At 71.5% G+C, this 102,201-nt stretch carries 93 protein-coding genes; 47 read left to right on the top strand and 46 right to left on the bottom strand.

Going from position 1 to position 102,201, the window contains the following annotated elements:
• The 8 genes from ACFOGJ_RS27495 to ACFOGJ_RS27460 all read right to left on the bottom strand — a co-directional run.
• The coding region (locus tag ACFOGJ_RS27495) for a molybdopterin-dependent oxidoreductase (RefSeq protein ID WP_379906490.1) at window positions 1–891 on the bottom strand (891 nt) is incomplete at its 3' end.
• A complete protein-coding gene (gene nirD / locus ACFOGJ_RS27490) occupies window positions 888–1,244 on the bottom strand; it encodes a nitrite reductase small subunit NirD (RefSeq protein WP_379906489.1) in 357 nt (118 codons plus the stop codon). The genes ACFOGJ_RS27495 and nirD, both read right to left, overlap by 4 nt.
• On the bottom strand, window positions 1,241–3,709 hold the full coding sequence (nirB, locus tag ACFOGJ_RS27485) for a nitrite reductase large subunit NirB (RefSeq protein WP_379906488.1): 2,469 nt from the start codon (window positions 3,707–3,709) through the stop codon (window positions 1,241–1,243). The genes nirD and nirB overlap by 4 nt, the downstream gene beginning before the upstream one ends.
• Before the next feature lie 13 nt (window positions 3,710–3,722).
• On the bottom strand, window positions 3,723–5,492 hold the full coding sequence (locus ACFOGJ_RS27480) for an ABC transporter ATP-binding protein (RefSeq protein ID WP_379906487.1): 1,770 nt from the start codon (window positions 5,490–5,492) through the stop codon (window positions 3,723–3,725).
• 25 nt (window positions 5,493–5,517) lie between these two features.
• Window positions 5,518–6,621 (bottom strand): ABC transporter permease, encoded by a 1,104-nt coding sequence (locus ACFOGJ_RS27475; protein WP_379906486.1) that lies wholly within the window; start codon window positions 6,619–6,621, stop codon window positions 5,518–5,520.
• A gap of 194 nt (window positions 6,622–6,815) precedes the next feature.
• Window positions 6,816–8,246: a CmpA/NrtA family ABC transporter substrate-binding protein gene (locus ACFOGJ_RS27470; protein WP_379906485.1), complete on the bottom strand. Its 1,431-nt coding sequence runs from the start codon at window positions 8,244–8,246 to the stop codon at window positions 6,816–6,818.
• Window positions 8,247–8,583: 337 nt separating this feature from the next.
• Window positions 8,584–9,804, bottom strand: coding sequence for a CmpA/NrtA family ABC transporter substrate-binding protein (locus tag ACFOGJ_RS27465; RefSeq protein WP_379906484.1), 1,221 nt, complete (start codon window positions 9,802–9,804; stop codon window positions 8,584–8,586).
• Between the two features lie 17 nt (window positions 9,805–9,821).
• On the bottom strand, window positions 9,822–10,412 hold the full coding sequence (locus tag ACFOGJ_RS27460; RefSeq protein ID WP_379906483.1) for an ANTAR domain-containing response regulator: 591 nt from the start codon (window positions 10,410–10,412) through the stop codon (window positions 9,822–9,824).
• A gap of 140 nt (window positions 10,413–10,552) precedes the next feature.
• Between ACFOGJ_RS27460 and ACFOGJ_RS27455 the strand changes: the two genes are divergently transcribed.
• Together ACFOGJ_RS27455 and ACFOGJ_RS27450 are read left to right on the top strand one after the other, a co-directional pair.
• Window positions 10,553–12,610, top strand: coding sequence for a bifunctional DedA family/phosphatase PAP2 family protein (locus ACFOGJ_RS27455; protein ID WP_379906482.1), 2,058 nt, complete (start codon window positions 10,553–10,555; stop codon window positions 12,608–12,610).
• A gap of 31 nt (window positions 12,611–12,641) precedes the next feature.
• On the top strand, window positions 12,642–13,055 hold the full coding sequence (locus tag ACFOGJ_RS27450) for a DUF3830 family protein (protein ID WP_379906481.1): 414 nt from the start codon (window positions 12,642–12,644) through the stop codon (window positions 13,053–13,055).
• Between the two features lie 12 nt (window positions 13,056–13,067).
• Here ACFOGJ_RS27450 and ACFOGJ_RS27445 read toward each other — a convergent pair whose 3' ends face one another.
• Genes ACFOGJ_RS27445 through ACFOGJ_RS27425 form a run of 5 tightly spaced genes read right to left on the bottom strand, consistent with a single transcriptional unit; the run spans window position 13,068 to window position 15,936 of the window.
• Window positions 13,068–13,685, bottom strand: a complete 618-nt coding sequence (locus ACFOGJ_RS27445; protein ID WP_379906480.1) for a glutathione S-transferase family protein — start codon at window positions 13,683–13,685, stop codon at window positions 13,068–13,070.
• A gap of 25 nt (window positions 13,686–13,710) precedes the next feature.
• The gene (locus ACFOGJ_RS27440) at window positions 13,711–14,313 is read right to left on the bottom strand and encodes a DUF3299 domain-containing protein (protein ID WP_379906479.1); all 603 of its coding nucleotides are present in this window, start codon (window positions 14,311–14,313) and stop codon (window positions 13,711–13,713) included.
• Entirely contained in the window at window positions 14,310–14,855 is a 546-nt protein-coding gene (locus tag ACFOGJ_RS27435) for a ZrgA family zinc uptake protein (protein ID WP_379906478.1), read from the bottom strand. Before ACFOGJ_RS27435 ends, ACFOGJ_RS27440 begins: the two co-directional genes overlap by 4 nt.
• Window positions 14,856–14,914: 59 nt before the next feature.
• Window positions 14,915–15,214, bottom strand: coding sequence for an AzlD family protein (locus ACFOGJ_RS27430; protein ID WP_379906477.1), 300 nt, complete (start codon window positions 15,212–15,214; stop codon window positions 14,915–14,917).
• Window positions 15,211–15,936: an AzlC family ABC transporter permease gene (locus ACFOGJ_RS27425; RefSeq protein WP_379906476.1), complete on the bottom strand. Its 726-nt coding sequence runs from the start codon at window positions 15,934–15,936 to the stop codon at window positions 15,211–15,213. The genes ACFOGJ_RS27430 and ACFOGJ_RS27425 overlap by 4 nt, the downstream gene beginning before the upstream one ends.
• A gap of 144 nt (window positions 15,937–16,080) precedes the next feature.
• Here ACFOGJ_RS27425 and ACFOGJ_RS27420 point away from each other — a divergent pair, with 144 nt between their 5' ends.
• On the top strand, window positions 16,081–17,058 hold the full coding sequence (locus ACFOGJ_RS27420) for a threonine/serine dehydratase (protein ID WP_379906475.1): 978 nt from the start codon (window positions 16,081–16,083) through the stop codon (window positions 17,056–17,058).
• Between the two features lie 12 nt (window positions 17,059–17,070).
• On the opposite strand, the gene ACFOGJ_RS27415 is transcribed toward ACFOGJ_RS27420, so the two are convergent.
• The 5 genes from ACFOGJ_RS27415 to ACFOGJ_RS27395 are packed head-to-tail and all read right to left on the bottom strand — an operon-like array spanning window position 17,071 to window position 20,834.
• Entirely contained in the window at window positions 17,071–18,120 is a 1,050-nt protein-coding gene (locus ACFOGJ_RS27415; RefSeq protein ID WP_379906474.1) for a nickel/cobalt transporter, read from the bottom strand.
• On the bottom strand, window positions 18,113–18,757 hold the full coding sequence (locus ACFOGJ_RS27410; protein WP_379906473.1) for a DUF1007 family protein: 645 nt from the start codon (window positions 18,755–18,757) through the stop codon (window positions 18,113–18,115). The genes ACFOGJ_RS27415 and ACFOGJ_RS27410 overlap by 8 nt, the downstream gene beginning before the upstream one ends.
• Window positions 18,754–19,164, bottom strand: coding sequence for a Fur family transcriptional regulator (locus ACFOGJ_RS27405; RefSeq protein WP_379906472.1), 411 nt, complete (start codon window positions 19,162–19,164; stop codon window positions 18,754–18,756). The genes ACFOGJ_RS27410 and ACFOGJ_RS27405 overlap by 4 nt, the downstream gene beginning before the upstream one ends.
• Window positions 19,165–19,177: 13 nt before the next feature.
• The gene (locus ACFOGJ_RS27400) at window positions 19,178–19,978 is read right to left on the bottom strand and encodes a metal ABC transporter permease (RefSeq protein ID WP_379906471.1); all 801 of its coding nucleotides are present in this window, start codon (window positions 19,976–19,978) and stop codon (window positions 19,178–19,180) included.
• Window positions 19,971–20,834 (bottom strand): ATP-binding cassette domain-containing protein, encoded by an 864-nt coding sequence (locus tag ACFOGJ_RS27395; protein ID WP_449288613.1) that lies wholly within the window; start codon window positions 20,832–20,834, stop codon window positions 19,971–19,973. The genes ACFOGJ_RS27400 and ACFOGJ_RS27395 overlap by 8 nt, the downstream gene beginning before the upstream one ends.
• Window positions 20,835–20,993: 159 nt before the next feature.
• Here ACFOGJ_RS27395 and ACFOGJ_RS27390 point away from each other — a divergent pair, with 159 nt between their 5' ends.
• Window positions 20,994–22,043 carry a zinc ABC transporter substrate-binding protein gene (locus ACFOGJ_RS27390; protein ID WP_379906470.1) on the top strand — a complete coding sequence of 350 codons (1,050 nt, stop codon included), beginning with the start codon at window positions 20,994–20,996 and terminating at the stop codon, window positions 22,041–22,043.
• Between the two features lie 133 nt (window positions 22,044–22,176).
• On the top strand, window positions 22,177–22,341 hold the full coding sequence (locus ACFOGJ_RS27385; protein WP_379906469.1) for a hypothetical protein: 165 nt from the start codon (window positions 22,177–22,179) through the stop codon (window positions 22,339–22,341).
• Window positions 22,342–22,405: 64 nt separating this feature from the next.
• Here the strand turns inward: ACFOGJ_RS27385 and ACFOGJ_RS27380 are convergent, their stop codons facing one another.
• Genes ACFOGJ_RS27380 through ACFOGJ_RS27370 form a run of 3 tightly spaced genes read right to left on the bottom strand, consistent with a single transcriptional unit; the run spans window position 22,406 to window position 27,707 of the window.
• Complete coding sequence (locus ACFOGJ_RS27380; protein WP_379906468.1) at window positions 22,406–24,508, bottom strand: ATP-binding cassette domain-containing protein; 2,103 nt, start codon at window positions 24,506–24,508, stop codon at window positions 22,406–22,408.
• Window positions 24,505–26,640, bottom strand: coding sequence for a cysteine peptidase family C39 domain-containing protein (locus ACFOGJ_RS27375; protein WP_379906467.1), 2,136 nt, complete (start codon window positions 26,638–26,640; stop codon window positions 24,505–24,507). The genes ACFOGJ_RS27380 and ACFOGJ_RS27375 overlap by 4 nt, the downstream gene beginning before the upstream one ends.
• 50 nt (window positions 26,641–26,690) lie before the next feature.
• Entirely contained in the window at window positions 26,691–27,707 is a 1,017-nt protein-coding gene (locus ACFOGJ_RS27370) for an HlyD family efflux transporter periplasmic adaptor subunit (RefSeq protein WP_379906466.1), read from the bottom strand.
• Between the two features lie 190 nt (window positions 27,708–27,897).
• Here ACFOGJ_RS27370 and ACFOGJ_RS27365 point away from each other — a divergent pair, with 190 nt between their 5' ends.
• The 7 genes from ACFOGJ_RS27365 (at window position 27,898) to trhA (ending at window position 31,855) form a co-directional block, all read left to right on the top strand.
• Window positions 27,898–28,074 (top strand): hypothetical protein, encoded by a 177-nt coding sequence (locus ACFOGJ_RS27365; protein WP_379906465.1) that lies wholly within the window; start codon window positions 27,898–27,900, stop codon window positions 28,072–28,074.
• A 72-nt stretch (window positions 28,075–28,146) separates the two neighbouring features.
• The gene (locus ACFOGJ_RS27360) at window positions 28,147–28,314 is read left to right on the top strand and encodes a hypothetical protein (protein WP_379906464.1); all 168 of its coding nucleotides are present in this window, start codon (window positions 28,147–28,149) and stop codon (window positions 28,312–28,314) included.
• 578 nt (window positions 28,315–28,892) lie between these two features.
• Window positions 28,893–29,099 carry a hypothetical protein gene (locus tag ACFOGJ_RS27355; protein WP_379906463.1) on the top strand — a complete coding sequence of 69 codons (207 nt, stop codon included), beginning with the start codon at window positions 28,893–28,895 and terminating at the stop codon, window positions 29,097–29,099.
• Window positions 29,100–29,143: 44 nt separating this feature from the next.
• On the top strand, window positions 29,144–29,338 hold the full coding sequence (locus ACFOGJ_RS27350; protein ID WP_379906462.1) for a hypothetical protein: 195 nt from the start codon (window positions 29,144–29,146) through the stop codon (window positions 29,336–29,338).
• Between the two features lie 82 nt (window positions 29,339–29,420).
• Window positions 29,421–30,728, top strand: a complete 1,308-nt coding sequence (locus tag ACFOGJ_RS27345; protein WP_379906461.1) for a cation:proton antiporter — start codon at window positions 29,421–29,423, stop codon at window positions 30,726–30,728.
• Window positions 30,729–30,933: 205 nt separating this feature from the next.
• A complete protein-coding gene (locus tag ACFOGJ_RS27340; RefSeq protein ID WP_379906460.1) occupies window positions 30,934–31,122 on the top strand; it encodes a DUF3008 family protein in 189 nt (62 codons plus the stop codon).
• 82 nt (window positions 31,123–31,204) lie between these two features.
• Window positions 31,205–31,855, top strand: coding sequence for a PAQR family membrane homeostasis protein TrhA (trhA, locus tag ACFOGJ_RS27335; RefSeq protein ID WP_379906459.1), 651 nt, complete (start codon window positions 31,205–31,207; stop codon window positions 31,853–31,855).
• Between the two features lie 376 nt (window positions 31,856–32,231).
• On the opposite strand, the gene ACFOGJ_RS27330 is transcribed toward trhA, so the two are convergent.
• Both ACFOGJ_RS27330 and ACFOGJ_RS27325 read right to left on the bottom strand, forming a co-directional pair.
• On the bottom strand, window positions 32,232–33,275 hold the full coding sequence (locus tag ACFOGJ_RS27330; protein WP_379906458.1) for a sodium:calcium antiporter: 1,044 nt from the start codon (window positions 33,273–33,275) through the stop codon (window positions 32,232–32,234).
• Between the two features lie 45 nt (window positions 33,276–33,320).
• The gene (locus tag ACFOGJ_RS27325) at window positions 33,321–33,905 is read right to left on the bottom strand and encodes a type 1 glutamine amidotransferase domain-containing protein (protein ID WP_379906457.1); all 585 of its coding nucleotides are present in this window, start codon (window positions 33,903–33,905) and stop codon (window positions 33,321–33,323) included.
• Window positions 33,906–34,147: 242 nt separating this feature from the next.
• Between ACFOGJ_RS27325 and ACFOGJ_RS27320 the strand changes: the two genes are divergently transcribed.
• From ACFOGJ_RS27320 to ACFOGJ_RS27285, 8 genes are all read left to right on the top strand, one after another.
• Window positions 34,148–34,564, top strand: coding sequence for a CBS domain-containing protein (locus tag ACFOGJ_RS27320; protein WP_379906456.1), 417 nt, complete (start codon window positions 34,148–34,150; stop codon window positions 34,562–34,564).
• Window positions 34,565–34,680: 116 nt separating this feature from the next.
• Window positions 34,681–35,022 (top strand): DOPA 4,5-dioxygenase family protein, encoded by a 342-nt coding sequence (locus ACFOGJ_RS27315; protein ID WP_379906455.1) that lies wholly within the window; start codon window positions 34,681–34,683, stop codon window positions 35,020–35,022.
• A 143-nt stretch (window positions 35,023–35,165) separates the two neighbouring features.
• Window positions 35,166–35,330 carry a hypothetical protein gene (locus ACFOGJ_RS27310; RefSeq protein WP_379906454.1) on the top strand — a complete coding sequence of 55 codons (165 nt, stop codon included), beginning with the start codon at window positions 35,166–35,168 and terminating at the stop codon, window positions 35,328–35,330.
• 234 nt (window positions 35,331–35,564) lie between these two features.
• Window positions 35,565–36,062, top strand: a complete 498-nt coding sequence (locus tag ACFOGJ_RS27305) for an RNA polymerase sigma factor (RefSeq protein WP_379906453.1) — start codon at window positions 35,565–35,567, stop codon at window positions 36,060–36,062.
• 157 nt (window positions 36,063–36,219) lie between these two features.
• On the top strand, window positions 36,220–37,221 hold the full coding sequence (locus ACFOGJ_RS27300) for a FecR family protein (protein WP_379906452.1): 1,002 nt from the start codon (window positions 36,220–36,222) through the stop codon (window positions 37,219–37,221).
• Between the two features lie 270 nt (window positions 37,222–37,491).
• The gene (locus tag ACFOGJ_RS27295; RefSeq protein WP_379906451.1) at window positions 37,492–39,870 is read left to right on the top strand and encodes a TonB-dependent siderophore receptor; all 2,379 of its coding nucleotides are present in this window, start codon (window positions 37,492–37,494) and stop codon (window positions 39,868–39,870) included.
• A 3-nt stretch (window positions 39,871–39,873) separates the two neighbouring features.
• Window positions 39,874–41,133 (top strand): PepSY-associated TM helix domain-containing protein, encoded by a 1,260-nt coding sequence (locus tag ACFOGJ_RS27290; RefSeq protein ID WP_379906450.1) that lies wholly within the window; start codon window positions 39,874–39,876, stop codon window positions 41,131–41,133.
• Between the two features lie 187 nt (window positions 41,134–41,320).
• Window positions 41,321–41,476, top strand: coding sequence for a hypothetical protein (locus ACFOGJ_RS27285; protein ID WP_379906449.1), 156 nt, complete (start codon window positions 41,321–41,323; stop codon window positions 41,474–41,476).
• A 339-nt stretch (window positions 41,477–41,815) separates the two neighbouring features.
• On the opposite strand, the gene ACFOGJ_RS27280 is transcribed toward ACFOGJ_RS27285, so the two are convergent.
• Window positions 41,816–42,886 (bottom strand): NAD(P)H-dependent flavin oxidoreductase, encoded by a 1,071-nt coding sequence (locus tag ACFOGJ_RS27280; protein WP_379906448.1) that lies wholly within the window; start codon window positions 42,884–42,886, stop codon window positions 41,816–41,818.
• Window positions 42,887–42,982: 96 nt separating this feature from the next.
• Complete coding sequence (locus tag ACFOGJ_RS27275) at window positions 42,983–43,861, bottom strand: LysR family transcriptional regulator (RefSeq protein WP_379906447.1); 879 nt, start codon at window positions 43,859–43,861, stop codon at window positions 42,983–42,985.
• Window positions 43,862–44,008: 147 nt separating this feature from the next.
• Between ACFOGJ_RS27275 and ACFOGJ_RS27270 the strand changes: the two genes are divergently transcribed.
• On the top strand, window positions 44,009–44,410 hold the full coding sequence (locus tag ACFOGJ_RS27270) for a hypothetical protein (protein ID WP_379906446.1): 402 nt from the start codon (window positions 44,009–44,011) through the stop codon (window positions 44,408–44,410).
• 15 nt (window positions 44,411–44,425) lie between these two features.
• On the opposite strand, the gene ACFOGJ_RS27265 is transcribed toward ACFOGJ_RS27270, so the two are convergent.
• From ACFOGJ_RS27265 to ACFOGJ_RS27255, 3 genes are read right to left on the bottom strand one after another with little or no spacing between them, the layout of a single operon-like run.
• Window positions 44,426–45,922, bottom strand: coding sequence for an efflux transporter outer membrane subunit (locus tag ACFOGJ_RS27265; protein ID WP_379906445.1), 1,497 nt, complete (start codon window positions 45,920–45,922; stop codon window positions 44,426–44,428).
• Window positions 45,919–49,140, bottom strand: a complete 3,222-nt coding sequence (locus tag ACFOGJ_RS27260) for an efflux RND transporter permease subunit (RefSeq protein ID WP_379906444.1) — start codon at window positions 49,138–49,140, stop codon at window positions 45,919–45,921. The genes ACFOGJ_RS27265 and ACFOGJ_RS27260 overlap by 4 nt, the downstream gene beginning before the upstream one ends.
• Window positions 49,137–50,381, bottom strand: coding sequence for an efflux RND transporter periplasmic adaptor subunit (locus ACFOGJ_RS27255; RefSeq protein ID WP_379906443.1), 1,245 nt, complete (start codon window positions 50,379–50,381; stop codon window positions 49,137–49,139). Before ACFOGJ_RS27255 ends, ACFOGJ_RS27260 begins: the two co-directional genes overlap by 4 nt.
• Window positions 50,382–50,762: 381 nt before the next feature.
• Here ACFOGJ_RS27255 and ACFOGJ_RS27250 point away from each other — a divergent pair, with 381 nt between their 5' ends.
• A complete protein-coding gene (locus ACFOGJ_RS27250; protein WP_379906442.1) occupies window positions 50,763–52,148 on the top strand; it encodes a metal-dependent hydrolase family protein in 1,386 nt (461 codons plus the stop codon).
• An 18-nt stretch (window positions 52,149–52,166) separates the two neighbouring features.
• On the opposite strand, the gene ACFOGJ_RS27245 is transcribed toward ACFOGJ_RS27250, so the two are convergent.
• Together ACFOGJ_RS27245 and ACFOGJ_RS27240 are read right to left on the bottom strand one after the other, a co-directional pair.
• Window positions 52,167–53,597 (bottom strand): MATE family efflux transporter, encoded by a 1,431-nt coding sequence (locus tag ACFOGJ_RS27245; RefSeq protein ID WP_379906441.1) that lies wholly within the window; start codon window positions 53,595–53,597, stop codon window positions 52,167–52,169.
• Window positions 53,598–53,804: 207 nt separating this feature from the next.
• Window positions 53,805–55,385, bottom strand: coding sequence for an adenosine deaminase family protein (locus tag ACFOGJ_RS27240; RefSeq protein ID WP_379906440.1), 1,581 nt, complete (start codon window positions 55,383–55,385; stop codon window positions 53,805–53,807).
• Between the two features lie 161 nt (window positions 55,386–55,546).
• Between ACFOGJ_RS27240 and ACFOGJ_RS27235 the strand changes: the two genes are divergently transcribed.
• Together ACFOGJ_RS27235 and ACFOGJ_RS27230 are read left to right on the top strand one after the other, a co-directional pair.
• Window positions 55,547–56,938: an MATE family efflux transporter gene (locus ACFOGJ_RS27235; protein WP_379906439.1), complete on the top strand. Its 1,392-nt coding sequence runs from the start codon at window positions 55,547–55,549 to the stop codon at window positions 56,936–56,938.
• A gap of 72 nt (window positions 56,939–57,010) precedes the next feature.
• Complete coding sequence (locus ACFOGJ_RS27230; protein ID WP_379906438.1) at window positions 57,011–57,625, top strand: glutathione S-transferase family protein; 615 nt, start codon at window positions 57,011–57,013, stop codon at window positions 57,623–57,625.
• Between the two features lie 10 nt (window positions 57,626–57,635).
• On the opposite strand, the gene ACFOGJ_RS27225 is transcribed toward ACFOGJ_RS27230, so the two are convergent.
• Entirely contained in the window at window positions 57,636–58,157 is a 522-nt protein-coding gene (locus tag ACFOGJ_RS27225) for a methylated-DNA--[protein]-cysteine S-methyltransferase (RefSeq protein ID WP_379906437.1), read from the bottom strand.
• Between the two features lie 7 nt (window positions 58,158–58,164).
• Window positions 58,165–59,772 (bottom strand): DNA-3-methyladenine glycosylase 2 family protein, encoded by a 1,608-nt coding sequence (locus ACFOGJ_RS27220; RefSeq protein WP_379906436.1) that lies wholly within the window; start codon window positions 59,770–59,772, stop codon window positions 58,165–58,167.
• 164 nt (window positions 59,773–59,936) lie between these two features.
• On the opposite strand from ACFOGJ_RS27220, the gene ACFOGJ_RS27215 reads away from it, so the two are divergent.
• The gene (locus ACFOGJ_RS27215; protein ID WP_379906435.1) at window positions 59,937–60,803 is read left to right on the top strand and encodes a helix-turn-helix transcriptional regulator; all 867 of its coding nucleotides are present in this window, start codon (window positions 59,937–59,939) and stop codon (window positions 60,801–60,803) included.
• On the opposite strand, the gene ACFOGJ_RS27210 is transcribed toward ACFOGJ_RS27215, so the two are convergent.
• Together ACFOGJ_RS27210 and ACFOGJ_RS27205 are read right to left on the bottom strand one after the other, a co-directional pair.
• Entirely contained in the window at window positions 60,782–61,054 is a 273-nt protein-coding gene (locus ACFOGJ_RS27210) for a GNAT family N-acetyltransferase (protein WP_379906434.1), read from the bottom strand. The genes ACFOGJ_RS27215 and ACFOGJ_RS27210 overlap by 22 nt on opposite strands.
• 70 nt (window positions 61,055–61,124) lie before the next feature.
• Window positions 61,125–61,577: a YbaN family protein gene (locus ACFOGJ_RS27205; protein WP_379906433.1), complete on the bottom strand. Its 453-nt coding sequence runs from the start codon at window positions 61,575–61,577 to the stop codon at window positions 61,125–61,127.
• Between the two features lie 171 nt (window positions 61,578–61,748).
• Here ACFOGJ_RS27205 and ACFOGJ_RS27200 point away from each other — a divergent pair, with 171 nt between their 5' ends.
• The 8 genes from ACFOGJ_RS27200 (at window position 61,749) to ACFOGJ_RS27165 (ending at window position 71,562) form a co-directional block, all read left to right on the top strand.
• Complete coding sequence (locus tag ACFOGJ_RS27200) at window positions 61,749–62,420, top strand: TetR family transcriptional regulator (protein ID WP_379906432.1); 672 nt, start codon at window positions 61,749–61,751, stop codon at window positions 62,418–62,420.
• 143 nt (window positions 62,421–62,563) lie between these two features.
• Window positions 62,564–63,667, top strand: coding sequence for a BMP family ABC transporter substrate-binding protein (locus tag ACFOGJ_RS27195; RefSeq protein WP_379906431.1), 1,104 nt, complete (start codon window positions 62,564–62,566; stop codon window positions 63,665–63,667).
• Between the two features lie 79 nt (window positions 63,668–63,746).
• Entirely contained in the window at window positions 63,747–64,505 is a 759-nt protein-coding gene (locus tag ACFOGJ_RS27190; protein ID WP_379906430.1) for a cysteine hydrolase family protein, read from the top strand.
• Window positions 64,502–64,978, top strand: a complete 477-nt coding sequence (locus ACFOGJ_RS27185) for a RidA family protein (RefSeq protein WP_379906429.1) — start codon at window positions 64,502–64,504, stop codon at window positions 64,976–64,978. Before ACFOGJ_RS27190 ends, ACFOGJ_RS27185 begins: the two co-directional genes overlap by 4 nt.
• A 10-nt stretch (window positions 64,979–64,988) precedes the next feature.
• A complete protein-coding gene (locus tag ACFOGJ_RS27180; RefSeq protein ID WP_379906428.1) occupies window positions 64,989–66,584 on the top strand; it encodes an ABC transporter ATP-binding protein in 1,596 nt (531 codons plus the stop codon).
• The gene (locus ACFOGJ_RS27175) at window positions 66,574–67,623 is read left to right on the top strand and encodes an ABC transporter permease (protein WP_379906427.1); all 1,050 of its coding nucleotides are present in this window, start codon (window positions 66,574–66,576) and stop codon (window positions 67,621–67,623) included. The genes ACFOGJ_RS27180 and ACFOGJ_RS27175 overlap by 11 nt, the downstream gene beginning before the upstream one ends.
• Window positions 67,623–68,561: an ABC transporter permease gene (locus tag ACFOGJ_RS27170; protein WP_379906426.1), complete on the top strand. Its 939-nt coding sequence runs from the start codon at window positions 67,623–67,625 to the stop codon at window positions 68,559–68,561. Before ACFOGJ_RS27175 ends, ACFOGJ_RS27170 begins: the two co-directional genes overlap by 1 nt.
• A gap of 109 nt (window positions 68,562–68,670) precedes the next feature.
• Window positions 68,671–71,562 carry a response regulator gene (locus ACFOGJ_RS27165; RefSeq protein WP_379906425.1) on the top strand — a complete coding sequence of 964 codons (2,892 nt, stop codon included), beginning with the start codon at window positions 68,671–68,673 and terminating at the stop codon, window positions 71,560–71,562.
• Window positions 71,563–71,587: 25 nt separating this feature from the next.
• On the opposite strand, the gene ACFOGJ_RS27160 is transcribed toward ACFOGJ_RS27165, so the two are convergent.
• Window positions 71,588–72,007: a response regulator gene (locus ACFOGJ_RS27160; RefSeq protein ID WP_379906424.1), complete on the bottom strand. Its 420-nt coding sequence runs from the start codon at window positions 72,005–72,007 to the stop codon at window positions 71,588–71,590.
• Between the two features lie 163 nt (window positions 72,008–72,170).
• On the opposite strand from ACFOGJ_RS27160, the gene ACFOGJ_RS27155 reads away from it, so the two are divergent.
• Window positions 72,171–73,121, top strand: coding sequence for a hypothetical protein (locus ACFOGJ_RS27155; protein ID WP_379906423.1), 951 nt, complete (start codon window positions 72,171–72,173; stop codon window positions 73,119–73,121).
• A 3-nt stretch (window positions 73,122–73,124) separates the two neighbouring features.
• Window positions 73,125–74,345 (top strand): trans-sulfuration enzyme family protein, encoded by a 1,221-nt coding sequence (locus tag ACFOGJ_RS27150; protein WP_379906422.1) that lies wholly within the window; start codon window positions 73,125–73,127, stop codon window positions 74,343–74,345.
• Window positions 74,346–74,372: 27 nt separating this feature from the next.
• Here the strand turns inward: ACFOGJ_RS27150 and ACFOGJ_RS27145 are convergent, their stop codons facing one another.
• Entirely contained in the window at window positions 74,373–75,383 is a 1,011-nt protein-coding gene (locus ACFOGJ_RS27145; RefSeq protein WP_379906421.1) for an AraC family transcriptional regulator, read from the bottom strand.
• A 162-nt stretch (window positions 75,384–75,545) separates the two neighbouring features.
• Here ACFOGJ_RS27145 and ACFOGJ_RS27140 point away from each other — a divergent pair, with 162 nt between their 5' ends.
• On the top strand, window positions 75,546–76,376 hold the full coding sequence (locus ACFOGJ_RS27140) for a TauD/TfdA dioxygenase family protein (protein WP_379906420.1): 831 nt from the start codon (window positions 75,546–75,548) through the stop codon (window positions 76,374–76,376).
• A gap of 71 nt (window positions 76,377–76,447) precedes the next feature.
• Here the strand turns inward: ACFOGJ_RS27140 and ACFOGJ_RS27135 are convergent, their stop codons facing one another.
• Together ACFOGJ_RS27135 and chrA are read right to left on the bottom strand one after the other, a co-directional pair.
• A complete protein-coding gene (locus tag ACFOGJ_RS27135) occupies window positions 76,448–78,415 on the bottom strand; it encodes a BCCT family transporter (RefSeq protein WP_379906419.1) in 1,968 nt (655 codons plus the stop codon).
• A 232-nt stretch (window positions 78,416–78,647) separates the two neighbouring features.
• Window positions 78,648–79,895 carry a chromate efflux transporter gene (gene chrA / locus ACFOGJ_RS27130; protein ID WP_379906418.1) on the bottom strand — a complete coding sequence of 416 codons (1,248 nt, stop codon included), beginning with the start codon at window positions 79,893–79,895 and terminating at the stop codon, window positions 78,648–78,650.
• A 144-nt stretch (window positions 79,896–80,039) separates the two neighbouring features.
• Here chrA and ACFOGJ_RS27125 point away from each other — a divergent pair, with 144 nt between their 5' ends.
• Window positions 80,040–80,666, top strand: coding sequence for an MBL fold metallo-hydrolase (locus tag ACFOGJ_RS27125; RefSeq protein ID WP_379906417.1), 627 nt, complete (start codon window positions 80,040–80,042; stop codon window positions 80,664–80,666).
• Window positions 80,667–80,692: 26 nt separating this feature from the next.
• Here ACFOGJ_RS27125 and ACFOGJ_RS27120 read toward each other — a convergent pair whose 3' ends face one another.
• Together ACFOGJ_RS27120 and ACFOGJ_RS27115 are read right to left on the bottom strand one after the other, a co-directional pair.
• A complete protein-coding gene (locus ACFOGJ_RS27120; protein WP_379906416.1) occupies window positions 80,693–82,132 on the bottom strand; it encodes an LLM class flavin-dependent oxidoreductase in 1,440 nt (479 codons plus the stop codon).
• Window positions 82,133–82,255: 123 nt separating this feature from the next.
• Window positions 82,256–83,983: a peptidoglycan-binding protein gene (locus ACFOGJ_RS27115; protein WP_379906415.1), complete on the bottom strand. Its 1,728-nt coding sequence runs from the start codon at window positions 83,981–83,983 to the stop codon at window positions 82,256–82,258.
• A 203-nt stretch (window positions 83,984–84,186) separates the two neighbouring features.
• Here ACFOGJ_RS27115 and ACFOGJ_RS27110 point away from each other — a divergent pair, with 203 nt between their 5' ends.
• The 3 genes from ACFOGJ_RS27110 to ACFOGJ_RS27100 all read left to right on the top strand — a co-directional run bounded on the left by ACFOGJ_RS27110 (window position 84,187) and on the right by ACFOGJ_RS27100 (window position 86,537).
• Window positions 84,187–84,690, top strand: coding sequence for a GNAT family N-acetyltransferase (locus ACFOGJ_RS27110; protein WP_379906414.1), 504 nt, complete (start codon window positions 84,187–84,189; stop codon window positions 84,688–84,690).
• 80 nt (window positions 84,691–84,770) lie between these two features.
• Complete coding sequence (locus ACFOGJ_RS27105; protein ID WP_379906413.1) at window positions 84,771–85,985, top strand: bifunctional alpha/beta hydrolase/OsmC family protein; 1,215 nt, start codon at window positions 84,771–84,773, stop codon at window positions 85,983–85,985.
• A 90-nt stretch (window positions 85,986–86,075) separates the two neighbouring features.
• Complete coding sequence (locus tag ACFOGJ_RS27100; protein ID WP_379906412.1) at window positions 86,076–86,537, top strand: carboxymuconolactone decarboxylase family protein; 462 nt, start codon at window positions 86,076–86,078, stop codon at window positions 86,535–86,537.
• Between the two features lie 99 nt (window positions 86,538–86,636).
• Here the strand turns inward: ACFOGJ_RS27100 and ACFOGJ_RS27095 are convergent, their stop codons facing one another.
• The 5 genes from ACFOGJ_RS27095 to ACFOGJ_RS27075 form a co-directional block, all read right to left on the bottom strand.
• Entirely contained in the window at window positions 86,637–87,101 is a 465-nt protein-coding gene (locus tag ACFOGJ_RS27095) for a DUF2852 domain-containing protein (protein ID WP_379906411.1), read from the bottom strand.
• Window positions 87,102–87,222: 121 nt separating this feature from the next.
• Window positions 87,223–87,981, bottom strand: coding sequence for a TetR/AcrR family transcriptional regulator (locus tag ACFOGJ_RS27090; protein ID WP_379906410.1), 759 nt, complete (start codon window positions 87,979–87,981; stop codon window positions 87,223–87,225).
• A 40-nt stretch (window positions 87,982–88,021) separates the two neighbouring features.
• Entirely contained in the window at window positions 88,022–88,360 is a 339-nt protein-coding gene (locus tag ACFOGJ_RS27085; RefSeq protein ID WP_379906409.1) for a DUF1318 domain-containing protein, read from the bottom strand.
• A gap of 72 nt (window positions 88,361–88,432) precedes the next feature.
• Window positions 88,433–88,657 (bottom strand): YnbE family lipoprotein, encoded by a 225-nt coding sequence (locus ACFOGJ_RS27080; protein WP_379906408.1) that lies wholly within the window; start codon window positions 88,655–88,657, stop codon window positions 88,433–88,435.
• Between the two features lie 146 nt (window positions 88,658–88,803).
• Window positions 88,804–92,196 (bottom strand): intermembrane phospholipid transport protein YdbH family protein, encoded by a 3,393-nt coding sequence (locus tag ACFOGJ_RS27075; protein WP_379906407.1) that lies wholly within the window; start codon window positions 92,194–92,196, stop codon window positions 88,804–88,806.
• 207 nt (window positions 92,197–92,403) lie between these two features.
• Here ACFOGJ_RS27075 and ahpC point away from each other — a divergent pair, with 207 nt between their 5' ends.
• The 6 genes from ahpC to ACFOGJ_RS27045 all read left to right on the top strand — a co-directional run bounded on the left by ahpC (window position 92,404) and on the right by ACFOGJ_RS27045 (window position 100,432).
• Window positions 92,404–92,967 (top strand): alkyl hydroperoxide reductase subunit C, encoded by a 564-nt coding sequence (gene ahpC / locus ACFOGJ_RS27070; RefSeq protein ID WP_379906406.1) that lies wholly within the window; start codon window positions 92,404–92,406, stop codon window positions 92,965–92,967.
• Between the two features lie 129 nt (window positions 92,968–93,096).
• Window positions 93,097–94,689: an alkyl hydroperoxide reductase subunit F gene (ahpF, locus tag ACFOGJ_RS27065; RefSeq protein WP_379906405.1), complete on the top strand. Its 1,593-nt coding sequence runs from the start codon at window positions 93,097–93,099 to the stop codon at window positions 94,687–94,689.
• A 144-nt stretch (window positions 94,690–94,833) separates the two neighbouring features.
• A complete protein-coding gene (locus ACFOGJ_RS27060; RefSeq protein ID WP_379906404.1) occupies window positions 94,834–98,226 on the top strand; it encodes a carboxyl transferase domain-containing protein in 3,393 nt (1,130 codons plus the stop codon).
• 127 nt (window positions 98,227–98,353) lie between these two features.
• Window positions 98,354–98,857 (top strand): diacylglycerol/lipid kinase family protein, encoded by a 504-nt coding sequence (locus ACFOGJ_RS27055; protein WP_379906403.1) that lies wholly within the window; start codon window positions 98,354–98,356, stop codon window positions 98,855–98,857.
• Window positions 98,858–98,866: 9 nt separating this feature from the next.
• The gene (locus ACFOGJ_RS27050) at window positions 98,867–99,277 is read left to right on the top strand and encodes a diacylglycerol/lipid kinase family protein (RefSeq protein ID WP_379906402.1); all 411 of its coding nucleotides are present in this window, start codon (window positions 98,867–98,869) and stop codon (window positions 99,275–99,277) included.
• A gap of 171 nt (window positions 99,278–99,448) precedes the next feature.
• Window positions 99,449–100,432 (top strand): NADPH:quinone oxidoreductase family protein, encoded by a 984-nt coding sequence (locus ACFOGJ_RS27045; RefSeq protein ID WP_379906401.1) that lies wholly within the window; start codon window positions 99,449–99,451, stop codon window positions 100,430–100,432.
• 4 nt (window positions 100,433–100,436) lie between these two features.
• Here ACFOGJ_RS27045 and ACFOGJ_RS27040 read toward each other — a convergent pair whose 3' ends face one another.
• Window positions 100,437–100,955, bottom strand: coding sequence for a hypothetical protein (locus tag ACFOGJ_RS27040; RefSeq protein WP_379906400.1), 519 nt, complete (start codon window positions 100,953–100,955; stop codon window positions 100,437–100,439).
• Between the two features lie 183 nt (window positions 100,956–101,138).
• Here ACFOGJ_RS27040 and ACFOGJ_RS27035 point away from each other — a divergent pair, with 183 nt between their 5' ends.
• The gene (locus ACFOGJ_RS27035) at window positions 101,139–101,990 is read left to right on the top strand and encodes a VOC family protein (protein WP_379906399.1); all 852 of its coding nucleotides are present in this window, start codon (window positions 101,139–101,141) and stop codon (window positions 101,988–101,990) included.
• Window positions 101,991–102,201 lie beyond the last annotated feature (211 nt).

The raw sequence follows: 102,201 nt of genomic DNA, 5'->3' as shown, positions 1-102,201 counted from the left end.
GCCGGTGGCCGCCGCGGTCGCCGCCAGGTCGGCGCCGGCGACGGCGGCCGCAGCCACGGCAAGGCCGCCGGTATGGTCGGCGATGAAAGTACGGTCGACCGCGCCTGCGGCGATCAGGTGGTGCAGCAGACCGTTGAACAGGGCGGTATCGCCGTCGGCCGCGACCGCCAGGTGCAGGTCGGCCTCATCCGCCGTCGCCGTGCGCCGCGGGTCGATGACCACGACCCGCATCCCCGGCCGGCGCCGCCGCGCCGCCTGGAGGCGCTGGAACAGCACCGGGTGGCACCAGGCCAGGTTGGCGCCGGTGATCACCACCAGGTCGGCAAGCTCCAGGTCTTCGTAGCTGCCGGGGACCGTGTCGCTGCCGAAGGCGCGCTTCTGTCCCGCCACCGTCGAGGCCATGCAGAGCCGGGAGTTGGTGTCCACATTGGCGCTGCCGATGAAGCCCTTCATCAGCTTGTTGGCGAGGTAATAGTCTTCGGTCAGCAGCTGGCCCGAGAGGTAGAAGGCGACCGAATCCGGCCCATGCGCGGCGATCGCGTCGCGGAAGCCGGAAGCGACCCGGTCGAGCGCGCTGTCCCAATCCGTGCGCCGCCCGTCGACCTGCGGATGCAGCAGCCGGCCCTCCAGCCCCAGCACGTCGGCCAGCGCCGACCCCTTGGAGCAGAGCCGCCCGAGATTGGCCGGATGCTGCGGATCCCCGGCGATGGCGATGGTCTCCGCCGCCGGCCGTTCGCCGGTCGCAGCCGCGGCCACCGAGGCGACCACGCCGCAGCCGACACCGCAATAGGGGCAGGTCGTGCGGACCTGGCGCGCGTCCCCGCCGGCGTCGCGGGCCGTCGGGGTCTCGCCGGTCGCGGCGGCGCGGGGACGGGGCGGCAGCGCGTTCATGCCGCCCGTCGCGCCGCGGCACGCAGGTCCAGCAGGATGCGGCCCTCATGCAGCCGCACCGGCAGCACCGGCACCGATCCGCCATCCTCCTCCCGCGCCGCGCCGGTGGCGAGGTCGACCACCAGGTTGTGCAGCGGGCAGGTGACGGCGCAGTCATGTACGATGCCCTGGCTCAGCGGCCCGCCCTTGTGCGGGCAGCGGTCCTCCAGCGCATGGACCTCGTCGTCGGCGGTGCGGAACACGGCGATCGTGCGCTCGGGCAGCCTCACCCGCCGCGCCCCGCGCCGGGGAATCTCGGCCAGGGCGCCGATGTCGGTCCAGCCCTCGACGGCGATCATGTCCGGTCCGTTCATTCGGCGGCCTCCTTCACCGTGAAGTCGCGCAGGGGGACGAATTCGTGGGCATCGCGCCCGGCCACACGTTCTGCCCAGGGGTCGCTTTGCGCGAATCGCTGCGAATAGAGGAAACGCTCGAACAGGGCGGTGCGCATGTCCGCATCCTCGACCACCAGCGCCTTCAGCCGGTCCAGGCCGATGCGGGCCAGCCATTTGTGGATGCGCTCCAGGTAGTGGCCCTGCTCGCGATAGAGCTGCACCACGGCGGCGCAGTACTCCAGAGCCTCCGCCTCGGTGGCGACGGTGCAGAGGATCTGAGTCGGCTTCACCTCCATGCCGGCCGCACCGCCGACATGAAGCTCAAAGCCGGACTCGACGCAGACCACGCCGAAATCCTTGCAGGTCGCCTCCGCGCAGTTCCGCGGACAGCCGGAGACCGCCATCTTCACCTTGTGCGGCGTCCAGGACCCCCAGAGCATCTTCTCCATGCGGGTGCCCAGGCCGGTGGAATCCTGCGTGCCGAAGCGGCACCAGTCGGTGCCGACGCAGGTCTTCACCGTCCGCAGCCCCTTCGCATAGGCATGGCCGGAGACCATGCCGGCCGCGTTCAGGTCGGCCCAGACGCCGGGCAGGTCCTCCTTCCGGACCCCCAGCAGGTCGATGCGCTGGCCGCCGGTTACCTTCACCGTGGGGATGCCGAACTTGTCCGCCACGTCGGCGATCGCCCGCAGCTCCTTGGCGCTGGTCATCCCGCCCCACATCCGCGGCACGACGGAATAGGTGCCGTCCTTCTGGATGTTGGCGTGCACCCGTTCGTTGATGAAGCGGGACTGGTAGTCGTCCGCATATTCGCCGGGCCAGGCGGCGAGCAGGTAGTAGTTCAGCGCCGGCCGGCATTTCGCGCAGCCGCAGGAGGTGGTCCATTCCAGCTCCTGCATCACCTCAGGCACGGACTTCAGCCCCTTGGCGGCGATCAGCCGGCGGATCTCGTCATGGCCCAGGGTCGTGCAGGGGCAGGCGGGCTTCGGTGCGGTGGCGTCGAAGGCGTCGCCCAGGCTGAGGGACAGCAGCTTCTCCACCAGGCCGGTGCAGGAGCCGCAGGAGGCGGAGGCCTTGGTGGCCGTGCGCACCCCCTCGACGTCGGACAGGCCCTTGCCGGCGATGGCCGCCACGATGGTTGACTTGCAGACGCCGTTGCAGCCGCAGATCTCTGCCTCAGCCGGCAAGGCTGCAACGGCCGCCATAGGGTCCAGGGGGGTGCCCCCCGCGAAGCCCTGGCCGAAGATCAGGGTCTCGCGCAGCTCCGAAATGTCGGTGCCGTCGCGCAGCATCTGCAGGAACCAGCCGCTGTCCGCGGTATGGCCGTACAGCACGATTCCGACGATCCGGTCCTCCTCGATCACCAGGCGCTTGTAGACGCCCAGGCTGGCGTCGCGCAGGACGATCTCCTCCCGGCCCTCGCCCTCGGCGAAGTCCCCGGCGGAGAACAGGTCGATGCCGGTGACCTTCAGCTTGGTGGAAGTGATCGAGCCGCGATAGGCGGCATCCGCATCGCCGGCCAGCCGGCGCGCGATCACCGCCGCCATCTCGTAGAGCGGCGCGACCAGGCCATAGCATGTGCCGCGATGCTCGACGCATTCGCCGACTGCCAGGATGTCGGGGTCGGAGGTCTGCAGATGGTCGTCGACCAGGATGCCGCGGTTGACCTCCAGCCCGGCATCCCTTGCCAGGGCGGTGGCGGGGCGGATGCCGACCGCCATCACCACCAGGTCGGCCGGGATCTCCGTGCCGTCGTCCAGCCGCACGGCGGTGACCCGGTCCTCGCCGAGGATCGCCTGGGTGTTGGCCCTTGTGCGCACGGCGATGCCGCGCGCCTCGATCGCCCGCTGCAGCAGCCAGCCGGCCGCCTGGTCCAGCTGGCGCTCCATCAGGGTCGGCATCAGGTGCAGGACGGTCACCGCCATGCCCTGTGCCTTCAGGCCGGCGGCGGCCTCCAGCCCCAGCAGGCCGCCGCCGATCACCACGGCATGGCCGCCCGCCCGGGACGCCGTCAGCATCCGCTCGACATCGTCCAGGTCGCGGTAGCCGATCACACCGGGCAGGTCGTGTCCCGGGACCGGGATCATCACCGGGCTCGAGCCGGTGGCGATCAGCAGCCGGTCATAGTCGGCAGTCGTGCCGTCGGCGGCGGTCACCCGCTTCGCCGCCCGGTCGATCGCGGCCACCGGGCAGCCCTGGTGCAGGGTGATGCCGCGTTCCGCGTACCAGGCTTTGTCGTGGATGACGATGTCGTCATAGGTCTTCTCGCCCGCCAGTACGGGCGAGAGCATGATGCGGTCGTAGTTCACCCGCGGCTCGGCATTGAAGATCGTCACCTGCCAGCCGTCGGGGTCCAGGTCGAACAGCCGTTCCAGCACCCGGCCCGGCGCCATGCCGTTGCCGACCACCACCAGCCGGCGCCGCGTCTCGGTCGTCTCGGTCATCTCGGGTCTCCCCTCAGGCGGCTTCGCCGGCGGTGCGGGACAGGCCCGCCTTCACCTTCGCCGGGTCGGGGTTGGCGCCGCCCTCATAGGCTTCCAGGAAGTCCAGCAGCTCCTGCCGGTAGCGGTAATAGTCGGGATGCTGCAGCAGCGCGGCGCGGCTGCGGGGGCGCGGCAGGTCGACCGGCATCACGTTACCGATCCGCGCCCGCGGGCCGTTGGTCATCATCACCACCTTGTCGGCCAGCAGGATCGCCTCGTCGACATCGTGGGTGACGCAGATCGCGGTGACCTGGGTACGCCGCCAGACGTCCATCAGGACCTCCTGCAGTTCCCAGCGGGTCAGGCTGTCGAGCATGCCGAACGGCTCGTCCAGCAGCAGCAGCTTCGGCGACAGGGCGAAGGCGCGGGCGATCCCCACCCGCTGCTTCATGCCGTTCGACAGCTCCGCCGCCGGCCGGTCCATCGCGTCGCCCAGCCCGACCCGGGTCAGGTAGTAGTCGCAGATCTCCGCCCGTTCCGCCGCGCTGGCATGGGGGAAGACCCGGTCGACGCCGAGGGCGACATTCTCCCGCGCGGTCAGCCACGGCAGCAGCGACGGCGCCTGGAACACCACCGCCCGCTCCGGCCCGGCACCGTCGATCTCGCGGCCGTCCAGCACGATGCCGCCGGCGCTGATCGGCACCAGGCCGGCCGCCATCGACAGCACCGTCGACTTGCCGCAGCCGGAATGGCCGATCAGGGAGATGAATTCGCCCTTGGCGATCTTGTGGGTAAAGCCCTCGACAACGGTCAGCGGCCCCTTCGGGGTGGGATAGACCTTGTGGACGTCGAAGAGGTCGACATAGGCGCGCTTCTCCGGCCCCTCGGCCGCCGCCGCCCAGGCCCTCGGCAGGTCGGCGTCGCGGCCGCCGCGGCGGAGGCGCCCTGCCTGCAGCGAAGAACGGGGCTGGATCGGCAGCACCTCGGGCAGGCGCCCCTCATCGGCCGCCTCCGCCGCGCGCTCCTGCCCGGCCTCCAGCAGAAAGCTGGTGATCTTCGCCCGCAGCCGCTTGAAGGCGGCATCGTCGTTCATCGCCGTGCGGTCGCGGGGGCGCGGCATGCCGACCTCGAAGGAGGGGCCGAGGCGCGCGCCCTCGTCTCCATGGCCCGGTACCAGCGGGACGATCCGGTCGGCCAGCAGGATCGCCTCGTCGACATCGTTGGTGATCAGGATCACCGTCTTCTTCTCGGCATCCCAGATCCGCTCGATCTCGTCCTGCAGCTTGGCGCGGGTCAGCGCGTCCAGCGCCGACAGCGGCTCGTCCAGCAGCAGGATCCGCGGGTTCATCGCCAGCGCGCGTGCCACGGCGACCCGCTGGCGCATGCCGCCGGACAGTTCCGCCGGCCGCCGGTCGGCGGCATGGCCCAGGCCGACCAGGTCGACATAGCGGGCCGTCATCGACGCCCTGTCGCGGGCGCTCTTCCGCGGATGGACGGCGTCCACCGCCAGCCGGATATTGCCGGTCACGGTCAGCCAGGGCATCAGCGAATAGCTCTGGAAGACCAGGCCGCGGTCCGGGCCGGGGCCGGCGACCGGTGCGCCGTCCAGCAGCACCTCGCCCGCATCCGGTTCCACCAGCCCGGCGATTGCCGAGATCAGGGTGGTCTTGCCGGTGCCGGAGAAGCCGAGGATGGCGACGAACTCGCCTTCGGCAACCTCCAGGTCGATCCCGGCCAGCACCTCCCGCCGGGCTGCGCCCTGGCCGTAGCTCTTGGCGACACCCTTCAGTTCCAGGAAAGCCATGCTCTCTCTCCCTCTGCGCTGCGGGTCAGCGGTTGGCCTGGAAGCTGAAGGCGGTCTGCAGGGCCTGCATCACGCGGTCCAGCAGGAAGCCGATCAGCCCGATCGTGATGACGGCGACGATGATCCGCGCCAGCGAGGCGGAGGAGCCGTTCTGGAATTCGTCCCAGACGAACTTCCCCAGGCCCGGGTTCTGGGCCAGCATCTCAGCCGCGATCAGCACCATCCAGCCCACGCCCAGCGACAGCCGCAGGCCGGTGAAGATCAGCGGCAGGGCGGAGGGCAGGACCAGCTTCGTGATCGTCTTCCAGGCCGGCAGGCGCAGGACCCGGGCGACATTCATCAGGTCCTTGTCGACCGAGGCGACACCGAGCGCGGTATTGATCAGGGTCGGCCAGAGCGAACAGAGGGTCACCGTGATCGCGGAGATCACCAGCGACTTCGGCAGCGCGTCGCTGGCATCGGCGTAGAGCGCGGAGACGATCATGGTGACGATCGGCAGCCAGGCGAGCGGGGAGACCGGGCGGAACACCTGCACCAGCGGGTTCACCGCGCCGTTCACCGTGCGCGACAGGCCGCAGGCGATGCCCAGCGGCACGGCGACGATGGTGGCGATGATGAAGCCCAGCGCCACCGTCTTCAGGCTGGTGACGATCTGGTCCAGGTAGGTGGGCTTGCCGGTATAGTCGCGCCACTTCACCCGGTCGGCATGGCCGGCGGCGACCAGTTTGTCGTTGCGCGCCTCCTGGCGCTCAAAGAAGTCGTCGGCCTTCTGGCGCTCGGCGACATGGTCGTCCCACAGATTGCCGGCCTCGTGCAGCACCTGGGCGGGGCCGGGAATGGTGCCGAGCGAGGTCTCCACCTGCGGTGCCAGCCAGGCCCAGGCGGCCAGGAAGACGGCGATGCCCATCAGCGGCACGACGAGCTGCTGCCACAGCTCCCGCAGCTGCGGGCGCGTCTCCTCGCCGGCACCGATCCGCATCAGGGGGACGGTCCAGCCGAGGCCGAGGATGCCCAGATAGGGGGCGGAGCGGGTGATGGCGGCGAAGAGCCGGGTGCGGCGCTCGACCCGGGTGGAGGCCGCCGGCGCCGCCTTCTCTGCCGCGGAGTCTGCGATCGAAGCGAAGGTCATTGCATCATTCCCTGCTGGGTCTGTCGGTTGGACGGCGCAGCTGTCCCGGATCTGGCGGAAGCCGTCGTTCTCGGGCTTGACCCGAGAACCCATTCCGCAGGCCGCTGAGACGCCGCGCGGCTTGCGGAATGGATCCCGGGTCAGGCCCGGGATGACGTTCCGGGCGCGGGACCGCCTGCGCCTGTTCCGAGGCCTCAGCCGCCGGCCACGTCGTTGCCGTCGACGGTCTGCTTGCCCTTCAGCCCGATCGGGAACTGCTCCAGATAGGCATTGGGCGCGCGGCCATCGAAGGTGATGCCGTCGATGAACTCCGCCTGCGGGGCGCGGTAGCCGTCGGTCTCCCAGGGGAAGTCGGCCGCGTCGGCATGGCCTTCCTCGACCAGCATGCGGGCCGCCTTCAGGTAGATGTCCGGGCGGTAGACCTTCTTCGCCACCTCGTCGTACCAGGTGTCGGGCTTCGCCTCGGCGACCTGGCCCCAGCGGCGCATCTGGCTCAGGTACCAGACCGCGTCGGAGTAGTAGGGATAGGTCGCGAAGTAGCGGTAGAAGACGTTGAAGTCCGGCACCGGGCGGGCATCGCCCTTCTCGTACTCGAAGGTGCCGGTCATCGAATTGGCGATGACTTCCGCATCGGCGCCGACATATTCGGGGCGCGACAGGATCTCCACCGCCTCGGCCCGGTTGGCATTGTCGTTCTCGTCCAGCCATTTGGCGGCCCGGATCAGCGCCTTGGTGATCGCCAGAGTCGTGTTCGGGTATTCTTCCGCGAATTCTGCGGTGATGCCGAACACCTTCTCCGGATTGTTTTTCCAGATCTCAAAGTCGGTGATCACCGGCACGCCGATGCCCTTGAACACCGCCTGCTGGTTCCACGGCTCGCCGACGCAGTAGCCGGAGATCGTGCCTGCCTCCAGGGTCGCCGGCATCTGCGGCGGCGGCGTGACGGAGAGCAGGGCCTCGGCCTTGATCTGGCCGGAGATGTCGGTCGGCGAATAGAAGCCGGGGTGGATGCCGCCGGCCGCCAGCCAGTAGCGCAGCTCGTAATTGTGGGTGGAGACGGGGAAGACCATGCCCATCTTGAACGGCTTGCCCTGGGCGCGGAAGCTCTCGACGACCGGCTTCAGATAGTCCGCCTTGATCGGATGGACGGGCCTGCCGTCGGCCTGCTTCGGCAGGTCGGGCTTCATCATCTCCCAGACCTCCTGCGACACCGTGATGCCGTTGCCGTTCAGGTCCATGGAGAAGGGGGTGACGATATGGGCCTCGGTGCCATAGCCGATGGTGGCGGCCAGCGGCTGGCCGGCCAGCATATGGGCGCCGTCCAGCTCGCCGGTGATCACCCGGTCCAGCAGCACCTTCCAGTTGGCCTGCGGCTCCAGGGTGACGTAGAGCCCCTCGTCCTCGAAGAAGTGCTTCTCGTAGGCGATGGCGAGCGGCGCCATGTCGGTCAGCTTGATGAAGCCGAAGGTAAGTTCGTCCTTCTCCGGCAGCAGCATCTCCGCCGCCGCCGGCGGCGAGAACAGCCCGGCCGTCAGGGCCAGGGTCATGCCGGCGGCCAGCCCCGCCTTCAGTCCGGCCTTGAGAAGGGTCCGGCGGGCCAGTCCGGCCCGGTCGTTCTTCCGCATCTTGTGTCTCCCGTTCGCGCGAGCCCCGGACACCGCCTCCAGATGTCCGGAGCGGCATAAAAAAACGCCGCCCGACGTCGTCGAATTCCGCAATGCGGATCTCCGCGACGATGGCGACGTTACCGAAGGCCCTTCGCTAGGCCGGCAGACTGCCTGAGGGACCGCCATTGGCCCCATCGGCATTTCCCGTGGCAATATAGCGCCCAGAAAGGGTGCAACTGCCAGGGAATTCTCTATCGAGCTATTCACAACCCGATTGATATGTACGCTACATAGGCATTTCAGGTCCGTCAAGAAAGATTTTGCGGCGCAGCAAGGTCATTAAATAGGCAAATGCCTATAAATAGGACAGATAATCCTCGATCAGATCGGGATCGAACTGCCGGCCGTCGAAGAATCCGTCCGGCCCCAGGGCCAGGCTGCCGCCGATCGCCGAGACCATGGTCGGCGCCGTCAGCGCGCCCTCCACCTTGGCGCTGGCGGCCGGCAAGGCGATGCCGCTGTCCTGCAGCGCCGCCCGGTACAGGTCCGGGCGGTAGACCTGGCGCACCTTGGCCAGCGCCGCAGCGCCGTGCGTCACCTGACCCCAGCGCACCATCTGGCTGTAGAACCACAGGGCGTGGCTGATCCAGGGGAAGGTCGCGGCCCGGTCGTGGAAGGTCAGGAAGTCGGCGATCGCCGCGGGCGGCGTGCCGGGGGCGAGGCTCAGTCGCCCTGTCAGGCCGCGCTGCAGCAGGGCTGCCGGCCGGTCCAGGAATGCCGGCCCGGACAGCAGTTCCGCCAGCTCCGCCGTGTTGGCGGGGTCGCCGCACCAGGCGGCGGCGGCGGCCAGGGCCCGCACCAGGCGGGCCAGCAGCGCCGGATTGGCTTCCGCCCAGTCGGCCCGGATGCCGAGCACCTTCTCCGCACTGGAGCGCCAGATCGCGGCTGTACTGGTGGCGATCACGCCGCAGCCGGCGGCCACCGCGACACTGTTCCAGGGCTCCCCCACGCAGAACCCGTCCAGCCGGCCGGCGGCCAGGGCATCGGCGGCGAAGGGGGGGGGCACCACCACCAGCCGGACATCGCGGTCCGGCGCGATGCCGCAGCCCGCCAGCCAGTAGCGCAGTTCGTAGTTGTGGGCGGAGAAGGGATGCACGATGGCGAAGGTCGGCGGTTCGGCCCCGGCCTTCCGCCTGGCGGTGAGGGCCTGTCGCAGCGCCGCGCCGATCGCGGCCGCACCGTCCTCGAAGCCGGCGCCCTGTGCCTGCATCTCCGCCCAGAGCGCGGTGGAGACGGTGATTGCGTTGCCGCCCAGGCCCAGCGCCATCGGCGCGACCAGCGGCACGTCCAGCGGGCCCAGGCCCAGGCTGGCGGCGATCGGCATCGGCGCCAGCATGTGGGCGGCCTGGACATGGCCGATGGCGACCCGCTCGCGGATGTTCGCCCAGGAACTCTCCCGCACCAGTTCCAGGTCGAGCCCTTCGGCCTCGGCAAAGCCCCGGCTGCCGGCGACGATCGGCAACGCCGCGTCGAGCAGCGGGATGAAGCCGATGCGAAGCCGTTCCGTCTGCGCCATCCTCTCCCCCCGCCGTCCTAGCCGCCCAGCAGGCCGGCGGCGGTGACCAGGCTCTCCGCCACCTGCGCGACCCTGCGGTTCTGGTCCATCGCCGTCTTGCGCAGCAGGCGGTAGGCCTCCTCCTCGCTCAGGCCGCGGCTCTTCATCAGGATCCCCTTGGCCCGGTCGATCACCTTGCGCTCCGCCAGCTGGCTGCGGGTCTCCTCCAGCTCGCGGCGCAGCCGGTCGACGGCATTGAATCGGCTGATGGTGACGTCGATGATCGGCTTCACCCGCTCCTTGCGCAGGCCGTCGACGATGTAGGTGGAGACGCCGGCATCCATCGCCGCCTCGATCATCGACGCGTCCGACTTGTCGACGAACATGGCGACGGGCCGCTGCACCGCCTGGGAGACCTGGAACATCTGCTCCAGCACGTCGCGGTTCGGATTCTCCAGGTCGATGACGATGACGTCCGGGCCGATCTCCTGGATGCGCCGCAGCAGGTCGTGCATCTCCGCGATCACGACGACGTCGCTGTGGCCCGCCTCCCGCAGGCCGTCCTGCAGGATCGAGGCACGCAGGGCGTCCTGGTCGATCACCAGGATCTTGAGGTCACGGTTGGACATGGGCGCGGGAAGGGACCGGTCGTGTTGCAGTGCAGCATCCTAAGCGCGACGCAAGACGGATGCCAATTCGATCGTGAAGGCGCCGGCCGCTGAACCCACACCCGGCCTACCGCGTTACCACTGTCGGAAGACCGCTCCGTTTGCCACATGACGAGGTACCGGACATCGACGACCTGATCCTCTCACACTGGCCGCTGACCCCGTGGCTGGCCCTGGCCGTCGCCTTTGCGGTCGCCGCGGCGGAGGCATTGCCGCTGCGCCGCTTCCGCCTGCCGGCGATCGCCGTACTGGCCCTGCTCGGTGGCCTGGCAGGGCTTGGCAACCTGCCGTTCTGGCCCCTGCTGGCCGCCGCCACCCTGGGGGCGCTGGCCGGCGATGCCGCCTGCTTCCGGGCCGGGCGGCGCCACGGCCTGCGGCTGGAGATGTACTGGCCGTTCGACCGGCATCCGCACCGGCTGGCCGCCGCGCGGCACCATTTCGGCGACCTGGGCGGCGGCGGCCTGCTGGCGGCCCGATTCCAGTCGGGAGCGCACGGCCTGCTGCCCGCCGTGGCCGGTGCCAGCGGCATGGCCGGCGGCCGCTTCCTGGCCGCCAGCCTGCCGGGCGCGCTGCTCTGGGCGGTGGCCCGGCTGGCGCCGGCGGCGCTGACGGTGCTGCTGCTGGCCGCCGTGGCACGGATCGGCGACCGGCTGGCGATCGCCGTCGCGATCGGTCTGCTGGGGGTCCTGCTCGCCGTCTGGCTGGCCCGCACCGGGCTGCGGCTGGGCCTGCCGCTGCTGGCGCGCCTGCGGTCGGGGCTGCTTGACTGGGCGGGGCGGCGGGGCGGCAGGGCGGGCGCCGCCGTCGAGCGGCTGGCGGCCCCGCACCATGCGGCGTTCCGGCTGCTGGTGCTGCTGGCGCTGCTGGTCTTCCTGGCCATTGCCGGTTTCCTGGCACTGCTGCAGGGGGTGGTAACGGGCGACCCGCTGCTGCGCTTCGATGGCGGCATCAGCCGTCTGGCGCAGGGCCTGCGCACGCCCTGGATCGACAGCTGGGTGGTGGCGATGACCCTGCTGGGCGACTGGCTGGTCACCCTGTCGGTGGCCGGCACGGCGGCGGCGGTGCTGCTGCTGGCCGGCGCCTGGCGGCTGGCGGTCGGGCTGGGCCTGGCGATGGCGGCGACGATGGCATTCGTCCAGGGCATCAAGCTGCTGGTGGCGGCGCCCCGCCCGATCGAGATCTACGGCGGCGCCGACGCCTTCTCGTTCCCCAGCGGCCACGCCACCCTGACCGCCGCCCTCTATGGCATCCTGGGCCTGCTCGCCTACCGTTTCCTGCCGCGCTGGCTGGCGGTGCCGGCGGTGGCGGCCTGTGCCGCGCTGACCGCCATCGTCTGCCTGTCGCGGGTCTACCTGGCGGCGCACTGGCCGACCGACGTGATCGCGGGGCTGCTGTTCGGCGCCGGCATCACCGCCGCCTTCGCCATCGCCTTCCGGGCGCAGGCCCTGTCGCGCGGTGCGGCCGGCTGGCTGTTCGGCGCGGCGACCCTGGCGCTGCTGGCGGTCGGCGGCTGGCACATCGCCCAGGCCATGCCGCAGGCGGAGCGCTTCTACGCGGTGCGGGAGCCGGTGCCGCAGCCGCTTTCCGACCCTTGGGCGGCAGGTGGCTGGCGGGACCTGCCCGACCGGCGCATCGACCTGGAGGGGGAGCGGGAGGAACCGCTGCTGCTGCTCTGGAACGGCGAGGCGGAGGCCCTGCGTGAGGCCCTGCGTGCGCAGGGCTGGCAGGATGCGCCCGGCTGGTCGCTGGCGATCCTGGACCGTTTCCTGCAGCCCCGGACCGGGGCGCTGGACCTGCCCGCCCTGCCACGGCTGGACGAGGGGCGCCGCCCGGTCCTGACGATGCTGCATGCCGGCAGCCTGGGCGGCCGCGACGGCCGCTTCGTGCTGCGCGCCTGGCCGCGGCTCGTCGCCGCGCCGGACCGGACGGGCGACGGCGCGGGCCGGATCGTGCTGCTGGGCAGCGTGACCTTCGAGCCGCTGCACCACCCGCTGGGCCTGCTGTCGGTCGCCCTGCCGCCGGAAGACGGGCATCATGCCTGCGACGCCACGGCGATGCTGACCGCCCTGCCGGGCGCGCAGGCGGTGGGCGCGCCGCTGCAAGGCGATGCGGAGGAAGGCGCCTGCGGCGGACAACGCGTGCTGGCCGGCAGTGGCTGATCGGGGCAGCTGACTGGAACAGGGGGATGCGATGCCGGAACGCCTGAGGATTACCGCCGGCGGCCACAGCTTCGTCGCCGAGACACATCCGGCGGCGCCGCAGACGGTCGCCGCCTTCGCCCGGCTGCTGCCCTACGAGCAGAAGCTGATCCATGTCCGCTGGAGCGGCGAGGGCTGCTGGGTGCCGCTGGGCGATTTCGACCTCGGCGTGGGGTTCGAGAATCACACCAGCCATCCCAGCCGCGGCGACATCCTGTTCTACCCGGGCGGCTTCAGCGAAACCGAGATCATCATGGCCTATGGCAGCTGCTGCTTCGCCAGCAGGATGGGGCAGCTGGCCGGCAACCACTTCCTGACCATCGTGGAGGGGCTCGAGAACCTCCACGCCCTGGGGGTGAAGACCCTGTGGGAGGGCGCGCAGCCGATCCGCTTCGAGGCGCTGTAGCGGCCGGGCCGGTCAGCCATAGGCGGCGAGCGCCGCCTGCGTCGCCGGCCGTTCGGCCACCCGCCGGAAATGGTCGGCGGTCTTCGGGAAGTCGGCGATATCCACGCCGTCGACCTTCAGCCAGTTCGCCACCGTGTGGAGATAGGGGTCGCAGACGCTGTAGCGCTCCCCCAGCACCCAGGGGCCCTGCAGCATCTCGTCCTCGATCAGCCGGAAGCACTGGGTCATGTTGTCGGGCAGCTTCGCCTTCATCGCCTCCCAGGCGGCCGGATCGTCGGCCCAGCGGGCGCCGCGCCGGCCATGGGCATGGGCGACATGCACCGTGGCGCAGAGATAGCTGTTGAACGCCTGCAGCTGCGCCAGCGCGAAGGGATCGTCCAGCGGCGCCAGCCCGGCATCGGGATGGGTCTGCGCGATATAGACCAGAATCGCCGGGGTTTCCGTCAGGACCCCCCTGTCGGTGACCAGCGCCGGCACCCGGCCCTTCGGGTTCACCGCCAGGTAGTCGGGCTCGCGCTGCTGGTTGCGGCCGAAATCCACGGTGGCGATCTCGTAGTCGGCGCCGGCCTCCTCCAGCGCGATATGCGAGGCCATGGCGCAGGTCATCTTTGCGGTGAACAGCTTGAGCAAGGTCGATCTCCGGAAGGTGGAATGGTCAATCGTCGGTCCGGTGCGGCATGGCGGACTGCGCCGCAATGACATAGCCGGCACGGGCATGGTGGGTCCGCCGCACCGCCTGCCGCAGCACGCCGACGACCTCCACGGGCGCGAACATCGGCAGCTCCGCCGGCTGCCCGCTGCGGACGAGGATCGTCTGGTTGACCGGCGGCGGCGGAACATGGGCGCAGGCGCCGAAATAGGGGACCAGCAGGAACTGCCCGGGCGACCCGCCGTCGCCCAGCGGCATCGTCCAGCCGGTCAGCCGCACGGTGCGGCCGTCGAAGGCGGCCATTGTCCGGTTGGACCCGCCGGCGCCGGGCAGGCGGCCGGAGAGGCGGGCAGCCATCAGCCGCGGATGGTCGATGGGGCCGCTCGGTATGACGATGTCGCGCTCCGCATCCGGGCGCAGGTCCTTCCAGCTCAGCGCCAGCGCGGGATCCGCCGCGATCCCCGGGCCGGCTTCGCCGAGCCGTGCGCGATGCAGGCTGCCGGCCGCCAGCAGGCCGAGCAGGACCAGCACCGCGGTCCCGGCCAGCAGGTCCCGCCGGCCCGGCCACTGGCCGGCCGGCAGTCCGGGCAGCAGGTGCGAGAGCCTCACCGGGTGAGATCCAGCTGCGGCCGGTCGCGCGTGACGGTCACGTCGCGATGCGCATTGCCCACCACCAGGCGCACCTGCAGCGCGGTCAGCGAGGGATAGAGGCCGAACAGCGGGAAGCTGACACTGCTCAGCCGCGCGGGGGTCTCGCAGGTCATCTCGTAAAGGACGGTGAAGCTGGCATGCGGCTGGTCGCCGGCGGCGCGCGCCAGGGGCACGAACTCAGCCTCGGCCCGATCGGTGGCGCAGCCTGCCTGAAGGGGCAGGGCGACCACCTGGCTCGGGTCGGTGAAGGCGGCGCGGGCCTGCGCGATGTCGGTGAAATCCTCGTCGACCGCCGGCGCATGCTCGAAACCGACGATGTCCGCCGCGGGTACCGCCAGGTCGAAGGTCAGGACCGGGCCCTGGAAGGTCATCACCAGGCTGCCGGTGCCGTGGCGATGCTCCTGCGCTGCCGCGGGGGGCAGGAAGGCGAGCAGAGCAAGGGCGGCGGCTACAAGGGCCAATGGTGCAGTGGTCAACAATGCGGGGGCGATCGGACGCATGGCGGCCTCGTCAGGCTGGACCGGCGCAGACTATCACGCAGCGACCTGCCTGCCAGCCGTCAGGCCAGCGCCCGCCAGGCCGCCGCCGTGGCGATCCCCAGCAGCAGCGACGGCACGGCGCGGCGGGTCAGCGCCATGCAGGCCACCGCCGCCACCACGGCCGCCTGCAGGGCGGTATCGCCGCGAACCGCGCCGGGCACCACCAGGGCGACCAGGACCGAACCGGCCAAGGCGTTCAGGAAGCCCTCCACCCGCGGGGTCAGCGGCACCCAGGCCATCAGCCAGAAGCCGCCGACCCGGGTCAGGTAGGCAATCACGGCGATCGCGGCGCAGGCCGCCAGGGTCAGGCTGTCGGTCACCGGTCCTGGCTCCCGTCGACGACCCTTCCCCGGCGCGGCGGAAAGAGCGCCCCGGTCAGGCCGCCGGCCAGGCCGCCGGCCAGCACATGCCAGTTCTCCGGCAGCAGCCAGAGCGCAGCCAGGGAGGCGACCGCCGCCACCGCCCAGGGCAGGGCGGTCAGGCGGCCCTTCCACATGCCGACCAGCATCACGCCGAAGAAGACCAGCATCAGGGCGTCCAGGCCGAAGCGTTCGGGATCGGCGATTAGTTCGTCCGCCAGCACCCCCAGCGCGGTGCCCAGGGTCCAGGCCAGCCAGAGCAGCATGCCGGCCCCGACCAGCAGGCCGACATCGCGTTCGCCCTCGTCATAGGCGCGGATCGCCATGGCGAAGTTCGGGTCGCCGATGAAGAAGGCGATGGCATGCCGCCGCGCTGCCGGGATGTCCTTCAGCCAGGGATAGAGCGCCGCCGCCATCAGGATATTGCGGGCATTGATCGCGAACACCGCCAGCAGCATCGGCAGCCACGCGACCGGCACCTGCCAGAAGTCCAGCGCCGCGAACTGGGAGGCGCCGGCAAAGGCTGCCGCACTCATCAGCACCGTGCCCCAGTCGTTGACCCCGGCCTGCACGGCGGCGATCCCGAAGGCGGCGCCGAACGGCACGACAAAGGCGGCGACCGGCGCGATGGCACGGGCGCCGCGAAGCAGGCCGGAAAGGGTCAGGCGGGTTTCGCTGGTCACGGAAGGGCCGGGATGCGGGTGCAGGCCAGAGCGGACGGAAAATCCGGGTCGCCATGTCAGTGTGCGCCGCACCATAGACCCGCGCGTCTTGTTTTTGCACCCGTGCCGGCGGTATGGGACCGTCACGCAAAGCGGGGGGCAGCCATGATCGGCCAGACGGCAGGAGAGGCAGGAATCGACCGGGCGGCGGTGGCGGAAGTGGAGCCGTTGATCCGGCCGCATGTCCGCCGCACGCCGGTCGTGGAGGTCGATCTGGCCGATTTCGCCGGCTTCGGGGCAGCCGGCGGAACCGCCTGTCCCGTCGTGCTGAAGCTGGAGCATCTGCAGCATAGCGGCTCCTTCAAGGCGCGCGGCGCCTTCGCCAACCTGCTGACCCGCAAGGTGCCGCCGGCCGGCGTGGCGGCGGCGTCGGGCGGCAATCACGGCGCGGCGGTGGCCTATGCGGCGATGCGGCTGGGGATCCCGGCGACGATCTTCGTGCCGGGCATCACCTCCCCCGCCAAGACGGAACGGATCCGCGGCTATGGTGCGCGGCTGGTGACCGTGGGCGAGCGCTACGCCGATGCCCTGGCCGCCAGCGAGAGCTTCCTGGCGGAAACCGGTGCCCTGTCGGTGCATGCCTATGACCAGCGGGAGACCCTGCTGGGCCAGGGCACCACCGGACTGGAATTCGAGGGTCAGGCGCCGGAGCTGGACAGCCTGCTGGTCGCGGTCGGCGGCGGCGGGCTGATCGGCGGCCTGGCCGCCTGGTTTGCCGGCCGGGTGAAGCTGGTGGCGGTGGAGCCGGAGGGTGCGCCGACCCTGAACCTTGCCCTGGAGGCCGGGCGGCCGGTGGACTCGCCGGCGGGCGGCATCGCAGCCGACAGCCTGGCGCCGCGCAAGGTCGGCCGCCTGATGTTCCCGCTGGCGCAGGCCCATGTCGGCGCCTCGGTCCTGGTCGAGGATGCGGCGATCCGGGCGGCGCAGGCGGCGCTCTGGGACTGCCTGCGTCTGGTCGTGGAACCGGGCGCGGCGGCGGCCTTCGCCGCCCTGCTGTCCGGCCGCTACCGGCCCGCGGCGGGGGAGCGGGTCGGCGTGCTGCTGTGCGGCGCCAATACCGACGTGGTGCGCTTCGAAGCCTGAAGCGGCGGCCGCCTACATCCCCAACGGATGGGCGGGGGCGAAGCTGGCGGCGAACAGGCTCGCCCCTAGGGCCAGGATCACCAGGCCGCCGGCAAGGCGGACCGCCAGGCCGGCAAGGGCCAGGCCGCGGCCGCCATCTCCCGTACCACCCGCCCCGCCGCCGGCCAGCGCCGCCGCCCAGCGGCGGGCATGAACGGCGACGAGCGCCAGCGCGGCGACGGCCAGCGCGGTGCCGCAGGACATTGCCAGCACCGCGGCCAGTCCGGCGAGCGGCAGCGCCATGGCCTGCGCCAGGACCAGCACCAGCACCGCGCCGCTGCACGGGCGCAGGCCGATGGAGAGGATCACCGCGATCGCGCCGCGCAGGCTGCCCGCGGATTCGATCTGGTCCGCCGACGGGCCGTGGCTGTGGCCGCAGCCCGGCCCATGGACATGACCATGGGCCTGCCCGTCGTGACGATCATGATGGTCGTGGTGGTGGCCGTGGTCGTGGCCATGCCCATGGGCGCCGGCGGTGGCGGGCTGCCAGACCCGGATGCCGTCCCGCAGCGCCCGTGCCGCCAGCCAGAGGCCGAGGACGCCGAGCAGCACGAAGCTGCCGCGCTCGGTCCAGTTCACCGCCGTCTTCGTGTCGCGCGGCAGCAGGTCGGTGAGATAGAGCAGGCCGTAGACCAGGATCACCGCCACCACGCCCTGGCAGAAGGCGGAGGCGGCCGCCAGCGCCACGCCGCGGCCCACCCGCTGCCGGTGGCTCAGCAGGTAGGAGGCGAGCACCACCTTGCCATGGCCCGGCCCGGCGGCATGGAACAGGCCGTAGAGGAAACTGGCCAGGATCAGGGCCCATGCTGTGGTCTGGCTGCCGCCGCTGCCCAGTCCCCGCATCTGCGCCACGAGGTCGTGGTGCCAGGCGCGCTGCTCGGCAAAGATCCAGGCCATGGTGCGGTCCCACAGGCCGGGATCGACGATTGCGGCCGCCGCCGTTTCGGCCAGCGCCTGACCGGACCACAGGACCGCCAGCGACAGCAGCAGCGCCGCGAGGAGGCGGCCTGCGCTCTCAGTCACCGCAGCGGACCGGCACGACCTCCGCGAACAGCGCTCCCAGCCCGTCCCAGCCGGTCTGGGTAGCATCCAGGGCGGAGGCCATCGCCACCTGGTCGCCGGTCGGGTTCGGCGGCAGCAGGTTGGCATGGCAATCCTCTGGTGCGGCCTGCAGGCGAATGGCTGCGGGATCCTCTGCATGGACCATCTCGATATAGTAGGTCGGGTCGTAGATGCTGTAGCTGAAGGCGCCGTCACGCGGCGATACCGGCTCCGCCAGCGGCAGGGTGAAGGCGATCTCCAGCCGGCTGCCCGCCATCCGGGTGGCCAGGTCCGTCGGCGTGCCGAAGCCGATACTGCGTTCGTCCTGCCGGACCTTCGTGAAATAGTCGTATTCCGCCAGGTTCGAGATGTTCTCCTGCAGCAGCTCTTCCAGCAGCGCCTGGTCCGGCCGGCCGTCGCCGTCATTGTCCATGCCGCCGGTGGCAAAGGCGGAATAGGCGTCGTCGAACAGCCAGGTTTCCCGGAGGGTGGCGATCCGGCCCTGGTCGTCGAAGCCGATCGTCACCTGCAGGTCGATCCAGCCGTGCGGGTGCGCGGCGGCCGGGCCGGCGGCGCCGAGAAGGGCCGCCAGCATGGCGGCGGCGAGGGCCCGCTTCACTGCCGGCTGCAGGCGGCGCAGAGGCCGCGCAGCTCGATGGTGGTCTGCCGGGTGACGAAACCGGCCTTCGCGGCATGGCGCACCAGCGCGGCCAGGCTGTCGCCGGCGGCAAATTCGGTCACCGAGCCGCAATCGTCGCAGATCGCGAAGGCGGCGGCTTCGGCCTCGTCATGCGGCACGTGGTGGCTGCCGGCGCAGGCGATATAGGCGTTGCAGCTTTCCAGGCGATGGATCAGGCCGATGCCGGTCAGCTTGTCCAGGGCGCGATAAACCTGCACCGGCGCACGCAGCCCGTCATCGCGCAGCGAATCCAGCAGTTCATAGGCGCTCATCGCGCGGCCGGCGCTGGCCAGCCGGGCATGCACCAGCTTCTGGTTGCGGGTCAGTCTCGGGGCGGCTTCGGCCATGGCTCCCCTCGTTTCAGGTCGGGCGGCGGCGGGCGGCCAGCCGCAACTGGGTCACAAGGAACAATAGCAGGGCGGCGACGACGATGCTCGGTCCGGCCGGCGTGTCGAATTCCAGGGAGGCGAAGAGGCCGAGGGCGACGGCGCCGCAGCCCAGCGCCGATGCCACCAGGGCCATCACCTCCGGCCCGGTGGCGAGGCGTCGCGCGCTGGCCGCCGGGATGATCAGCAGCGAGGTGATCAGCAGGATGCCGACGATCTTGATCGCCACCGCGATCACCGCTGCAAGCAGGATCATGAAGGCGAGGCGCTCGCGCTCCGGGTTCATGCCCTCCGCCGCCGCCAGCTCCGGCGAGACGGTGGCGGCGAGGAGCGGCCGCCAGATCGCCAGCAGGACGGCCAGCACCGCCGCGCCGCCGGCCCAGACGATCGTCACATCGGTCCAGGACACCGCCAGGATGTCGCCGAACAGGTAGCTCAGCAGGTCGACCCGCAGCCAGGCCATGAAGGCGAGCAGCACCAGGCCCAGCGCCAGGGTGGAATGGGCCAGGATTCCCAGCAGCGCGTCGGCGGGCAGCAGGGTCTGTCGCTGCAGCAGGACCAGGGCCAGGGCGGCACAGACGGCCACCCCGAACACCCCGGCCATGATGTTCACCTCCAAAAGGAAGGACAGCGCGACGCCGAGCAGGCCCGCATGGGCCATCGTGTCGCCGAAATAGGCCATCCGCCGCCAGACGATGAAGCAGCCCAGCGGCCCGGCGATCAGCGCGACGCCGAGGCCGGCAGCCAGCGCCCGCAGGAAGAAGGCGTCAAGCATCGCCGGCGCCGTCCGCTGCCTGCGGCCGGCCGTCGAGCGGCACGACGCGACCATCCTCCAGATGCGCATGGTCGTGGCGGTGGCGGTAGACGCCCAGTGTCTCCGCGGCGCGGGAGCCGAACAGCCGGACATATTCCGGGCTGGCGGCGACGTTCTGCGGCGTGCCGGAACAGCAGACATGACCGTTGAGGCAGACCACCCGGTCGGTCTGCGCCATTACCACATGCAGGTCGTGGGAGATCAGCAGGATGCCGCAGTCCAGCCGGTCGCGGATCGTCCCGATCAGGTCGTAGAGCGCGATCTCGCCGCTGAAGTCGACACCCTGGACGGGTTCGTCCAGGACCAGCAGGCCCGGGCGGCGCACCAGCGCGCGGGCCAGAAGCGCGCGCTGGAACTCGCCGCCGGACAGGGTCTGCACCTCCGCCCCGGCAAGGTGATCGATCCCCACCTCGGCCAGCGCGGCCTGGATCTCCGCCTCGCTGAAGCGCCCGGTGAGGGTCATCAGGCGCCGCACGCTCAGCGGCAGCGACCAGTCGATGGAAAGGCGCTGCGGCACATAGCCGATCCTCAGGCCCGGCTCTCGCCGGACCTGTCCCTCGTCGGGGCGCAGGATGCCCAGCAGGGCCTTGGCGGTGGTGCTCTTGCCGCTGCCGTTGGGGCCGATCAGGGAGACGATCTCGCCGCGGCGGACCCACAGGTCGACATGGCGCACCAGCCAGCGGCCGCCGCGATGCACGCCCAGCCCTTCGATCCCGGCCAGCATGTCGGCCGGTGCCGCCTCCGGCATGTGGGCATGCCCGCTGCGGTGCGGATCCTGGTCGGGGGATAGGGCCGGCGGCGCGGCGGAGCGATGCATGATGTCCTGCTGGGGTGGAACTGGAATCGTTATATCATAACGTTTTGATTCTGCCACAACATCGGCACCCAGGCCATGACGCCCCGCGGGGTTTGCCTGAGCCGGCTTGAAACGTTATACCGTAACGCACCTATTTCCCGTCGTTGCTGGATGGACGTCATGCCGCGAAAGATCCTCCCTGTCATCTCCCTCACCGCCTTCCTGCTTCTGGGGTCGGGGGCGGGCGCCACTGCTGCGCCGGAGGTGGTGGCTTCCATCAAGCCGGTCCATTCGCTGGTCGCCGGCGTGATGGAGGGGGTGGGCAGCCCGCACCTGATCGTGCGCGGCGGCGGCTCGCCGCACACCTTTTCACTGCGGCCGTCCGATGCGCGGGCGCTGGCCGATGCCCAGATGGTGGTCTGGGTCGGCCCGGGCCTGGAAACCTTCCTCGAAGGCCCGCTCGACAAACTCGCCGGCTCGGCGGAGGTCCTGAGCCTGGCGGAAGCACCGGGCGTGACCCACCTGCCGTATCGTGAGGGCGGTGCGTGGGAAGGGCATCATCACGATCATGCTGAGGGCGACGGTCACGATCACGACCATGCGGGCGATCACGATCACGCCGACGATCATGACCATGCCGATGACCATGATCACGATCATGCAGACGACCACGACCATGCGCATGGCGATGGTCACGACGGGCAGCATGGCGAGGACCAGCATGTCTGGCTCGACCCGCGGAATGCGCGCGCGATGGTCGCCGCCATCGCGGCCGCGCTGCAGAAGACGGATCCCGCCAATGCGGAACGCTATGCCGCCAATGCCGCGGAGATGGATGCACGCCTGGCAGCGCTCGACACCGAACTCGCTGCGGTCCTGGGGCCGGTCGCCGACCGCCCCTTCGTGCAGTTCCACGATGCCTTCCAGTATCTTGAGGCGCGCTACCGCCTGAACGCCGTCGGCTCCGTCACCGTCAGCCCGGATCGCAGGCCGGGTGCCGAACGGTTGAGCGAGCTGCGTCAGAAGATCCGCGACACCGGCGCGGTCTGCATCTTCACCGAGCCGCAATTTCCGCCGGACCTTGTCGAAGTCGTGATCGAAGGCAGTGCCGTGCGGACCGGCACCCTGGATCCGCTGGGCGCCGACATTCCCGACGGCCCGGCCCTGTACGGGAACCTGATGCGCGGCAATGCGGCGGCGTTGCGGACCTGCCTGTCGCCGGCCGGCTGAGGGCCGCGCGGCGGCGGCGTCATGCAGCGAGCCGCTGCCGACACGCCGCCGCCGCAATCGGCTCTCAGATCCGAACCGTGGCCGGCCGATCCTGCCGGGCCGTTTCCGCACCGGGAGGCGAGGCAGGAGGGCCATGATCGGCATCAAGGAGGCAGTCATGAACAGGAACCGCAGCACAGGCCGCGAGACACAGCAGCCAGACCGGCGGCAGGCGCCGCGCCCCGCACCGGCGGCGCGCCTGCCGCAGGGCGAGATGCAGGCAGTCGCCGGCGGCATCATCGAAGTCTACCCCAGGTGATGTAAGGCCATGCTGCCGCCCCCGCCTGCAGGGCGGGGCGCGGGAGCAGGCCGAAAGCGGGGCCTCAGGCGATCTGTCGCCGGGCCAGCTGCCAGAAGGTGCCGCGCGCGGCCATCAGTTCGTCGTAGCGGCCGCGCTCGACGATCCGGCCCGCCTCCATCACCAGGATGCAGTCGGCGTCGCGGATCGTGCTCAGCCGGTGGGCGATCACCAGGCGGGTCACCCCCAGCGCGGCAATCCGGTCGGTGACCAGGGCCTGCATGCGGTTGTCCAGGGCGCTGGTGCCTTCGTCCAGGAACAGGACCGGCGGCCGGCGGACCAGCGCCCGCGCCAGCAGGATGCGCTGCCGCTGCCCGCCCGACAGGGTGCCGCCATCCTCCGACACGAAGGTCTCCAGCCCCATCGGCAGGTCGGCGATCTCGTCCTCCAGGCCGGCCAGGGCGACCGCATCCCAGACATCGGCTTCGGGCACCATGGTGCCGCCGGCGATATTCTCGTACAGGCTGCCCGGGACCAGCCGGCCCAGCTGCAGCACGGTACCGATCTGCCGGCGCACCCGTCGCGGATCCAGCTGGGCGAGATCCTGCCCGTCATACAGCACCTGGCCGCTTTCCGGCCGCTCGAAGCCCAGCAGCAGCCGCAGCAGGGTCGACTTGCCGGACCCGGATGGGCCGACGATGGCGGTGAAGCTGCCCGGCGCGATCTCCAGGTCGATGCCGTGCAGTACCGCGGGCCGGTCAGCGGCATAGCGGAAGGTCAGGGCATGGGTGGCGATGCGGCCGCCCAGCGGACCGGGATCGGCGGTGCCGGCCGGCGCCTCCGCTTGCGCGGCCAGGACCGGCAGGGCGCGACGCAGCAATGGCAGGGCCTCCACCGCCTGGGTCAGGGCCAGGCCCAGCGCGGCAAGGCCGGCGAGGAACTGGGCGAAGGCCGCGCTGAAGGCGGCGAAGGCGGCCAGGTCGATCGGCACGGGGCGCAGCGCCGCCACCAGGAACATGCCCAGCAGGCCGCAGGACGGCAGGGCCAGGAGCAGGGCGCCGCGTGCGGCCGCGATGCGCCCGCTGCGCCAGGCCGCCGCCTGCCGGTCCCGGAAGCCGGCTTCCCATTGGGCGAAGGCGCGCGCCTCCGCGGCGGCGACCCGCAGCCGGGCGATGCCGGAGAGCAGCGAGACGATCGTACCGGAGGTCCGTCCCTCGGCATCGTACAGGGCCTGCAGCGGGCCGGCCTGCAGCCGTGCGGTGAGCGCCAGCGCCACGATGGCGAGGCCTGCGAAGGCCAGTCCGAAGACCGCCAGGCGCAGGTCGTAGAGCAGCATCAGCAGAAGGCTCAGCGCCGCGAACAGGCCGCCCAGCAGACCGGTGACCACCGGGCCGGTCAGGGTCTGGCGGGCGGCGTCCACCGCCAGAACCCGCCGTGCCAGATCGCCGGCGCTGAACCGCCTGAAGAAGCCGGGGGAGACCCGCAGCAGCCGGTCGAACACCGCGGCCTGCAGGCGCAGGTCGATCAGGGTCGCGGCACGGATGCCGGCCAGGCCGCGGGCCACCGCGAAGCCGGCCATGCCGAGCCCGGCGGCCGCCAGCAGCAGCACCATCTCCGCCAGCAGGGGCAGGCGCGCCTGCGGCAGGGCGGCGCCGATGATCGCCCCGGTGGCCACCGGCACGACCAGGCCCAGCAGCATGGCCGCCCCGCCGGCAGCGAGGGTGGCCAGCAGGGCCCCCCGGGCCGGCGCCAGCGCGAAGCGCCACAGCCCGGATGGCAGGCCGCCGTCTCCGTCCCCCAGGTCGGCGGGCAGGGGCGGATAGACCGCATGGGCGGTCGGCAGCACGGCCTCCGCCCTGGCCGCATCCACCCGCCGGGCGCGGCCGTCGGGCCCGGTCGTCCGCCAGGCGCCGGCCCGCCAGCGGGCGGCGAGTGGCCGCTCGCCCTGCGGGCCGTGATGCCAGAGCAGCATCGGCGGACCCGGCTGCCGCCACCAGCCGGCGCCAAGGGAAACGGCGCGCCAGCGGAAGCCGCCGCTCTCCGCCAGGTGCTGCAGCCGCTGCTCGAGCGACAGGCTGCCGGCCGGCAGCTGCACCACAGGCAAGGGGGTATCGGGCAGCAGGTGACGCAGGGCGGTGGCAAGGGCGGCATCGCCCGCCAGCCCAGCGTCGGGTCCGCCGGCGCTCATGTCCCGGCCTCGCCGCCTTCGGCCGCCAGCATCCGGGCATAGAGCCCGCCTGCCGCCAGCAGGGCGGCATGGTCGCCGCGCTCGGCGATGCGGCCCCGCTCCATCACGATGATCTCGTCGCAGTCCCGCACCGTGCTCAGCCGATGCGCGATCACCAGGCAGGACAGGCCGCGACGGCGCAGGGCGGCCATCACCGCCGCTTCCGTCACGGGGTCCAGCGCGGAGGTCCCCTCGTCCAGCACCAGCAGCGCCGGATCGCGGGCCAGCGCCCGCGCCAGTTCGACACGCTGGCGCTCGCCGCCGCTGAAATTGCGCCCGTCCTCGTCGACACGGGAGTCGAGCCCGCCGGGCAGCCCGGCCAGGAGGGGGGCCAGCGCGGCATCCTCGATTGCGCGGCCGATCGCAGCCTCGGGCAGATCCGGGTCCCAGAGGGTGATGTTGTCGCGCAGGCTGCCGGCGAACAGCGCGATCTCCTGGTCGACGGTGGCGATACGCCGCGCCAGGACCTCGCGCGGCCAGTCCTGCAGGGGGCGCCCGTCCAGCACGATGCGGCCCGCCTCGGGGAGGTGGAGGCCCGTCGCCAGGCGGCCCAGAGTGGACTTGCCGCTGCCGGTCGCACCGACCAGCGCCACCCAGCGGCCCGGCCGCAGGTCCAGGTCGAAGCCGTCGATCAGCGCCGGCGCCTGCGGGTTGAAGCGGAACCGCAGCGCTTCCAGGCGAAGGGAGGCCGGGCCGGCCGGCAGGCCCGCGTCCCTGTCCGGGGCGGCCGGGTCGTGGCGCCAGTCCGGCGGATGACGGGCGACATCGTCGATGCGCAGCAGGCCGGCGGCGGCGCGCTGGCTCTGGCTGGCCGTGGCGACCACCTGCTGCAGCGGGCCGGCAAGGGCCGCGAACAGCGCCTGGAAGGCCAGCAGCGCACCGAGGCTCAGCACCCCGTCCAGCACCCGCAGGCCGCCCAGCGCCAGGGCGGCGGCGATGGTCAGCATCGCGATCAGCGGCTGCGCGATGCCGGCGGCCTGCTCCAGCACGGCCAGGCCCTGCTCGCTGTTCAGCTTGCGCGCCTGGTGGCCGGCCCAGCGGGCGAAGAAGCCGTCCTCGTCGGCATTGGCCTTCAGGGTCTCGATGCTGCGGATGCCGATCACGGTGGTGGCGAACAGCCGCCCGGTATCGGCCTGCAGTCGGATGGAGAGGTCCAGCCGGGCCCGCTGCAGCGCGACCAGCACCAGCAGGCTGGCCAGGGCGCCGGCGGCGGCGATCGCCGCCAGCACCGGGTCCAGCACCGCCATCAGCGCCAGCAGCAGGACGGCGGTCACCAGGTTCACTGCCGCCAGGCTGAAGCCGCTGGCGGTCAGCCGTGCCAGCGCGGGGACCTCCGCCGCGCTGGCCGCCAGGTCGCCCAGATGGCGCTGCGCGTAAAACATCACCGGCAGGTGCAGCATGTGCCCGACCAGCGCGGCCGCCCTTTCCGCCGTCGTGCGCAGTTCAAGCCGCAGCAGCGCCATGCCCTGCAGCCAGCCCAGCACCGCCTGCTGCCCGATGCCCAGGACCAGGAGGCCGGCCAGGACAGCGAGCCAGGGCCGGCCGCGCACCAGGATCTCGTCGACGAAGATCGCGGTGAAGGCCGGCAGCGCGAAGGCGGGGATGGCCAGCAGCACGCCGGTCGCCAGCACGAAGGCCAGGCGGCCGGGGCGTGCCGCGACAGCCGCGACAAGGCGCGATACCGGCCGGGGCGGACGGCCGCCGCGCTGGAAGCCGGGGCCCGGCGCGAAGGTCAGCACGATGCCGGAATAGCCGGTGGCGAACTCGGCCAGGCTGACCTTGCGCCGGCCATGCGCGGGATCGTTCAGGCGCACATGGTCGCCGCGTGCACCCTCCACGACCAGAAAATGGTTGTTGTTCCACAGGACGACCGACGGCAGCGGCCCGGCCAGCACCTCCTCGACGTCCATCCGGTAGCCCTCGGCCTCCAGGCCGTGCGCCGCCGCCACCCGCACCATGCTGCCCGCGGTGCTGCCGTCGCGGGAGACGCCGCAGGCGATGCGCAGTTCCTCCAGCGGCACGTGACGGCCGAAATGGCCCAGGACGATCCCCAGGCAGGCGGCGCCGCATTCCACCGCCTCCATCTGCAGCACGACCGGTGTCCGCACCGGGCGGGAGCGGGGCGGTGCCGGCCCGGTATCGGTCACGGCGCCAGCGCGCCGAACACGGGCAGCAGGAGGGCGATGGGGGCGGTCTCCGCCACCACCACCTCGGCGGCGGCGGCGATGCCCAGGCCGATGGGCCAGGGCGGACCGTCGCCGGCGGTCCAGGCGAAGCCGCTCGGCGTGCCGTCATCCGCCTGCAGACGGATCCGGGCGAGATAGGGATCGCCGGCGACCGTCAGCCTGGCGGCGCGATCATCGTCCTGCAGCAGCGCGGCGATCTCCGCCCGCGACACCGGCAGGTCCGACACCTCGGTGACCGTGCCTGGGATCGCCCCATAGGCGGCATCGGGGACCGTGATCGGGGAAACCCGCGCTGCCATTCCGGCACGGACACGGGGTGCGTCCGCGGTCGACAGGAAGGCCAGCATCTCCGGCGCAGCCAGACGGCTGGCGCCGGCGACCAGGGTTGCCAGCACGGTCGCGGGCCCCACCGCCTGCCCGACGGCCACGCGCAGTTCCTCCACCCTGCCGGCGACGGGAGCGTCGACCCGCTGCAGTGCCGCATATTCCGCCTGCAGCCGGCGGTGGATGGCCGACTGCTCGGCCAGGGCGGCGCGAACGGCACCGGGATCGCCGCGGCCGTCGCGCTGGGCGGCAGATAATTCTTCCATGCGCCTGGCGGACAGGTTCAGCCGCGCTACCACCCGCGGGTCGTGCAGGACCAGCAGCAGGTCGCCGGCGGCGACCTGGTCGCCGGGCACCGCACGGATTTCCGCCACCACGCCGTCCGACAGGGACTGAACCGGATGGAAGCTCTCGCCCTGTTGCAGGATCAGGCCGGTGCCGGCGGCGGTGCTGCGGACTGTGCCGAAGACCGCCCAGGCGAGAACCGCGGCGAGCACCAGGCCCGCGCCGCCGGCCATGAACAGTGCGCCCAGCGGCACCAGCGCGATCCGCGTGTCCACCCCCTCGCGCGCCGCGCGCAGGCGGTCCGTCGCCGCCGGGGCCGGACGCACCGGCGCGGCTTGGGACTCGCTGTCCGTCTCTTCGGGCATGGCTGGCGGCGGGACCGGGAAAATGGCGTTTCGCCGGTGATAGCAGGCCCGTGCCCGCCGTGCCACTCGCGCCCGCCGAGGGGGCTCGCTGAAACCCGCCGGACGGGATGTCGCCACATTCGGCGCCCTTATCCATCATGAGGCGGCAGGATCAGGCCGTCGCCAGGACCCAGGCAGGGAGACCAATGCGATGACCGGAACCGAGATCAGGACCAAGACAGCGAAGCGGGCGGCCGACGCCGGGACCGCGGCGGCAATGGCCAAGGCGGCGTTGCCGGCCGGGGAACTCGACAGCCTGTCGGGCGGCGGTGACGTCTTCACCTACACGCCGACGCCGGCGGCGCGGGAAGGGGGATCCGGCTTTTGAGGCAGAGGCCGGATGCAGGAATCGCCGGGGCGCGACAGCCGCGAAGCGACGCTGGAACAGGAGATTGGAACAATGACCAGGAGCACGAGGGCGACCAGGGCGGAAACCGAAGCCGGCAAGACCGGCGGCAGCCGGCCCGCAACCCTGTCCGCCGCCGCGTTGGAGCATGTGCCGGCCGGCACGGCCGCCCCGATCACGCTGGGCACCGCCACCAATGCCTTCTTCACCATCCTGCGCTGACCGCGCGACGGGGAGCAGCGACAGATCATGACAAGCACCGATGAAGGCAGGGCGACCGGAGCGAACGGCCCCGCGCGGCGCCGGCCCGCGGTCCAGAGGAAGGACGCCGTGCCCGCCGGCGCACTGGATCGCGTGACGGGCGGTACGATCAATGACGCCCCGACGCTCGGCGGGATCTGACCCGGGCCGCAGGCTTCTCCTGCCGGGGTTCGGGATCGCCGCGTCTCTCTTCGACCAGGCTGACACCACCGGGGCGCCGGCCAGGCAGCCGGCGCCCCGGTCGCTATGGGCCGCCGACGGCCAGGCCTGCGCCCGCTTCGGAAACCGCGCCGCCGGAGGCCGGCCACATTCGGCCACCTAATCCAAACCTATGGGGCGGCGATGGCGAGCCGGCTCCGGAACCAGCGACGCAGATGGCGCGAAGCGACGCCTCCATCAGGGAGACAGGCACGATGACCAGGAGCAATACCACCCCGAGCGAGGCGGCACCCGCGAACGGGAACACGTAAGGACAAGGCAGCGCCGCCGATGCAGGCACGCGATCTGCAGGCACTGTCCGCCGGCAGCGTCGACTGGGGATGGATCTGGTGACCCTGGCCGCGCAACGGCCATTCAAAGAAGCGGAGACAGGGACGATGACCAGGAGAACCAACAGGACAGGCGAGACCGGCGGCGCCGGAGGCAGCAGGCCCGCATCGCTGCCGGCCGCCGACCTGGACCGCCTGTCGGCGGGGGCGATCGCACCGGGCAGTGCATCGAACACCTTCTTCATCATTCTGCGCTGACTCCGATCGGCGCGCGGATACAGAGCCAGCAGGAGTGTCAGAGAATGGACAGCGTCACCGCCGGGAAGAAGACTGACGGGGAAAAGACAGACAGCAAGAGGACCGGCGCCGACGGCACCGATAGCCCTGGCAGCGCCGGCATACGGGCCGGCAAACCGAAGGCACCCGCCTCGGCCGACGATCTGGACGGGGTACCGGGCGGCTATGAACCGACCATCAGCGGCAGCTATGGTTTCTGACACCGGAAGCCCCATGCCTTGAGGCCCGTCGCCGCCCGTTCCATCCTGCGCCCAGGTTCGACCGCGGCGGGGAGGGGCGGCGATGGACGAGGAAGCGCTGATCCTGGTGGCGGCTGCAGTGCTGGCCTACGGCCTGCTGTCGCGGCGCCTGCAGGGTGGGCTCCTGACCCTGCCGCTGCTGTTCGTCGCCTTCGGCTGGGCGGTGGGCGATGGCGGGCTGGGGCTGGCGGCGCTGCATCCCGAGCATGGCGTGATCCACCTGGTCGCCGAGGCGACCCTGATCCTGGTCCTGTTCACCGACGCCTCGCGCATCGACCTCGGCCGGCTGGTCGCCGACCATACCCTGCCCATGCGCATGCTGCTGTTCGGCCTGCCGCTGACCGTGGCGGCGGGGACCGCGGCGGCGCTGCTGATCTTCCCGCATTTTTCCCTGGCGGAGGCGGCCCTGCTGGCAGCCGTGCTGGCCCCGACTGACGCGGCCCTGGGCCAGGCCGTCGTTTCCAGCAAGGCGGTGCCGGTGCGGATCCGCCAGAGCCTGAACGTGGAGAGCGGGCTGAACGACGGGCTGGCCCTGCCGCTGGTCCTGGTCTGCGCGCTCTGGGTCGGCGGCGCGGCGGCGGAGCAGGCGGCCGGGGTCTCGAGCTCTGCCGATCTCGCCTGGTTCGCGCTGGCGCAGGTGACCCTGGGGCCGGCGGTCGGTGGCCTGGTCGGCTGGGCCGGCGCCCTGCTGATCGACGCCGCCACTGCGCGCGGCTGGATGACCGCCGGCTTCCAGGGCCTGGCCAGCCTGGCGATCGCCGTGCTGGCCTTCGCGCTGGCGGAGCAGGTCGGCGGCAACGGCTTCATCGCCGCATTCGCGGCCGGCCTGGCCTTCGGCCATGCCGTGAAGGTGCGCGGCAACTTCATTTATGAATTGATGGAGAGCGAGGGCCAGTTCCTGACCCTGCTGACCTTCCTTGTGTTCGGTGCCGCCATGCTGCCGGAAGGGCTGGCCGGCCTGTCCTGGGATATGCTGCTCTATGCGCTGCTGAGCCTGACGGTGCTGCGCATGCTGCCTGTGGCCCTGTCCTTGGTCGGATCCGGGGTGTCGTTCGCCACCATCGGCTTCCTGGGCTGGTTCGGGCCGCGTGGCCTGGCCTCGATCCTGTTCGCGCTGCTGATCGTCGAACGCTACGACCTTGTCCGGGCGAAGGAACTTCTGGCGATCACCATCGTCACCGTCGGCCTGAGCGTGCTGCTGCACGGCGTCACCGCGGCGCCGCTGGCGCGCGCCTATGGCCGGCTGATGCAGGGCCGGCTCGACGCCGACCGCGGCCCGGGGCCGGAGCACCGGCCGGTCAGCGAGATGCGGGTGCGCCACCGCTACGGCAACGGCGAGCATCGCGGCTGAACCCGGCCAGTGTCGCGGCGGCGGCCAGGGTGGCCCTGGCGGCGCCGAACCGGACCATGTGGCGGCAGCCGACAGGCTCGGGTGACCCCTCCGGAAGCGGAGCCTAGGCGGTGACGTTCAGTCAACTGGTCCAGCCCAGCGCCGCTCGAACCGGGGCGGGCCATGCGTGTTCCTGCCGGTACGATACTCAAACCGGAGGATGGTCATGCCTGCCAAGTCGAAGAGCCAGCAGAAGGCAGCAGGTGCCGCCCTTGCCGCCAAGCGCGGCGAGCAGATGGTCGGGTCCCTGCAGGGAGCGGCGAAGTCGATGTACGAGTCGATGAGCGAGCGGCAGCTGGAGGAATTCGCGGAAAGCGGCCGCAAGGGCAAGACGGAGCACAAGTCGTCGTCTTGACGGGCATGCCCTTGCCGGCGGTGCGGCCGGCGGTCCATGCTCGGCGGGCCGCAAGGGAGTGACCGCCCGAGAGAGCCCTGCCATGGCGAAGAGCCGCGTCCTGACCCGCCCGGAGCGTATTGCAGACGCCATCGTGCATGTCGTCGGCCTGGCCTGCGGCCTTGCCGCCTGCATCGCCCTGGCGGCGATCGCCGCGCCGAGCGCGGATGCGCGGCTCGGTATCGCGCTGGCGGTCTACGGCGCCGGGCTGATGACGATGCTGGGCTGCTCCGCTGCCTACAACCTCAGCCGCTCGCCGCGGCAGAAGCGCTGGCTGCGGCGCATCGACCATGCGGCGATCTTCGTGATGATCGCCGGCACCTATACCCCCTTCGCGATGATCAGCCTGCAGGGCGCCTGGGGCTGGGGCCTACTGGGCTTCGTCTGGGTGGTCGCCCTGGCCGGGGTGGCGGCGAAGCTGTTCCTGGCGGAGCGCTTCGAGCGCTTCTCGATCCCCGCCTACCTGCTGCTCGGCTGGACCGTCCTGGTGGCGCTGGAGCCGCTGCTCTCGGCGCTTTCCCTCGCCGGCCTGCTGCTGCTGGGCATCGGCGGGCTGCTCTACACGATCGGCGTGCTGTTCTACCGCTGGGAGCGGCTGCCGTTCCAGACGGCGATCTGGCATGTCTTCGTCCTCGCCGCGGCCGCCTGCCATTTCTCTGCCGTGCTGGGCGATGTCGTCCTGGCGGCGGCATGACCGGTCCGCCCTGCCGGACTGCGGCGGCACCCGATCCCGACGGTCACATGCGGAGATGGAGGCGCCGCCGCTTCGCCTTCCGCGGCCCCGACCTGTCAGTCTGGGGCGCCCGGCACCGGATGGCCGGATTGGCGCCGGGCCGAACGGCCCCGCAGCGAAGCGAATGGAAGAGATGGTCTGGAAACCGGTCAGGAAGGGGCGGCCCGCGACCAGCGGTCAGCACGGTAGGCGGCCGGATCCGGCCGTCCGGAACGCCGGCAAGCTGGACTGCGGCAAGCTGGACGATGTTGCCGGTGGCGCCTTGCCCGCGGTGAACGACCCGTACAGCGAGAATTTCTGAGCCGCTGCCGCGGACGGCGCGCTGCGGAATGTGCCTTCAGCCGCCGGTTACGGCACCCCCCAGCAGCAAGGTCATGCCGCCGCAATAGAGCAGCAGCAGCAGCACGCTCTCGAAGCCGATATTGGCCAGGCCGTGGCGCTCGCGCTGGATCAGGCCCAGCAGCAGCACCGTCGTCATGACGATGGTGAGCAGGATGACAAAGACCTGCTCACCGGTCATCGCGTGATAGATCGAGCCCGGATAGGCGAGGTCGGCGAAGGCGGTGAACAGCACGTCGAAGGTATTGCCGCCGACGATGCCGCCGAAGGCCAGGGTCAGTGCACCGCGGCGGACCGCGGCGACGGTGGTGACCAGTTCCGGGGTCGAGGTGGCGACCGAGGTCAGCAGGGTGCCGACGATGCCTTCGGACAGGTCGGTCCGGCTGGCAATCACCAGGCCCGTCTGTGCGATGACATAGCCGGCGCCGCCGACCAGCAGGCCCAGCACCGCGACCATCGCCGCCACCCGCCAGGGCGAGCGACCGGAATCCTCGTCATCTGGCACATCCTCCCGCGTCTCCCGGGTGCGGAGCGGCCGCCACATCGGCTGCTCGCGGCTGCGGCGGGCCAGCGCGATGCTGCCTGCATAGACGGCGAACAGCATGAAGCTCGCCGGATGGATCCCCCAGAACGTCGCCGGTGCGACCTGGCGCGCCAGCAGCGGGATCGCCAGCATCGCGATCAGGGTCACGCCGTTGATCATGTTGGGCAGCGACGCGGCGGCATGTTCCAGGTTGACCCGCCGGTAACTCCAGTCCGCCACCACCAGGAATACGGTCTGCGCGGCGATCCCGCCCACCGCGTTGGAGACGGCGAGCTCGGCATGGCCGCCGGCCGCCGCGCTGACCGAGGTGACGCCGCCGGACAGCGAGGTGACCGCGCCCAGGATGACGCCGCCGACGATCGCCTCCCCCCAGCCGGTCATGTCCGCCAGGCGGTCGGCCAGGCGGGTCAGGTGGACCCCCGCCCCCAGCACCAGCAGCGACGCGGCAAGGAACAGGGCGAGCGCGGCCGGCAGGCCGAGGGCGGTAAGGTCTGGCACGGGTCCGGAGGGCGGTCCTGGTCTGTCCTGCGATGGGCCGGACGCTCAGGCGCCGGCCCGGATCGGATGCACGGTGGCGCTGCCGGCCCGCGCCGCGGGCCCGTTCACGACGGCCTCCAGGGTGGTGCTGCAGAACGCCTCCAGGTCACCCGGATTGCGGCTGGTGATCAGGTTGCCGTCGACCACCACAGGCTCGTCGACCCAGTTGGCGCCGGCATTGCGCATGTCGGTGCGGATCGAGGCGAAGGAGGTTGCCCGGCGGCCGCGCAGAAGGTCCGCCTCGACCAGCAGCCAGGGGCCGTGGCAGATTGCTGCCAGGGGCTTTCCGGACTCCATGAAGTCGCGCACGAAATCCACCGCCGCCGCCTCCTGGCGCAGGGTGTCGGGATTGTAGACCCCGCCCGGCAGCACCAGGGCGTCGAAGTCGTCCGGGGTGACATCGGCCAATATGCGGTCCACGTCGACCTTGTCGCCGGGTTCGTGGCCCTTCACGCCGCGGATACTGCCGCTGTCCAGGGAAACCACAGACACCTCATGCCCCGCCTCCATCAGGGCGCGGCGCGGTTCCGTCAGTTCCGACTGTTCGAAGCCGTCGGTGGCGAGAATGGCGATCTTCTTCTTCGCGGACATGGCGATGTCCTTTCCAATGCGTCTGGCAAAAGCGCTTCCGTGGTGCCGACCCCCGCAATGCCAACATGCGGCCGGCGGGCTTGGTTCCCGCACCGGTCCCGCCAGTGCGCCGATGCCGGCCGGCAACGGAACGACGGCCGGGCAGAGGGTGTTGCCCGGATGCTCGCCGAATGACGGTGGCTCGCGCTGGTGAGGCCCATCGTCGCGTTCGGCAATGGTTCCAGATGCCAAGGAGGCGAGCCATGCAGATCAAGGAAATCATGACATCCAATGTCGAGATCTCCTCCCCCGGCACCACTCTTGCCGAGGCGGCGCGGGAGATGAAGGCGCGCGATATCGGCTTTCTGCCGGTCGGCTACAAGGATCGCCTGGTCGGCATGGTGACCGACCGCGATATCGTGGTGCGCGGTCTTGCCAACGGCCACGACCCGCAGATTGCGACCTTGCAGGACATCATGACCGGGCAGGTGCTCTATCTCTATGACGACCAGACGATCGAGGAGGCGGCCGAGAGCTTCGCCCGCAATGCTGTGCGCCGCATGGCGGTGGTCGATCGCGACAAGCGGCTGGCCGGTATCGTCACCCTGGGCGATCTCGCCGCCCACGGGATGAGGGCCGAGGCGGGCGATGCCCTGGAGGTGATCTCCGGGGCGGCCTGAGCCTGACGGCCGACGAGCCAGGCAGTTCAGGGCCCGGCCGCGGCTCACCGCGGCCGGGCCTTTGACCCTCCGGAAGCCTTGGCCTATGCCTGGAACCTCGTCAGTTGCGAGGCGCCATGACCGAGATCATCGACTTCCACGCCCATGTCTATTTCAGCGAGGAGACGGCCGAGCAGGCCCACGCCCTGTGCGAGGCCGCGCGCGACCGCTTCGGCGTGACGATGGGGCGCTTTCACAAGAAGCCGGTCGGCCCGCATCCCTGCTGGAGCTGCCAGCTTTCCTTCCTGCCGGAGAAGTTCGGCGAGGTGGTGCCCTGGCTGGCGCTGAACCGCGACGGGCTGACGATCTTCACCCATCCGCAGACCGGCGACGACCTGACCGACCATACCCGGCACGCGATCTGGATGGGCCAGATGCTGCCGCTCGACCTGCGGCAGTTCCGGAAGGGGGCCGCCTGAGCCTGCGTTGCGACTGATGGCGCCGCCGGCAGGCGGCGCCGGGCCCGCACAGGCGAATACCGAAATCCTGCAGACACCATCCAGCCGCATTCCGACGCGACCTGCCCGTCATGGTCATCCCTCGAAGCGGAACGGAGAAAGCGATGCAGGGCCCGGACGAAGACCGCAGTGAGTGCCGCAACAGCGCAGTGCTGCAGCCCGCTGGCCGGGAGCAGCTGCGCCGCCAGCGGCGATGCCGGCTGGACGGCGCCGCGCTGGACACATTGTCCGGCGGCACCCTCATGCCGATCATCCACAGCACTGAATGAGCGGTGGACGCGGCGCCGGTCCCGCAACGGCCGGGGCAGCGAGACCGGACATGCCCAGGGCCCTGCCCGCTGCGCGCAGGGCGGCGGCCTGACGATCCTGGCCCGGCAGTCGTCATTGTATTGAGAATGGTTCGCACCTCAGATAGCATCACCGCCTGATCCGCGGCACCATGCCGCCCTCGGGACGCCATCGCGGGCTTCCTGCACCCGGACGGGGGCAACAGGTCGGGAACCATGCCGGAATCGCCGCTGGTACAGGCTTTCAGGGAGAATGAGCGCGACCTGGTCCAGTTCCTGGTCGCGCGGCTGAAATCCGCTTTTGCCGCCCAGGACATCGCGCAGGAACTCTACCTGAAGGTCGCCTCGCTGGACGGGCATGAGCCGGTGCGCAATGGCCGCGCCTACCTGTTCCGTATGGCCGCCAACCTGGCGATCGACCACCAGCGACGCGAAAACCGGCAGGTGGAACTGCTGGCCGAGGCGCAGGCCTGGCTGGCGGATGGCCAGGAACCCGCCACGCCCGAACGGACCCTGATCGCGCGCGCCGAACTCAGGCGGCTTGAACGGGCACTGGCCGAACTGCCCCCGACGACCCGCCGGATCTTCCATCTGAGCCGCTTCGAGGAGAAGTCGCAGCGCGAGATCGCGGCGATCGTCGGCCTCTCGCCCACCGCCGTGTTCAAGCATCTGCGCAATGCGCTGGATCACCTGGCCAAGGTGCGCGACCCCTGATCATGCCGGTCGACCTGTGCGCGTTGCCGGAGGTGAGCGATCGGCATCGCCAATCGTCATGTAAGGGGCAGGTACCGCCCTCGTGCCGGCGGAGCGGAGGGACGATCGCATCCGCCGCCTCCGGCTGCCTGGAGAGTCCCCTGATACGGAAGGGCCGATGACGCAGGAACGCGAAGAGGATCCGGTGACCGCGGCGGCCCGCGACTGGGTGCTGCGGCTGGCATCCGGCGACCTCGAGGCTGCCGAGATGGCGGCGTTCCGGAACTGGGTCGACGGGGCACCTGCCCATCGTTCGGCATTCGAACGGGAACGCCGCTTCTGGCAGCGCCTTGGCGGCCTCCATGCCAGATCGGAGGCCCTGCTGCAGGAGGCGCCCGCCGCAGCGCCGCCGCGGCAGCGGCCGGTTCCCGCCGGCACCGGTCGGCGGCCGGGTCGGCGCGCGCTGCTGGCGGGCGGCCTCGCCGCCGCCTGCCTGGCGCTGCTGCTGCTGTTCGGTGGCCAGCTGCGGCTCGGCCTGCTGTCCGACCACCGTACCGGCGTCGGCGAGCAGGCGCTGGTGACCCTGCCGGACGGTTCCGTCGCGCATCTCAACACCGACAGCGCCATCGCGGTGGATTTCTCCGCCGGTGCGCGGCAGATCGAACTGCTGCAGGGGGAGGCGTTCTTCGAGGTGCGACCGGATCCCGCCCGGCCGTTCCGCGTCATCGCGGCGGGCGGAGAGACGCGTGCCGTCGGTACCGCGTTCGTCGTGCGGCGCGCGGCGGACGGCGCGACGATCACGGTCACCGAAGGGCGGGTCGCGGTGACATCGCCGCGGGACGATGCCGACCCGGCCGCTTCCGTCCTGGCGCGTGCCGGCGAACGGACCGCCTATGCGGAGGGTGCCGCGCCCGCAGTGCCGGTCGCCCGGGATCCGGCCATGGCGGCACCCTGGCGACGCGGTGTCATCGTCATCGACGACCTGCCGCTGGATGCCGCCCTGGCCGAAATCGACCGCTACCGGCCGGGCCGGATCCTGCTGCTGGATGGGAGCGACCGCTACGACCGGGTCTCGGGCGGGTTCGACATCGACCGGCTGGATGCCGCGATCGCCGGTCTCGCCGCGACACACGGCCTGACAGTGACCGCGATCGGCCCCTATCTGCTCGTCCTGCGCTGAGCCCCCGCTGCGGCGTACCAAAAAATCTTTCCCTTCAGGTGAGCAGGCGGCCCCTGCCATGCGTCTTGGCTGTGACATTGGGTGCGAATGACACCTATTCGCATGCTTGAGAGATGCCTGGCCGGCAGACGGATCTGCCGCCGCGAAGGGGGACAGGAAATGGGGTGGACGCCGGAAAACGGGGCGCCTGGCGCAGCGCAGGCCCGTGAGGTTGGGACGCGCGGGAGGAGCGGTGTCGGGCGGGCGGGCCTGCGCCATGTCCTGGCTGCCATGCTGCTTGCCGGCTGCGCGGCGCCGGCGGCATGGGCGCAGTCGGACAGCGCGACAACCGTTGCACCGGAGCAGGCGGCGCGGGCCTTCGCCATTCCGGCGCAGTCGCTGGCAGCCGCGCTGCGGCAGTTCCGCGCGCAGTCCGGCCTGCAGCTCGCCTACCGGACCGAGGATGTGCGCGGCGTGCAGAGCCCCGGCTTCACCGGCAGCGCCCGGCCGGAGGATGCGCTGCAGGCGCTGCTGTCCGGCACCGGCCTGCGCTACGACCTGTCGGCGCCGGGCACGGTCACCATCGCCCGCACCACGGACCGGACCGGCGCCATCGCCCTGGACGCCGTGACCGTGGAAGGCGAAGGCGGGGCACCGGCCCAGGCGCTGATCGGCACGAAGCCGGCACCCTTTGCCGGCGGCCAGGTGGCGCGCGGCGGCCAGGTCGGCATGCTGGGCAACCGCGACTTCATGGACACGCCCTACAGCACCACCAGCTATACCGTGGAAACGATCGAGAACCAGCAGGCGCTGCTGGTCGGCGACCTGATGGCCAACGACCCCTCGGTGCGCAGCGACTATGGCCGGGCGAGGGGCAGCGAGGAGTTCACGATCCGCGGCCTCACCGTGTTCAACCGCGACATGTCCTATAACGGCCTGTACGGCATCGCGCCGTTCTACACCACGCCGGTCGCTTCGCTGGAGCGGGTCGAGGTTCTGAAAGGCCCGAACGCCCTGCTGAACGGCATGTCCCCCTACGGCTCCATCGGCGGCACCATCAACGTGGTGCCGAAACGCGCCGGCGACACCCCGCTGACCCGGGTGACGCCGATGTACATCTCCGACGCCCAAGTCGGCGGCCAGGTCGATGTCGGCCGCCGCTTCGGCCGCGACAAGGCGTTCGGGGTGCGGGTGAACGGCCTGTACCGCAACGGCGACACGCCGGTGGAGAACCAGAGCCAGGAGAACGGCAATGCCTCCGTCGGCATGGACTATCGCGGCGAGCGGGTGCGGCTGGAGGCCGACCTGTCCTATGCGGTGAACAACACCGATGCCCAGCAGGGCCTGCTGTTCGACTTCGCCTTCCCGGTACCCACGGCACCGGACTCGACCTCAAACTTCTTCCAGCCCTGGACATACTATGACGAACAGAATGTCTTCGGCATGGTTCGCGGCGAGGTCGATATCCTGGACAACGTCACCGCCTATGCCGCGGCTGGCGCCCGCCGGACCGACCTGGACAGCCTGCAGACCACCTGGCTGCTGCAGAACAATGCCGGCCTGATCGCCTCGCGGCCCCACTACATCAACGCCTATGACGTCACCAGGAGCGGCGAGCTCGGTATCCGCGGCGACTTCCAGACCGGCGGCATCCGCCACGAGGTCACCCTGTCGGGATCGAAGTATCACGAGGAATACGGCCAGCTCTCCACCCGGCTGACGACGATCTTCTCCAATCTCTACGAGCCGGTGGAGGTGGCGCGGCCCGTCCTGCCGTCCTATGGCGACATCCCGAAGACGGCGGAGAGCGACCTGACCAGCTTCGCCCTGGCCGACGTGCTGTCGGTCTGGGGCGACCGGGTGCAGCTGACCCTGGGGGCGCGGCGCCAGCAGGTGGGCTCGACGAACTTCAACGGCACGACCGGCGCGATCACGTCGGAATACGACAAGTCGCGGGTCACCCCGACCCTGGGCATCCTGGTGAAGCCCTGGCAGAACGTCTCGCTCTACGGCAGCTATATCGAGGGGCTGCAGCAGGGGCCGACGGCGCCGAACACCGCCGTCAATGCGGGCGAGGTCTTCCCGCCCTTCCAGAGCAAGCAGATCGAGGTCGGCGTGAAGGTCGACCATGGCGATATCGGCGCCACCCTCTCGGCCTTCCAGATCACCCAGCCGAACGGGCTGACCGATCCGACCACCAACGTCTTCGGCGTCGACGGCGAGCAGCGCAATCGCGGCATCGAGCTCAACCTGTTCGGCGAGGTGACGGAGACTGTCCGCCTGCTGGGCGGGGTGATGTATCTGGACGCCGACCTGGTGCAAACCCAGGGCGGCATCAACGACGGCAACACCGCCGTCGCCGCGCCCCGCTTCCAGGGGGTGATGGGGGCGGAATGGGACACGCCGTTCCTTCATGGCCTGACCCTGACCGGCCGCGGCATCTATTCCAGCCCGCAATACCTGGATGCCGCCAATACCCTGGAGCTGCCGCAATGGGTGCGCTTCGACATCGGCGCCCGCTACCGGCTGACCCTGGGCGGCAATCCGGTGACGATCCGCGCCAATGTGGAGAACCTGCTGGACAACGATTACTGGGCCTCCGCCGCGCGCGAGACCCTGGTGCAGGGCGCGCCGCGCACCTTCCTGGTCTCCACCAGCTTCGACTTCTGAGCCATGGCGGCGGCGGGCATAGCCGGACGCCGGCCTGCCAGCCGGCCTGTCCGCCGACCCTGGGCCCGCCCGGCCCTGGTGGTGCTGCACCGCTGGGCCGGGCTGGCGATGGCTGCATTCCTGGTGATGGCCGGGCTGACCGGCAGCGTTATCGCTTTCGACAGCGAGCTGGACGCCTGGCTCAACCCGGACCTGTTCCGCAGCCCGGGGCGCGGCCCGCCATTGCCGCCGGACGCGCTCGCCGCCGCGGTGGAGGCGGCGCTGCCGGGGGCCATCGCGGTCTCTGTGCCGCTGAACCTGCCGCCGGGGGAGGCGGCGCGCGTGACCGTCCGGGGCCGGGTCGATCCGGTCAGCGGCCGGCCGGTCGCGCTGGCCTATGACGAGGCGTTCGCCGATCCGGTGACCGGCGCGCTGCTGGGCACCCGCGACACCGGCGCCTGCTGCAGCCGGCAGAGCATCATCCCTTTCCTCTACCGCTTCCACTACATGCTGCAGCTGCCGGGGGAATGGGGGCATCTCGGGCGCTGGCTGCTGGGCGCGGTGGCGGTGCTGTGGCTGCTGGACTGCTTCGTCGGCGCCTGGCTGACCCTGCCGCGCGGCCGCCCATTCCTCGCCAAGTGGCGGATCGCCTGGGGCGTGAAGCGTCGTGCCGGCTTTCACCGGGTCAATCTGGACCTGCACCGCGCCGCCGGGCTCTGGTTCTGGCCGGTGCTGCTCGCGGTGGCGGTGTCGTCGATCTACTTCAACCTCTATCGCGAACTGTTCCGGCCGGTGGTGGAACTGATCTCGCCCCTGACCCCGTCGGTCTACGAGATGCCGGCGCCGCCGCCCAGTGTCGTGCCACCGCCGTTCGGCTTCGACGAAGGGCTGGCGCGGGCGCAGGCGGAGGCGCGCGGCCGCGGATGGACGCAGCGGCCCGACCGGATCTATCGCAGCAGCCGCGGCATCTATGCGGTGACCTATCGCCCGTCGCAGCACCGGCGCGGGGTCTGGCTCGGCACTCCCGTCATCGACATCGACATGCGCGACGGCCGGGTGCTGCAGGTGCATGTGCCGGGCGAGGGCACGGCCGGCGACGTCATCATGGACCTGCAGATGCCCCTGCACTCGGGCGAGCTGCTCGGCCTGCCCGGCCGCATCCTGGTCTGTGCCGCGGGCATCGCCGTTGCGATGCTCTCGGTCACGGGGGTGATCCTGTGGTGGCGCAAGCGCACGGCGCGGCGCACAGTGCGCCTGCGGCACCGGCTTTCGCCACGGGCATGACTGCGGCCGCCATCTGCCGGATCACCGCCTTCCAGGCGCATGCCCGGTGTCAGGGCGTGCCTGCTGCTGCTGCACGAACCCCGTTTGCTCCGATCGTACCGACACAGCCTGACATCCGGCCGCCACGCGGCCTCCCGCATTGTCCATGACCTCTGACCTGACGGGATTCAGGATACAGGAGGCTTATGTGAAACAGGGCAAGAGCCGGAACAAGGGACGCCAGGCCCACCGGGACCCATTCGCGCCGCAAACTGCGGCAAAGGCCGCGGGCGATTCGCCGGCGATCGACCTGGGATCCGTCAGCGCCGGCGCGGCACTGGCGGAATATGCCGTGATCCTCTGAGGCGGAGAGCCGGCCAGGGCCCGATCCGCAGCCCCGCGGCAGGTGACGATGCACTTCGCCCCGCCTGCTTTGCGCCAATCCACCGAAACCCGACGACAGCCTGGCGGCCGCGGGCGGCGGGTTGATGCAGCTGTTCGCACAGGGCTGATCCAGCCTGCTGATCCCGCCTGGACCTAGAGCGTTCCCATTTTTGGTAGAAGCGTTGTCGTTCTCGGGCTTGACCCGAGAACCCATTCCGCAACCTGATCAGCAGCCGGGAGGCTGGCGGAATGGATCCCCGATCAAGCAGGGGATGACGATTGGGTATGTGGTGCCGCTTCCATCTGTTCCGGGAACCCTCTAGCGTCCGAGGGCGGCCTGCGCCTCCGCCACGAGTCGGGCGACCAGATCCGCCGCAGCCTGCGGCCGTGCCATCGGCACGCCCTGGCCGGCCCAGAGCGAGAGGAACTCCGCCCGGCCCTGGCGCGCCGCCTCCGTGCGCAGCGGCCGGGTCAGGCCGTTCTGCAGCGGGAAGGGCAGGATCTCTCCCGCCGCCTCCACCTCGTCCATGAAGCGGTTGGCGATGCCGCGGGCAGGTCGGCCGGAGAAGGCGCGGGTGACACGCGTGCCGTCCTCGCGGGCGGTGCCGAGCGCCGCGCGATAGGCATCGGGCAGGCCGGATTCCGCCGCCGCCAGGAAGGCGGTGCCCATCTGCACCCCGGCCGCGCCCAGCACCAGCGCCGCCGCCAGGCCGCGACCGTCCATGATGCCGCCGGAGGCCAGCACCGGCAGGCCGGTGGCGTCGACCACCTGCGGGACCAGCGCCATCGAGCCGACCATCGAGGCCTCGAAGGCGCCGGCGAATGTCCCGCGATGGCCGCCGGCCTCGGCACCCTGCGCGACGATCGCCTCGAACCCCGCCTCCTTCAGCTGCACCGCCTCCGCCACCGTGGTGGCGGTGCCGATCAGCAGCATGCCGCGCGCCTTGATCGCCTGCCGCACCGCCGCCGGCGGGATGCCGAAGGTGAAGGAGAAGGCCGCCGCGCCGCTATCCAGTGCCGCGGCGACCTGCGCGTCGAAGCCGTCCGGCGGAAGCGCCGGCGCGACCGGCCGCTGCAGGCCCAGTTCCTCGAAATAGCCGGCCAGGCGCGACACCGCCGGGCCCGGGTCGACCGCCGGCGGTGCCGGGGTCGGCGCGAACAGGTTCACCCCGAACGGGGCGTCGGTCTTCGCCCGCACCGCGGCGGCGGCGGCGCTGATCTGCTCCGGCGTGCGGTAGGCGCTGCCCAGGAAGCCGATGCCGCCCGCGGCGCCCACCGCGGCGACCAGCTCCGGCGTGTCGCTGCCGCCGGCCATCGGCGCCTGCACCACCGGATGGGCAATGCCCAGGCGGCGGGTCAGGTCGGTGCTCAGGCGTTGCTCTGCGGTCATGGCGCTCTCCTCTTTCCGTCCGGAAGGTAGGGCGCGACCAATATGCTGAAAAACGAATAATCCAGATCCGCCCTATCTGTAGAAGCGATAGGAAGTTTATGCGGCCGCGCGGGGCTTTCCGGCGACCCGGTCCAGAAGTGCGGACAGGGCGCTGGACCGCATCGCCTCCCGGCGTTGCACGAAGAGGGTCTCCACCAGCGCCTCCGCCGGCGGCAGATCGCAAAGCGACAGGCGGAAGCGGCCGGCGGCAGCCTCGACGATGCCGCGCGGCAGCAGGGTGACGCCGATGCCGGCGGCGGTGCAGGCGAGCAGCGCCTCGATGGTGCCGAACTCCAGGCGGCGCAGGCCGGCGACGCCGCGCCGGGCCAGCACCTCCTCCAGCCGCTGGCGGTAGGAACAGCCGGCGCGCAGCACGACGATCTTCGCATCGGGCCGGTCGGCGAGGCCGTCGAGCCCGCCAATGGCCGGGGAGGTGGCCAGTACCAGCTCCTCCCGGAACATCGGCTGGGCGACGAGGTCGGGATGGGAGACGGGGCCGCAGACGAAGGCGCCCTCGACATCGCGGTCCAGCACCGCCTGCAGCATCTCCGCGCTGGTGCCGGTGCGCAGCACCAGGTCGACCTCCGGCCAGGCGGCGGCATAGTCCGCCAGGGCCGGGGCCAGGCGCAGGGCCGCCGTGGTCTCCAGCGCGCCGATGGTCAGGGCTCCGCGCGGCACGCCGTCGTCCGCGACGGCGCGGCGCGCCTCCTGCAGCAGGCCGTCGATGGCGCTGGCGAAGGGCGCCAGGCGCCGCCCCGCCGCGGTCGGCGTGACCCCGCGGGCATGGCGGTCGAACAGGCGGGTGCCCAGTTCCGCCTCCAGCCGCCGGATGCGCGCGGTGACGTTGGATTGGACGGTGTTCAGCTCCCCCGCCGCGCGGTTGATGCCGCCGGTGCGCAGCACCGCCTCGAACACCCGCAGGTCACCAGCGTCCATCGGCCATCCATCTCAGAAAGCGAACGTTTCTGGCATCATACAAGCATCTTCGAGATACAGAACCCGGGCAGGGTCCGCCATGGGTTCCATCGCCTGTCCCACCCGGCTTGAATGGCGCTTCCCAAGGCAGGAGAGGAAGCGGGCACCATGAGCAAAAGCAGGATGTGGAGGACCGCTCTTGCGGTTGCCGCAGTGGCTATCGCGGGGCCGGCGGTGGCGCCAATGGCGCAGGCCGACGATACCAGCGTGTGGGCGAACAAGTTCGACGAGGTCGGCAAGCCCACCGGCATGAAGCTGCTGTTCGACGAGACCGGCGCGATCTACGTCACCGACGACGGCCTGGAACAGTGCGACAGCGACCGGATCATGGTGCGGGGGGTGGACCGGCAGGGATCGGTGTCCAACACCTTCGCGTACGAATATGCCGATGCCTTCGTCGATGCCTTTCTGTCCGACATGAACGTCGTCCTGCTGGGCAGGGTCGATCCGTCAAGCAAGGTCTGCTTCGCCTACGGCATGCAGATCATGCTGAGCGGATCGGACGGATAGGCGCGGGCGGATACCCTATCCCTGCGGCACCGTCTCCGCCGTGGTGCCGACCGGCGGCAGGTCCGGCGCCAGGCCGGCGGCTTCGTAGATATCCATGGTCGCCTGGGCGACATTGGTCGCGGCCACCACCCGGTCGCGGCGGGAGGTCGTCAGTTCGCGCTGTGCGTCCAGCACGTCCAGGAAGCTGGCCAGCCCCTGGCGGTACAGGGTCTCCGCCTGGTTGAAGGCGGTTTCGCTGGCGGCGACCTCGTCCTCCAGCGCGGCCAGCCGGGCGCTGGCGCCCTGATAGGCGAGCAGGGCGGCCTCCACCTGCTGCAGCGCAGCGAGCAGGGCGGTGCGGTAGGCCAGCAGGGCCTGCAATGCGCGTTCCTGCGCGGCATCCAGGTTCGCCTGGCGCAGCCCGCCGTCATAGAGCGGCAGGTTCAGCGCCGCACCCAGCGCGGCGACGATCGTCTGCACCACGGAGCCGGTGCCCAGGCCGGAGACGTTGAGGCTCAGGCTGCCCGGCAGGCTGAGGCTGGGATAGAATTCGGCCTCCGCGACGCCGATCTCGGCGGTGGTCGCGATCAATGCCGCTTCGGCGGCCCGCAGGTCGGGCCGCCGGCGCAGCAGGTCGACCGGCAGGCCGATCGGCGGGCCGGCATTCAGCACCGGTATCGCGGCATAGCCCGTCTCGCCGTCGGGAAGGTCAAGGCTGCCGGGCAGGCGTCCCGCCAGCACGGCCAGCGCATTGCGCAGCCGCTGCAGCTCGGCCTCCGTCGGCGCCAGGGCCGCCTGCAGCGAGGCGACGGCCGCCTGCGCCCGGCTGAGGTCCAGCTGCGGCGCCAGTCCTGCCTCGGTGCGGCCCTCGACCAGGGTCAGGGTCTGCACCTGCAGGTCCAGGCTCTCGGCCGCCAGCGCCTGCAGCGCCTGGGTGCCACGATAGGAGACGTAGGTGCGGGTGGTCTCCGCCACCAGCGCCAGCGCGGTGTCGCGGCGCAGCCAGGCCTGGCGCTCCACTTCGGCCTGCGCCGCCTCCTCCGCCCGCTGCTGGCCGCCGAACAGGTCGGGCACCCAGCCGAAGCCGAGGCCCAGGCCGAGGGCGCCGGAGGTCTCGTTGCTGCTGCTGGAACCGGTCGTGCGGCTGCTGGCGGAATTGCCGATCCGCTGCGTCCGGTCGATGCCGGCATCGGCATCCAGGTCCAGGGTCGGCCGCCCCTCGGCCGTTACGCCGCGGGACAGGGCCTGCGCCTCGCGCACCCGGCTGGCGGCTTCCTGCAGGCCGGGATTGCCGGCCAGGCTTTCCGTCACCAGGCGGTCGAGGACCGGGTCGCGGAAGGCGGTCCACCAGTCGCGCCGGTCCGCCGGCTCCGGCGCGGCGCCCACCGGCGCCGGCACCGCCGCGTCGTAGGCGGCGCCCGGATCCGCCTGCGGGGCGACGGGGTCGGGGCCGACCACGGTGATGCAGCCGGCCAGCGCGGGCGCAAGCAGCCCGGCCGCCAGCATGGCGGCCAATGACCTGCGCCGGCTCATTCCGCCGGGCCCGGGCTGGGTGCCGGGGCGGCGCTGTCGCCACCGCCTGAGAGGCGGTCCGGCCGGCTGCGCGCGGCCTCCATCTCCGCCTTCAGGCGGCCCTGGGCGTCGGCGCGCGGCCGGGTCAGCGGCGCCAGCACGCGATAGACCGCCGGGGTCAGGAACAGGGTGAAGAAGGTGGCGATGCCCAAGCCTCCGAAGATCACCCAGCCGATCGCGGTGCGTGCCTCCGCCCCCGGCCCGGCGGCCAGGATCAGCGGCAGGGCGCCGAACACGGTCGACAGCATGGTCATCATCACCGGCCGCAGCCGCACCAGCGATGCCTCCCGGATCGCGCGGTGGACCGGCAGGCCGCGGTCGCGCAGCTGGTCGGCGAATTCCACGATCAGGATGCCGTTCTTCGCCATCAGGCCGATCAGCATCACCAGCCCGATCTGGCTGTAGATGTTCAGGCTGGTGCCGGTCAGCGCCAGGGCGAACAGGGCGGCGGCGATGCCCGACGGCACCGTCAGGATGATCACCAGGGCGGACAGGAAGCTCTCGAACTGCGCCGCCAGGACCAGCAGCACCACCAGCACGGCGATGGCGAAGGTGATCGCCACCTCCTGCGAGGTCTCCTCCAGGGTCGCCGCCTCGCCCTGCCAGACGATGCCGATGCTGCCGGGCAGCACCTCGTCGGCCAGCGCTTCCAGGTCGGCGATCGCCTGCCGCAACGGCACGTTCGGCGCCAGGCCGGCATCCATCTCCACCGCGCGCTTCTGGCCGACCCGGTCCAGTTCCGCCGGCACGCCCTCCTCGGTGATCGAGATGAAGGCGGTCAGCGGGATCATCCGGTCGTCGGCGGAACGGACATAAAGATTGGCCAGATCGCCGGGATCGTTGATGGCGCCGCCGGTGGATTGCAGGATCACCGGCACCTGGGTGTCGTCCAGGCTGATCTCCGTCACCTCGTAGCCGTCGACCATGGCGCGCAGGGTGGCGGCGATGCCCTCCACCGGAATGCCCAGATCCTCCGCCCGGCGCCGGTCGATCTTCACCGACAGCTGCGGCTGCGTCGCCTGGTAGTCCATGCGCATGTCGCGCAGCTGCGGCAGCCGCTCGGTGGCGGCGGCGATCAGGTCGGCGGCGGCGGCGGCGATGGCGGGATAGCTGGTGCCGGTCAGGGCGAATTCCAGGCCGCCGCTGGAGGCGCCGCGCAGGTTCAGGCTGTTGGTGCCGAAGATCCGCACGGTGGCGCCGGGCAGCTGCCCGATATCCTGCTGGAGACGGCGGACGATCTCGGCCTGGCCGGTCTCGCGCTCCTCCCAGGGCACCAGGGTGACGGTGATGAAGGCGCGGTTCAAATCGTAGCGGCCGACGATGGTGAAGACGTTCTGGATCAGGCCCTCTGCGCGCAGGGGGGCCAGGGCCGCCTCCACCGGCGCCACCTGGCGCTCCATGTAGGGCAGGTCGACCCCGTCCGGGCCCTGCATCGCGATGATGATGGTGCCGCGATCCTCCGACGGCACCAGTTCCTCGTCCAGGCTGGCGAACTGCAGCACCGCGAGGGCGACCAGGATGGCGACCCCGGCGATCACCAGCAGCGGTACCGCCAGGGTGGCGTCCAGCATGCGGCGGTAGAGGCCGGCCATCGGGCTGCCGATGCGGCGCAGCACCACCGGCAGGTCCTGGCCGCCGGCCGGCAGGCGGGACGCCAGCATCGGGCAGAGGGTCAGCGCCACGAAGGAGGAGATCGCCACCGCGACCGCCAGCACGAAACCGAACTCGGTGAACAGCCGGCCCGCCGTCGACGGCAGGAAGGCGATCGGCAGGAACACCGAGATCAGGGTCGCGGTGGTGGCGAGCACGGCGAAGAACACCTGCCGGGTGCCCAGCACCGCGGCGGCCAGCGGCCGCAGGCCCTGCGCCTTGCGGCGCTGGATGTTCTCCATCACCACGATCGCATCGTCGACGATCATGCCGGTGGCCAGGACCATCGCCAGCAGGGTCAGGATGTTGACGGAAAAGCCCATCAGCCAGATTCCGGCCACCGTGCCGATCAGGGCCACCGGGATCGTGGTGGCGGGAATCAGGGTGGGCCGCAGGGCGCCCAGGAAGACGAAGGTCACCGCGATGACGATGACGACGGCCAGGCCCAGGCTGATCAGCACCTCGCGCACCGAGCCCTTGATGAAGATCGCATCGTCGGAGGTCTTGATGATCTCCACCCCGTCCAGGCTGCGGTTCAGCCGTGCGATCTCACGGTCGACGCCTTCGGAGATCTCGATGGTGTTGGACCGCGCCTGCCGGATCACGCCCAGGCCGACCACGGTGCGGCCGTCCAGCCGCACGCTGTTCTCCGCATCCGCCGGGCCGTAGACCACATTGCCGACATCGCCGAGGCGCACCCGCGGCGCGATTTCCAGGCTCTCGACCTCGTCCGGCTGCCAGACGGAGGCGTCGGCACGCACGATCAGCAGCTGGTCGTCGGAGCGGAAGCTGCCGGCCGGTACATCGAAGCGCGCGCTTTCCAGCACCTGCGCCACATCGTCGATCGTCAGGCCGTAGCTGGACAGGCGCAGCGGTTCCACCAGCACCCGCATCACCTTCTCGCGGCTGCCGAACACCTCCACCGTGGCGACGCCGGGGACGGACGCGATCTCGGTGGAGATGTCCTCCTCCGCCAGCTTGGTCAGCTCTTCCTCCGACAGGCTGTCGCTGATCGCGGAGATCCGGATCACCGCGCCGGCATTGTCGTCGGCCTTGACGACGCTGACCTCCTCCACCCCGTCGGGCAGGCGGCGCTCCACCCCGGCCACCGCCTCGCGCACGTCGTTGGCGGCGGTGTCCAGGTCGGTGTCGGGCTCGAACTCCACCCGCACCCGCATGTTGTTCTCTTCCGAACCGGAGCGGATCGAGCGCACGCCGGAGACCCGCGCCACCGCCCCTTCGAGGACCGAGGTGACCTCGGTGTCCATGGTTTCCGGCGAGGCGCCGTCCCAGATCGCGCGGACGGTGACGATCGGCCGGTCGACATCGGGCAGCTCGCGCACCTCGACCCCCGACAGCGCGGCCAGACCGCCGATGATGATCAGCAGGTTGGCGACGATGGTCAGGATCGGCCGCCGTACCGCGAGCGACGGCAGGTCGCCGGTGATCGGGCGGTTCAGTTCCGCCTCGTCCTCTTCCGGCAGGCTTTCGTCCGGCAAGCCGTCTTCCGGCGGGGGGCGGTCGCTCACGAATCCCTCCGGCCGTCGACATCCGGCACGCCGCCCGTGCCGCCGTCCGGCGTGGTCGGCCGCAGCACGCTGCCTTCGCGCAGCCGCTGCACGCCTTCCACCACGATCAGGTCGCCCTGCTCCAGGCCGCCTTCCACCAGCACCCGGCCGCCGTCGCGGCGATGCACCTTCACCGGCACCTTCACCGCCACCGGCGCGCTGGGGCTTGCGGATGCCGGCGCGGTCGCCCTGTCGCCGTCACCGGCGGCAGCCGGGCGGGTCCGCGCCGGACTCTCCGCCGCAGCCAGGGCCGCGGCGTCGCCGACCCGCCAGACATAGGCGCCCTCGCGGCTCCACAGCACGGAGATCTCGGGGACGCTGGCATAGTCCTCACCGGGGATTTCGATGCCGATGGCGAAGGACATGCCCGGCCGCAGGGCATCGCCCTCGTTCGGCACGCGGGCGCGCACCGGCAGGGTGCGCGACACAGGGTCGATGCGGCTGCCCACGCTCTCGACCACGCCGTCGAACTGCCGGCCGTTCAGGCTCCACGGGCTGACCCGCAGGCCCAGGCCGGGTCGGATATGGTCGGCATGGATCTCCGGCACGTCGAAGGTGATGATGATGGCGCTGCGATCGTCCAGGGTGGTGATCGCGGTGCTGGTGGTAACCCGGTCGCCGGGATCGACCTCCGCCGTGCCGACCACGCCGGCGAAGGGCGCGCGCAGGGTGCGGTCGCGCAGCGCGACCTGGGCCTGTTCCAGCGCCAGCTTCCCCCGGTCCAGGGAGGTGCGCGCGGCATCGACCTCGGCGGCGGAGACGGCACCGGTCGGCGCCGCCTTGCGGTAGCGCGACAGGGTGACCTCCGCGTCCTTCACCTCCAGCTTCGCCAGCTCGACCGCCAGGCGCTCCGCCTCGTCGTCCAGCCGCAGCAGCACATCGCCCTTCTGGACCGTCTGCCCGGCGGCGAAACCGACCTCCGTCACCTCGCCCGCGACGGCGGGATAGATGGTGACGCCGGACAGCGCCTCGCCGGTGCCGATCGCCTCCAGGCGAATATCGTCGCGGCGCATCGCCACCGGCTCGGCGATCACCGGCAGGCCGGCGGCCATTCCCGGGCCGCCGCCGCCAGGTCCGCGCCGGCCGGCCGCTTCGTCCTCGGGCGTGGCCTGCAGCAGGCCGTAGCGGTCCGCTGCCCACCAGCCGCCGAGCGCGAGCACGGCAAGTACGGCGATGATCAGACCCTGGCGGGCAAACGACATGCGGTTTCCTTCGAGACTCCTGGCGCCGCGGACAGCGGCGGGCGGAAACGGGGCAGACGGGCATTCTGCCTCAAATCCGGCGGGATGCCCCATGTCCTGCACATGATCGGCAATCTGGTCCCGTCAAGCTGAACGGGACATGAAGAGGAGACGATGGCGGCCTGCACAGCCCACCCGGCCGGCCGAAGCGGCGGTTGACCGGTCCGCCATGGCGCCTAAGGTCGCCCGCTGCAGGCCTCCCGGCCGCGTGGCTGCGGATCATTTTCTCCGGGGTACGTCATGTCGAAAGAGATTCATCGGGCCGGAACTGCGCCGCCACCCGTTCTGCTCCCGCGGTCCGGTCATGCCGCCTGTGGCTGCGGCGGCAGAGCGGCGCAGGCCGTGCAGCGGCGGGTTGCGGCCGACCTGTCGCGCCGGGCGCTGCTGATGGGAGCAGCCGCGGCAGCGACCGCATCCCTGCTGGGTCCGGGTGCGGCCAGTGCAATGGGGCCCGGCCCGCGGCGGACAGAGGGCACCCTGCGACTGACAAATCTGCGGCTGTTCGACGGGGTCGAGGGCCGCCTGCGTGACGGTGTCACAATCCTGGTCGAGGGCGGCCGCATCGCGGCCCTGCCGGCGGCGGCGGAGAATGTGGCCGGGGCGGTGGAGATCGATTGCGGCGGCCGGCTGGCGATGCCCGGGCTTATCGATGCGCATTGGCATGCGATGCTCTGCGGCATCACGGAGGCGGTGGCGATGACCGCCGACGTGGCCTATCTGCACCTCGTCGCGGCGCGGGAGGCGGAGCGGACCCTGATGCGCGGCTTCACGTCCGTGCGCGACGCCGGCGGTCCGAGCTTTGCGCTGAAGCGGGCGATCGACGAGGGGATCGTGCACGGGCCGCGCATCTATCCCTGCGGCGCGATGATCTCCCAGACCTCGGGCCATGGCGATTTCCGGATGCGCCACGAGATCCCGCGCGACGATGCCGCGCCCCTGTCCCATGCAGAGCGTGCCGGCATGTCGGTGATCGCCGACGGTGCGGATGCGGTGCTGCGCCGCGCGCGCGAGCAGCTGATGCTGGGCGCGTCGCAAATCAAGCTGATGGCCGGCGGCGGCGTGACCTCGGTCTACGACCCGCTCGACACGATGCAGTTCACCGAGGAGGAGCTGCATGCCGGCGTGCAGGCCGCTGCCGACTGGAACACCTATGCCATGGCCCATGTCTACACGCCGCCGGGGATCAAGCGCGCGATCCGCGCCGGCGTGCGCTCGATCGAGCATGGCCAGCTGGCGGACGAGGAGGCGGCGCGGATGATGGCCGGCGAAGGCGTCTGGTGGAGCCTGCAGCCGTTCCTCGCCGACGACGACGCCAATGTGAAATCGGGCGCGGATGCGCAGGCCAAGCAGCAGGAGGTGGCCCGCGGCACGGTGCGCGCCTATGAGCTGGCGCAGCGCTTCCAGGTGCAGACCGCCTGGGGCACGGACATCCTGTTCAGCCCGCGCAACCTGCCGGGCCAGGGCCGGCAGCTGGCGAAGCTGACCCGCTTCTACGACCCCCTCGACCTGCTGGCGATGGCCACCGGACGGAACGGCGCACTGCTCGGCCTGTCCGGCCCGCGCAGCCCCTATGCCGGCCGGGTCGGCGTGATCGCGCCCGGCGCCTTCGCCGACATCCTGGTCGCCGACGGCGACCCCGCCGCGGGCCTGGACTTCCTCGCCGATCCGGACGCGAACCTGCGCCTGATCATGAAGGACGGCGCGATCTACAAGGATACCCGCGGCTGAGGGGCCGGGACGCCGCGTTTAATCGGGAACCGCTTCCAGCAGCCCCCAGCGCGGCCCGCCGCGCCGTGCCCGAAGCCCCAGCACAGCGACGGTCAGCACCAGCAGCAGCGCCTCCGCCACCGGCCCGGCGAGCCAGATGCCGGTCTCGCCCAGGGCCAGCGGCAGGGCGAAGATCAGCGGCAGGGTGAAGGCATAGGTGCGGGTCAGGCCCAGCAGGGCGGCGCGGGGGGCGTCGCCGATCGCCTGGAAATGGGCGCCGACGATCATCAGCGGGCCGAACAGGACGAAGGCGGCGGTGTTCAGCGGCAGGATCCAGGCGATCTCCGCCGCCACCGCCGGATCGTCCACGAACGGCCCGCCCAGGCGCGGCGCAAGGCCGGCCAGCAGGGCCTGCACCGCGGCGGCATAGAGCGCGGCCGCCGCCAGCGCGATCAGCAGCGCGGCATTGGCACGGCGAAGCGCGCCTGCGCCGTAATTGTTTCCCAGGATGGTCTGGTAGGCGAGGCTGAAGCCGATCAGCGGCAGGAAGCAGAAGGTCATCACCCGCGTGACGATGCCGAAGGCGGCGGCCGCGGTCGGATAATCGGCGCTCCAGCCCTGCAGGCCGTACAGGATCGCCGCCGCGGTCAGCGACAGGCCGACATAACCCAGCGAGGTGGGCGCGCCCAGCGCCAGGATTTCGGCCCAGCGGCGCCGGTCGGGCCGCCAGTGGTGCCGCCGCAGGGTCATTGCGGAGCCCAGGCGCAGCCGCAGGAGGGCGATCGCGGCGATGGAGATCGCCTGTGCCAGAACCGTCCCCCAGGCGGAGCCGGGCACGCCGAAGCCCCATTGCGCGACGAACAGCCAGTCCAGGCCGATGTTCAGCCCCGCCGACAGCAGGGTGACGCCGGTCATCGCCGCCAGCAGCCCCTCGCTGCGCAGCGCGTTGATGTTCAGGCCGAGCAGGAAGCCCAGCGGCGCGCCAAGGATCAGGATGCGCAGCCAGTCGAAACCCATCGCGGCGATGCCGGCTTCCCCGTTGGCGAACCAGCCCGCCAGCGCCGCGCCGCCGCCCTCCCAGGCCAGGATCAGGAGCGCGCAGAGGCACAGCGCCAGGCCGACCGCCTGGCCATAGACATGGCCCGCATCCTCATGCGCGCCCGCGCCCAGGCGGCGGGCGAAGATGCTGCCGAAGCCGGCCGCCAGGCCCATGCTGAGCGCCACCAGCACCATGTAGGCCGGGAACATCAGGGTCACCGCGGTCAGCGCCGCGGCGCCGACATAGCGGCCCAGGAACCAGGCGTCGACGATGGCGAACAGGCCGTTCACGACCATCACCAGCACCACCGGGCCGGCGGTGATCGCGAACAGCCGCGGCAGCGGCTGCACCAGGTAGCGGTTGCCGCGCGGCGGTGCAAAGGGCGCAGGGCCGTCGGCTGCCGCTGTGGCGGCGGAAGGGGGGGCGGTCATGGCGGGCGGTCCCGGGTCGGCGCCGGCAGGGGCGGGGCTCGCATTGCCGCCGTCCGGCGCGCCTCAGGCGCGGGCCGTCGGGGGAGGGCGCACCGATGCGTGCGGAAGGTTTCACCTTGGCAGGGCCAGCGAGCGGCCGGGACCTTCACCCGTGGCGCGCTTGCTAGGCCCGGCGCGCCCGGAAGTCAACCGCGACGGGCGGTGCCGCTATTGCGGGTCGGCCAGCTTCGCCGCTTCCGTGGCGAAGGCCGCCAGCCGTTCCTCCAGCCGCCATTGCAGGGCCGCCTTCCGGTTCGCCGCCAGGAAGGTGGCGCAGGCCGGCGGCGGTGCGTCCGCGCCCGGAACGGCACCGGCGCAGGCCGCGACGGGCACAAAGGCGACCGGGTCGGCCCACAGGCTCTCGCCCTCCAGGAACGAGTAGGTCAGGCCGTTGCGGGAGAAGCGCAGGATGTCGTCGTAGCTCAGGTCGTAGCGCTGCACCGCCTTCCAGTACTCGTCGGTCAGGTCGTTGCGGCTGACCCCGGCATCGTCGGTGTTCAGGGTGACCGGCACGCCATAGGCGCGGTAGGTGTCGAACGGATGGTCCTTGCCCGCCACACCCAGGATCACCTCGTTGCTGGTCAGCTGGATCTCGATCGCGACCGGCTGTTCCGCCATCCGCCGCAGGATGCCGTCGGCATCGGTCTCGTAGGAGATGTCGACGCCATGACCGATGCGGCGCGCGCCGGCCAGCTCGATCGCCTCGCGGATGTGGAAGCGCAGGTCCGGTGGCGGCACCAGCCCCAGGGTCAGCTCGCCCGCATGCAGGGCGACCGGCACCGGCGCGACATTCTTCCCCAGCCAGCCCAGCTGGCGCATCTGGGTGGAATAGGTCTTCAGCACGATGTCGGTGTCTTCCGGCGCCACAAGGTTCACGCCGACCACCCGCGGATCGGCCTGCGCCAGCAGGAAGCCCAGCAGGGACTGCGCGAAGACCCGCTTCGGCGGCAGGGTGCGGATCACCTGCGCCAGGTAGCGGATCCCGATGTCGCAGGCCGGATCGCCGGAGCCGGGGCAGCCATAGTGCCGGCGCAGCTCCGCCTCCGCCGCGTCCAGCTCCGCCCGCGCCTTCGGCACCAGGTCGGCCAGGCCGGCCTTCATCAGGATCTCGTACTGGGCGGCGAAATCCTCGTCGCCGACATCGTCCGGCACCACCCGGGCGGCGAGCGCCTGGGCCGGCCACATCTGCGGCGAGGTCATCAGCTCCTGGTACAGCGTGTTCTCATCGGCCGCCCAGCCGATCGCCGCGACCAGCTCGTCGCCGCGCCGCCCCTCGGTGGCCGGGTCGAAGCGGGGGAAGGTGCGGAAGAACTGCTGGTGGCCAGAGGCGGCGGAGATGCCGGGCACGTAGTTGCGCATCGACCAGGCGTCGACCACCGCGTCCCGGCTGGTCTGCCCTTTCGCAATGGCATCCTTCAGGGCCGGCCGGCCGCCCTTCGCATCGCAGGGCGGGGCGGAGGCGGCGAGGCTCTCCAGGTCGAAGCAGGTGCCGTCCTGCAGCGCCCAGTCGACGAAATCCTCCGCATAGACCGCGCCCGACAGATGGTTGTGCAGGTCGCCGCCCTTCGGGAAGGCCTGCAGGAACATGCGCAGCCGCGGCGGCACCTCCTTCACCGCGGCGAAGGCGGCGGCCGCGCGGCCGGCCTGGGCCGTCGTCGCCGGCGCCTGCATCTGCGCGGGGGTACAGCCGGCGGCCAGGACGGCGACGGCCAGTGCCATGGCTGCGGATCGCAGGATCTTTCCGGACATTCCTCATCCCCTCATTCGCGCGGCAAGCGGAGCGGCCCCGGGCCCACCATCCAACCTTTGCCGGGCCGCGTGCAACCCCGCAGTGCCGCCGGATTACGCCACGGGTAATCGACCGCGTGACGGCAACGGGCTCTTCTGCCGGCGGATGCGAGGAGAGCGCCATGACAGCCGCGACCGCCACGACCGCAACCGCCGACCTGCCGCCGCGCATCCGGATGCTGCTGCAGGCGCCGGTCCTGCCGACCCTGCTGCGCCTTGCCGCGCCGAACCTGGGGGAGGCGGCGGCACGGGTCGCCTTCATCGCCTGCGACGCGGTCTTCGTCGCCTGGCTGGGGGACGATGCGCTGGCCGGCGTCTCCCTGGTCTTCCCGCTGTTCCTGGTGCTGCAGACCGTGTCCGCCGGCGGGCTGGGGGTCGGCGTCGCGGCCGCCACCGCCCGTGCGCTGGGCGCCGGCCGGATGGCGGAGGGGCGCACCCTGGTCGGCGCGGCGGCGGCGCTGGCGCTGCTGCTGGGCCTGCTCTGCACGGCGCTGCTGGTGCCGCTGGGGCCGGCGCTCTATGCCGCGATGGGGCTGGACGGTGCGGCGCTTGCGGCGGCCAGCGCCTACGGCGCCTGGGTGTTCGGCGGCGCGGTGCTGGTCTGGGCGATGAACCTGCTGGCCAATGCGGTGCGCGGCACCGGCAACATGGCGGTGCCGGCGCTGGCGATCGTGGCGGGAGAGGCCTGCCACCTGATCCTCTCGCCCGCCCTGATCCTGGGCTGGGGGCCGCTGCCGCAGATGGGGGTGGCCGGTGCCGCAATCGGCGTACTGTCGGCCTATGGCATCGGCGCGGCGCTGCTGCTGCTCTGGCTGCGCAGCCCGCGGGCCCTGCTGCGCCTGCACTGGACCGCGCTGCGCCTGCGCCGCGCGCCGCTGGCGGCGATCCTGCAGGTCGGCGGCCCGGCATCGCTGAACGCGCTGCAGTTCCAGCTGCAGACCTTCCTGGTGGCGGGGCTGGCGGCCGGGCTGGGCACCGGCGCGGTGGCGGCCTATGGCGCCGCCAGCCGGCTGGAACTGCTGCTGCTGCCGATCACCTTCGCCTTCGGGTCCGCCCTGGTGACGATGGTGGCGACCGCCTGGGGGGCCGGCGATATCGGCCGCGCCCGGCGGATCGCGCTCTGCGGCGGTGCCATCGCCTTCGGCATCGGCCTGGTCTTCGCCGCCGCCGCCTACCTGGTCCCCGCCGGCTGGATGGGACTGTTCACCGACGATCCGGCGCTGGTGGCGCTGGGCGGCCGCTTCCTGGCGATCAACGGCTTCGCCTGGCCGTTCTTCGCCGCCGGGCTGGCGCTCTACTTCGCGCTGCAGGGGGCGGGCGACGCGAAGCTGCCCTTCCTGATGGGGCTGGGGCGGCTGGCCATCGCAGCGGGCGGCGGCTGGCTGGCGATGCATGCGGCGCTGCAGGCGGGCGGCGATCCGGCGGGCGCGCTGTTCGCGGCGGGTGCTGCCGCCTCCCTCCTGTTCAGCCTGGGCATCGGCCTGCGGGGCCTGCGCATCTTCCGCCGCGGCTGATCCCGCTCGACAGTCCGGCGGGGCGGCGCGATCCTGCGGCCGCCGGGACGGCAGGCAAGTAGGGAGACAGCGATGGCCGGGGACGAGGTGGTTCTCTACAGCAATCCGCGCTCGCGCGGGCGGATGGCGCACTGGATGCTGGAGGAGGTGGGCGCGCCCTATCGGGTGGTGACCTTCGACTTCGCGAAGGGCGAGCACAAGGCGGCCGACTTCCTGGCGATCAACCCGATGGGCAAGGTGCCGGCGATCGTGCATCGCGGCGTCACGGTGACCGAGACGGCGGCGATCCTGGCCTATCTGGCGGATGCCTTCCCCGATGCCGGGCTGGCGCCGGCCACCGACGATCCGGCGCGCGGCAGCTACTACCGCTGGCTGTTCTTCGGCGCCGGCTGCTTCGAGCCGGCCCTGGCCGACCGGATGTTCGAGCGGCCGCCAGTCAGCAACCGGGGCGCGCTGGGCTATGGCTCCTACGAGGACGTGCTGTCCACCCTGAAGGCTGCGCTGTCGCCCGGCCCCTACCTGCTGGGCGACCGGTTCACCGCCGCGGACCTCTATCTCGGCGCCCTGCTGGGCTTCGCGATCCAGTTCGGCGCGAAGGATGTCGCGGCCGAGGCGGTGTTCGCCGACTATGTGGGGCGGGTCATCGGCCGGCCGGCCCATGGCCGGGTGGAGGGCGCAACGGCCTGACCTGTCCCGCTCACACCCGGTCGACGAATGCCGCCCCTTCGTGGCGCAGCAGCCAGCGCTTGCGCGCGATGCCGCCGCCATAGCCGGTGAGCCGGCCGTCGGCCCCGATCACCCGGTGGCAGGGCACGACCAGCCCGACCGGGTTGCTGCCGTTGGCCAGGCCGACGGCACGCGAGGCCTTCGGCATGCCAAGGCGGGCCGCCAGGGCGCCGTAGCTCAGGGTCCCCCCGGGCGGTATGTCCGTCAGCGCCTGCCAGACACGGCGCTGAAAGGCCGTGCCTGCGGTGGCCCAGGGCAGGCCGGATAGGGCGTCGAGCCGGCCGCCGAAATAGGCCGAGAGGGCGTCTTGCAGCGGTGCGGGGGCGGCGGCCTCCTCGGGATCGAGCGGTCCGCAATGGCGGCGCATCAGCACCTGCTGCCGGTCCGCATGATCGCTCCAGTCGAAGGCGCGCAGCCGGCCGGCCTCATCGGTCAGCGCCAGCGCCTCGCCGATCGGCGTCGGCAGGCGGTGCAGGAACAGGGCTCTGGGCATGGCGGGATCAGGCGGCGCGGCGGTCATGGCGCTCCCCCTGGCTGGCGGCCGGCAGGTCCGCCGACCAGAGATGCAGGGCGGCATAGGCCCGCCAGGGGCGCCAGGCCTCGGCCCGCGCCAGCAGCGCCGCCGGGGTCGGGCGCTTGTCCGCGCCCGACAGCATCTGCACCGCGCGCATCAGGCCGATATCGGCGGCGGGAAAGGCATCGGGCTCCCGCAGCTGGCGCAGCGCGATGTACTGCGCCGTCCATTCGCCGATGCCGGGCAGGGCGCGCAGCCGCGCCACCGCCTGTTCCAGGCCGCCCAGCGGGCTGAACAGAAGCGGGTCCGCCGCGGCCGCCGCGGCCAGTCCCGCCAGGGCGGCGCCGCGGGCGCGCGGCATGCCCAGCCGCGCGATGTCGGCACCGGCGAGCCGCTGCGGCGGCGGGAAGCTGTGGCTCAGTCCCGGCAGTGCCAGATGCGACGGCAGCGGATCGCCATGGGCCTCGACCAGGCGGCCGGCGAGGGCGGTTGCGCCGGCGACGGTGATCTGCTGGCCCAGCACCGCCCGCACCGCCAGCTCGAACCCGTCCCAGGCGCCCGGCGCGCGCAGGCCCGGCCGGGCGGCGACCAGCGGCGCCAGCAGCGCATCGCGCGACAGGTGCCGGCCGATCGCCTCCGGGTCGGCGTCCAGGTCCAGCAGCCGGAGCAGCCGCGCCAGGATCGCCGGCAGGGCGCGCATCTCCGGGAAGACCAGGTCCACCCGCAGCCGGTCGCTGCCGGCGGGGCGGACGGTCAGCCGGCCCTGCAGGGATCGCCCGTCGGCGCCGGGCAGCGCGATGCTGCGGCGATAGCTGTCGCCCGCCACCGTTTCCACTCCGGGAATCGCCCGCGCCGCGAGGTAGCGCAGGACCGCCGGCCAGTCATAGGGCGGGCGGAAGCGCAGGGTCAGGCTGATGCCGCCGCCGTCCGACGCCGCGCTGCCGCCGCGGCGCAGCGCACCCGGCGGCCGGCCGCAGCGGGCGCGGAAGCTCTCGTTGAATCGCCGCAGGCTGCCATAGCCGGCGGCCAGGGCGACCTGGGTCAGCGGCAGGCGGGTCTCGTGCAGCAGGTGCTTGGCCAGCAGGAAGCGGCGGGTCTGCGCGATCTCCAGCGGGGTCGCCTCCAGGTGCCTGCGGAACAGCCGGCGCAGCTGCCGTTCGCCGACGCCGACCCGCGCCGCCAGGCCGGCGACACGGCGGCTGTCGCCGGCTTCGCCGTCCAGGGCGCCATCCTCGATCAGCGCCAGGGCGCGGCGCACGGTGCCGGCGCTGCCCAGCCAGGCGCCCTGGTGCGGCGCGGTTTCCGGCCGGCAGCGCAGGCAGGGGCGGAAGCCGGCCGCCTGCGCCGCTGCGGCGGAGCGGAAGAAGCGGCAGTTCTCCGGTTTCGGCGTGCGGGCGGGGCAGACCGGCCGGCAATAGATCCCGGTGGTGCGCACGCCGGTGAACAGCCGCCCGTCGAACCGCGGGTCGCGGGTGGCGATCGCCCGATAGCAGGCGGCATCGTCCCAGAAATCGTCCCCGGAATCTTCCCAAGAATCGTCGGCGGCGGCCGGGTCGGTGCCGGTCGGCGTGCCGCGTTCGGCTGGCTTCTCCATGGGCCGATGATCGCGCGGCGGCGCGGCCCTGTCTCGCGGAAAACGGCCATCGTCACCGGCCATCGTCACTGCCGGTCCGCGCCGGCGGGACTGTTGCCAGGACGGGCGGCGTGGCCGACCCTGTGCCGGCGGCGGCAGGGCGGGCCGCGGGAATGGTCGCGGGGATGCGCTTGAACGGGGACGCGGTGGAGGGCGAGGGGGATTGGGCCGCTGCCGCGGCGGTGCTGCAGGCGCTGGGCGGTGCCGGGTTCGGCGCGGCGCTGCTGCAGGCGGCGGGGCGGCTGGCGGCGGTCGACCATCTCTCCCTGTTCAGCTTCGATGCGGTGCTGGCGCCGCGGCTGGTCCTGACGGCCAGCGCCGGCGGCAGCCGGGTCGCGGCGGAGGCCGGCCGGCAGTACCAGGCGGGGCGCTTCCACCGCTTCGACCCGAACATGGGTCATCTGCAGGCGGGCGCCGCCGCCGGGCGGCCGGCACGCGGCCGCCCGCTGCTGCTGCGCCTCGCGGCGGAAGCGGTGCCCGACGGCGATTATCGCCGCGCGATCTACGACCGCTACGACCTGGGAGAAAGGCTGTCCCTGCTGCATCGCGCGCAGTCCCGATGGCTGGTCCTGAACCTGTACCGCGACCGCCGGCGCGGCCCCTGCACGGAGGCGGAGATGGCGCGGCTGGATGCGGGTGCCGGCTTCCTGCTGGCGGCGGCCGGCCGCCACCTGGCGGATGGGCCGGAAGAGGCGGACCCGGCCGCCGGCGGGCACGCCGGTCCCCATCCGGCCGATGCGCTGGCGGCGCTGGAGCGGCTGCTGCTGGCCGAGCGCCTGTCGCGGCGCGAGGCGGAGGCCTGCGCCCGGGCGCTGATCGGCGTGACCAACCTGGGCATTGCGCTGGACCTCGGGGTCAAGGAAAGCACCGTGGCGACCCTGCGCCGCCGGGCCTATCGCAAGCTCGGGATCAGCAGCCTGCAGGAGCTGTTCCTGCTCTGCCTGCGCCGGCTGGCCGCCGCCGACGGTGATCAGGCCAGCAGGTCGCGATAGTCCGGGTGCTTTTCCACGAAGCGGCGCAGGAAATCGCAGCGCAGCTCGACCTTTTCCCCGGACCTGCGGAGCAGGTCGAAGCTGCCCCGGGCCAGGCGGGTGCCGATGCCCTGGCCGCCCAGCGCGCTGGGGACCTCGGTATGGACCAGGACAAGATGATTGTCCGCCGGGCGATACTCGATGAAGGCGGTATGGCCGTCGACCTCGAGTTCGAAACGGCCTGCCTCCGTGTTCCTGCGGATCTCGGACATCTGTCGGGCTCCTTCGTGCCGATCCTGCGGTCGGCAGGATCTGGTGCGGCGCCGTGCCGCCGGCCAGGGGCTAGGACGCATCCCTGTCATGTCCGTTCCGGCCAGGTCCGGCGGGCGGCGGCGTGCCGGGTGCCGGAATTTCGGGCGGCGAGGGGCGGCTGAGCACGAAAGCGGCGGCCCCGGCCAGCGCCACCGCCTGCAGCGCGATGGCATAGGCCGGCACCGCCAGCAGCAGGCTGACCACCAGGGTGGCCGCCATCATCGACGCGGCCAGCACCTTGGCGCGGCGGGAGATCGCGCCATGGCGCTGCCAGTCGCGGATCGGCGGACCGAACCGGGGATGCGCCAGCAGCCAGTCGTGCAGCTGGCGCGAGCCGCGGGCGAAGCAGAACAGGGCGAGCAGCAGGAAAGGCGTCGTGGGCAGCAGCGGCAGCGGGATGCCGATGATGCCCAGCGCCAGGAACAGGAAGCCGCCGATCTTCCAGGCCGTTGCCGCCGCCCGGCCGCGCAGCCCGAACCTCATCCGCGCCCCCGCTCATTGCCCCGGCCGCACCGCCGGGCGGGCCGGCAGCGCTGGCCATCCGGCATTGCCACGCCCATCATGCCGGCGACGCGCGGGCCGCCCGTCGGCGGCACTGGGCAGGAGAGACGGGCGCGGCAAGGGAGATCGGTCATTCCAGAGGCATCGCAGACCGTGACGCAGCAGGTTGGGCAGGATGGCGGCGCGACACGCCGGCGCCGCCCGCGTGATGCGGCCGGCACCCGCGAGGCGCTGCTGCAGGCCGCGGTGGTGGAATTCTCCCGCAACGGCTTCGCCGGCGCCCGGATCGAGCGGATCGTGAAGCGCGCCGGAACCACCGTCCGGATGGTGTACCACTACTATGGCAGCAAGAGCGCGCTTTATGTCGCGGTGCTCGAACATGTCATGGCCGGCCTGCGGCGCGAGGAACTGAAGCTCGACCTCGCCGCGGAGCCGCCGCTGGCGGGCCTGCTGCAGCTGTTCGACTTCATCCACGACCATTTCGAGGCAAGTCCGCAACTGATCAGCCTGCTGACGGGGGAGAACCTGCTGCGCGCCCGCTTCCTGAAGCAGTCGGCGGCGATCCCCAGCATCTCCTCCCCCGTGATCGGACTGATCCGCACCCTGGTCGCCCGCGGGACGGCGGACGGCAGCCTGCGCCGCGACATCGATCCGCTGCGGCTCTACGTGATGATGGTGGCGCTCAGCTACTTCCATCTCTCCAATGTCCACACCCTCTCGGCGATCTTCCACCAGGACCTGACCCTGCCGGACTGGCGGGAGGCCCATCGGGCAGATGCGCGGCGCATGATGGAAGCCTATCTGCGGCCCGAACTGCCTGCTTGACGGGCATTCCCGTCCAATTTGTAGGCAACGGCTGCGGCTTGCTCTCTTGAATGCCGCAGAAACGGGCGTGCCAACCCTGGCATGAAGGTTGCTCCATTTCCCGAAGGTAAATGTTCATTTACTTAGAGGGCTGGGAGAACGTGATGGATGGATTTCCGATGGCCGCCGGCATGGCGGCGCGGGTGAGAGGCCTGGCACTGGCAGGCGCGGTCCTGCTGGCGGCCGGGGCGGTGGGCCAGGCTGTGGCGCAGGACAAGGACAAGCTGGGCTTCATCTATGTCGGGCCGGCGGCCGACTATGGCTACAACATGTCGATGGACCTCGGCCGCAAGCATGTGGAGGAGAGCATGGGCGTCTCCACCACCGCCTTCGAGGCGATCCCGGAGACGGCGGAGGTCGAGCGGGTGATGGAGCGGCTGATCAACAGCGGTCACGGCATCATCTTCGCCACCAGCTACGGCTATCTGGACCATGCCATCAAGCTGGGCGAGAAATACCCGGAGGTCGCCTTCCTGCATGCCGGGGGGCTGAAGACCTCCGCCAATGTCGGCACCTACTGGGCGGACAGCGACGACGGCATGTACCTGGCCGGCGTGGTGGCGGGCTCTGTCAGCAGGAGCGGCAAGCTGGGCTTCGTCGGCGCCTTCCAGATCCCGCAGCTGCTGCGCTCCATCAACGCCTTCACCCTGGGCGCGCAGAGCGTGAACCCGGCCGCCACCACCACGGTGGTCTGGACCGGTGGCTGGTGGGAGCCGCAGAAGGAGGCGGAGGCGGTGAATGCCTTCGCCGATGCCGGCATCGACGTGATCGCCGAGCAGGTGGATTCCCCGATCACCATCGGCGAGACCGCGACCAAGCGCGGCGTCTACATCATCGGCAAGGATGTCGACATCTCCGACCGGGTACCGGAGGCCTGGCTGACCGGCGTGTCCTGGAACTGGGGCCCGATGATGGCCGACCTTGTGAAGGAGGTGCAGGCCGGCACCTGGACGCCCAGCCATGTGCGCGGCGACCTGGCCAGCGGCCATGCCGTCCTCGATCCCTTCGGCACGGCAGTGCCGGAGAACCTGCAGAAGAAGGTGCTGGCGATGAAGGAGGAGATCGTCGCCGGCAGGAAGGACATCTGGGAAGGCCCGATCGTGAAGCAGGACGGCACCGAGGTGGCACCCGCCGGCACGGCGCTGTCGATGGAGCAGGTGGAGACGATGGACTTCCTGGTGAAGGGCGTGATCGGCGCGGCGCAATAGGCGGCAAGGCAGCGCGTACCGGACCGGCAGCGGCGCCGAAGGGGCCCTGCCGGTCCCGATTGCGGGGAGGACGACAGCAATGAAGACCATGGGAGCGGTCGCGCATCGCGGCTGGACCGTCACGCCGGCGGAAGTCGACATGACCCGGCCGGCGCCGCCGGTGCAGCGCCTGGCGGTGGCCGCGGCGCCGCAGGACATCGTGGTGGACCGGGCGAAGTCGGCACTGCTGGTCGTCGACATGCAGAACGACTTCTGCACCGCCGGCGGCTGGATGGAGAGCCGCGGCATCGACATCAGCCCCAACCGCGCGCCGATCGCGCCGCTGCAGGCCCTGGTGCCGGCCTGCCGCGCCGCCGGCATGCCGGTGATCTGGGTGAACTGGGGGGTGCGCAAGGACCTGCTGAACATCAGCCCCTCCCTGCTTCACGCCCACAACCCGACCGGCCGGGAGGTGGACCTGGGCTCCCCGGTCCCCGGCACCCGATCGGAGATCCTGCGGCAGGGCAGCTGGGGCGCGGAGGTGGTCGCCGAGCTCGACCAGGCGGACGACATCAGGGTCACGAAGCACCGCTTCAGCGGGTTCTGGGACACCGACCTCGACGCGATCCTGCGCAACCTCGGGATCACCACCCTGTTCATCGGCGGCGTGAACCTGGACCAGTGTGTGATGACCACCCTGGAGGATGCCTCCTTCCTGGGCTACGACACGATCCTGGTCCGCGACTGCGCGGCGACCACCTCCCCCGCCTTCTGCACCGAGGCGACGCTCTACAACATCAAGCTGCTGTTCGGCTTTGTCACCGAGTCGGCCGCGCTGCTGGAGGGGCTGGCGGCATGAGCGCGGGCTTCGAGGCGCGCCTGACGGAGCTGGCGCTGGAACTGCCGCAGGTGCCGGTGCCGATCGCCAATTTCCGGCCCTGGCGGCGCAGTGGCGACCTGATCTTCCTGGCCGGGCAGGTCTGCGAATGGAACGGCACCCTGCCCTATGCCGGCAAGCTTGGAATCGACCATGACCTGGACGCCGGTATCGCCGCCGCGCGGCTCTGCGGCCTGAACCTGATCGCGGCGCTGCGGCAGGCCTGCGGCGGCAGCCTGGAGGCGGTCGACCATTGCGTGCGGCTGGGCGGCTTCGTGAACTGCGATCCGGCCTACGACAAGGTGCCGATGGTGGTGAACGGCGCCTCCGACCTGATGCTGGAGCTGTTCGGCGAGGCAGGTGCCCATTGCCGCACCGCGGTCGGGGTGGCCAGCCTGCCGCGTTGCGCCGCCGTCGAGGTCGAGGCCGTCTTCGCCCTTCGAGCCGGCAGCTGAGGCCGGCCCGATGGCCGCCGCTGCAGAGGGGAAAGCCGGGGGAAGGGCCCGTACCGGTCCGCCGCGGATCATGGCGGCGCCGCTGCGCCTGCAGGGCATCACCAAGCGGTTCGGCGCGCTGACCGCCGTCGACGGGGTCGACCTGGAGATCCGCGCCGGCGAGGTGCTGGCCCTGCTGGGCGAGAACGGCGCCGGCAAGAGCACCCTGATGAAGCTGCTCTACGGCTTCCTGCCCCTCGACGCGGGGCGGATCGAGATCGAGGGCCGGCCCGCGCAGCTGCCCGATCCGCGGGCGGCGATGGCGGCCGGCATCGGCATGGTGTTCCAGAACTTCACCCTGATCCCCGCCCTCTCGGTGCGCGACAACCTGCGGCTCGCCTGGCCTGACGCGGCGGCCTGGCGCAACCGGCGCGAAGATGCGGCGGTGGTGGAGCGCCTGCATCGCCTGGCCCCAGGCATCGATCCGGAGCGCCGGGTGGCCGACCTGCCGGTCGGTGCCTGGCAGCTGGTGGAGCTGGCGAAGGTGCTGAACCAGGATGCGCGCCTGGTAATCCTGGACGAGCCCAGCTCCGTCCTGACCCCGCAGGAGGCGGCGGCCCTGCACGGCTTTGTCCGCGACCTGGCGGCGGAGGGACGGCGGGTTGTGATCATCACCCACAAGCTGGCCGACGTGGCGGCCTGTGCCGACCGGGTCGCAGTGATGCGGCGCGGCCGCCTGGTCGACGAGGCCGCCGCTGCCGACCGCAGCGAGGGCGATCTGGTCACCGCGATGATCGGCACCCGCGCACCGGCGCCGGCGCGGCCGCGGCTCACCGGCCGGCCCGTGCCCCGACTGGAGCTGCAGGGCCTGTCGGGCCGGGCCGTCGACCGGATCGAGGGCATCGACCTGGCGATCGGCGCGGGCGAGATCGTCGGCGTGGCCGGGGTGGCCGGGAACGGCCAGCAGGCGCTGGCGGAGATCGTCGCCGGGCTGGTCGCGCCCGCGGCCGGGCAGGTGCTGCTGGACGGCCGGCCGGTGGCACGCCCGCCGGAGGCACGCGGCGGCGGCGGCTTCCGGTCCCCCATCGCCTATGTGCCGGAGGAGCCCTCCCGCCGGGCCGTGGTGGCGGAGCTGTCGCTGGCAGTCAACCTGGCCCTGCGCCGGATCCCGGAGCTGCCCTGGCTGCGGCCGTTGCGCGGCCTGCGCGCAGGCGCCGCCGGCGCCCTGGCGGACTGGGACGTGCGGCCGCCGGAACCGGAGCGGCCGGCCGGCACCCTGTCGGGCGGCAACCTGCAGAAGCTGGTCGCCGCGCGGGAGCTGGGCGGTGGCCCTGCCGCCGCAGACGGGCCGCCGGACGGACCGGGTGCGATCGTCGCCTGCTATCCGACAATGGGGCTGGACGTGAAGGCGAGTGCGGCGATCTACGAACGGCTGTTCGCCCATGCCGGGCGCGGCGCGGCGATCCTCTGGCTCAGCGAGGACCTGGACGACCTGCTGCGCCATGCCGACCGGATCGCCGTGCTGCATCACGGGCGGATCGCGGGACTGCTGCCGGCGGACGGCACCGATGCCGCGGCCTTGGGTCGGCTGATGACGGGCGGCCGGGTCGATGCGCATGCAGCCTGACGCCATCCCTGCCGGCCTCGCCCGGATGCTGCCGGGCTTGCGGGTCGCGGCGCTGACCCTGCTGTTCTTCCTGCTGGCCGCTTCCGGTTTCTTCCTGCTGATCGGGCAGCCGCCGCTGCGCCTGTTCGCCGACCTGGCCGCCTATGCCTTCGGCGATGCCTATTCGATCTCCGAAAGCCTGGTGAAGGCGGTGCCGATCCTGTTCTGCGCCCTGGCCGTCGCGGTGCCCGCGCGGCTGGGGCTGATCTCCGTCGGGGCCGACGGGCAGCTCTATGCCGGGGCGATCGCCGGTACCGCCCTGGTCCTGGCCTGGACCGCCGCGCCGATGGCGCTGCTGCTGCCCGCGATGCTGCTGGCCGGCGCCGCAGGCGGCGCCGCCTTCGGCGGCATCGCCGGCTGGCTGCGCGCCCGGCTGGGGGTGAACGAGACGATCGTCACCCTGCTGCTGAACTTCATCGGCCTGCTGCTGGTGAACTTCCTGGTCTACGGCCCCTGGAAGGACCCGGGGAACCAGGGCTGGCCGGCGACGATCCCCTTCCCCGACGCCGCGACCGTGCCGCACCTGTTCGGCACCCGGGCGCATCTGGGCCTGCTGCTCGCCGTCGCGGCGGCGATCGCGCTGCATCTCGCCGTCACCATGACCCGCTGGGGGCTGGTCCTGGCCGTGCTGCGCGGCAATGCGCGGGTCGGGCGGATGGTCGGCCTGGCGTTCGGCCGCAATGCCCTGCTCGTCTTCCTGATCGGCGGCGCGATGGCCGGCCTGGCCGGGATTGCGGAGACCTCCGCGATCCAGGGCCGGCTGCAGCCCGGGCTCTCCGCCGGCTACGGCCTGACCGGCTTCCTGGTGGCCTGGCTGGCCGGGCACCATTTCCTGCGCATCGTGCCGCTGGCGGTGATCGCCGGCGGGTTGCTGGCCGCCGGCGATACCCTGCAGCTGTTCGCCAAGGTGCCAGCGGCCAGCACCATCGTGCTGCAGGCGCTGCTGTTCATCGCCGCCCTGGCGGCCAGCGGCCTGCAGCGCCGCCGGGTGGCCTCCTGATGGAGGCGGCGGCCGCCGATGCCGGCTGGCTGGCCGTGCTGGGTGCCTGGCTTGCCGCCACCCTGCGCAGTGCGACGCCGCTGCTCTTCGCGCTCAGCGGCGAGACCCTGGTGCAGCGCACCGCCGTGATCAACCTGGGGACCGAGGGGCAGCTGCTGGCCGGCGCCTGCGGCGGCTTCGCGGTCGCGGCCTGGACCGGCGACCCGCTGGCGGCGATCGCGGCAGGGGCGCTGGCCGGGATGCTGCTGTCGGCGATCCATGCCGGGCTCTGCCTGGGCCTGGGCGCCAACCAGATCGGCAGCGGCATTGCGGTCTGGATGCTGGGCCTGGGCCTGACCTCCTATTTCGGCCGCGACCTGGTCGGCGCGCAGGTGGCGGGCTTCGGCCCGCTGCTGCCGGACGCGGCGACCGGCTTCGCGCCGCTGGACCTGCTGCTGCGCCAGCTGGGGCCCGCCACCCTGGCCGCCCTGCTGCTGCCGCTGGCGCTTGGCCTCTGGCTGCGCCGCGCGCATGCCGGCCTGCGCTGGCAGGCGGTGGGCGAATCCTTCGACGCCGCACGCGCGCTCGGCATCCGGCCCGGGATGGTGCAGCTGCAGGCGGTGCTGCTGGGGGGCCTGCTGTCCGGCATCGGCGGCGCGATCCTGTCGGTGGACTATACCCAGACCTGGGCCAACGACATCAGCAAGGGGCTGGGCCTGGTGGCCGTCGGCCTGGTCATCGCCGCCCGCTGGAACCCCTGGCTGGTGCTCCCCGTGGCCCTGCTGTTCGGCGGCACCGACGCCGCCGTGCTGCGTCTGCAGGCGGCGGGAGTGGAGATCTCCTCATATCTGCTGGCCTGCCTGCCCTACCTGCTGTGCCTGGGGGTCGTGGTGCTCGGCTATCTGCGGCAGAGCGCCAGCGGCGGCATGCCCGCCGAACTGCGCCGGGTCTTCCGCTGAGCCGCCGCCGCCCGCTTCGGTTAACGCGATGCAAAGACTTGCCCCCTAGACCGTTTATGGGCGTATGGAACGGTGCCGGGCGTCCGGCCCGGCGTGGCGGGATAGCTGTATGGCGGCAGAGCAAAGCGGATGGCTGCGCGACTGGACGGGACGTATCCGGCTCGGGCTGGCCGGTCGGCTCACCCTTGCCGTCCTGCCGGTCATCGCGATAGCGATCCTCGCCATGGCCGGCCTGATCGGCGTCTTCGGCGACCGGCTGGTCGACCGCCTGGTCACCGAACAGGGCCGGGAACTGTCGCAGGGCTATCTGCAGGAACTCCGCCATGACATCAACCGCCGGCTCGACCTTGTCGACGGGCTGGCCCGCCTGGTACGCGGGGAGCGTGCCTCCGGGGCGCCGTCGCGCCGTCGGATCGTGGAATGGATGCGTGACACGTCGGAAGGTCGGCCGACCCAGTTCGGGCTCTGGTTCGTCGCGGAGCCAGACGCGATCGGCAGCGACCGGGTCTATCAGGGCGACGCGGAACTGGGCAGCGGCCGCAACGGGCGGTTCCAGCCCTATTTCATCCATGACGGCAGCCTGGCCCGGTTCGCGCCTCTGCCGGCGGACATCGCGGCAGAACCACGCTATCGCAGCGCACGGGAAACGGGCCGGCCGGTGGTGACGCCGCCCTACCGTGCCTTCGTCGGCGGCAGGGAGCGCCGGCTGATCTCCATCGCGGTGCCGGTCTGGAACGGCGGCCGGCTGCTCGGCATCGCCGGTACCGAATTCGAGCTGGGCTCGCCGGAGGCCGAGGTCCAACGGGCGCGGCCGCTCGGCGGCCTGACGACGGGGGTCGGGCCGCACGGCAACTGGCTCTACCATCCGGACCCGGATCGGATCGGCACGCCGGCGGTGGCGGGCGACCCGCTTATCGGGCTGACACCAGGGCAGATGGCAGCGATCGCGGCGGCGCGCAGCGATATTTCCGAAGTGACCGTCGAGGGCCAGGAGTTCCGGCGCTTCATCATGCCATTCGACGTGGGCCTGACCGGTGAACAGGTCGTCGTGGTCACCGACATCCCGCTGCAGGCGCTGAACCTGCCGGTGCACGAGCTGCGCTACGGCATCGCGGGCATTGCGCTGGTTTTCTGCCTGCTGCTGTTCCTGGTGCTGATGCTGCTGGTCCGGCGCACCATCGGGCGGCCGCTGCGCCGGCTGAACGCGGCCGTGGAGGCGCTGGAAGAGGGCCGCGCCCCGGAGCCGCTGCGTGAGAGCCAGCGGCTCGACGAGGTCGGCAGCATCGCGCGGGCGATCGACCGGCTGCGCCTGTCCCTGGCCGCGCAGCGCCGGCTGCGCCGCGACCTGGAGCGCATGATGGGGGCGCTCGAGCATGCGGGCGACGGCGTGCTGCTCGTGGACCGGGAGGGCAGGGTGGTCTATGCCAACCCGGCCATGGCGCAGCTGTCCGGGCTCGAACCGGAGGCGCTGAAGCCGGGTACCCTGCACCGGTCGCTGACCTCGCCGGCCAGCATTGCGCGGCGGATGGCGCCCGGCATGCCGGGCGCTGCCCTGGCCCAGGGCCGGGACTGGCAGGGTGTCCTGGAGGACTGGGAGGGACTTGGCGGCCGCACGGTGGACGCCGTCGCCCTGTCGATGACCATCCTGCCGCAGGGCGATGTCCTGTATGTGGCGCGCGACGTGTCGCAGCAGCGCCGCGCGGCGCGGGAACGCGACCAGATGCAGGCGCAGCTGCTGCACCAGGACCGGCTCGACGCCCTGGGCCGGCTTACCGGCGGCATCGCACACGAGTTCAACAACCTGCTGGGGGCGGTCCTCGGCTATGCCGAACTGCTGACTGCAGACCTCGACAAGGGCAGTGCGCAGCACGGCTTCGCCGCGCGCATCGAACAGACGGCCTTGCGGGCCCGCGACCTGGTCGGCCGGCTGGTGACTTTCGCCCGCGACGACATGGTCGAGGATGTGACCTTCGACCTTGGCAGTGCCGTGCGGGATGCGCTGTCGGTGCTGCGGGTCTCGGTGCGGGCGGGCATCGTCGTCGACCTTGAGATCGAGGACGGGGCGCTGCCGGTCGTCGGCAATGAGGGCCAGCTCGTGCAGATGCTGATGAACCTCTGCCTGAACGCGAGGGACGCGATCGAGGAGGCGCGGACCGGCCCTGCCGCGGGCGACGGAGCGGCGGCCCTGGGCCCGGGCCGGATCGTCATCCGGGTGGCGCCGGACCGGCACTGGCATGCGCGGATGCTGGCCGACGGGGTGGCCGGCTGGCCGCAGGCGATGATCGGCGAGCCGGAGGCCGGGCGCGACTATCTGGTGCTGTCGGTGCGCGACAACGGCTCCGGCATTCCGGAACCGGAGTTCGGACGGATCTTCGATCCCTTCTTCACCACCAAGGCAAGGGGGAAGGGCAGCGGCCTGGGCCTGGCCACGGTGTTCGGCATCCTGCGATCCTGGCATGGCCATGTGCGCCTGCGCTCTGCGCTGGGCGAAGGCGCGCAGTTCGAACTCTGCCTCCCACTTGCGCAGCAGGCTGCCCGGCAGCTGGCGGATGGTGCCACCGCCGGCGCCGGAAAGCCGGCCGGGACGGTGCCCGCTCCGCCGGCTCCGGCCTTGCGGCACATCCTGCTGGTCGATGATGAAGAGGACCTCGTCGAAGCGACCCGCGACGCCCTGCAGCGTCTCGGGCACGAGGTGGTGGTGGCGACCGACCCGCTGCGGGCGCTGGCGATGCTGCAGGGCAAGGATGGCGGCCGCTTCGACCTGCTGATCAGCGACCGCAACATGCCCCACATGTTCGGCGACGAACTGGTGCGCCGGGCCCGGACACTGCATCCGGAGCTGTCCTGCATCCTCTGTACCGGCCATGTCGACGGGCAGGATCAGGAGGCGCTGCGCAGCGCCGGGATCGAGGCGATCTTCCGCAAGCCCCTGCGGGCCGCGGAACTGGCATCGTGGATCGACAGCCATCCCGCCGCCATGCATGCGACGGCGGCCGGATGATGCCGGGCCGGGTGCCGCCGCCGGGTCAGGCCGGGTCCTTGCCGCTATCCTCCGCCTGAACCGGCCCTTCCAGGGCCCTGCTGAGGGCGCCGGCCAGCTCGTCCCGGGTGAATGGCTTGCGCAGCACTGCGCGGGCCCCCATCACCGTCATGAAATGGGCATAGGGCTTCAGCACGCCGCCATAGCCGCCTGTGACCGCGATCACCGGCAGGTCGGGCTTCAGGCCCCGCAGCTCCCGCGCCAGTTCGATGCCGTCCATCTCCGCCATGAAGATGTCGGTGATCAGAAGGTCATAGCGGTCCTGGCGCAGGCGCTTCATCGCCTCCCGGCCGTTGACCGCCATGTCGCAGCTGTATCCCAGCCGCTTCAGCATCTCATGCAGCAGCTCGCGCTGAACGACATCGTCGTCACAGACAAGAATGTGCCTGGCGGCGGGCTCTGCCATTGTGTCTTCCGTGGCTCGCCTTGGGGGTCGCATCGGGCGGTCGGATCGCGCGGGCAGCATAGACCCGATCACGCGCCGGCGCACACCGCCGGGGACATTCCGTCCGCGGCGGCGGGTCTGTAGTCTCATCGAAAGCGGCTCGCGGATATCAGAGGAGGATCGGATGACGCAGGCTTTCGCGACGGAGACCGCATTGTGCGGGCCCTGGCGCCATCCGCGGCAGATGCTGGCGGAGCAGACCTATGACGGCCATGCCTCGCTGCACGACGATGCCAAGGCGGCGGAACTGGGCTTCAGCGGCGCCCCGATCGAGGGGCCCACGCATTTCAGCCAGTTCGACCCGCTGCTCTACCGGCTGTGGGGGCCGGACTGGTTCGCCCGGGGCTGCATCTCGGCGCATTTCCAGACCATGTGCGTGGAAGGCGACCAGGTGCGTGCCTTCGTCGCCCTGCCGGATCCGGCGGCGGGAGATATTCCCCTGGTACGGATCTGGGCGGAAAAGCAGGACGGGTCGCAGGTGCTGACCGGCTCCGCGAGCCTGGGGCCCGACCATCCGGAAACCGAACTGGACGCCCGCCGCGCCCGGCTGAAGCCGCACGGCCCGCTGGTCGTCCTGCAGGACCTGAAGACCGGACCGCTGCCCGGGGTGGAACCGGCCGTCATGGCGGCCGACCAGCATATGGGCGACCTCTACCCGTTCAGTCTGGCGGCCAAGCTGAAGCTGATCACCGAGCCGTCGCCGCTCTACACCGCCGACGGTGCCGCAGGCGGTCCGTTCGACCGCGCGATCATCCCGTTCGAGATGGTCAGCGTGCTCAGCTATTACGGCAGCAAGGGGGCGGACATCCCGGTCCGCAAGCCGTCGATCGGCCTGTTCGCCGACCTGGAGATCCGCATGGTGGACGGCCCGCTCCTTGTCGGGCGTCCGTACGAGATCGCCCGCGAGATCGTCGCGCTGAGCGACAGTCGGCGGACCGAATCGTACTGGCTGCGCACCACCATACGCGATCCCGGCAACGGCCCGGTGCGCGCGGTCACCCTGCTCAATTCCGCTGTGCTGAAGGACTCCTATCCGGACTACCAGGCGGAACTGGAGGCGATGGGGGGCGCCTGATCCATGACCGGTGACGACCGCGACCAGGATGGCGGCCTGCGGCCGGCCACCCTTGCGATCCATGCGGGCGAGGGGCCGGCCGTGACGGGTGCGCCGGTGGCCCCGGCGCCGGTGCGGGCATCGAGCTTCCATACCCACCCCGACGCGGTCGGCTTCTCTGCCAACGACCTGGGTGCCGACGCGCCGCATTTCTACAGCCGCTGGAGCAACCCGACCGTGCAGCTGCTGGAGGCGCGGCTGGCGGCACTGGACGGCGGCGCGGCCGCGATCTGCTTCGCCAGCGGTATGGCGGCGATCGCCGGGCTGTTCGCCGACCGCCTGTCGGCCGGCGACCATCTGGTACTGTCGGAGGTCTGCTATGCCGGCGTGGCGGAACTGGCGCAGGACCTGCTGCCGCGTCAGGGCATCGCCGTCACCCTGGCCGACACCGCCGATCCGGCGGCGGTCGCTGCGGCGATGCGGCCGCAGACGCGGCTGGTCCATGTCGAAAGCCCGGCCAACCCGATCCTGCGGCTGACCGATATCGCCGCGGTGGCGGAGGTCGCGCATCGCGGCGGGGCGGAGCTGTCGGTCGACGCCACCATCGCCACGCCGCTCGGCCTGCGGCCGCTGACCCTGGGGGCGGACCATGTGGTGCATTCGCTGACCAAGTATATCGGCGGCCATGGCGATGCGCTGGGCGGTGCGGTGGTCACCGATGCCGCGCACGCCGCCGCCCTGCGCAAGGGCAGCCTGATCCATCTGGGCGGCGCGCTGGCGCCGGATTCCGCCTGGCTGATCCTGCGCGGACTGGAGACCTTGGCGCCCCGCATGGCGCTGCATCAGGAGAATGCCCGCCGGCTCGCCGCCTTCCTGGCCGGCGATCCGCGGGTCGATGCCGTGTTCTGGCCGGGTTCGGCGGATCATCCGCAGGCCGCGCTGGCGGCCCGGCAGATGAGCAATTTCTCCGGCCTGCTGTCCTTTACGGTGCGCGGCGATGCCGCCGCGACGGCGCGCCGGCTGGCGGAGCGGCTGCAGCTGTTCGCCTATGCCGTCTCCCTGGGCAAGACCCGCAGCCTGCTGTTCTACATCCCGACCGACGACATCCTGCGCGCCTCGTTCCGGCTGCAGGGCGCGGCCGCGCAGCGCTACCGCGACTGGGCGGGCGAGGGGGTGTTCCGGGTCTCGGTCGGGCTGGAGGATGCGGCGGACCTGATCGCCGATCTCGACCGGGCCCTGGGATAGGGGCAGCCGGCCGGCGAGACGCTGCCATCACCGCCACTTCAGTTCCTGGCGGATCTGCCCGGGCGTCTTGCCCAGATGGCGCCGGGTGACATGGGCCAGGGCGCCCGGTTCGGCATAGCCGACCATCTCCGCGATCTCGTAGTGGGAGCGTTCTGAGGACCGCAGCAGTTCGAGGGCGCGTTCCAGCCGGGCGGCTTCGACCAGCTGCCGGTAGCTCGTCCCCGCTTCGCCAAGACGGCGCTGCAGGGAGCGCCGGCTCATGTCCAGGGCATCCGCGACCTGCGGCAGGCTCGTCCTGCCGGGCAGGCTTGCGGCAAGCAGCGCGCGGACCTGATCCAGCAGGTCGTCGGTATGGCCGAGGGCGCGGAGCCGCTGGTCCGCCATCTCGCATGCGGCGGCGAGCAACTGGGCGTCGGCCCCGGGCCAGGGGCGGTCGAGGGACGCTTCGGCAAAATGGAGCCTGCCGCGTTCCGATCCCAGCGCGACCGGGCAGCCGAGATAGCCGGCATAGCCCTCTTCGTGCTGCGGACCCGTCCCGGGCAGCTCGACCCGGTACCGGCCCGCCAGTTCGGGCATGCAGCGGGACAGATGGGCGATGGCACCGGCAAAGACCGAATCCAGCTGGGCGGGATGCATCGGGACGACGCAGTCCCGCACCTCGTACTGCAGGGTTGCACCGCCCCCGGCATGCCGCCGCAGGTGGAAGTCGCCGGAATTGCTGATCAGCGAATGGTAGCGGACGATGTGGGCAAGGGCCTCGCGCAGCGAGCCGCTGTGCATGACGATGACGCCAAGGATGTTCATCGCCTGCAGGGGCAGGGCCCGGCCTACCTTGAGGCCGAGATACGGGTCGGGGCAGCGGTCGCAGGCCTGGTGCCAGAGGCGGCGGGCATGCACCAGCTGCAGGTAGCGCGGTGCGGCGGTTCGTCCGGACCTGTCCGGCGCCCATGTGGGATCGTCCAGGTTGATCCCCAGCCGCGCGAACTGCGCCAGCACGGCGGCGAACCATGTTTCGATGATCGTCTGTCTCTGCGCCATTCAACCGGCTGCCCCCTGGCGTGTCAGGACAATATTCTGGCGCACCGGCGCATGGGCGGACAGAGGCGGCCGGGCATAATCCCCAGCTGGAGACGACCCGTCCGGCCGGGTCGCAAGGAACCTGAGAAACGGCTGCCACACGGCTTGGGAGAACGCAACGCCATGGAACTGCAAGTCACACCTTCATCGGACAGCTTCGGTGCGGCGGTCACCGGGATCGACCTGCGGCGGGAGCTCTCGCCGGAACAGGTCGCGGCGATCCGCAAGGCCTGGCTGCAGCACCAGGTGCTCGCCTTCCCCGGCCAGTCCCTGACCCTGGAGGAATTCGAGCGTTTCGCCGCCACCCTGGGCCCGTACGGCCAGGATCCCTATTTCGACAGCCTGCCGGATCACCCGCATGTCGCGGCGGTGCGGCGGGATGCCGACGAGACGACGCCCATCTTCGCCGAGACCTGGCATTCGGACTGGAGCTTCCTGCCCAGCCCGCCCTCGGCCACCCTGCTATGCAGCGCGATCATCCCGCCGGTCGGCGGCGACACGCTGTTCGCCGACCAGTACGCCGCCTGGGAAGCGCTGCCGGCGGGCATGAAGGCCGAGCTTGAAAAGCGGAAGGGCATCCATTCGGCCCGCCGCGGCTATGCCCCCGACGGGATGTACGGCGAAAGGGACGAGGGGCGCTCGATGGCGATCCGCTATTCGGAGGATGCCATGGCGACGCAGCTGCATCCCATTGTCCGCCGGCATCCGGAAACCGGGCGGGACGCCCTGTTTGTCAGTCCGGGCTATACGATCGGCATCGACGGGATGCCCGAGGACGAGGCGACGGACCTGTTATCCGAACTGTTCGCGCATCAGAAGCGCGACCCGTTCGTCTACCGCCACCGCTGGTCCCCGGACATGCTGGTCATGTGGGACAATCGCTGCGTCGTTCATTCCGCGACCGGCGGCTATGACGGCTACGCCAGGCTGTTGCACCGCATCACCATCGCCTGATCCGCTGCAGATCGGCCTGCCGGCGGTCCGGCGCGGCTGGTGCCTGTTGCGGCACCAGCCGGCCGCCCCCGCTATTTGGCGGCGATGTGCAGGAAATGCATGTGCTTCTCGTACTGCGAGAGGATGTCGCCGATCAGCTGCTCCTTGGTATAGCCCAGCACGTCGTAGTGCTGGCCGCCCTCCAGCAGATGCACCTCCGCGCGGTAGTAGCGGTTCGCCTCCCCCCGGTCCTTCATGTCGATCTCCGGGAAGGCGAAGGTCGGTGCCGAATAGGCGCGCAGATGCACGCCGTACAGGAACTCTCTCTCCTCGCCGTGATAGACGGTCAGAATGGCATGCTCATCGTCGGGCTCCTCGACCTCGGCGGTCCAGCCGGAGGCGCGGATCTCATCCGCCACCTGCTGCAGGGCGGGCACCGCCGTCTCCTTCAGGTAGCGGATCGCGCGGTCGCGCTTGGGGAAGGACATGATCGTCTTCAGCCGCCGCTGCCAGGGCACGTCCGCGCCATGGATCTGGACCGGTGGCCCGACCTCCTGGCTGAGCCGCCGCATGCCCTCCATCCGCAGGCCGCGGACCATGCCGTAGCAGACGAACAGCATCACCACGGTGAAGGGCAGGGCCACGGTTATCGAGGCGGTCTGCAGGGCGCTCAGCCCGCCGGCCAGCAGCAGGACCGCGGCGACGACCCCCTCGATGATCGCCCAGAACACCCGCTGCCAGGCGGGCGCGTCGGTGGAGCCGCCGGAGGTTATGATGTCGATCACCAGCGAGCCGGAATCCGACGAGGTGACGAAGAAGGTCACCACCAGGATCGTCGCCACCACAGAGGCGATGCCGGTCAGGGGCAGGTATTCCAGGAACTTGAACAGGGCAGTCGAGGTGTTCTCCGACACCGCCGCCGACAGTGCGCCCTGGGCGATGCCCATGTCCAGGTTCAGCGCCGTGTTGCCGAAGAAGGTCAGCCAGATGAAGGTGAAGCCGACCGGCACGAACAGCACGCCACCGACGAACTCGCGGATCGTACGGCCCTTGGAGACGCGGGCGATGAACATGCCGACGAAGGGCGACCAGGCGATCCACCAGGCCCAGTAGAACAGGGTCCAGCCGCCGATCCAGCCATTTGGCTGGTAGGCGTAGAGGTTGAAGGTCATGTTGACCACGTTGCTGAGATAGGTGCCGGTGTTCTGCACCAGGGTCTGCAGCAGGTAGAGGGTCGGGCCGGCGGCCAGCACGAAGACCACCAGCACGATCGCCAGGATCAGGTTGATCTCCGACAGTCGCCGGATGCCGGCGTCCAGGCCCAGGGCCACCGACAGGGTGGCCAGCGCGGTGATCACCGCGATCAGCACCATCTGGACGCCGATGCCTTCCTCGATTCCGAACAGGTAGCTCAGGCCGGCATTGACCTGCAGCACGCCGAGGCCGAGCGAGGTGGCGACGCCGAACATGGTGCCCAGCACCGCCAGGATGTCGACCACGTCGCCGATCCGCCCGCGGATCCGCTCGCCGATCAGGGGATAGAGCGCCGACCGGATGGTCAGCGGCAGGCCGTGGCGATAGCAGAAATAGGCCAGCGCCAGCGCCACCACCGCATAGATCGACCAGGCGTGGATGCCCCAGTGGAAGAAGGTGATGGTCATCGCCTGGCGGGCGGCATCCACCGTTTCCGGCGCACCGATCGGCGGCGAGTCGTAGTGCATGATCGGTTCGGCCACGCCGAAGAACATCAGGCCGATGCCCATGCCGGCGCTGAACAGCATCGCGAACCATGCGGTGTAGCTGTATTCGGGTACCGAGTCGTCGGGGCCCAGCCGCACCCGGCCGTGGGAGGACAGCGCCAGGCCGATGGCGAAGACCACGAACACCGCCACGGCGAGCATGTAGAACCAGCCGAACGTATCGACGATCCAGCCCTGGACGGCGCCGAACACGACCTCCGCGGAGCTTGGCGCCGCGGCGCCCCAGATCACGAAGGCCAGGATCAGCCCGGCCGAGCCGTAGAAGACCGGCGGACTGATGTTCGATTTCGCGCGTGGCATGGTCCCTCCCCCTCTTCCTCTGGACTGTCGAGGATTGTGCGCCGTGGAACCGGGGGCCGGCTGCGCTGCTGCGCGGCCGGAGGACACCGTCCGACATGGTTCGGACCCTGATGCAGCGGCGAAGCGCGCTGCCGGCCCAGCCTTGCGGCACGGGCCCCGGTTCCATCCCTTGGGTGGCGCAGACCGAGGTTACAGGGGTTTTGGCTGCGGGAGCAAACTGTCGCCCCCGATCTCAGCCGCCGGAGGCCGCCATCGCCCAGCCGCCGGCGGCGCCGAGCAGCACCACCAGCCAGGGCGGCAGCTTCGCCACGACAAGCAGGCCGAAGGCGGCGAGCGTCAGGGCCGCGTCCTGTGGGCCGCCGATTGCGGCGGTCCAGACCGGGGCGTAGAGCGCCGCAAGCAGGACGCCGACGACCGCCGCGTTGACCCCGGCCAGGATCCGGCGTGCCGCCGCGCTGTGCCGCAGGGCGGCCCAGAACGGCAGGGCGCCGATCACCAGCAGGAAGGCCGGCAGGAAGATCGCGACCAGGCAGAGCAGGGCGCCCGCCCAGCCGTTCGGCGCCGGCCCGCCGACAGCGCCCAGATAGGCGGCGAAGGTGAACAGCGGGCCGGGCACCGCCTGCGCCGCGCCGTAGCCAGCCAGGAAGTCGTCGCGCGACACCCAGCCGCTGGGCACCACCTCCGCCTCCAGCAGCGGCAGGACGACATGGCCGCCGCCGAACACCAGAGCGCCGCTGCGGTAGTAGCTGTCGGCAAGCGCCAGCCAGTGCGCGTCGCTGGCCAGGGTGGCCAGCGGCAGACCCGCGAGCAGCAGCGCGAACAGGGCCAGGGCGCAGACCGCCAGCTTGCGGCCGACCGGCACCCGGAAGGCGCTGTCGGCGGGTTCCGGCGATGCCGGCAGCAGCAGCAGCCCGGCAATGCCGGCGACCGCCAGCACGGCCAGCTGCATCGCCGGCAGCGGCAGCAGCAGCAGCACGATCGCCGCGACGATGGCGAAGCCCGCCCGGGCTGCGTCCGGGCAGAGGCTGCGGGCCATGCCCCACAGCGCCTGCGCGACCACCGCCACCGCCACGATCTTCAGGCCCTGCAGCACGCCGTCCGGCAGGCCGCCCTGCAGCGCCACGACGCCATAGCCGAAGGCCGCCAGCAGCAGGGCGGAGGGCAGGGTGAAGGCGAGCCAAGCCGCCAGTGCGCCGCCCAGCCCCGCGCGGCCCAGGCCGATGGCGATACCGACCTGGCTGGACGCCGGGCCCGGCAGGAACTGGCACAGCGCGACAAGGTCGGCATAGGCACGGTCGTCCAGCCAGTGGCGGCGCGCCACGAAGGCTTCGCGGAAATAGCCGAGATGGGCGATCGGCCCGCCGAACGAGGTCAGGCCCAGGCGCAGGAAGACCAGGAAGACCTCCGCGACACTGCCTTCCGTCGCTGCTGGGCCGGCGCTGTCGGGCCGGGCGTGCCTCGGGTCGGACGGGTCAGTCATCGGTGGGCGGTGCGGCGAACATGTGGCGGACGTTAGGCAGCTTGCATGACAGCAGGATGACAAAGCGGTCCGCGGACACCGGAACCTGACGGGTCCGCAGCCATTCCCACCGCAGTCCCGCAATCAGGACGGAAGGGCATCGCCATGTCGGAACCGGGAACGCAGGCGCAGGACCTGCAGGTGCTGCTGCATGACGAAGCGGGCGCGCCGCTGCTGTGGCACTGGCAGCTGGAGGACGACCGCATCGGAACGGAAAGCCATGCCCACGCCGTGGCCGGCCCGGAAGGGGCGGTGCTGATCGACCCCCTGCCGCTCGCCGCGGCGGCGATGCGGCAGCTGGAGCCCGTCCAAGCGGTCTGCCTGACGGCCGCCTGCCACCAGCGCTCGGCCTGGCGCTGGCGGGAGCGCTGTGGCGTCGCGGTGCATCTGCCGGACGGCGCGCGGCCGGCGGACGAGGCGCCGGACCGGTCCTACCGTTCCGGCCGCTTCCTGCCCGGCGGCCTGCAGGCGATCGCCACGCCGGGCCCGGATGCCGCCCATCACGCCTTCCTGTGGCACGGCGCGCGCAAGGTGCTGTTCTGCGGCGACCTGCTGATGCGCGACGGCGACGGCCCGCTGCAGCGGGTCCCGGAAGCCTTCCACGACCGGCCGGAGGACAGCCGCCGGAGCCTGCGGCACCTGCTGGAGCAGGACTTCGACATGCTGTGCCTGGCGCATGGCGGGCCGCTGACGGAGGCGCCGAAAGCGGCGCTCCGCAGGCTGCTCGACTGACCTGAAGCGACGCGGCCCGCGGCTGCTCAGGCGCCGGCGCGCCCGCGCCGTGCCGCGCCGGCCTTGCGGCCGGCGGCTTTCGGCGGCGGCGCCTTGGCAGAGGCCTTCTTCGTGCCGCCTGCGGGCGCCGCCTTCGCCTTCGTGGCGCCTGCCTTGCGCTTCGCGGCCGCCTTCGGCGCGGCCTTGGCGGCGGTGCCGTTGGCTTTCTTCTTCGCCGTGCCCTTCTTCGTCGCCCCGCCGGCCTTGCTGGCCAGGTCCGGTCCGGCATGGGGACCGACGGAGGCGGACATCGAGCCGCCTTCGGCCAGGGCCTTTGCCGCTTCCGGGTTCTGCTGGATCTTCGACAGGATCGCTGCCTGCGCGCGCTCGAACACGTCGCGATGGGCGATGACATGCTCGCGCGACCGGCGATAGGGCTCCAGCATGCCGTTCAGCTCCGGCACCACATAGCGCGCCACCAGGTCCCAGCTGCGCCGGGTCGCCTCCCGGTTGGCCCAGTCATGGGCGAAGCCGATCACGGTGCCGAAGCCGCCGGTCAGCTTCTGCAGGTCGCGGATCCGCGCCACCAGGTCGTCGGGCGTGCCGATCACCGCCGTGGCGCCGTCGGCGAAGGCCATCTCGTCCACCGCCTGGTCGGCGGTCTTGAACGGCACCATGCCGGGCCGCATCAGGGTGCCGACATTGTATTCGTTGTGCCAGCGCATCAGGCCATGCTTCGCCTCCGCCCGGGCCTGCTCGCGGGTTTCCGCGATATGCCAGGTCAGCAGCACCCGCCAGTCGTCGCGCGTCACATGCTGCCCGTGCTTCTTCGCCGAATGCTCGGCAAAGCTCCACTGCTTGGACAGCGACTGCAGGCCGACCGGGGACATCGAGCCGATGGAGATCACGCCCATGCCGTACTTGCCGGCCAGGGTCATGCCCGAGGGGGAGATCATCGAGGCGGCGACCATCGGCAGGTCGGCCTGCAGCGGCAGCAGCTGCAGCGCGGCGTCGCGCAGGGTGAACCACTCGCTCTCGTGGGTGACCCGCTCCTCGCCGCGCAGCAGGCGGATGATCACGCCCAGTGCCTCGTCCTGGCGGTCGCGCTGGGTCATCGGGTCGATGCCAAGGGTATAGGCGTCCGACGGCAGCGCGCCGGGACCGGAGCCGAAGATCGCGCGGCCGCCCGTCATATGGTCCAGCTGCACCATGCGCTGCGCGACGATGAAGGGGTGGTGGTAGGGCAGGGAGACGACGCCGGTGCCCAGCCGGATGCGGTGCGTCCGCTCGCCTGCCGCGGCCAGGAACATCTCCGGCGAGGCGATCACCTCCCAGCCAGTGGAATGATGCTCGCCGCACCAGAACTCGTCATAGCCGAGCCGGTCGAGCATCTCGACCAGGTCCAGGTCGGAGCGGAACTGCAGGACCGGGTTTTCGCCGATGGGATGGTGCGGTGCCAGAAAGGCGCCGAAGCGGATGCGGGACAAGGCGTTTCTCCTCCGACGACAGAATCTGCGCGCAGAATGGGCCAAGCGCCGCAGACAGTACAGCCGCCCCGCGCACCAGTGGCGCGGGGCGGCTGCCGTCGGGGAAAGGCGGTCCTCTTGCGGTCAGCCCGAAGGGCTCTCCACCGCGATGTCGTCCAGCTTCCAGTCGCCGCCCAGGTTGACGAAGGAGAGGCCGGTATTGCTGCCGGAGATGCCGCGGTCGGTGACGCTCAGATAGGGCGTGTCGTCGATGGTCACCAGCATCTCGCCGTCGGTGCTGCGGCTCCAGACGACGTTGTGCCATTGCCCGTCGCTCAGGTTCGGGGCATTGCCGCTGGCCACCGTGGTCCGGGTGCCCTGCTCGGTGGAGGCGACGATCGACAGCGGCTGCGCGGCCTCTGCGTCATAGACCAGGCGATAGCCGTTGATGACGTTGCGCCCCTTGTAGGGACCGATATTCATCTTCGCGCTGCGCGACGGGTCGCCGGCCACCCGCATGGAGAGGCGGAAGGCATTGCCGAAATTGGTGTCCTGGCTGATCGCCGCCGCATCCTCGCCCGCGCCGCCGACCGGCACGCCGAGCACCTGGCCCAGCACGCCCTGGATCATCTCGCGCCCCAGTTCCTGCTGGCTCTGCTGGCCGCCGGTCTCGATCCGGCTGCGCAGGGCGCCGTTGTCGACCTGGAAATTGCCGGCGATCACCGACCAGCGCGAGCCGGCGACATAATTGCCGTCGTTGAAATCGTCGCCGATGCGCAGGCGATAGTCGGCATCGGCCACATTGTCCGATCCGGACCCGCTGCCGCTGCCGGTGCTGCCGCCACCGCCCGTGTCCAGCCCGGCGGTGACGCCCAGCGCCGTCAGCAGCTGCCGGTCAAGGCCGCCGGCATCCGGCAGGTCGGTATTGGCGCGGTAGGACCGGATCGCGCTGCGGGTCGACGGGCCCAGAACGCCGTCCTCGGGCCCGGCGTCATAACCGCGGGCGTTCAGTGCCGTCTGGACCTGGCGGATATTGTCGGGCGTGGACACCGGCGCGGCCAGGCCCTTCGACAGCAGTTCCGCCAGTTCGGAACTGGCCTTGCCGGTTTCCCGCAGGCCGCTGTCGCGCTGATAGGCGCGGATCGCCGCCTCCGTCTTGTCGTCCATGCTGCCGGAGGCGGAGGCGATGTCGTAGCCGCGAGCCCGCAGCCCGCGCTGGATCTCCGCCAGGGTCGTGGCACTGACAGTGCCGGAATCGCTGTCGCGGCCGTCGCGGCGCTCCTGCCGGGCTTCGCGGATATTGTCGCGCAGATGCGACTGCAGCTCCGCCGTCAGCTCGCCCGTGGCCAGCAGGTTGTTGTCGCGCTGATAGTCGCGGATCGCCTCGGCGGTCTGCGCGTCCATGCGGCCCGTGACTTCGATGTCATAGCCCAGGCGGCGCAGCACGCGCTGGCTGCGGCGGATGTTCACGCCGGCCTCTGCGCTGCCGCTGCCGCTGCCGTAGCCGCGTGACGGCTGGCTGCCCTGGATATGGGCCAGCAGGCTCTGGCTTGCCTGACCGGTGACCAGCAGGTCGTTCCGCTGCTGGTATGCCGTGATCGCTGAGCGGGTGCGCGACCCCATCAGCCCGTCCTCCGGACCGGCGTCGTAGCCGCGCGCGTTCAGCGCGCTCTGCACCTGATAGACCGTATAGTCGTAGGCGACCGCGACCATCGGCCCGGCCGTCGCGGCGGTTCCTGGCGCGGCGGGTGCCGAAGCGGGCATCGCGGCCCATGCGGCAGTCGATAGGGCGCCCGTCGACAAGGCGGTCGTTGCGGACAGGCAGAGTGCCGCGGCGGCGACCAAGCCGCCACGCTTGATATGCGTATTCATTATGTTCGGCCTCCTGTCATGCGGCGCGGTACGGGCGGGATTGCCGCGGGTCCGGGCCGTGCTGGCTCTGCCGAAGCTAACGCGACAGGCGGCGGACGGTTCCGCTGCGCCTGGCCAACGTTTTCCATGGCGCGGCACGGTGGCCATGGTTACCAGTGGCAGGATCGCCGGCCGTCCGGCCGATGCCGAGGGAGCGGAAAGAGATGGGGCGACCGAAGGCGGGCATTGCGGCACCGGTGCCGTCGATACGTGCTGCGACGCCGGCCGACCTGCCGGCGATCAACCGGGTCATCGCGCTGGCCCGCGACAGCTGGGACCTGCCGGAGCGGGTCCGCCGGCTGGCCGGGCGGCTGCACGAGCTGGGACCGACATCGTTCGATTCTTACGAGGTGATCGTGGCCGAGGATCCGGAGGGCACGGTGCGCGGCGTGGCGGTGATGCTGCTCCGCCCGCCGGTGCTGGACGACGGCGGGCCGGGCAATACGGCGCTGTACCTGGAAGGCCTGTTCGTCGAGCCGGAACGGGGCCGCCGCGGCATCGGCTCCCTGCTGCTGCGGCAGGTCGAGGCGCGGGCGCGTGAGGCGGGCCTGTCGCGCATCGACCTGCGCGCCCGGCGGGAAGCGATCGGCTTCTTCCGCAAGTCCGGCTTCCGGCCCCTCGGTCCGGACGATGCCCGCCACGCCATGACGAAGACCCTGCCCGCCTGACCGGTGCGGTGCGGCGCGACGCTTTCTGTTATCCCTTTCGCGTTAGGCGGCCGAAAGCCGTCATGCGAAAGGGGGACCGGATGCCGCGCGAACGCTTCGACTTCGACAATGGACGGGGGCAGACGCTCACCGGGCTGCTGGACGTGCCGCGGGGGCAGCCCGCCGCCTGCGCGCTGTTCGCCCACTGCTTCACCTGCGGCAAGGATATCCGCGCCGCCGGGCGGATCGCTGCGGCGCTGAACCGGCACGGGATCGCGGTGCTGCGGTTCGACTTCACCGGCCTGGGCGGCAGCGAGGGCGAGTTCGCGAACACCTCCTTCTCCTCCAACATCGACGACCTGGTAGCGGCCGCCGAGGGCCTGCGGGCTCGCGGGATGGCGCCGCAGATCCTGGTCGGGCACAGCCTGGGCGGTGCGGCGGTCCTGGCGGCGGCATCGCGAATTCCGGAGGCGAAGGCCGTCGCGACGATCGGGGCTCCCAGCGATCCGAGCCACGTGACCGGGCTGTTCCGCGACCGCCTCGACGAGATCGCGGCCGATGGCGAGATCGAGGTCGAGCTGGGCCAGCGCCGCTTCCGCATCCGGCGCAGCTTCGTGGAGGATGTGGCGCAGCAGCGGCTCGGCGAACTGATCGGCGGGTTGCGCCGGGCCCTGCTGGTCATGCACGCCCCCCTCGATGGCGTGGTGGGGATCGACAATGCCACGCAGATCTTCGTCGCGGCCCGGCATCCGAAAAGCTTCGTGTCCCTGGACCGGGCCGACCATCTGCTCAGCGATCCGGCCGATGCCGATTATGCGGCCTCGGTGATCGCGGCCTGGGCCGCGCGCTATGTCGCGCAGGCGCCGGAAGAGGCGGCAGCCGATGCGGCGCCGGGCCTGGTGCGGGTGCGCGAAACCGGCCATGGCCGCTTCCAGCAGGAGGTGCGGGTCGGACCGCACCGGCTGCTGGCCGACGAGCCGGAGCGGATGGGCGGCGACGATACCGGCCCGGACCCCTACGGCCTGCTGCTGGCGTCGCTCGGCGCCTGCACGGCGATGACCCTGCGGATGTACGCCGACCGCAAGAAGCTGCCGCTGACCGGCGTGTCGGTCGACCTGCGGCACGAGAAGGTGCATGGCGAGGATAGCGGCGGCAGCCCCGACGGCCGGCGCAGCATCGACCGGATCTCGCGGGTGCTGCACCTGGAGGGCGAACTGGACCCGGCGCAGCGCGCGCGCCTGCAGGAGATCGCCGACATGTGCCCGGTCCACCGCACCCTGCACGGTACGATCGAGGTCGATACCAGTCTGGCCTGAGCCGGAGAAAATTTTCGCCCGCGCGTCACATCGCGACCGGCTGCCTCGTCAATCCGTCGAACCCGTCCGGACATGAAGGAGGATCGACGGATGACCGAGAGACTGGACGCCTTTGCCGCCGCGCCGGAGGCCATCAAGCCGGTAGTGGCGCTGGAGACCTATCTGCGCGGCTGCGGCCTGGACCCGGCCCTGGTGCACCTGGTGAAACTCAGGGCCTCGCAGATCAACGGCTGCGCCTATTGCATCCACATGCATGCCCGCGAGGCCCGTGCCGACGGCGAGACCGCGGAACGGCTGGACCTGCTGCCGGCCTGGCGGGAATCGTCGCTCTATACGGAGCGGGAGCGGGCCGCCCTGGCCTGGACCGAGGCGCTGACCCGGCTCGCCGAAACCGGGGCACCGGATGCCGATTACGAGGCCGCCCGGTCGGCCTTCGACGAGGCGGAACTGGTGAAGCTCACCGTGCTGATCGGCACGATCAACGTCTGGAACCGGCTGGCGGTGGGCTTCCGGAAGGCGCATCCGGTGGATGCCGCGCGATCGGCGGCCTGACGGTGGCTGCCCGGCTTTGACCGGTCCGGACATGGCAGGCGCCGGCCCTTCCTGCGAAGGACCGGCGCCATGCCGTTCGATTGCGTGCGGTCTGGCCGTTCAGCTGCCCATCTGCGGGGCCGGCCCCGGGCCGGCGGCGGGGCTCTCAGGGGCGGGGCTCTCAGGCGGCTCCGGCTCCTGCCGCGGGCGGCCGCCGCGGCGTTCGGCCATAAACTGGTCGAACTCCGCCTTGTCCTTGGCCTGCCGCAGCCGGTCCAGGAAGGACAGGAATTCCTCCTGCTCCTCCTCCAGCCGGCGCAGGGTTTCCGCCCGGTATTCGTCGAAGGCGGTGTTGCCGCTGCTTTCGTAGCGGAAGCCGCCCGAGCCGCGCTCGGTATTGTGCCACCGTCCCCGTGCGCGCCCCATGTCCTGCCACTTGGCGCGTTTCCAACATCCCATGCGTCCGCTCCAGATCAGATAGGCCAGGATCGCCAGCCCCGCGGGCCAGAAGATCACAAAGGCCAGGACCATCACCGCGATCCAGGCGCCCTTGCCCAGATCGTCCAGTTTCGCTGCTACGCCCATCCCAATTTCCGATGTGCCCGAGTTCCAATGTGAATGTGTTTAACATTCACGGATGTGCGCATTGCGGCGTGCCCTTTCAAGGGCGGGAGATGCAGAATCGCGCATCGCGGTGGAAAATCGCTCAGCCGTCGCGAGGGGGGGAGTCGGGGGAGCCGTCCGGCGCCTGTCCGGGCCAGTGCAGCCCCAGGCCCTGCAGGTAGATCAGCAGGGCGGCCTCCAGCAGGTCTTCCGGGCTCATCGGCAGCCGCCGGCGGCCGGCATCGCCGCGGGCGAACAGCGACGCGATGCCATGCGACACCGACCAGATGTGCAGCGCCATCATCATCGCCGGCGGGCGCCGGCCGGCGGGGAGGGTGGCGGCCAGCGCCTCGGCCGCCTGGCGCACGATGCCGAAGGCGCGGTCGCCGGCCTGGCGCAGGTCGGGATGGTCGTCCAGCGACAGGCCGCTTTCGAACATCGCGGAATAGTAGGCGGGTTCCCTGCGGGCGAAGGCCAGATAGGTGCGTCCCAGCCGCTCGAAGGCGGTATGCGGGTCGGGCCGGCCATCGTCCCAGGCATCGGCCAGGGCCTGCCCGAACCGCTCGAAGCCCTGCAGGGCGACATCGGCCAGAAGCGCGTCGCGGTCCCGGAAGTGGCGGTAGGGGGCGGCCGGGCTGACCCCGGCGGAACGGGCGGCCTCCGCAAAGGTGAAGCCGCCGGTGCCCTTCGCCGCGATCAGCTCCAGCGCCGCCTCGATCAGGGCCTCGCGCAGATTGCCGTGATGGTAGCCGCGGCGGCCCGACCGGTCGCGTTCCTCGCCGTCGCGCGGCTCGCCTCCGCGTCCTTCGCCCCCGCGCCCTTCGCCGTTGCGGTCCCTGCCCTCCCGCCGGGACCGGCTCATGGCCGGCCTGGTCGAGCGCCGCCGCCGGTCCGGGGCAGGCCTACTTCTGCACCCATGAACCGTTCTGCTGCAGGATCCAGCTGCCGGGCGGCGCGCGGTTGATGATCTCGCCGGCATAAACCTTCGCCACCGCTTCCACCGGGACGCCCTGCTGGGTGGCGCGTTCCTGGTAGACCGCCCGCCGCTTGGCGTTGATCGCCGCCACCGCGGACGCGGCGCCGGGGTCGCGCGCTTCCATATAGCCGTCGAAGCGCTCGCCCGCGGTGCCTGCGCGCAGCATTTCCTCCGGCGTCTGCGCCGCGGCGCTGCGGGGGGCCGCCAGCGCGGCGGCCAGTCCGCCAGCTGTCAGGCCGGCCAGAAAGAGGCGTCGGCTCGTCATCGCGCTCACCCGTTCCCTGTCGATGCTGTTTTCCGGTTGCGGCTGCGTCCCTGGGGCCATTCGCGTCATGCCTCAGAAAATGTCCGGGTTGCTGGTGATGTCCTTGCGGGCCGTCTCTTCCAGGCGCACGCGGACATCGGCATCCAGCTTGACGTTGAGGTTGATGGTGATCGGCTCCCGCGGCGCTTCCACCCGCACGGTGGGCTCGCAGGCGGCCAGCAGCACCAGTGCGGCGGCGGCGGCAAGGATCGCCGGCCCGCCGCGACGGAAGGACTGGCATCCCAAGATCTGCTGCATGGGGAATATCTGCTGCATGGCTGTTCCCGTGGTCGCGCCCGGGCGCATCGCCCGTCACCTGTCGGCCCTGCGGAATGGCTAGCACAGGGGGGCCTGCCCTTCCAGCGAAGCGAAACGCGCCGGCGGCGAAGCCGGTTCCCGCCCGGCTATCGGGCGGCGCCGGCGACCAGCCCGCCCAGCAGCTGCTGCACCAGCCGGCTGGAAATCTCCGTGCCGCGCGACAGGGCGGCGAGCAGCGGCGCCACATTGCTGGTGAGGCTGATGTTCAGGACGAAGGGATGGCCGTCCAGCACCGCGGGATTGCTGCCCTCCAGCTTCAGGAAGACCCGGCTCTCCCCGTCGGCCGGCTTGTCCACCGTCATCCGCAGCACGTCGTAATGGAAATCCTCCAGCGCCTGCAGCAGCAGGTCGACCTGTTCGCCGCCGGAGGCGAGCGCCCGGCGCGCCGCATCGGACCGGAAGGCGACCACGCCGGGCGCCAGGGCATCCAGCGCGCCGTCGCGCACGACCACGGTGCCGTCGGCCACGGTGACGGGGATGGTGCCGCTGATCCGGCCGGTGCCGGACACCTCCTCCATGTCGGCAAGCGCCAGCAGCCGCTCCAGGTCCACCTCCTCCAGCTGCAGCGCCAGGTCGTAGCGGGCCGCCATCGGGTCGATCACCGCATCCTGCAGCCGCAGCCGGCCGCCCAGGAAGGCGGCCTGCGCCTGCTCCACCAGCAGCTCGCTGCCGCCGGCCGCCGGCTGCAGCCGCAGGGTGCCTGTCAGGTCCTGCAGGGCCACCCCGGCATCGATGCGGTCGACAGAGAAGGCCTGGCCGGGCGGGCTCGCCGGCGGCATCAGCCGGTCCAGCGCGAGCTCCAGGTCCAGCCCCTCCACAATGGTGCCGGCCACCGTGAAGCCGATATCGGAGAGGCGCAGCCGGGCGCTGCCGTCGATGCCCGCACCCAGTTTCAGGTCCGCCTGGCCCGACAGGCTGCCGCCGGCCTGCTCCAGGACGGCAAGGGATTCGTTCAGGTCGCCCGGCTGCACGCCGCCGGCGCCGAAGCGCAGGGGTTCCAGGCGGATCTGCGCCGTGCCCCGGTCCTGCGCCAGGTCCTGCCGGCCGGAGAGGTTCGCCTCCAACGCGCCGTTCAGGCCGCGCAGCCGCGCCCGCCAGGTTGCCTCGGCGGCGCCCAGCCGTGCCTGTCCGGTGATCGAGAGCGGCGGGAAAAGGGGCGCGGGCGCAGTGGAGCGCAGCCCGCCGCCGGTCATGTCGAGGCTGGCGATCCCGTCTGCCAGGTCGACTGTTGCCGCCCCGCCGTCGAGTGCGACCCCCTGCCCGGACAGCGCAGCCTGGAGGCCCGAGAGCTGCACCCGGCCCTGCGGCGAGCCCGTCCCCGGCAGGGTCAGGTCGAGGTGCATCCGCTCCGCCTGTGCCTGCAGGTCGTCGAACCGGCCGTCGCCGTCAAGGTCGGCCTGCAGCGGGGCCAGGCTGCCGTCCGCGGTCAGCTGCAGCCCCGCCGCCGTCTGCGCCAGGCTGACATCGGCCAGGGTCAGCGCCGCCCGCTCCACCCGCGGCCCGTCCGGCGCGCCGAGCCCGGACGCGACCAGGCTGCCCGGTGCCGTCAGGTACAGGGTCAGGGCCCGTTCGTCCCAGGCCAGGCCGGCCGACAGCTCCGCCTCCAGCGCAGGACTGCCGGCCGCGCCGGCGGTATCCAGTCGATCCAGGTCGGCGCGCAGCCGGAAGTCGCCGGCCATCGCGCGGGGCGCACCCTGAAGGCTGCCGGAGAGCGCCAGGGACCGGACCTCTCCGGCGGGGGTCGGCAGCGCGCGCAGCCCGGCATCGGCGATATCGACCTGCATCTGTGCCGGCTGCCCGTCCGCGCCGAAGGCGATGCTGCCGTCCAGACCGGCCTCCAGCACCGTCGCACCGGACTGGAGCCGGAGCTGCGGCGGCAGGGTCAGCCGCCAGCCCCCGCCTGTCGCCGACAGGCCGGCGTCCCGGCCTTGCGCGCCGGCCGCCGACAGGTCGAAGGGCCGCGACACCACCTCCTCCCAGCCGGCCGGCACGAGCGTCGCGGCCAGGGTCGGCGCCAGGCGCAGGCCCTCGGCCGAAAGGGGTGCCTGCAGGTCGACGGCCAGCCCCTCGGCCTGCAGCTGTGCCGCGAAAGGCAGGCTGGCGGCCGCGACATTCGCCAGTCCCGGCAGGTCCAGGTCCGTCGCCGTCAGTTGCCCGCCGATCCTGCCCGTGACCGGTGGCGATGCCGCCGCCTCTGCTGCCGGGGCGTCGGACGGGGCCCGCACCTGCCCCTGCAGCCGGGCCCCGAGACGGCCCCCGGCCGCTGCCGTGAGGCCTGCCTCGATGTCGAGCACCGCGGCCATGGCACCGCCGGCAAGGCCGGTCGCGGGGTCCGGGGTCAGGACCACCGGCGCGGGGCCGCTGCTGCCGATGTCGATCGTGCCGCCGCTCTGCAGCGCGGCCGCGACCGGCTGCGGCAGGCCGAGGCCGGCGAGCCAGGCCGGGTCGAGGACGGCGACCGAGATTCGGGCGGGCAGCAGCAGAAGCCGGCCGTCCTGCCTGCCGGGGTCGAGCCGTGCCGCGGCCTGCAGGTCCAGCCCCTGCAGCCGGCCCGGCAGCGACAGGCCGGCGACCTCGAGCCGGGCATCGGCCGCGCGCAACAGGGCCGGCAGGCGGCCGGTATGGCCCGCCAGGACGGGTTCCGCCGGCACTGTCGCCGCGGCGTCCAGCCCGACCCGGCCTGCCGCCGGCTGCATTTCGGCCGGCAGGCCCGCAAGGCCCGCCGCCACCGGCGCGCCGCCGGACAGGTCGAGCGACAGGGACAGGTCGCCGCCAGCGATGGCGGCTTCTGCGGCAAGGTCGAGGCCTTCTGCCGCCGGACTGTCGCCGCTGGACAGGATCAGGGACAGGTCGGTGCCATTGCCGTCGCCGGGGATGTAGATGCCCTGGAGCCGGCCGGCCAGCCTGGGCGGTAGGCCACGATTGCCCTCGGCGCCGTCGCCGGGCCGGCTCACCAGCGACAGGTCGACGGCCTGCGCACCGGTGGCATCCGGCGCCGCGATGCCGCCGGTCAGCGCCAGTTCCAGCGCGCCGCGCGCGGTCTGCAGCGCGATGCGGGCATCGTCCAGCCGTAGCGCCGGCAGGGCCGGCAGCCCGGCGGTCGGCGGCGCGGTCGGGTCGCCTGCGAACAGGGCGGCCAGCCGGTCGGGCAGGGGGCCGAGCGGGTGGTCCGCGGTCAGGTCGACCGACAGGCGGAGGCCATGGATCCCGATCCCGTCGACCCGGCCCGCGGCGACCAGGTCGCGGGGCGCATAGGCGATCTCGATCCGCTCCGCGCGATGGCCGCCCAGGTCGACGTCGCGCAGCGCCGCACCGTCCCAGTCCAGCCGCACGACCTCCGCCGCGCCGGCAATGCCGGCGCGGTCCAGGGCCGCCGCCAGCAGCCCGTTCGCCAGGGGCAGGCGGGCGAACCAGAAAGCTGTGGCCGCGACCAGGAGGAGGCCGCAGAGGGCCGCGGGGATGATCCAGAGCCATCGCATGGGTGCAGGGTAGAACAATTCACGGCGGCCGATAGGTCCCGCCAATCGGTCTGATCGGGACAAACGATTTCACAAGTGCTTTGAGTGCGACTAATTCTCACTGCGAGGACGTGATGCGGCGCACAATGATCGCTGCGGCGCGGCACGGCCCGCAAGCACACCGCGAAGTCAGACGCTGGCGACAGCGTTCAGAGATGGAGAGTTTTGATGTCCTTGGTCAATTCCGAAGTGAAGCCGTTCAAGGCCACGGCGTTCAAGCAGGGCAAGTTTTTCGAGGTCAGCGATGCCGACCTGCGTGACAAGTGGTCGGTCGTCTTCTTCTACCCGGCCGATTTCACCTTCGTCTGCCCGACGGAGCTGGAGGACCTGGCCGACAATTATGCCGAGTTCCAGAAGCTCGGCGTCGAGATCTACAGCGTGTCCACCGACACCCACTTCTCGCACAAGGCCTGGCACGACACCTCGCCGGCGATCGGCAAGATCGACTACACGATGGTCGGCGACCCGACCGGCACGATCAGCCGCAATTTCGAGGTGATGATCGAACAGGACGGCCTGGCCGACCGCGGCACCTTCGTCATCGACCCGGACGGCGTGATCCAGATCGTCGAGATCAATGCCGGCGGTGTCGGCCGCGACGCCAAGGAACTGCTGCGCAAGGTCAAGGCCGCGCAGTATGTCCGTAACCATCCGGGCGAGGTCTGCCCCGCGAAGTGGCAGGAAGGCGAGAAGACCCTCGCCCCGTCCCTGGACCTGGTGGGCAAGATCTGAGCGCCCGCCGGTTCGTCTGACCTGCGGCGGTCCCGGTCGCGTAATGCGCGCGGCCGGGATGCGCCGGCGGGTCGGCCATCCCCTCACATGACCGCCACCGGTGCATCCGCCCCGATCGGAGGAACCAAGATGCTGGACGACAATCTGAAACAACAGCTGCGCGGCTATCTCGACCGGGTGACACAGCCGGTCGAACTGGTCGCCGCCCTGGACGACAGCCCCAAGTCGCAGGAGATGCTGGGCCTGCTGCAGGACATCGAGAGCCTGTCCGACAGGATCGCGCTGGTGCAGCGCGACGAGGATGGGGTACGCAGGCCCTCCTTCGCCATCAACCGCGCCGGCACCGATGTCGGCGTGCGGTTCGCCGGCCTGCCGATGGGCCATGAGTTCAATTCCCTGGTCCTGGCGCTGCTGCAGGTGGGCGGGCATCCGTCCAAGGAAGCGCCGGAGGTGATCGAGCAGGTGCAGGCGCTGGACGGCGACTACCGCTTCGAGACCTTCTTCTCGCTGTCCTGCCAGAACTGCCCGGACGTGGTGCAGGCGCTGAACCTGATGAGCGTGCTGAACCCGAAGATCCGGCACGAGGCGATCGACGGCGCCCTTTTCCAGGACGAGGTGGAGGCCCGCGGCGTGATGGCGGTGCCCAGCGTCTACCTGAACGGCGAGCCCTTCGCCCAGGGCCGGATGACCCTGGAACAGATCTTGGCGAAGCTGGACACCGGCGCGGCGGCGAAGGCGGCGGAGAAGATCGCCGCCAAGGACCCCTTCGACGTGCTGGTGGTCGGCGGCGGCCCGGCCGGCGCGGCCGCGGCGATCTATGCCGCGCGCAAAGGCATCCGCACCGGCGTGGCGGCAGAGCGCTTCGGCGGCCAGGTGCTGGACACGATGGGGATCGAGAACTTCATCTCCGTCGCCCATACCGAAGGGCCGAAGATGGCCGCGGCGCTGGAGAACCACGTCAAGGAATATGACGTGGACATCATGAATCTGCAGCGGGCGGAAAAGTTGGTTCCGGCGAACGCGGCGGGCGGCCTGCACGAGGTGCGGATGGCCGGTGGCGCGGCGCTGAAGGCGAAGACGATCGTGCTGGCCACCGGCGCGCGCTGGCGGCAGATGAACGTGCCGGGCGAGGAGGCGTACCGCAACAAGGGCGTGGCCTATTGCCCGCATTGCGACGGCCCGCTGTTCAAGGGCAAGCGGGTCGCGGTGATCGGCGGCGGCAATTCCGGCGTAGAGGCGGCGATCGACCTGGCCGGGATCACCGCCCATGTCACCCTGATCGAGTTCGACGACAGACTGCGCGCGGACGAGGTGCTGCAGGCGAAGCTGCGCAGCCTGAAGAACGTGGCGATCGTCACCTCCGGCCGCACGACGGAAGTGACCGGCGACGGCGCGAAGGTCACCGGCCTGACCTACGAGGACCGCACCTCCGGCGAACTGCACGAGGTGGCGCTGGAGGGCGTGTTCGTGCAGATCGGCCTGCTGCCGAACACCGAATGGCTGAAGGACGCGATCGCCCTCAGCCCGCGCGGCGAGATCGAGGTCGATGCCCGCGGCGAGACCTCGGTGCCCGGCATCTTCGCCGCCGGCGATGCGACGACCGTGCCCTACAAGCAGATCGTCATCGCCATGGGCGAAGGCTCCAAGGCCGCCCTCTCGGCCTTCGACCACCTGATCCGCATGGCCCCCGCCGAAGCGGAGGGGGCGGCGAAGGCGGCCTGACCTGGCAACCTGACGAAGGCGGGCCTTCCGACTGAAGACAGGATGCGGCGCCGCGATGAGCGGTGCCGCATCTTTCTTTCTCAGGCCCCCGCCTGCCCGCTATCCTTCCCGGCAAACAGGGAAACGGGGAGGACGCGTCGCCAGATGACAGACGGCAAGGGGGAAAAGACGGGCAGGCTGCTCGTCGCCAATCGCGGCGAGATCGCCATCCGGATCTGCCGCACCGCGGCGGCGCTGGGCCTCCCCAGCGTGGCCGTGCACCCGGTCGACGATGCGGTCGGCCTGCATGTCCGCATGGCGGATACGGCGGTGCAGCTGCCGGGGCGCGGCGTTGCGGCCTATCTGGACATCGCCGCGGTGATCGATGCCGCCCGCGCCGCGCGCGCGACCATGATCCATCCCGGCTATGGCTTCCTGGCGGAGAATGCGGATTTCGCCCGCGCCTGCGCAGGCGCGGGCCTGGCCTTCGTCGGCCCGTCGCCGGAGGCGCTGGCGCTGTTCGGCGACAAGCATGCCGCCCGCAGGCTGGCAGAGGCGGAGGGCGTGCCGGTCCTGCCCGGCACCGCGGCGCCGACCGACCTCGCCACGGCAAGGGCATTCCTGGCGGAGCTGGGGCCGGGCGGGGCGGTGATGGTGAAGGCGGTGGCCGGCGGCGGCGGCCGCGGCATGCGGCCGGTAACCGACCCGGCGGCGCTGGAGGAGGCCTTCTCCCGCTGCCGGTCGGAGGCGGAGAGCGCCTTCGGCGACGGCACCCTCTATGTCGAGCGCCTGCTGACGGCGGCCCGCCATGTCGAGGTGCAGGTCCTGGGCGACGGCGTGGCCGCGGCGCATCTGTGGGAACGCGACTGCTCCCTGCAGCGCCGGCGGCAGAAGATCGTCGAGCTGGCGCCGGTGCCCGGCCTGGACCCGGCCCTGCGCGACCGGCTGCTGCAGGCGGCGGTGCGGCTGACGGCCGCCGCCGGCTATCGCGGCCTGGGGACTGTCGAGTTCCTGGTCGACCCGGCAGAGGGCAGCTTCTTCTTCATCGAGGCCAATCCCCGCCTGCAGGTGGAGCATACGGTGACCGAGGCGGTGACCGGCATGGACCTGGTGGAACTGCAGCTGCGGCTCGCCGCCGGCGCGGACCTGGCGGCGCTGGGCCTGGACGGACCGCCGCCGGCGCCGCGCGGCATGGCGATGCAGCTGCGGATCAACACCGAGACGATGACGGCCGATGGCGAGGCGCGCCCCGGCGGCGGCACCCTGTCGGTCTACGAGCCGCCCTCCGGCCCGGGCATCCGGGTCGATGGCTGCGGCTATGCCGGCCTCGCCACCAGCCCGGCCTACGATTCCCTGCTGGCGAAGCTGATCGTGCATGCGCCGTCGGGCCGGCCGGAAGACCTGGCCGCGCGGGCCTATCGCGCCCTGTGCGAGTTCCGCATTGCCGGGGTGCCGACCAACATCCCCTTCCTGCAGGCGCTGCTGCGCCACGAGGCGGTGCGGGCCGGCGCGGTCGACACCGGCTTCGTCGCCGCCCATGCCGGCGCGCTGGTTGCCGCGGCGGACCATCCGCAGCTTCATGCTCCGGCGCCGGCACCGGCCGTAGCGGGCGCCGGCCGTGCGGCCCGTGCCGGCGCACAGGTCGACCATGGCGATCCGCTGGCCGTGCTGGCCTATGGCCAATCGTCGGGCCGCGGCGAGGCGGCGGGGGCCGCCGCCGAGCGGGCCGTGCCCGACGGGATGCAGGCGGTGCGCACCCCGCTGCAGGGGACCATCGTCTCCCTGGCGGTTGCGGAGGGCGACCGGGTCGCCGCCGGTACGCAGCTGGCGGTGATGGAGGCGATGAAGATGGAACATGTGATCGCCGCGGAAGCCTCCGGCATCGTCCGCGCCCTGCATGCCGGCCCCGGCGACACCCTGTGGGAGGACGAGCTGCTGCTGGTGCTGGAGCCGGCTGAGGGCGGCGGCCCGACCGCCGCGACGGTGGAGGCGGAGGATCCGGATCATATCCGCCCCGACCTGGCGGAGGTGCTGGCCCGCCGCGCCATGACCGCGGATGCGGGCCGGCCGGCGGCCGTCGCCCGGCGGCGAAAGACCGGCCAGCGCACGGTGCGGGAGAATGTCGCCGACCTGGTCGATCCGGACAGTTTCGTGGAATACGGGCCGCTGGTGGTGGCGGCGCAGCGCCGCCGCCGCGACATGGCCGACCTGCTGGAGCGCAGCCCGGCCGACGGCCTGGTGACCGGGGTGGGGCGGGTCAATGGCGACCTGTTCGACGATCCGCAGGCGCGGGCCGCGGTGCTGGCCTACGACTATACCGTCTTCGCCGGCACGCAGGGTGTCCACAACCATTGGAAGACCGATCGCCTGCTGGAGGTGGCGGAGCGCGGCCGCATGCCGCTGGTGCTGTTCGCCGAGGGCGGCGGCGGCAGGCCCGGCGACGGCGATTACGGCGGTTTCGTCGGGCAGAACACCTTCCACCATTTCGCCCGCCTGTCGGGCCTGGTGCCGATGGTCGGCATCGTCTCCGGCCGCTGCTTCGCCGGCAATGCGGCGCTGCTGGGCTGCTGCGACGTGGTGATAGCCGCGGCCGACGCCAATATCGGCATGGGCGGTCCGGCGATGATCGAGGGCGGCGGCCTGGGCATCTTCACGCCGGAGGAGATCGGCCCGGTGTCGGAGCAGGCGGCCAACGGCGTGATCGACTGCGTCACCGCCGACGAGGCGGAGGCGGTTTCGGTCGCCCGGCGCTACCTGTCCTACTTCCAGGGCCGCCTGCGCGACTGGACCGCGCCCGACCAGCGACGGATGCGCAGCCTGGTGCCGGAGAACCGCCTGCGGGTCTACCAGGTACGGCGCGTGATCGAGACCCTCGCCGACGAAGGCTCGATGCTGGAACTGCGCGGCGGCTTCGGCCGTACCATGGTGACCGCCCTGGCGCGGGTGGAAGGCCGGCCGGTCGGCATCGTCGCGAACGATCCCGCCCATCTGGGCGGCGCGATCGACAGTGAGGGGTCGGACAAGGCGGCGCGCTTCATGCAGCTCTGCGACGCTTTCGACATCCCCCTGCTGTTCCTCTGCGACACGCCGGGCATCATGGTCGGGCCGGAGGCGGAGCGTACCGCCCTGGTGCGCCATGCCGCGCGGCTGTTCGTGGTCGGTGCCAACCTGTCGGTGCCCTATTTCACCGTGGTGCTGCGCAAGGCCTATGGCCTGGGTGCGATCGGCATGGCGGGCGGCAATTTCCGCGCGCCGAACTTCGCCGTCTCCTGGCCGACGGGGGAGTTCGGCTCGATGGGGCTGGAGGGGCAGGTGAAGCTTGGCTACCGGGCGGAGCTGGCCGCGATCGAGGACCCTGCCGCGCGGCGGCAGGCCTATGACGAGATGGTCGCCGCCGCCTACGAGGAGGGCAAGGCGCTGGCCCGCTCCACCAGCTTCGCCATCGACGACACCATCGACCCGGCGGAAACCCGGCACTGGCTGGCCAGCCTGCTGGCGGCGCAACGCCCCGTTCCGCCGCGAGAGGGGAAGAAGCGGCCGATGATCGACGCCTGGTAGGGCGCTTTCCCCGCCACCGCACAGGAAGGCAGGCGGAGAGCGGTCGCAGTTCCCATTTCCGGCGCGCCTGCCTTCCTGACCCGGTTACCCGCGCGGGCCGATCGCTTCAGGGGGCAAGACGATCGCCATGCATGTTCCCGTGCCGCCGGGCCCGGACAGGCTGTGCATCCTGGTCATCCACAACCATGCCGCCAGTTGGCGGCGCTTCGAACGGTTCAGCTCCGTTCTGGGCGCGCTGGCCACCGCCGGCTGCGAGATCGTCGTGCGCCGGACCGAGGGCGCCGGCGATCCGATGCGCCTGGCCCGTGCCGCGGACCGGCAGGCCTTCGACCTGATCGCCGTGGCCGGCGGCGACGGCACCATCAACGATGCGGTGAACGGCCTTCACGCCGGTTCGCCGCCGCTGGGCCTGATCCCGCTGGGCACCGCGAACGTCCTGGCGCACGAAATCGGGTTGGGCACGGGACCGGATCAGATCGTTTCCTGCCTGCTGGCGCCCCGGCGGCTGGCGGTGCGGCCCGGCGTGGTGAACGGCCGCCGCTTCATGATGATGGCGGGCATCGGCTTCGACGCCCATGCGGTGCGGGCGATCCCCAAGCCGGTCAAGCGCCGCCTGGGCAAGGCCGCCTAATTCCGTGAGATGCTGCGCCAGCTGGCGGTCTATCGCTTTCCGCTGCTGGAGGTCCGCGTGGACGGCGAGCGGTGCGACACCTCGACCCTGATCGTGGCCCGCGGACGGCTCTACGGCGGACGCTTCGTCCTGGCGCCCGAGGCCGACCAGGCGGTGCCGCAGCTGCATGCGGCACTGTTCCTGCGCAGCGGCGCGCCGGCGATGGCGGCCTGCCTCACGGCGCTGGCGTTCGGCCGCCTGGAGCGCAGCGCCATGGTGCGCATCGTGCCGGCGCAGCGGGTCGAGGTGGCCGGCCCGCCCGGCGACCCGGTCCAGGGCGATGGCGATATCCTGGCCGGACTGCCGGCGGTGATCGGCCTGACAGAGCAGGAGGTCCACCTGGCCGTCCCTGCGCACTACCCCGCCCCGGCTTTGGCTTGAGGCGGGCGCCGGTTCCGCAAACCCCGCCAGGTCCTGCTATGGTTGCAGTGCAGCATGGCCCGGCAGCCGCCGGGCCGGCATGATTCCTGCCAGCCGGATGATGAGCCACATGACCCGAACCGAAGCCGTGAGACTGCCTGCCGCCATGCCCCCGTGTCGGGAGGGTGCCGCATGAGGGCAATGCTCTGTCATGCTTTCGAGGGGCCGGACGCCCTGGCGCTGGGCGATGCGCCGTCACCTGTTGCGGCGGCGGATGAGGTGGTGATCGCGGTCGACAGCGCGGCGGTCAATTTCATGGACCTGCTGATGACCCAGGGCGGCTACCAGTTGCGGCCCGACCTGCCCTATGTGCCGGGCACCGACGCCGCCGGCACGGTGGTCGCGGTCGGTCCGGAAGTGGCCGGCTTCAGCCCCGGCGACCGGGTCGTGGGCACCGGCTGGTACGGTGCCTTCGCGGAGCGCATGGCGATCAAGCATTGGCGCTGTACCACGGTGCCCGACGAGGTGGACCTGAAGACCGCCTCCACTGTTGCGCAGGGCTATCTGACCGCCTGGTACAGCCTGGTCGAACAGGCCAACCTGCAGCCGGGCGAGACCCTGTTCGTGACCGGCGCCGCCGGCGGGGTCGGCCTGGCGACCGTCGATGTCGGCCGCATGCTGGGGGCCCGGGTGATCGCCGGTATCGGCGACGATGCGAAGGCGGAGATCGTGCGCCGGTACGGCGCGTCGGAGGTGATCAACCTGCGGACCGAGGACCTGCGCTCGCGGATCAAGGCGCTGACCGACGGCGCGGGTGTCGATGTCTGCTTCGAGATGCTGGGCGGCGATACCTTCATGACGATGGGCCGGCTGATGGCCTGGAACGGCCGGCTGATGCCGATCGGCTTCGTCGCGGGCGAGATCCCCTCCCTGCCGATGAACCTGCCGCTCTTGAAGAACTATGCCGTGGTCGGCGCCTTCGTCGGCGCCTGGAACGACCGCTGCCCCGAGGACTCGTCCGCTGCCCAGCAGAAGGTGGTCGACCTGGTCGCGGAAGGCCGGCTGACGCCCCATGTCGACCGCGTCCTGCCGTTGGCCGAGGCGGCGGAGGCGATGCGCATGGTTGCCGACCGCGAGGTGCAGGGCAGGGTGGTGCTGGAAGTCGCCGGCAGCTGACCCGTCAGTCGGCCGCAGCCGGCGGCTGCGCGGATGCGTCCGCCAGGGCCGGCTGGCGACAGGCGAGCACCGCGCCCAAGGACTGGCCGATGGCGGCACCGGCTTCCTCGGCGGTCTTCCGGGTGATGTCGGCGCCGGCCGCCGACAGCTGCTGCAGGTTGCCCTGAAGCTCTCCGAGCTGCGCCTCCAGCCCGGCGATCCGCGCGTCCAGGCGGGCCGCCGCTGCGTCCGCGGATGTGCCCGCATTGCTGCGGAAGGCAGCAAGGTCGCTGCGCAGGCCGGCGATCTCCTCCCGCAGGGCACCGGGCTTGCCGGGCAGGTGCGCGGCCAGCGCCTCGGTCACGGTGGCGGAGACCCGGCCGGCGACATCCTCCGCCCGGCCGATCGCGACCAGGACCAGGATCGCGGCCAGGATCACCAGGACCGCGGTGGCATTCACCAGCGCCAGGAGAAGCTGCCCCGGCAGGCGCTTCAGGCGCTGCGACAGCTCGCTCTGCTGTGATCGCGAAGAATGCTCGGACACCGGACCCCTCCGTTCGGACGATAGCAGGCCGCTGGTCTAGCATCCGCCACCGACAGGTGCCACGGCTTTGGATCCGGTGCGGCCGGATGGCGCGACATGGCGGTTCCGCCCGAAGCTTGCGATCATCCTCGACCGGCGGATGGCCATTGGCCGCCCGGCGCGACGAAGGGGAAGGAACGGGCAATGGGCGAGACCGCGTTCGTCGATATCGACCATCTGATGGTCAGCGTGGCCGACAGCGAGGAGGCGGGCGTACTTTTCGAACGGATGGGCTTCACGGCGACGCCGCGCAGCCAGATGCCGGGCCTGAGCAACAGGCTGATCAGCTTTCCCCAGCTGCGGCACGGCGCCGCCAACTTCATCGAGCTGATGGCCCTCGACGATGCGGAAAAGGCGATACCGCTGATGCCGGCGATCCTGCGCCCCGCGGGCCGCCCGGTCTCGATGGTGCTGAGTTCGGCGGATGCGGAGGCCTCGGCCCGGGCCCTGCGCGGCCGCGGCTATGCGGCGGAGGGGCCGGTGCCGATCCAGCGCGACTGGGTCCTGCCGTCGGGCGAGACGATCCGTCCGTCCTTCGCCGTCGTCATCCCCCGCCCCGGGCAGTCGCCGTTCTACTGGAACCTCTGCCAGTACAGGACCATAGAGCATTACCTGCGACCCGACTTCACCAGCCGTGCGAACGGCGTGTCCCGGATGACCGCGATCATCGCCGTGGCGGACGACCCGGAGGCCGTGGCGGCCCACTATGTGGATGTATGGGGCGCAGGGCGCGACGACGGCCGGCCCATTGCCCTGCGGATCGGCGCGGTGGCGCTGCGGATCCTTACGCCGGACGAGGCCGAGGCGGAGTTCCCCGGCGCGGCGCTGGCGGGCGGGGGCGATCGCCTGGTGGGCTTTGCGGTCGCCCATCCGCAGCCGGCGGATTTCGCCGGCCGGCTGCGCCAGTCCGGCTTCGCGCCCCGGGAGGCCGGTGGCCGCACCTGGCTGCCGCCCGACCAGGCCGCCGGCTGCCTGATGGTCGTCGAGGCCGGCTGAAGCAAGAGGGTCCGGTGCCGCATCTGCAGGCATCCGACGCCTGCCCGGCGGGCATCTGGGATAGGCCACGCCCGCCGCGCCCTTTGCCGCCGCATTGCTGCAGGCACTGGGAGAGACGCCGCCCGATGCGCTAGGTCGTAAACTCATAAATTTGTAGCATGGGATTGCGAACAGTGATTCAAGCTCCGTGAGGAGGAGCTTTGATGAGCCA

Origin of the sequence: Marinibaculum pumilum (assembly GCF_042646425.1) — a bacterium.
Lineage (GTDB): Bacteria > Pseudomonadota > Alphaproteobacteria > Ferrovibrionales > Ferrovibrionaceae > Marinibaculum > Marinibaculum pumilum.
Note: the sequence above shows the minus strand (reverse complement) of the source record. Positions and strands in the feature narration are given on the sequence as shown.

Coding starts and splice junctions, on each gene's coding strand:
- nirD (WP_379906489.1), bottom strand. CDS start 1,244: ATGAACGGACCGGACATGATCGCCGTCGAGGGCTGGACCGACATCGGC.
- nirB (WP_379906488.1), bottom strand. CDS start 3,709: ATGACCGAGACGACCGAGACGCGGCGCCGGCTGGTGGTGGTCGGCAAC.
- ACFOGJ_RS27480 (WP_379906487.1), bottom strand. CDS start 5,492: ATGGCTTTCCTGGAACTGAAGGGTGTCGCCAAGAGCTACGGCCAGGGC.
- ACFOGJ_RS27475 (WP_379906486.1), bottom strand. CDS start 6,621: ATGACCTTCGCTTCGATCGCAGACTCCGCGGCAGAGAAGGCGGCGCCG.
- ACFOGJ_RS27470 (WP_379906485.1), bottom strand. CDS start 8,246: ATGCGGAAGAACGACCGGGCCGGACTGGCCCGCCGGACCCTTCTCAAG.
- ACFOGJ_RS27465 (WP_379906484.1), bottom strand. CDS start 9,804: ATGGCGCAGACGGAACGGCTTCGCATCGGCTTCATCCCGCTGCTCGAC.
- ACFOGJ_RS27460 (WP_379906483.1), bottom strand. CDS start 10,412: ATGTCCAACCGTGACCTCAAGATCCTGGTGATCGACCAGGACGCCCTG.
- ACFOGJ_RS27450 (WP_379906481.1), top strand. CDS start 12,642: ATGCCGGAACGCCTGAGGATTACCGCCGGCGGCCACAGCTTCGTCGCC.
- ACFOGJ_RS27435 (WP_379906478.1), bottom strand. CDS start 14,855: ATGCGTCCGATCGCCCCCGCATTGTTGACCACTGCACCATTGGCCCTT.
- ACFOGJ_RS27420 (WP_379906475.1), top strand. CDS start 16,081: ATGATCGGCCAGACGGCAGGAGAGGCAGGAATCGACCGGGCGGCGGTG.
- ACFOGJ_RS27405 (WP_379906472.1), bottom strand. CDS start 19,164: ATGGCCGAAGCCGCCCCGAGACTGACCCGCAACCAGAAGCTGGTGCAT.
- ACFOGJ_RS27400 (WP_379906471.1), bottom strand. CDS start 19,978: ATGCTTGACGCCTTCTTCCTGCGGGCGCTGGCTGCCGGCCTCGGCGTC.
- ACFOGJ_RS27395 (WP_449288613.1), bottom strand. CDS start 20,834: ATGCATCGCTCCGCCGCGCCGCCGGCCCTATCCCCCGACCAGGATCCG.
- ACFOGJ_RS27390 (WP_379906470.1), top strand. CDS start 20,994: ATGCCGCGAAAGATCCTCCCTGTCATCTCCCTCACCGCCTTCCTGCTT.
- ACFOGJ_RS27385 (WP_379906469.1), top strand. CDS start 22,177: ATGATCGGCATCAAGGAGGCAGTCATGAACAGGAACCGCAGCACAGGC.
- ACFOGJ_RS27380 (WP_379906468.1), bottom strand. CDS start 24,508: ATGAGCGCCGGCGGACCCGACGCTGGGCTGGCGGGCGATGCCGCCCTT.
- ACFOGJ_RS27370 (WP_379906466.1), bottom strand. CDS start 27,707: ATGCCCGAAGAGACGGACAGCGAGTCCCAAGCCGCGCCGGTGCGTCCG.
- ACFOGJ_RS27365 (WP_379906465.1), top strand. CDS start 27,898: ATGACCGGAACCGAGATCAGGACCAAGACAGCGAAGCGGGCGGCCGAC.
- ACFOGJ_RS27360 (WP_379906464.1), top strand. CDS start 28,147: ATGACCAGGAGCACGAGGGCGACCAGGGCGGAAACCGAAGCCGGCAAG.
- ACFOGJ_RS27355 (WP_379906463.1), top strand. CDS start 28,893: ATGGATCTGGTGACCCTGGCCGCGCAACGGCCATTCAAAGAAGCGGAG.
- ACFOGJ_RS27350 (WP_379906462.1), top strand. CDS start 29,144: ATGGACAGCGTCACCGCCGGGAAGAAGACTGACGGGGAAAAGACAGAC.
- ACFOGJ_RS27345 (WP_379906461.1), top strand. CDS start 29,421: ATGGACGAGGAAGCGCTGATCCTGGTGGCGGCTGCAGTGCTGGCCTAC.
- ACFOGJ_RS27340 (WP_379906460.1), top strand. CDS start 30,934: ATGCCTGCCAAGTCGAAGAGCCAGCAGAAGGCAGCAGGTGCCGCCCTT.
- trhA (WP_379906459.1), top strand. CDS start 31,205: ATGGCGAAGAGCCGCGTCCTGACCCGCCCGGAGCGTATTGCAGACGCC.
- ACFOGJ_RS27325 (WP_379906457.1), bottom strand. CDS start 33,905: ATGTCCGCGAAGAAGAAGATCGCCATTCTCGCCACCGACGGCTTCGAA.
- ACFOGJ_RS27320 (WP_379906456.1), top strand. CDS start 34,148: ATGCAGATCAAGGAAATCATGACATCCAATGTCGAGATCTCCTCCCCC.
- ACFOGJ_RS27315 (WP_379906455.1), top strand. CDS start 34,681: ATGACCGAGATCATCGACTTCCACGCCCATGTCTATTTCAGCGAGGAG.
- ACFOGJ_RS27310 (WP_379906454.1), top strand. CDS start 35,166: ATGCAGGGCCCGGACGAAGACCGCAGTGAGTGCCGCAACAGCGCAGTG.
- ACFOGJ_RS27305 (WP_379906453.1), top strand. CDS start 35,565: ATGCCGGAATCGCCGCTGGTACAGGCTTTCAGGGAGAATGAGCGCGAC.
- ACFOGJ_RS27300 (WP_379906452.1), top strand. CDS start 36,220: ATGACGCAGGAACGCGAAGAGGATCCGGTGACCGCGGCGGCCCGCGAC.
- ACFOGJ_RS27295 (WP_379906451.1), top strand. CDS start 37,492: ATGCTGCTTGCCGGCTGCGCGGCGCCGGCGGCATGGGCGCAGTCGGAC.
- ACFOGJ_RS27290 (WP_379906450.1), top strand. CDS start 39,874: ATGGCGGCGGCGGGCATAGCCGGACGCCGGCCTGCCAGCCGGCCTGTC.
- ACFOGJ_RS27280 (WP_379906448.1), bottom strand. CDS start 42,886: ATGACCGCAGAGCAACGCCTGAGCACCGACCTGACCCGCCGCCTGGGC.
- ACFOGJ_RS27275 (WP_379906447.1), bottom strand. CDS start 43,861: ATGGACGCTGGTGACCTGCGGGTGTTCGAGGCGGTGCTGCGCACCGGC.
- ACFOGJ_RS27270 (WP_379906446.1), top strand. CDS start 44,009: ATGAGCAAAAGCAGGATGTGGAGGACCGCTCTTGCGGTTGCCGCAGTG.
- ACFOGJ_RS27265 (WP_379906445.1), bottom strand. CDS start 45,922: ATGAGCCGGCGCAGGTCATTGGCCGCCATGCTGGCGGCCGGGCTGCTT.
- ACFOGJ_RS27255 (WP_379906443.1), bottom strand. CDS start 50,381: ATGTCGTTTGCCCGCCAGGGTCTGATCATCGCCGTACTTGCCGTGCTC.
- ACFOGJ_RS27245 (WP_379906441.1), bottom strand. CDS start 53,597: ATGACCGCCCCCCCTTCCGCCGCCACAGCGGCAGCCGACGGCCCTGCG.
- ACFOGJ_RS27240 (WP_379906440.1), bottom strand. CDS start 55,385: ATGTCCGGAAAGATCCTGCGATCCGCAGCCATGGCACTGGCCGTCGCC.
- ACFOGJ_RS27235 (WP_379906439.1), top strand. CDS start 55,547: ATGACAGCCGCGACCGCCACGACCGCAACCGCCGACCTGCCGCCGCGC.
- ACFOGJ_RS27230 (WP_379906438.1), top strand. CDS start 57,011: ATGGCCGGGGACGAGGTGGTTCTCTACAGCAATCCGCGCTCGCGCGGG.
- ACFOGJ_RS27225 (WP_379906437.1), bottom strand. CDS start 58,157: ATGCCCAGAGCCCTGTTCCTGCACCGCCTGCCGACGCCGATCGGCGAG.
- ACFOGJ_RS27220 (WP_379906436.1), bottom strand. CDS start 59,772: ATGGAGAAGCCAGCCGAACGCGGCACGCCGACCGGCACCGACCCGGCC.
- ACFOGJ_RS27215 (WP_379906435.1), top strand. CDS start 59,937: ATGCGCTTGAACGGGGACGCGGTGGAGGGCGAGGGGGATTGGGCCGCT.
- ACFOGJ_RS27210 (WP_379906434.1), bottom strand. CDS start 61,054: ATGTCCGAGATCCGCAGGAACACGGAGGCAGGCCGTTTCGAACTCGAG.
- ACFOGJ_RS27205 (WP_379906433.1), bottom strand. CDS start 61,577: ATGAGGTTCGGGCTGCGCGGCCGGGCGGCGGCAACGGCCTGGAAGATC.
- ACFOGJ_RS27195 (WP_379906431.1), top strand. CDS start 62,564: ATGGATGGATTTCCGATGGCCGCCGGCATGGCGGCGCGGGTGAGAGGC.
- ACFOGJ_RS27190 (WP_379906430.1), top strand. CDS start 63,747: ATGAAGACCATGGGAGCGGTCGCGCATCGCGGCTGGACCGTCACGCCG.
- ACFOGJ_RS27185 (WP_379906429.1), top strand. CDS start 64,502: ATGAGCGCGGGCTTCGAGGCGCGCCTGACGGAGCTGGCGCTGGAACTG.
- ACFOGJ_RS27180 (WP_379906428.1), top strand. CDS start 64,989: ATGGCCGCCGCTGCAGAGGGGAAAGCCGGGGGAAGGGCCCGTACCGGT.
- ACFOGJ_RS27175 (WP_379906427.1), top strand. CDS start 66,574: ATGCAGCCTGACGCCATCCCTGCCGGCCTCGCCCGGATGCTGCCGGGC.
- ACFOGJ_RS27170 (WP_379906426.1), top strand. CDS start 67,623: ATGGAGGCGGCGGCCGCCGATGCCGGCTGGCTGGCCGTGCTGGGTGCC.
- ACFOGJ_RS27165 (WP_379906425.1), top strand. CDS start 68,671: ATGGCGGCAGAGCAAAGCGGATGGCTGCGCGACTGGACGGGACGTATC.
- ACFOGJ_RS27160 (WP_379906424.1), bottom strand. CDS start 72,007: ATGGCAGAGCCCGCCGCCAGGCACATTCTTGTCTGTGACGACGATGTC.
- ACFOGJ_RS27155 (WP_379906423.1), top strand. CDS start 72,171: ATGACGCAGGCTTTCGCGACGGAGACCGCATTGTGCGGGCCCTGGCGC.
- ACFOGJ_RS27150 (WP_379906422.1), top strand. CDS start 73,125: ATGACCGGTGACGACCGCGACCAGGATGGCGGCCTGCGGCCGGCCACC.
- ACFOGJ_RS27145 (WP_379906421.1), bottom strand. CDS start 75,383: ATGGCGCAGAGACAGACGATCATCGAAACATGGTTCGCCGCCGTGCTG.
- ACFOGJ_RS27140 (WP_379906420.1), top strand. CDS start 75,546: ATGGAACTGCAAGTCACACCTTCATCGGACAGCTTCGGTGCGGCGGTC.
- ACFOGJ_RS27135 (WP_379906419.1), bottom strand. CDS start 78,415: ATGCCACGCGCGAAATCGAACATCAGTCCGCCGGTCTTCTACGGCTCG.
- chrA (WP_379906418.1), bottom strand. CDS start 79,895: ATGACTGACCCGTCCGACCCGAGGCACGCCCGGCCCGACAGCGCCGGC.
- ACFOGJ_RS27125 (WP_379906417.1), top strand. CDS start 80,040: ATGTCGGAACCGGGAACGCAGGCGCAGGACCTGCAGGTGCTGCTGCAT.
- ACFOGJ_RS27115 (WP_379906415.1), bottom strand. CDS start 83,983: ATGAATACGCATATCAAGCGTGGCGGCTTGGTCGCCGCCGCGGCACTC.
- ACFOGJ_RS27110 (WP_379906414.1), top strand. CDS start 84,187: ATGGGGCGACCGAAGGCGGGCATTGCGGCACCGGTGCCGTCGATACGT.
- ACFOGJ_RS27105 (WP_379906413.1), top strand. CDS start 84,771: ATGCCGCGCGAACGCTTCGACTTCGACAATGGACGGGGGCAGACGCTC.
- ACFOGJ_RS27100 (WP_379906412.1), top strand. CDS start 86,076: ATGACCGAGAGACTGGACGCCTTTGCCGCCGCGCCGGAGGCCATCAAG.
- ACFOGJ_RS27095 (WP_379906411.1), bottom strand. CDS start 87,101: ATGGGCGTAGCAGCGAAACTGGACGATCTGGGCAAGGGCGCCTGGATC.
- ACFOGJ_RS27090 (WP_379906410.1), bottom strand. CDS start 87,981: ATGAGCCGGTCCCGGCGGGAGGGCAGGGACCGCAACGGCGAAGGGCGC.
- ACFOGJ_RS27085 (WP_379906409.1), bottom strand. CDS start 88,360: ATGACGAGCCGACGCCTCTTTCTGGCCGGCCTGACAGCTGGCGGACTG.
- ACFOGJ_RS27080 (WP_379906408.1), bottom strand. CDS start 88,657: ATGCAGCAGATCTTGGGATGCCAGTCCTTCCGTCGCGGCGGGCCGGCG.
- ACFOGJ_RS27075 (WP_379906407.1), bottom strand. CDS start 92,196: ATGCGATGGCTCTGGATCATCCCCGCGGCCCTCTGCGGCCTCCTCCTG.
- ahpC (WP_379906406.1), top strand. CDS start 92,404: ATGTCCTTGGTCAATTCCGAAGTGAAGCCGTTCAAGGCCACGGCGTTC.
- ahpF (WP_379906405.1), top strand. CDS start 93,097: ATGCTGGACGACAATCTGAAACAACAGCTGCGCGGCTATCTCGACCGG.
- ACFOGJ_RS27060 (WP_379906404.1), top strand. CDS start 94,834: ATGACAGACGGCAAGGGGGAAAAGACGGGCAGGCTGCTCGTCGCCAAT.
- ACFOGJ_RS27055 (WP_379906403.1), top strand. CDS start 98,354: ATGCATGTTCCCGTGCCGCCGGGCCCGGACAGGCTGTGCATCCTGGTC.
- ACFOGJ_RS27050 (WP_379906402.1), top strand. CDS start 98,867: ATGCTGCGCCAGCTGGCGGTCTATCGCTTTCCGCTGCTGGAGGTCCGC.
- ACFOGJ_RS27045 (WP_379906401.1), top strand. CDS start 99,449: ATGAGGGCAATGCTCTGTCATGCTTTCGAGGGGCCGGACGCCCTGGCG.
- ACFOGJ_RS27035 (WP_379906399.1), top strand. CDS start 101,139: ATGGGCGAGACCGCGTTCGTCGATATCGACCATCTGATGGTCAGCGTG.